The sequence below is a fragment of the Stanieria cyanosphaera PCC 7437 genome (genome assembly GCF_000317575.1).
Classification (GTDB): Bacteria; Cyanobacteriota; Cyanobacteriia; order Cyanobacteriales; family Xenococcaceae; genus Stanieria; species Stanieria cyanosphaera.
On sequence record NC_019748.1, the window covers coordinates 1,775,842 to 1,891,184 of the forward strand.

At 37.6% G+C, this 115,343-nt stretch carries 101 protein-coding genes, 1 tRNA gene, 2 pseudogenes and 2 riboswitches (1 of these 106 running past the window's edge); of the genes and pseudogenes, 60 read left to right on the forward strand and 44 right to left on the reverse strand.

All coding sequences use genetic code 11. The features are described from left to right. Nucleotides 1–244: 244 nt before the first annotated feature. From STA7437_RS07690 to STA7437_RS07720, 7 genes and pseudogenes are all read left to right on the forward strand, one after another. A pseudogene (locus tag STA7437_RS07690) lies at nucleotides 245–863 on the forward strand (class II aldolase/adducin family protein). 598 nt (nucleotides 864–1,461) lie between these two features. After that, nucleotides 1,462–1,803 carry a hypothetical protein gene (locus tag STA7437_RS07695; RefSeq protein WP_015192817.1) on the forward strand — a complete coding sequence of 114 codons (342 nt, stop codon included), beginning with the start codon at nucleotides 1,462–1,464 and terminating at the stop codon, nucleotides 1,801–1,803. 357 nt (nucleotides 1,804–2,160) lie between these two features. Further along, nucleotides 2,161–2,233: transfer RNA gene (locus tag STA7437_RS07700), tRNA-Glu, on the forward strand. A gap of 135 nt (nucleotides 2,234–2,368) precedes the next feature. Further along, nucleotides 2,369–4,174 carry a signal peptide peptidase SppA gene (gene sppA / locus STA7437_RS07705; RefSeq protein WP_015192818.1) on the forward strand — a complete coding sequence of 602 codons (1,806 nt, stop codon included), beginning with the start codon at nucleotides 2,369–2,371 and terminating at the stop codon, nucleotides 4,172–4,174. A 35-nt stretch (nucleotides 4,175–4,209) separates the two neighbouring features. Next, entirely contained in the window at nucleotides 4,210–4,806 is a 597-nt protein-coding gene (locus tag STA7437_RS07710; protein ID WP_015192819.1) for an acyl carrier protein phosphodiesterase, read from the forward strand. Beyond that, nucleotides 4,803–5,009 carry a hypothetical protein gene (locus STA7437_RS07715; RefSeq protein ID WP_015192820.1) on the forward strand — a complete coding sequence of 69 codons (207 nt, stop codon included), beginning with the start codon at nucleotides 4,803–4,805 and terminating at the stop codon, nucleotides 5,007–5,009. The genes STA7437_RS07710 and STA7437_RS07715 overlap by 4 nt, the downstream gene beginning before the upstream one ends. A 586-nt stretch (nucleotides 5,010–5,595) precedes the next feature. Then, nucleotides 5,596–6,672: an FAD-dependent monooxygenase gene (locus STA7437_RS07720; RefSeq protein ID WP_015192821.1), complete on the forward strand. Its 1,077-nt coding sequence runs from the start codon at nucleotides 5,596–5,598 to the stop codon at nucleotides 6,670–6,672. A gap of 162 nt (nucleotides 6,673–6,834) precedes the next feature. On the opposite strand, the gene STA7437_RS07725 is transcribed toward STA7437_RS07720, so the two are convergent. Continuing rightward, nucleotides 6,835–8,484 carry an ABC1 kinase family protein gene (locus tag STA7437_RS07725; RefSeq protein ID WP_015192822.1) on the reverse strand — a complete coding sequence of 550 codons (1,650 nt, stop codon included), beginning with the start codon at nucleotides 8,482–8,484 and terminating at the stop codon, nucleotides 6,835–6,837. An 857-nt stretch (nucleotides 8,485–9,341) separates the two neighbouring features. Between STA7437_RS07725 and STA7437_RS07730 the strand changes: the two genes are divergently transcribed. Next, nucleotides 9,342–9,530 (forward strand): hypothetical protein, encoded by a 189-nt coding sequence (locus STA7437_RS07730; protein ID WP_015192823.1) that lies wholly within the window; start codon nucleotides 9,342–9,344, stop codon nucleotides 9,528–9,530. Here STA7437_RS07730 and STA7437_RS07735 read toward each other — a convergent pair. Further along, a complete protein-coding gene (locus tag STA7437_RS07735) occupies nucleotides 9,527–10,597 on the reverse strand; it encodes a M42 family metallopeptidase (RefSeq protein ID WP_015192824.1) in 1,071 nt (356 codons plus the stop codon). The genes STA7437_RS07730 and STA7437_RS07735 overlap by 4 nt on opposite strands. 343 nt (nucleotides 10,598–10,940) lie before the next feature. Here STA7437_RS07735 and STA7437_RS24780 point away from each other — a divergent pair, with 343 nt between their 5' ends. Together STA7437_RS24780 and STA7437_RS07745 are read left to right on the forward strand one after the other, a co-directional pair. Next, complete coding sequence (locus STA7437_RS24780) at nucleotides 10,941–12,764, forward strand: glycosyltransferase family 39 protein (RefSeq protein WP_015192825.1); 1,824 nt, start codon at nucleotides 10,941–10,943, stop codon at nucleotides 12,762–12,764. A 9-nt stretch (nucleotides 12,765–12,773) separates the two neighbouring features. Continuing rightward, the gene (locus STA7437_RS07745) at nucleotides 12,774–13,208 is read left to right on the forward strand and encodes a GNAT family N-acetyltransferase (RefSeq protein ID WP_015192826.1); all 435 of its coding nucleotides are present in this window, start codon (nucleotides 12,774–12,776) and stop codon (nucleotides 13,206–13,208) included. An 80-nt stretch (nucleotides 13,209–13,288) separates the two neighbouring features. Here STA7437_RS07745 and STA7437_RS07750 read toward each other — a convergent pair whose 3' ends face one another. The 5 genes from STA7437_RS07750 to STA7437_RS07770 all read right to left on the reverse strand — a co-directional run bounded on the left by STA7437_RS07750 (nucleotide 13,289) and on the right by STA7437_RS07770 (nucleotide 16,799). Further along, entirely contained in the window at nucleotides 13,289–14,092 is an 804-nt protein-coding gene (locus STA7437_RS07750) for an SDR family NAD(P)-dependent oxidoreductase (RefSeq protein ID WP_015192827.1), read from the reverse strand. A gap of 587 nt (nucleotides 14,093–14,679) precedes the next feature. After that, nucleotides 14,680–14,859: a hypothetical protein gene (locus STA7437_RS07755; RefSeq protein WP_015192828.1), complete on the reverse strand. Its 180-nt coding sequence runs from the start codon at nucleotides 14,857–14,859 to the stop codon at nucleotides 14,680–14,682. 97 nt (nucleotides 14,860–14,956) lie between these two features. After that, nucleotides 14,957–15,247 carry an RNA recognition motif domain-containing protein gene (locus STA7437_RS07760; protein WP_015192829.1) on the reverse strand — a complete coding sequence of 97 codons (291 nt, stop codon included), beginning with the start codon at nucleotides 15,245–15,247 and terminating at the stop codon, nucleotides 14,957–14,959. Between the two features lie 328 nt (nucleotides 15,248–15,575). Further along, nucleotides 15,576–16,280 carry an alpha/beta hydrolase gene (locus tag STA7437_RS07765; RefSeq protein WP_015192830.1) on the reverse strand — a complete coding sequence of 235 codons (705 nt, stop codon included), beginning with the start codon at nucleotides 16,278–16,280 and terminating at the stop codon, nucleotides 15,576–15,578. A 114-nt stretch (nucleotides 16,281–16,394) separates the two neighbouring features. After that, nucleotides 16,395–16,799: an NIL domain-containing protein gene (locus tag STA7437_RS07770; protein ID WP_015192831.1), complete on the reverse strand. Its 405-nt coding sequence runs from the start codon at nucleotides 16,797–16,799 to the stop codon at nucleotides 16,395–16,397. A 130-nt stretch (nucleotides 16,800–16,929) separates the two neighbouring features. On the opposite strand from STA7437_RS07770, the gene STA7437_RS07775 reads away from it, so the two are divergent. Together STA7437_RS07775 and STA7437_RS24785 are read left to right on the forward strand one after the other, a co-directional pair. After that, complete coding sequence (locus tag STA7437_RS07775) at nucleotides 16,930–17,499, forward strand: thioredoxin family protein (RefSeq protein WP_015192832.1); 570 nt, start codon at nucleotides 16,930–16,932, stop codon at nucleotides 17,497–17,499. A gap of 134 nt (nucleotides 17,500–17,633) precedes the next feature. Continuing rightward, a complete protein-coding gene (locus STA7437_RS24785) occupies nucleotides 17,634–18,044 on the forward strand; it encodes a hypothetical protein (RefSeq protein WP_015192833.1) in 411 nt (136 codons plus the stop codon). Between the two features lie 63 nt (nucleotides 18,045–18,107). Here STA7437_RS24785 and STA7437_RS07785 read toward each other — a convergent pair whose 3' ends face one another. Continuing rightward, nucleotides 18,108–18,974 carry an SDR family oxidoreductase gene (locus STA7437_RS07785; RefSeq protein ID WP_015192834.1) on the reverse strand — a complete coding sequence of 289 codons (867 nt, stop codon included), beginning with the start codon at nucleotides 18,972–18,974 and terminating at the stop codon, nucleotides 18,108–18,110. Nucleotides 18,975–19,482: 508 nt separating this feature from the next. Here STA7437_RS07785 and STA7437_RS07790 point away from each other — a divergent pair. From STA7437_RS07790 to STA7437_RS07800, 3 genes are all read left to right on the forward strand, one after another. Then, nucleotides 19,483–19,842, forward strand: a complete 360-nt coding sequence (locus tag STA7437_RS07790; protein WP_015192835.1) for a hypothetical protein — start codon at nucleotides 19,483–19,485, stop codon at nucleotides 19,840–19,842. 231 nt (nucleotides 19,843–20,073) lie between these two features. Further along, nucleotides 20,074–21,642: a metallophosphoesterase family protein gene (locus STA7437_RS07795; protein ID WP_015192836.1), complete on the forward strand. Its 1,569-nt coding sequence runs from the start codon at nucleotides 20,074–20,076 to the stop codon at nucleotides 21,640–21,642. Nucleotides 21,643–21,769: 127 nt separating this feature from the next. After that, nucleotides 21,770–22,342 carry a DUF3611 family protein gene (locus STA7437_RS07800; RefSeq protein WP_015192837.1) on the forward strand — a complete coding sequence of 191 codons (573 nt, stop codon included), beginning with the start codon at nucleotides 21,770–21,772 and terminating at the stop codon, nucleotides 22,340–22,342. A gap of 466 nt (nucleotides 22,343–22,808) precedes the next feature. Here STA7437_RS07800 and STA7437_RS07805 read toward each other — a convergent pair whose 3' ends face one another. After that, nucleotides 22,809–23,132: a DUF4278 domain-containing protein gene (locus tag STA7437_RS07805; RefSeq protein ID WP_015192838.1), complete on the reverse strand. Its 324-nt coding sequence runs from the start codon at nucleotides 23,130–23,132 to the stop codon at nucleotides 22,809–22,811. A gap of 30 nt (nucleotides 23,133–23,162) precedes the next feature. After that, a riboswitch (Glutamine riboswitch) is annotated at nucleotides 23,163–23,228 on the reverse strand. A gap of 275 nt (nucleotides 23,229–23,503) precedes the next feature. Between STA7437_RS07805 and STA7437_RS07810 the strand changes: the two genes are divergently transcribed. Both STA7437_RS07810 and STA7437_RS07815 read left to right on the forward strand, forming a co-directional pair. Next, nucleotides 23,504–24,514, forward strand: coding sequence for a diguanylate cyclase (locus tag STA7437_RS07810; RefSeq protein ID WP_015192839.1), 1,011 nt, complete (start codon nucleotides 23,504–23,506; stop codon nucleotides 24,512–24,514). Between the two features lie 841 nt (nucleotides 24,515–25,355). Then, nucleotides 25,356–26,021: a hypothetical protein gene (locus STA7437_RS07815; RefSeq protein WP_083856853.1), complete on the forward strand. Its 666-nt coding sequence runs from the start codon at nucleotides 25,356–25,358 to the stop codon at nucleotides 26,019–26,021. Between the two features lie 2 nt (nucleotides 26,022–26,023). On the opposite strand, the gene STA7437_RS07820 is transcribed toward STA7437_RS07815, so the two are convergent. Genes STA7437_RS07820 through STA7437_RS07830 form a run of 3 tightly spaced genes read right to left on the reverse strand, consistent with a single transcriptional unit; the run spans nucleotide 26,024 to nucleotide 28,332 of the window. Beyond that, on the reverse strand, nucleotides 26,024–26,440 hold the full coding sequence (locus STA7437_RS07820) for a TIGR02588 family protein (RefSeq protein WP_015192840.1): 417 nt from the start codon (nucleotides 26,438–26,440) through the stop codon (nucleotides 26,024–26,026). Then, on the reverse strand, nucleotides 26,437–27,330 hold the full coding sequence (locus STA7437_RS07825; protein WP_015192841.1) for a TIGR02587 family membrane protein: 894 nt from the start codon (nucleotides 27,328–27,330) through the stop codon (nucleotides 26,437–26,439). The genes STA7437_RS07820 and STA7437_RS07825 overlap by 4 nt, the downstream gene beginning before the upstream one ends. Before the next feature lie 57 nt (nucleotides 27,331–27,387). Further along, nucleotides 27,388–28,332: an RluA family pseudouridine synthase gene (locus STA7437_RS07830; RefSeq protein ID WP_015192842.1), complete on the reverse strand. Its 945-nt coding sequence runs from the start codon at nucleotides 28,330–28,332 to the stop codon at nucleotides 27,388–27,390. A gap of 296 nt (nucleotides 28,333–28,628) precedes the next feature. Between STA7437_RS07830 and STA7437_RS07835 the strand changes: the two genes are divergently transcribed. The 3 genes from STA7437_RS07835 (at nucleotide 28,629) to STA7437_RS07845 (ending at nucleotide 30,617) form a co-directional block, all read left to right on the forward strand. Beyond that, nucleotides 28,629–29,054: a hypothetical protein gene (locus STA7437_RS07835; RefSeq protein ID WP_150109046.1), complete on the forward strand. Its 426-nt coding sequence runs from the start codon at nucleotides 28,629–28,631 to the stop codon at nucleotides 29,052–29,054. A gap of 62 nt (nucleotides 29,055–29,116) precedes the next feature. Beyond that, complete coding sequence (locus tag STA7437_RS07840; protein WP_015192844.1) at nucleotides 29,117–29,914, forward strand: sulfite exporter TauE/SafE family protein; 798 nt, start codon at nucleotides 29,117–29,119, stop codon at nucleotides 29,912–29,914. Nucleotides 29,915–29,951: 37 nt separating this feature from the next. Then, a complete protein-coding gene (locus tag STA7437_RS07845) occupies nucleotides 29,952–30,617 on the forward strand; it encodes a phosphatase PAP2 family protein (RefSeq protein WP_015192845.1) in 666 nt (221 codons plus the stop codon). Nucleotides 30,618–30,683: 66 nt separating this feature from the next. On the opposite strand, the gene STA7437_RS07850 is transcribed toward STA7437_RS07845, so the two are convergent. Next, on the reverse strand, nucleotides 30,684–31,355 hold the full coding sequence (locus tag STA7437_RS07850; RefSeq protein WP_015192846.1) for a pentapeptide repeat-containing protein: 672 nt from the start codon (nucleotides 31,353–31,355) through the stop codon (nucleotides 30,684–30,686). 163 nt (nucleotides 31,356–31,518) lie between these two features. Here STA7437_RS07850 and STA7437_RS26515 point away from each other — a divergent pair, with 163 nt between their 5' ends. From STA7437_RS26515 to STA7437_RS07860, 3 genes are all read left to right on the forward strand, one after another. Further along, entirely contained in the window at nucleotides 31,519–31,656 is a 138-nt protein-coding gene (locus STA7437_RS26515; protein ID WP_171815444.1) for a hypothetical protein, read from the forward strand. A gap of 103 nt (nucleotides 31,657–31,759) precedes the next feature. Then, nucleotides 31,760–31,981: a hypothetical protein gene (locus STA7437_RS07855; RefSeq protein ID WP_015192847.1), complete on the forward strand. Its 222-nt coding sequence runs from the start codon at nucleotides 31,760–31,762 to the stop codon at nucleotides 31,979–31,981. Next, nucleotides 31,981–32,265 (forward strand): type II toxin-antitoxin system RelE/ParE family toxin, encoded by a 285-nt coding sequence (locus STA7437_RS07860; protein ID WP_015192848.1) that lies wholly within the window; start codon nucleotides 31,981–31,983, stop codon nucleotides 32,263–32,265. The genes STA7437_RS07855 and STA7437_RS07860 overlap by 1 nt, the downstream gene beginning before the upstream one ends. 76 nt (nucleotides 32,266–32,341) lie before the next feature. On the opposite strand, the gene STA7437_RS07865 is transcribed toward STA7437_RS07860, so the two are convergent. The 5 genes from STA7437_RS07865 to STA7437_RS07885 all read right to left on the reverse strand — a co-directional run bounded on the left by STA7437_RS07865 (nucleotide 32,342) and on the right by STA7437_RS07885 (nucleotide 36,837). Further along, nucleotides 32,342–32,779, reverse strand: a complete 438-nt coding sequence (locus STA7437_RS07865; protein ID WP_015192849.1) for a YidH family protein — start codon at nucleotides 32,777–32,779, stop codon at nucleotides 32,342–32,344. Nucleotides 32,780–32,983: 204 nt separating this feature from the next. After that, on the reverse strand, nucleotides 32,984–33,607 hold the full coding sequence (locus tag STA7437_RS07870) for a hypothetical protein (RefSeq protein WP_015192850.1): 624 nt from the start codon (nucleotides 33,605–33,607) through the stop codon (nucleotides 32,984–32,986). 66 nt (nucleotides 33,608–33,673) lie between these two features. After that, nucleotides 33,674–34,351 carry a cadmium resistance transporter gene (locus STA7437_RS07875; RefSeq protein WP_015192851.1) on the reverse strand — a complete coding sequence of 226 codons (678 nt, stop codon included), beginning with the start codon at nucleotides 34,349–34,351 and terminating at the stop codon, nucleotides 33,674–33,676. Nucleotides 34,352–34,602: 251 nt separating this feature from the next. Then, nucleotides 34,603–35,334 carry a cadmium resistance transporter gene (locus STA7437_RS07880; RefSeq protein WP_015192852.1) on the reverse strand — a complete coding sequence of 244 codons (732 nt, stop codon included), beginning with the start codon at nucleotides 35,332–35,334 and terminating at the stop codon, nucleotides 34,603–34,605. Between the two features lie 12 nt (nucleotides 35,335–35,346). Then, the gene (locus STA7437_RS07885; protein WP_015192853.1) at nucleotides 35,347–36,837 is read right to left on the reverse strand and encodes an APC family permease; all 1,491 of its coding nucleotides are present in this window, start codon (nucleotides 36,835–36,837) and stop codon (nucleotides 35,347–35,349) included. Nucleotides 36,838–37,211: 374 nt separating this feature from the next. Between STA7437_RS07885 and STA7437_RS07895 the strand changes: the two genes are divergently transcribed. The 3 genes from STA7437_RS07895 (at nucleotide 37,212) to STA7437_RS07905 (ending at nucleotide 39,801) form a co-directional block, all read left to right on the forward strand. Next, complete coding sequence (locus STA7437_RS07895) at nucleotides 37,212–38,219, forward strand: sulfate/molybdate ABC transporter ATP-binding protein (RefSeq protein ID WP_015192854.1); 1,008 nt, start codon at nucleotides 37,212–37,214, stop codon at nucleotides 38,217–38,219. A 73-nt stretch (nucleotides 38,220–38,292) separates the two neighbouring features. Beyond that, nucleotides 38,293–38,877: a Crp/Fnr family transcriptional regulator gene (locus STA7437_RS07900; protein ID WP_015192855.1), complete on the forward strand. Its 585-nt coding sequence runs from the start codon at nucleotides 38,293–38,295 to the stop codon at nucleotides 38,875–38,877. A gap of 63 nt (nucleotides 38,878–38,940) precedes the next feature. After that, nucleotides 38,941–39,801 (forward strand): prohibitin family protein, encoded by an 861-nt coding sequence (locus STA7437_RS07905; RefSeq protein ID WP_015192856.1) that lies wholly within the window; start codon nucleotides 38,941–38,943, stop codon nucleotides 39,799–39,801. Between the two features lie 28 nt (nucleotides 39,802–39,829). Here STA7437_RS07905 and STA7437_RS07910 read toward each other — a convergent pair whose 3' ends face one another. From STA7437_RS07910 to STA7437_RS07920, 3 genes are all read right to left on the reverse strand, one after another. After that, nucleotides 39,830–40,789 (reverse strand): LysR substrate-binding domain-containing protein, encoded by a 960-nt coding sequence (locus STA7437_RS07910; RefSeq protein WP_015192857.1) that lies wholly within the window; start codon nucleotides 40,787–40,789, stop codon nucleotides 39,830–39,832. A gap of 188 nt (nucleotides 40,790–40,977) precedes the next feature. Beyond that, entirely contained in the window at nucleotides 40,978–42,021 is a 1,044-nt protein-coding gene (locus STA7437_RS07915) for a sulfate ABC transporter substrate-binding protein (protein WP_015192858.1), read from the reverse strand. A 354-nt stretch (nucleotides 42,022–42,375) separates the two neighbouring features. Beyond that, nucleotides 42,376–43,377, reverse strand: coding sequence for a sirohydrochlorin chelatase (locus tag STA7437_RS07920; protein WP_015192859.1), 1,002 nt, complete (start codon nucleotides 43,375–43,377; stop codon nucleotides 42,376–42,378). A 63-nt stretch (nucleotides 43,378–43,440) separates the two neighbouring features. After that, a riboswitch (cobalamin riboswitch) is annotated at nucleotides 43,441–43,587 on the reverse strand. A gap of 333 nt (nucleotides 43,588–43,920) precedes the next feature. Here STA7437_RS07920 and STA7437_RS07925 point away from each other — a divergent pair. Both STA7437_RS07925 and STA7437_RS07930 read left to right on the forward strand, forming a co-directional pair. Beyond that, complete coding sequence (locus tag STA7437_RS07925; protein WP_015192860.1) at nucleotides 43,921–44,529, forward strand: pseudouridine synthase; 609 nt, start codon at nucleotides 43,921–43,923, stop codon at nucleotides 44,527–44,529. A gap of 156 nt (nucleotides 44,530–44,685) precedes the next feature. Next, nucleotides 44,686–46,596, forward strand: coding sequence for a GTPase family protein (locus STA7437_RS07930; protein ID WP_015192861.1), 1,911 nt, complete (start codon nucleotides 44,686–44,688; stop codon nucleotides 46,594–46,596). 37 nt (nucleotides 46,597–46,633) lie between these two features. On the opposite strand, the gene STA7437_RS07935 is transcribed toward STA7437_RS07930, so the two are convergent. From STA7437_RS07935 to ribD, 3 genes are all read right to left on the reverse strand, one after another. After that, the gene (locus STA7437_RS07935; protein WP_171815445.1) at nucleotides 46,634–47,935 is read right to left on the reverse strand and encodes a transglutaminase domain-containing protein; all 1,302 of its coding nucleotides are present in this window, start codon (nucleotides 47,933–47,935) and stop codon (nucleotides 46,634–46,636) included. 314 nt (nucleotides 47,936–48,249) lie between these two features. Then, on the reverse strand, nucleotides 48,250–48,462 hold the full coding sequence (locus STA7437_RS07940; protein WP_015192863.1) for an NblA/ycf18 family protein: 213 nt from the start codon (nucleotides 48,460–48,462) through the stop codon (nucleotides 48,250–48,252). 250 nt (nucleotides 48,463–48,712) lie between these two features. Next, on the reverse strand, nucleotides 48,713–49,831 hold the full coding sequence (gene ribD / locus STA7437_RS07945; protein WP_015192864.1) for a bifunctional diaminohydroxyphosphoribosylaminopyrimidine deaminase/5-amino-6-(5-phosphoribosylamino)uracil reductase RibD: 1,119 nt from the start codon (nucleotides 49,829–49,831) through the stop codon (nucleotides 48,713–48,715). A 254-nt stretch (nucleotides 49,832–50,085) separates the two neighbouring features. On the opposite strand from ribD, the gene STA7437_RS07950 reads away from it, so the two are divergent. Beyond that, a complete protein-coding gene (locus tag STA7437_RS07950) occupies nucleotides 50,086–50,325 on the forward strand; it encodes a hypothetical protein (protein ID WP_015192865.1) in 240 nt (79 codons plus the stop codon). Nucleotides 50,326–50,347: 22 nt separating this feature from the next. Here the strand turns inward: STA7437_RS07950 and STA7437_RS07955 are convergent, their stop codons facing one another. Together STA7437_RS07955 and psbO are read right to left on the reverse strand one after the other, a co-directional pair. Next, the gene (locus tag STA7437_RS07955) at nucleotides 50,348–51,127 is read right to left on the reverse strand and encodes an RNA polymerase sigma factor SigF (protein WP_015192866.1); all 780 of its coding nucleotides are present in this window, start codon (nucleotides 51,125–51,127) and stop codon (nucleotides 50,348–50,350) included. A 349-nt stretch (nucleotides 51,128–51,476) separates the two neighbouring features. Next, a complete protein-coding gene (gene psbO, locus STA7437_RS07960) occupies nucleotides 51,477–52,307 on the reverse strand; it encodes a photosystem II manganese-stabilizing polypeptide (RefSeq protein ID WP_015192867.1) in 831 nt (276 codons plus the stop codon). A 260-nt stretch (nucleotides 52,308–52,567) separates the two neighbouring features. Between psbO and STA7437_RS07965 the strand changes: the two genes are divergently transcribed. From STA7437_RS07965 to STA7437_RS07985, 5 genes are all read left to right on the forward strand, one after another. Then, nucleotides 52,568–52,879, forward strand: coding sequence for a hypothetical protein (locus STA7437_RS07965; RefSeq protein ID WP_015192868.1), 312 nt, complete (start codon nucleotides 52,568–52,570; stop codon nucleotides 52,877–52,879). Nucleotides 52,880–53,023: 144 nt separating this feature from the next. Then, nucleotides 53,024–54,466, forward strand: a complete 1,443-nt coding sequence (locus STA7437_RS07970) for a phosphoglucomutase/phosphomannomutase family protein (RefSeq protein ID WP_015192869.1) — start codon at nucleotides 53,024–53,026, stop codon at nucleotides 54,464–54,466. Between the two features lie 122 nt (nucleotides 54,467–54,588). Next, on the forward strand, nucleotides 54,589–55,161 hold the full coding sequence (rdgB, locus tag STA7437_RS07975) for an RdgB/HAM1 family non-canonical purine NTP pyrophosphatase (RefSeq protein ID WP_015192870.1): 573 nt from the start codon (nucleotides 54,589–54,591) through the stop codon (nucleotides 55,159–55,161). Nucleotides 55,162–55,383: 222 nt separating this feature from the next. Further along, nucleotides 55,384–56,256, forward strand: coding sequence for an MBL fold metallo-hydrolase (locus STA7437_RS07980; RefSeq protein WP_015192871.1), 873 nt, complete (start codon nucleotides 55,384–55,386; stop codon nucleotides 56,254–56,256). 223 nt (nucleotides 56,257–56,479) lie between these two features. Further along, a complete protein-coding gene (locus STA7437_RS07985) occupies nucleotides 56,480–57,769 on the forward strand; it encodes a DUF389 domain-containing protein (protein ID WP_015192872.1) in 1,290 nt (429 codons plus the stop codon). Nucleotides 57,770–57,889: 120 nt separating this feature from the next. Here the strand turns inward: STA7437_RS07985 and STA7437_RS07990 are convergent, their stop codons facing one another. The 9 genes from STA7437_RS07990 to STA7437_RS08030 form a co-directional block, all read right to left on the reverse strand. After that, complete coding sequence (locus STA7437_RS07990) at nucleotides 57,890–59,233, reverse strand: ATP-grasp domain-containing protein (protein ID WP_015192873.1); 1,344 nt, start codon at nucleotides 59,231–59,233, stop codon at nucleotides 57,890–57,892. A gap of 116 nt (nucleotides 59,234–59,349) precedes the next feature. Further along, a complete protein-coding gene (locus STA7437_RS07995; protein WP_015192874.1) occupies nucleotides 59,350–60,183 on the reverse strand; it encodes an O-methyltransferase in 834 nt (277 codons plus the stop codon). Between the two features lie 2 nt (nucleotides 60,184–60,185). After that, on the reverse strand, nucleotides 60,186–61,418 hold the full coding sequence (locus STA7437_RS08000; protein WP_015192875.1) for a sedoheptulose 7-phosphate cyclase: 1,233 nt from the start codon (nucleotides 61,416–61,418) through the stop codon (nucleotides 60,186–60,188). A 682-nt stretch (nucleotides 61,419–62,100) separates the two neighbouring features. Beyond that, entirely contained in the window at nucleotides 62,101–65,637 is a 3,537-nt protein-coding gene (locus STA7437_RS24790; RefSeq protein WP_015192876.1) for a PAS domain-containing protein, read from the reverse strand. A 173-nt stretch (nucleotides 65,638–65,810) separates the two neighbouring features. Further along, entirely contained in the window at nucleotides 65,811–66,251 is a 441-nt protein-coding gene (locus STA7437_RS08010; RefSeq protein WP_015192877.1) for a response regulator, read from the reverse strand. 400 nt (nucleotides 66,252–66,651) lie between these two features. Continuing rightward, nucleotides 66,652–68,595, reverse strand: a complete 1,944-nt coding sequence (gene thiO / locus STA7437_RS27385; protein ID WP_015192878.1) for a glycine oxidase ThiO — start codon at nucleotides 68,593–68,595, stop codon at nucleotides 66,652–66,654. Nucleotides 68,596–68,737: 142 nt separating this feature from the next. Then, nucleotides 68,738–70,090 carry a serine/threonine-protein kinase gene (locus STA7437_RS08020; RefSeq protein WP_015192879.1) on the reverse strand — a complete coding sequence of 451 codons (1,353 nt, stop codon included), beginning with the start codon at nucleotides 70,088–70,090 and terminating at the stop codon, nucleotides 68,738–68,740. A 68-nt stretch (nucleotides 70,091–70,158) separates the two neighbouring features. Next, complete coding sequence (locus tag STA7437_RS08025) at nucleotides 70,159–70,596, reverse strand: DUF4079 domain-containing protein (protein ID WP_041619877.1); 438 nt, start codon at nucleotides 70,594–70,596, stop codon at nucleotides 70,159–70,161. Nucleotides 70,597–70,828: 232 nt separating this feature from the next. Further along, complete coding sequence (locus STA7437_RS08030; protein ID WP_015192881.1) at nucleotides 70,829–71,218, reverse strand: DUF1830 domain-containing protein; 390 nt, start codon at nucleotides 71,216–71,218, stop codon at nucleotides 70,829–70,831. A gap of 414 nt (nucleotides 71,219–71,632) precedes the next feature. Between STA7437_RS08030 and STA7437_RS08035 the strand changes: the two genes are divergently transcribed. From STA7437_RS08035 to STA7437_RS25425, 5 genes are all read left to right on the forward strand, one after another. Continuing rightward, nucleotides 71,633–73,213, forward strand: coding sequence for a photosystem II high light acclimation radical SAM protein (locus STA7437_RS08035; protein WP_015192882.1), 1,581 nt, complete (start codon nucleotides 71,633–71,635; stop codon nucleotides 73,211–73,213). Between the two features lie 320 nt (nucleotides 73,214–73,533). Then, nucleotides 73,534–74,913 carry a DICT sensory domain-containing protein gene (locus STA7437_RS08040; protein ID WP_015192883.1) on the forward strand — a complete coding sequence of 460 codons (1,380 nt, stop codon included), beginning with the start codon at nucleotides 73,534–73,536 and terminating at the stop codon, nucleotides 74,911–74,913. A gap of 43 nt (nucleotides 74,914–74,956) precedes the next feature. Then, the gene (locus STA7437_RS08045; RefSeq protein ID WP_015192884.1) at nucleotides 74,957–75,616 is read left to right on the forward strand and encodes a pentapeptide repeat-containing protein; all 660 of its coding nucleotides are present in this window, start codon (nucleotides 74,957–74,959) and stop codon (nucleotides 75,614–75,616) included. Nucleotides 75,617–75,754: 138 nt separating this feature from the next. Then, nucleotides 75,755–76,441, forward strand: coding sequence for an ATP synthase subunit I (locus tag STA7437_RS08050; RefSeq protein ID WP_150109047.1), 687 nt, complete (start codon nucleotides 75,755–75,757; stop codon nucleotides 76,439–76,441). Between the two features lie 171 nt (nucleotides 76,442–76,612). Further along, on the forward strand, nucleotides 76,613–76,936 hold the full coding sequence (locus STA7437_RS25425; RefSeq protein WP_245562087.1) for a hypothetical protein: 324 nt from the start codon (nucleotides 76,613–76,615) through the stop codon (nucleotides 76,934–76,936). Nucleotides 76,937–77,117: 181 nt separating this feature from the next. On the opposite strand, the gene STA7437_RS08055 is transcribed toward STA7437_RS25425, so the two are convergent. Both STA7437_RS08055 and STA7437_RS08060 read right to left on the reverse strand, forming a co-directional pair. After that, a complete protein-coding gene (locus STA7437_RS08055) occupies nucleotides 77,118–79,925 on the reverse strand; it encodes a cyclic nucleotide-binding domain-containing protein (protein WP_015192886.1) in 2,808 nt (935 codons plus the stop codon). A gap of 643 nt (nucleotides 79,926–80,568) precedes the next feature. Next, nucleotides 80,569–81,171: a DUF3611 family protein gene (locus STA7437_RS08060; protein WP_015192887.1), complete on the reverse strand. Its 603-nt coding sequence runs from the start codon at nucleotides 81,169–81,171 to the stop codon at nucleotides 80,569–80,571. A 464-nt stretch (nucleotides 81,172–81,635) separates the two neighbouring features. On the opposite strand from STA7437_RS08060, the gene STA7437_RS08065 reads away from it, so the two are divergent. From STA7437_RS08065 to STA7437_RS08125, 14 genes and pseudogenes are all read left to right on the forward strand, one after another. Continuing rightward, nucleotides 81,636–83,264, forward strand: coding sequence for an MFS transporter (locus STA7437_RS08065; protein WP_015192888.1), 1,629 nt, complete (start codon nucleotides 81,636–81,638; stop codon nucleotides 83,262–83,264). A 646-nt stretch (nucleotides 83,265–83,910) separates the two neighbouring features. Then, nucleotides 83,911–85,059: a response regulator transcription factor gene (locus STA7437_RS08070; RefSeq protein ID WP_015192889.1), complete on the forward strand. Its 1,149-nt coding sequence runs from the start codon at nucleotides 83,911–83,913 to the stop codon at nucleotides 85,057–85,059. Between the two features lie 59 nt (nucleotides 85,060–85,118). Then, complete coding sequence (locus STA7437_RS24795; RefSeq protein ID WP_015192890.1) at nucleotides 85,119–88,874, forward strand: PAS domain S-box protein; 3,756 nt, start codon at nucleotides 85,119–85,121, stop codon at nucleotides 88,872–88,874. Further along, nucleotides 88,867–89,244: a response regulator gene (locus tag STA7437_RS08080; protein ID WP_015192891.1), complete on the forward strand. Its 378-nt coding sequence runs from the start codon at nucleotides 88,867–88,869 to the stop codon at nucleotides 89,242–89,244. The genes STA7437_RS24795 and STA7437_RS08080 overlap by 8 nt, the downstream gene beginning before the upstream one ends. 306 nt (nucleotides 89,245–89,550) lie before the next feature. Then, nucleotides 89,551–89,940: a response regulator gene (locus tag STA7437_RS08085; protein ID WP_015192892.1), complete on the forward strand. Its 390-nt coding sequence runs from the start codon at nucleotides 89,551–89,553 to the stop codon at nucleotides 89,938–89,940. A 74-nt stretch (nucleotides 89,941–90,014) separates the two neighbouring features. After that, the gene (locus STA7437_RS08090) at nucleotides 90,015–90,509 is read left to right on the forward strand and encodes a DUF1269 domain-containing protein (RefSeq protein WP_015192893.1); all 495 of its coding nucleotides are present in this window, start codon (nucleotides 90,015–90,017) and stop codon (nucleotides 90,507–90,509) included. 319 nt (nucleotides 90,510–90,828) lie between these two features. Then, nucleotides 90,829–92,094 carry an arginine deiminase gene (gene arcA / locus STA7437_RS08095; protein WP_015192894.1) on the forward strand — a complete coding sequence of 422 codons (1,266 nt, stop codon included), beginning with the start codon at nucleotides 90,829–90,831 and terminating at the stop codon, nucleotides 92,092–92,094. 75 nt (nucleotides 92,095–92,169) lie between these two features. Continuing rightward, entirely contained in the window at nucleotides 92,170–92,991 is an 822-nt protein-coding gene (locus tag STA7437_RS08100) for a cyanophycinase (RefSeq protein WP_041619879.1), read from the forward strand. 195 nt (nucleotides 92,992–93,186) lie between these two features. Then, the gene (locus tag STA7437_RS08105; protein WP_015192896.1) at nucleotides 93,187–94,599 is read left to right on the forward strand and encodes a chloride channel protein; all 1,413 of its coding nucleotides are present in this window, start codon (nucleotides 93,187–93,189) and stop codon (nucleotides 94,597–94,599) included. A gap of 151 nt (nucleotides 94,600–94,750) precedes the next feature. Then, nucleotides 94,751–95,806 (forward strand): M14 family metallopeptidase, encoded by a 1,056-nt coding sequence (locus STA7437_RS08110; RefSeq protein ID WP_015192897.1) that lies wholly within the window; start codon nucleotides 94,751–94,753, stop codon nucleotides 95,804–95,806. 508 nt (nucleotides 95,807–96,314) lie between these two features. Then, nucleotides 96,315–96,461, forward strand: coding sequence for a hypothetical protein (locus STA7437_RS26520; protein WP_171815446.1), 147 nt, complete (start codon nucleotides 96,315–96,317; stop codon nucleotides 96,459–96,461). Between the two features lie 332 nt (nucleotides 96,462–96,793). After that, nucleotides 96,794–97,577: pseudogene (locus STA7437_RS27660) on the forward strand (SDR family oxidoreductase). Nucleotides 97,578–97,623: 46 nt separating this feature from the next. Next, nucleotides 97,624–98,187 carry an HdeD family acid-resistance protein gene (locus STA7437_RS08120; RefSeq protein ID WP_015192898.1) on the forward strand — a complete coding sequence of 188 codons (564 nt, stop codon included), beginning with the start codon at nucleotides 97,624–97,626 and terminating at the stop codon, nucleotides 98,185–98,187. Between the two features lie 48 nt (nucleotides 98,188–98,235). Continuing rightward, a complete protein-coding gene (locus tag STA7437_RS08125) occupies nucleotides 98,236–100,995 on the forward strand; it encodes an MGH1-like glycoside hydrolase domain-containing protein (RefSeq protein ID WP_015192899.1) in 2,760 nt (919 codons plus the stop codon). A 168-nt stretch (nucleotides 100,996–101,163) separates the two neighbouring features. On the opposite strand, the gene STA7437_RS08130 is transcribed toward STA7437_RS08125, so the two are convergent. Both STA7437_RS08130 and STA7437_RS08135 read right to left on the reverse strand, forming a co-directional pair. Next, nucleotides 101,164–102,405 carry an HhoA/HhoB/HtrA family serine endopeptidase gene (locus tag STA7437_RS08130; protein ID WP_015192900.1) on the reverse strand — a complete coding sequence of 414 codons (1,242 nt, stop codon included), beginning with the start codon at nucleotides 102,403–102,405 and terminating at the stop codon, nucleotides 101,164–101,166. 295 nt (nucleotides 102,406–102,700) lie between these two features. Continuing rightward, nucleotides 102,701–103,441: a sulfite exporter TauE/SafE family protein gene (locus STA7437_RS08135; protein ID WP_015192902.1), complete on the reverse strand. Its 741-nt coding sequence runs from the start codon at nucleotides 103,439–103,441 to the stop codon at nucleotides 102,701–102,703. A 112-nt stretch (nucleotides 103,442–103,553) separates the two neighbouring features. Between STA7437_RS08135 and gcvT the strand changes: the two genes are divergently transcribed. Continuing rightward, nucleotides 103,554–104,669, forward strand: coding sequence for a glycine cleavage system aminomethyltransferase GcvT (gene gcvT, locus STA7437_RS08140; protein WP_015192903.1), 1,116 nt, complete (start codon nucleotides 103,554–103,556; stop codon nucleotides 104,667–104,669). Nucleotides 104,670–104,889: 220 nt separating this feature from the next. On the opposite strand, the gene STA7437_RS08145 is transcribed toward gcvT, so the two are convergent. From STA7437_RS08145 to hpsJ-A, 3 genes are all read right to left on the reverse strand, one after another. Next, on the reverse strand, nucleotides 104,890–105,522 hold the full coding sequence (locus tag STA7437_RS08145; protein WP_015192904.1) for a hypothetical protein: 633 nt from the start codon (nucleotides 105,520–105,522) through the stop codon (nucleotides 104,890–104,892). Further along, complete coding sequence (gene crtA / locus STA7437_RS08150; RefSeq protein WP_015192905.1) at nucleotides 105,512–106,372, reverse strand: cyanoexosortase A; 861 nt, start codon at nucleotides 106,370–106,372, stop codon at nucleotides 105,512–105,514. Before crtA ends, STA7437_RS08145 begins: the two co-directional genes overlap by 11 nt. Nucleotides 106,373–106,471: 99 nt before the next feature. Then, the gene (gene hpsJ-A, locus STA7437_RS08155) at nucleotides 106,472–107,227 is read right to left on the reverse strand and encodes an HpsJ-like protein, cyanoexosortase A-associated (RefSeq protein WP_015192906.1); all 756 of its coding nucleotides are present in this window, start codon (nucleotides 107,225–107,227) and stop codon (nucleotides 106,472–106,474) included. A gap of 428 nt (nucleotides 107,228–107,655) precedes the next feature. Between hpsJ-A and STA7437_RS08160 the strand changes: the two genes are divergently transcribed. From STA7437_RS08160 to STA7437_RS08180, 6 genes are all read left to right on the forward strand, one after another. Next, nucleotides 107,656–108,288, forward strand: coding sequence for a PFE-CTERM domain-containing protein (locus STA7437_RS08160; RefSeq protein ID WP_015192907.1), 633 nt, complete (start codon nucleotides 107,656–107,658; stop codon nucleotides 108,286–108,288). A 394-nt stretch (nucleotides 108,289–108,682) separates the two neighbouring features. Beyond that, nucleotides 108,683–109,312: a PFE-CTERM domain-containing protein gene (locus STA7437_RS08165; protein ID WP_041619880.1), complete on the forward strand. Its 630-nt coding sequence runs from the start codon at nucleotides 108,683–108,685 to the stop codon at nucleotides 109,310–109,312. Nucleotides 109,313–109,515: 203 nt separating this feature from the next. Then, on the forward strand, nucleotides 109,516–110,871 hold the full coding sequence (aroA, locus tag STA7437_RS08170) for a 3-phosphoshikimate 1-carboxyvinyltransferase (protein ID WP_015192909.1): 1,356 nt from the start codon (nucleotides 109,516–109,518) through the stop codon (nucleotides 110,869–110,871). A 49-nt stretch (nucleotides 110,872–110,920) separates the two neighbouring features. Then, nucleotides 110,921–111,094 (forward strand): hypothetical protein, encoded by a 174-nt coding sequence (locus STA7437_RS26525; protein WP_015192910.1) that lies wholly within the window; start codon nucleotides 110,921–110,923, stop codon nucleotides 111,092–111,094. Further along, nucleotides 111,091–113,169 (forward strand): AAA family ATPase, encoded by a 2,079-nt coding sequence (locus STA7437_RS08175; protein ID WP_015192911.1) that lies wholly within the window; start codon nucleotides 111,091–111,093, stop codon nucleotides 113,167–113,169. Before STA7437_RS26525 ends, STA7437_RS08175 begins: the two co-directional genes overlap by 4 nt. A gap of 27 nt (nucleotides 113,170–113,196) precedes the next feature. Continuing rightward, on the forward strand, nucleotides 113,197–113,823 hold the full coding sequence (locus STA7437_RS08180) for a DEP domain-containing protein (RefSeq protein ID WP_015192912.1): 627 nt from the start codon (nucleotides 113,197–113,199) through the stop codon (nucleotides 113,821–113,823). A 2-nt stretch (nucleotides 113,824–113,825) separates the two neighbouring features. Here the strand turns inward: STA7437_RS08180 and STA7437_RS08185 are convergent, their stop codons facing one another. Together STA7437_RS08185 and STA7437_RS08190 are read right to left on the reverse strand one after the other, a co-directional pair. After that, entirely contained in the window at nucleotides 113,826–115,052 is a 1,227-nt protein-coding gene (locus STA7437_RS08185) for a DUF1501 domain-containing protein (RefSeq protein ID WP_015192913.1), read from the reverse strand. 15 nt (nucleotides 115,053–115,067) lie between these two features. After that, nucleotides 115,068–115,343, reverse strand: the end of a protein-coding gene (locus STA7437_RS08190) for a DUF1800 domain-containing protein (RefSeq protein WP_015192914.1). Its footprint extends 1,212 nt past the window's final position; only the last 276 of its 1,488 coding nucleotides appear in the window; its start codon lies off the right edge, out of view; it ends in the stop codon at nucleotides 115,068–115,070.

Sequence of the window (115,343 nt, forward strand, 5' to 3'; positions counted from 1 at the left end):
ATGGAAACTGTCGGGGCAGGCGATCGCTTTAAATGTTTGAGAATCTGTAATTCTACATCCATTTTACTGTCTGGCTTCTAGCCAACGATAGTCAAGTTCCTCTTAATTTTAATTCTCGGAGAATGACAAAAGAGGGTTAATCAAAAACTTCGCGAATTTTTTCTACTAGTATCAATATTTTTAATTTATTATTGAGGTAAAAAAATAGCATAAAACAAATAATAATTACAACAATTATAAATACATGATTGATGAAGGATATATTAAATATCAATGCAATTTAATTAATCGTACTTCAATTTCTTCTACAGAAATTATCGAATTAAATCACTGGCGTCATCAATTATATCAGTTAAATTTAATTGGTCAGTATGATATATGATAATGGAATTGGTTTTGGTAATCTGAGCATTCGTAATCCTCAACCCAAAAACTATAATTCACTTATTATTTCTGGGACACAAACAGGCAATCTTCCTCATCTCAATCCAGAACACTATACTAAAGTTGTTGAGTTTGATTGGAAAAAAAACTCAGTTACTTGTATTGGTTTAATTCAAGCTTCATCTGAAACTTTAACTCATGCTGCTATTTATGTAGCTAATCAAGATATCAATGCCGTAATTCACGTTCATCATCGTCAACTTTGGCAACAACTTATTAATCAAGTATCTACAACTGATCAAAATTGTGCTTTTGGTACACCAGAAATGGCAGGGGAAATTATGAAATTGTGTGAACAAGACTTAACTAAAAAGCAAAAAATTATTATTATGAGCGGTCATGAAGAGGGGATTATTACCTTTGGTAGAAATTTAAATGAAGCTGGCAAAGTTTTACTAAATTTTTACAATCAGCTATAAGTTAATTAAAATTTTTGAGCAAAAACCACGCGATCGCTATAAAATAGAAACAAATATTACAATTTAATACTTAAATCTTATTAGTCACTATTAAAACATAGTATATAGTCTTTCTCGCTCTTGGTGAGGTACACCATTACCAGTTACTAATTACTAATTACTAATTACTAATTATGAGGGATGAATAATCAACCATTAACATAAGCGAAGCGCAATACCGTAGGTCTCAACTATCAACGCTCTACCAGGAAAATGAACTGTATCTCATTAATCTGAGAACTGCTACATCAAAGTTTGTTTTTTGATTTCTGTACCTGATTAACATTTAAATTTTGTTCTTTTAAATACAATTTAACTTCAAATATTCAGTTAATTATTTTGGAGAGATAATCTTATCATTCAGGATCAATCTGTTTTTTTGAGCTAAATCTATCAAAAGTTATTCTGTTAATAATTTTTTTTTCATACCTTTGGTAGTTTTATCGTTCATTTAGGGAATGTTAAAGATAAAGAATCCTGATTCTCCGAAATTAAAACTAACTGATTAGGAAAATCAATCATTTAAGTTGTTGTTTTAATCCTGAGTTAAAAGCGTGTTATGTCGTATAATTTTGAAATCGTTGGGATCACACCTATTTTAACCTTTTTTAACTATCAACAAGAAGTAGAAGTTAGCCCGAAAAGAAGTAAAACTTATTTAGGTAGTTATCAATGTACTCTCGATTCTTTTATTGAATCTACTAACATAATTCCCAAAAAACCAGAATGGGATTGGGATGAGGTTATTGAAACTATGGTTAATTTTTGGCTCAAGCATGAAGATATTATTCGTCATTGGAAACTTGAATTTGATCGTTGCGAACAAAACAATTTATTAGTAGCTAGAGTAGCTAATTTGAATTGTTTACGAGCAGAATTGGAACAAATTTTTGGGAATTAAAAATTACAGATTACTCTGCTACGGTGCTTATTAAGGTATCAATGGTGAAATTCAATTCTCCGCTTAAGTTCCTGATAAGTATCTAAATAGAATTAATTGTATATTTTTGAGTTTGAGAAATTGATGGTTTTTCCAGATGCGAGGCAGGAGACTTCCCCAAAGTTACTGCGTCACAGCACCTCCAGTAGAAAGTAAAAAGCGCTTAGACGTGTCGGCACACGTCTGTATAAAAGTAAGAAGTGAGAACTGCTATAACTGTGGAATACCTTAATGAGTAACCTCAAAATTTTTCTTAGAAAAAAAGTGTTGACAGTCACAAAAATATTAGTTATATTTAGAAACGTTGCAAGTCCGTAAGCCCCCATCGTCTAGTGGCCTAGGACACCTCCCTTTCACGGAGGCGACAGGGATTCGAATTCCCTTGGGGGTATTAAATAAAATATTGAATCAAAGATTTGGCTCAACCTTAAAATGATGTTATTGAGATTGAATTTAAGGGAACTATAACAATAAAGAAAAACTTAAATCAATTCCCTTTCAATAAATCACTACATTAAGTAAAATAATGGGTCAATTTTTGAAACAAACCTTTGCTAGTCTGATTGGTAGCCTAGCTGGATTACTTCTTTTTTCTGGTTTGGGAATTAGTGGACTAGTTTGGTTACTAATTACGGCTACTTTACCTGAAAAAGAGTTACCAATACAAGCTAAATCAATCTTGGTGTTTGATCTTGCTACAGAGATTAGAGATTCACAACTTCCTACTAATTTGCAACAAGCGATCGCAGGAGAACGTCAAAATACGATGACTCTGCGCCAAGTTCTAGAATCTCTTGAGCAAGCAACCAAAGATTCACAGATTGTTGGTCTTTTTTTAGATGGTAGCAAAGAAGGAATTGGGGATAGTGGTTATGCAACCTTAGCTGAAGTTAGAACTGCTTTAGAGAAGTTTCGTAATCATGGCAAAAAAATTATTGCTTATGATGTTAGCTGGAGTGAGAAAGAATATTATCTTGCTTCGGTGGCGGATGAAGTGATTTTAAACCCGATGGGAATAATTGAACTGAACGGTTTAAGTTCTCAACAAATATTTTTCAAAGAAGCTTTAGAAAAGTATGGCATTGGGATTCAGATTATTCGCGTCGGAGATTATAAAGGGGCGGTTGAACCTTATACTAGAACCAATTTTAGTTCTGAAAATCGCCAACAAACCCAAGCTTTATTATCTAATATTTGGCAAAAATTTCTAACTAATGTTGGGGAGAGTCGCAAGATTACGCCTCAACAGTTACAAACTATTGCTGACAAACAAGGTTTGGTTAATCCAGAAGAAGCAAAACAATCAGGATTAATCGATCGCGTTGCTTACTATGATAATGTTGTTGCACAGCTAAGAAAATTAACGGGTGAAAAAGGCGAACAAGAACTATCTTTTAGACAAGTTAGTTTAAATAGTTATCTTGCCAAAAATATTGTAACTACAAAAGAGGATGTTTCTCAACCTCAAATTGCAGTAATTTATGCTGAAGGTTCAATTGTAGGTGGAAAAGGAAGCATTGAACAAATTGGTAGCGATCGCTTTGTGAAAGATTTACGTCAATTACGGGAAAATCCTAATGTCAAGGCGATTGTGTTACGAATTAATAGCCCTGGTGGTAGTGCTACTGCTTCAGAGATTATTTTACGAGAAATTATCTTGACTAAAGCCAAAAAACCAATCATTGTCTCAATGGGAAACATGGCAGCTTCTGGTGGTTATTGGATCTCTACTGGTGCTAGTCAAATTTTTGCTGAAGAAAACACGATTACTGGTTCGATTGGTGTGTTTGGTTTATTACCCAACATTCAAAAAATTGCTAATAATCATGGTATTACTTGGGATACAGTTAAAACTGGACGTTTTGCTGATACAGATTCCCCTATTCGTCCTAAAACTAATCAGGAATTAGCTATTTATCAAAAATCGGTTAATCAGACTTACGATCTGTTTTTAAATAAAGTAATCGAACACCGTCATCTTTCTCGTGAAAAAGTTCAAGCAATTGCCCAAGGTAAGATTTGGTCAGGTACAGAAGCTCATAAAATTGGGTTAGTAGATCGCATTGGTGGTTTAGAAGACGCGATCGCTTGTGCAGCCGAAACAGCTAAACTAGGAAATAATTGGCAATTACAAGAATATCCTCAACAACGAAATATAGAAACAGAAATTTTGGATAGATTACTAAAAGTCCAAACCTCAGAACAATTAACTTCTCTTGACCCGATTACCGTTGAATTTCTCAAGTTTAAACAAGATTTAGCCGATTTTCAAACTTTGAGCGACCCAAAAGGGATTTATGCGAGATTACCATTTAATTTTGATTTTGATTAAACTAGGTTTACTTCATAACCTAAATTAAAACAGCAATGAATTGGTTAGCTCATCTTTTATTAGCCAAACCTGATATCGAAAGTAGGTTAGGTAATCTGTTAGGAGATTTGGTTAAAGGTAGAGAAAGACAAAATTTACCCAAACAGTTTCAACTAGGACTTCAATGCCATCAAGCGATCGATTGCTATACAGATAATCATTGGATTGTGAAACGAAGTAAACAAAGAATCCAAGCTAATTATGGTCGGTTTGCTGGTATTTTAGTAGATGTTTTTTATGACTATATCTTAGCTCAAAATTGGTATAACTATTCCGCTCTATCTTTGTCTGATTTTACTATTCAAGTTTATAGTTCTTTTACTCATTATTTAGCTCAAGTTCCGCCAAGAGCTAGTCTAGTTATTAATAAGATGATTGAAGAAGATTGGTTGGGTTCTTATCAAACTTGGTTAGGAATTGAACATACTTTGCAGCGAATTTCTTGGCGAATTACTAGACGGACTAATTGTTATTGTAATTTAACTCCTGCTCTTAATGAATTTAGACAACAATATTTTGAGTTTGAGCAGGATTTTGGAGAATTTTTCCCTCAATTAACTAGACATATTCAGAATTGGAATTTAAGTCATTGACTATAGCTAAGCATCACCAAATCAAATCTTTAGGGTTACTGTTCTTAATTATTTTGAGCGCTGCTGCCTTGAGAATTTTATTTCTCGATCAAGCCCCTAATACTTTTTCTACTGACGAAGTGTCTAATGGTTACGATGCTTATTCTATTTTACAAACTGGACGCGATCGCAATATTTATTTATTATTAAGTCAGAAGAATTAGAAAAATTAAGTCAAATTTATCCTGTTTGGCAAGAATTAAAAACTATCAAAACCCCTGAACCAGATCACAAAGAAAAAATTAAACTAATTGAAGTATAAACTTATGATAATCGGTTATAAAGGACAAAAAACAGAAGGCAGAATGATAAAAGTTTTAAACTCTTGTTTTTTTTATCTGTAAACTTAATTTTTAGCAAACATTAAAGTAGTTTATCTTTATCAACAAAAAGTTGTGAAAATCTTAAAATTTTCTGCTTGCTCATTGAGTTGGTTCAGTAAAAATGGTTAGCTGCTGTGCTTTTGGTGCAAAAACCTCTTTTTTTTTGCTTGTGTTACCATGCAAATGCACAAAAACTAAACAAAAATTAATTTTCACAATTCTTTTTTATGCCTGTTTAATTAAAAAAAATTTCATGTTCATTATTAGAGATTGTCAGTTCAATAAAACCCAGCCTCATGCTGAAGACAAGCTGTCCTAGGTGTCTGCGAACGCTTGATATGTAGCGATTGCCCCAATACAGACGTAGCACAGTTAAAGCCTCACAAAAATAACCAAAAAATCTTTTATTTCTAGCTAGGAGCTTAGTATGATTGCTTCTCACTGCAAAATCGGTATTATTGGTGCAGGTTCATCGGGTATATATTTAGCTAGTTTACTAGCTCATCAAGGATATCAAGTAGATGTGTTTGAAAAATCATCTTATCCTCGTACAGATGGTTGTGGTATCTTATTGATTTCCGACGGAATAGAAGCATTACGTCAAGGAAATCCAGAACTTTGCCAAAAAATTATCAATTCTGGGGTAATAGTTCGCAATTTCGAGTTTCGGAATCTTAAAGGTAAATTAGTTAATTCTGAATCTCCTCAATATTCACCTAATCAATTGCCAGGAATGCTGATTCATCGTAAGGCAATTTTAGAAACCCTACTAGAATTTTTACCTTCAGAATGTCTTCATCTAGACTCTCAACTGCAATCAATTAGTCAAACTGAAACCGAAGTAACAGCTTACTTCCGTGATGGCAGTCAATGGACAGGAGATTTATTAATCGGTGCTGATGGTCTTTTTTCTCAGGTACGAGAATTCGTTGTTCCCAATGTCAAACCTTTTTATTTAGGGGATCTCGTCTGGCGAGGAGTAGTTGCAGATGATACTTTTTGTACAAACGGGAATTTTATTGTTTACATTCGTGGTCGAGGTATTTATGCTAATTTCTTCGACCTTGGTAATGGTTTAACTCATTGGGGCTTTTTTGTAGAACAGCAAAAAGACGAACAAGAGCGTTCTCCAAATATTCCCATTCCTCCTCAAGAACTTGCTAAACTGCCGATTGAGGCAAGAAATGTGATTGCTTCTACTCCACCAGAACAAATAGTAACTCGTTTCTCTTACGATATCGATCCTTTACCACAATTGTATCAAGGCAGAGTTTTATTAATTGGTGATGCTGCCCATGCTAAAAGTCCTACTCGTGCCAGAGGGATGACTGCTGGTTTGGAGGATGGTTTAGCTTTGTCTCGATTTTTTGCTTCTAGTGCTGATATTCCTGAAGCTTTAGCTGGTTTTGAAGCAGAAAGGAAGCCTATCGTCCACGAATATCAACGGACAAGTCGCAAGCAAAGTTTAACTATTGGTCGTCTTCACAAGCAAGGAGCAGCATAGTATAGCGTTTCTCATATTGTCTCATATTGGTAAGGTACACCCCTTTTTCAGTGAGCGGTAGAGCCGCGACATGTCGCGTCTGTACACCAGTTATCAGTTTTCAATTAACTATTAACAATTAACAAAAACCTGTACCTTAGTGTGTATCTTATCTAAGTTTGACTATTTTAGTCTTCCCGATCGCAAAATACTAATAATCAGCCAAATCCCCAACAGACTAGCAGCAGCAAATAAAATATCACTGAGAATCGATAATTGATTAGTAGAAGCATTAGCAGAAATAATTGCTGCCCCCATAATCAAAGAACCTACCAAAATACTAAAAGAAAGTCGATTGGCAGAATCATCTAACGTATGGCTTAAAGAATCAATCTGACGAATACTGATATTCCACTTGAGAGTTTCTGAAGCTACTCGGTCTAGTAACCATTCTACTTGACGAGGCGATCGCAAAGATAGGCTTTTGAGATCAATTGCAGTTCGCAGTAACGTTTCGACAGGACTTTCACCCAACAGTTGACGACGAAACAAATCCACCATCAGAGGTTTAATTTGATCGAGTAAATTAATCTGTGGATCAAAACCTCTAGCAACTCCTTCCAAATTGGCAAGGGTTTTGGCATACAAACCTAAATTGCTGGGTAAACGAATACGATTGTCACGAGATACTTGCAAAATCTCATAAAATACTTCGCTAAAGTTAATCTGTGAAAGGCTGAGATTAAAATATTTGCGTAACATACGGTCATAATCATTCGTCAGTCGTTCTAAAACAACTGGTTGATTTGACTCTGCTAATTCTAAAGTTAGTTGGCTACATCTTTTAGCATCAAGATCCACTACTGCCAGCAACATCTCGGTTAAAATCTGCTGAGTACGGGGATCTAATCGCCCTACCATTCCACAATCAAGCAAAGCAAGCCTTCCATCATTGAGGCAAAAAATATTACCTGGATGAGGATCGGCATGAAAAAAACCATCAATATAAATTTGTTGAAAGAAAGACCGAAATAATAGAGTGGTAATCTCTCGACGTTGAGTATCTTGGTCTTTATCTTCTCTTATTGCTGGGAGTTGTGCTTCTAAAATCGGTTTGCCTTCTAACCACTCAAGAGTTAATAGTTTAGGTGTGGTGATATCCCAATAGACTTGAGGAATACTTAATTGTTGAGGATCAAACCAACGACTAGCACTCAGATTACGGCGTAATTGGTCTGTATACTGAGCTTCTAAAGTAAAATCTAATTCTGCTTTGATGGCAATAATAAATTCGTCTGCCAAAGCAACAATATCAAAATCTTTGCCAACATCAGTTAAAGAGACTAACTCTGCTAAATTTCTAATCAGAGCAACATCCTGAGCAACAACAACATCAATTCCCGGACGTTGAACCTTAAGAGCTACTGGTTGCCCATTGACTAGGGTAGCATAATGAACTTGACCAATCGAACCTGCTGCGATCGCTTGTGGTTCGATACTAGCAAATACTGTTTCAATTGGTTTGCCTAATTCCTGTTGAATTAAGTTTTCGATTTGACTCCAGGCGACAGGAGGCACTCTTGCTTGTAAATCTGTTAGTGCTTCAACGTATCTTCCTGGTAATAAATCGGGACGAGTAGAAAGCAGTTGACCTAGTTTGACATAAACAGGACCTAATTCAATTAAAACTTTTTTGAGAACGGTGGGAGAAGGTAACCGAGGTTCATCAGATTTACCACCTGTGAGTAAACCTCGCATATAGTCCCAACCATTGCGGAAGACAACCTCAACAATTTCTCTTTGACGGGCAGTTTTTTGAGTGAGTGCAAACATTTAAGTTTTTAAATAGTTCTAAGCATTTTTGATTTAGGATCCCTCCAGTTATTGTAATCTTTTGAAATTCTTACAGTTGTTTTTTAGTTACTACAAATCTTGGGTAGGGCTTTGGCACTGCTAAACTCAGACATTAATTTAGGAATTTGATATATAGCATTGCTCACGCTCTATGAGGTACACCATTACCAGTTAGTAATTAGTAATTACTAATTGCTAATTATGAGGGATGAATAATCAACCATTAACATAAGCGAAGCACACTACCGTAGGTCTCAACTATCAACGCTCAAGCAGGAAAATGAACTGTATCTCATTAATCTAAGAACCGCTATAACTGGTTTTTATAGCTGTAGATGGATTTAAATTTTTTATTTTTTATCGAAAAAAGATGATTATTTTTTTTGCTAAACAAGCTCGATTTTTTAAGGTAATTTTATATTATTAATCTCTAAATTTAAGTAATAAGCATTTTAAAAGTTACCTATATAAGAGCTTATTTTTTTATTTTTATTAGTTATTAAATCTACAAGTAATTTAATTGCTTTGGTGAAGGTGGATCGATTCTAGAGTTGTTTTTGAAAATTGATTTTAGTTAAGGGATCAAGTCTAAAAAACAAAGGATTAAGCAAAATTAGTTTTTACAGGTTTGGACTCCTGTAGTTATTTGGTTTAGATTTGAGTCATCATCTAACTTGATCGACATAATTTCAAACTGTATCTTTAGGTAGATTAAACTTACTAGTCATTCATAATATTTTTTAAATAGATTTAATATTTGATTTTTCAAGGATCGAACTTTTAGGAAGTAGAGATCAAATTTAAAAATTCATTTAATCACCACTAAAAAAAAGGCAATGAAACTTAACAATTCCAATCAACGTATTTGTATTTATTGTCGTAATTATCAATTGCTGGGCAGAAAATCAGGTAATTGTCAAAAACTGGGTGTAGCAGTTGAGGGACGTTGGCAAGCTTGTCCTTTATACGTAGCCCCCTTTCGAGAATTAAGCAAAGAAATGGAAATGGAAATGGAAATGGTTTAAATAAGATTTTCTAAATTATCACAGTAAGTGTAAAGTAACTTGATACAATTAGCGATCGCACCTAGATGAGCAATTTCATAGCCATGAGTATTTTCTGTAGGAAAGCCAAGACAGGCAGCCCGTGCTACATGACCAAATTTCATGGCAATCGAAGCATCGCTACCAAAACCACTGATTGCAGCAAATTGTAAGGGAATATTCGCTTGATTGGCTGCTTGTACTAATTCAGAGTTTAAATTTTCATCATAAATTCCGTAACCATCTTGAGAAAGTAAAACGGGAATTTCTCCTGCTTCAATGGGATATTCGGTAGCAAGAGGGCAAATTTCTAAAGCAATTAAAGCATCCAATGCTTGATTTTGAGTAAAGTATAAAGCGCCAATTGCCCCAACTTCTTCTTTGGCAGAGGCTACTAAATAAATATCAACTGCTGGATCTTTTATTTGTTCGGCGAGTTCCAGTAAAATTGCTACCGAAGCTTTGTTATCAAGCGTGTAGCTAGCAATATAATCTTTGAGGCGAATTGGTTGTTTACGATGTTTGCCTACTACCACTCGACTTCCTGGGCGTATACCAGCAGTTTCCAATTCTTCTAAATTCAATTTGGTTTCTACCCAAGCGTCTTCCCAATTTAAAGGCGCATTTTCTTGTTGGGCTTTTTGTGGAGAGTCATGGGAAACGTGACGAGATCCGAAGGAAAGTATTCCACTAATTATTTCCTCCTCACCCAAAATATCTACAACACCTTCTCCATATACCCAAGGAAAAGAGCCACCTAATCTTCTTATCTGTAAACAGCCCCGATAATCAATAGATTTGACAATTGCCCCAATTTCATCTTTATGCCCCGTAATGGCAATTGCTCTTGATGAATTGTTTCCAGGAATTTTGGCAATAATATTTCCTGCACGATCTTGCCAAGATTCTACCCCGAGTGTAGCAAAACGATCTAGTAGTAAGCGATCAATTTGGGCTTCAACTCCACTAGGAGAGTGATGTAAAACTAATTCACTAATAGTATCAAACAAGCGATCGTAAATTGAATTTGTCTGGCTATTAAATTGCATATCAAACTAGATAGGTTGCCAAGAAAATTTTAACTGCGATTGTTTCTGGTTCATTAATAAAACAACAATACCAACCAACAAAGTGGGTGGGCTAATTCATAGTTATAAAACGAAGGAGTGCAAAGGTGCTTCAGGTGTAACAGGAGAGAAATAAGAGTTTTTATTTTATATTGAATTTTGCCTTGGTATTAAAATCTTCTGAAAAATTTATCAATTATACGTTATAAGTTGTGGACAATAATTTTACAAACGTGTCGGTGATAAGTCTCTACTGATAACTGATGTTACACTGTACTGTTAAAAATTGAAATCGAGGCAAAGAAATCAACCACTCTTATATTGTATGAAAATATCGCTAATTGGTAGTAAAACTTTTGGTAAAACAATTAAAGATTATGCGTGGTTTTGTTTAATTATTTTGATAATTTGTTTAGGTATTTTTTTTCGTTGTGCTAATCTAGAGCAAAAAATATTTTGGGTGGATGAAGTTGCTACTTACGTAAGAATTTCTGGTTATACACAAGCAGAAGTTACTCAAAAACTTACTAATCAAGAATGGTTATCTGTAGCAGATTTACAACAATATCAAAAAGTTTCCTCAGCCAGAAATTTACACGATACTTTTAACGCTTTAAAAAAAAGTCCAGAACACGCACCCCTTTACTTTTTATTAGCCAGATTCTGGGTACAAATATTTGGCAATTCAGTTACTGCAATTAGAAGTTTATCAGTTGTTTGTAGTTTATTGGCTCTTCTTTGTTTATATTGGCTTGGTTGGGAATTATTTAAATCTACTAAAACTGCCGATCTTTCTATGATGCTTTTGAGTGTTTCTCCATTTTATGTAGCTTATGCACAAGAAGCACGACCCTACAGTTTATGGACAGTAACAATTTTACTTTCTAGTGCTATTTTGTTAAGAGCGTTAAGAACTAATCAATTACAAAATTGGTTATTTTATACAGTTAGTTCAATTTTAGCTTTTTATATTTCCTTATTTTCTTTTTTGGTGGTAATTGGACAAGGAAGTTATGTTTTTATTATTAACAAGTTTAAATTTAATCAAAAAACCAGCAACTATTTATTATCATTAAGTTTAGCTGTTATTGCTTTTCTGCCCTGGTGTTTAGTAATCGCTCAAAATTGGCAAGCCCTTCAAGATAATACTTCTTGGATGGATCAACCATTACAAATTTCCGCCATGCTCGGAATTTGGATTGCTAGTATTTTACTGATTTTTGGTGATTTACCCTTATCTTCTGACTTAAATCCACTCAAAGTAGTAATTATTTTAGTAATGTTGGTAGTAATTTTGGGATTAGGAATAATAATTTATTTTTATTTTCAAAAAAAATATTTAAAAAAGAACAGATTAATTTGGTATTTATCTTTTACTATTGTAGGTATTTTAATTACTATTTATCAAAATAAACTTGATCAATCCTCCCTAGTTGCTATCTTAGACCCTGTAACTTTTATTGGTATTAGTACCGCTTTAATTTTATTAATTTTAGTTTTTTATTCCCTATTATTTCTTATTTTTAATCATCAACAAAAAATTACTTGGTTTATTTTAACTCAAGCGATCGCAACTCCGACAATTTTAATTATTACTGACTTAATCTTCAACGATCAACGTTCTGCTACACCTCGATATCTTATTCCTGCTCAATTAGGTATTCATTTGGCAGTAGTTTGTTTATTAGCTAGTCAATTAGGATGGATTAATTGGATGAAAAAAAGTCAACCCCAACTAGGAAGAATTATTTTATCTTTTTTGTTAGTGTTAGGTATTATTTCTTGTACTCTTAATTTAGAAAAATCTCCTCAATATCAAAAATCTCGTAATCTTCACAATATTTCTATTGCTGAAATTATTAATCAAGCTCAAAGTCCAATTCTAATTTCCGAAGCCAACCAAACAATGGACGTAATTTCTCTTAGTTATAATTTACAAACTAAAGTAAAAATAAAATTCATTGATTCTAATGCTACTTTATTTAAATTACTTGATATTACTAACCCAATATTTTTGTTTAATCCCTCAACACAGTTAAAGCAAAGCATACAAAATAATATTCAAATTAGTATGAAAGAAATATATCAACCAAAACTCATTACTCCAGGAGAAATTCATTTAACGCTTTGGTCAATTAAAAGAAAATAAATTATAACAATGAATTTTATCGAAATAAAAATTGTTGATTATCAGAAAAAAATGCAAGAAATAAAAACAATCAGAACTCAAGTTTTTCAAGTAGAACAAGGAGTAGCAGAAGAATTAGAATTTGATGGTTTAGACGAAAAGTCTCAACATCTTATAGCTTATTTAAATCAGCAACCAGTAGGCACAACTAGAATTAGAACCATAGACGAACAGACAGTAAAAATTGAAAGATTAGCTGTCTTATCAGAGGCTAGAGGTCAAGGTATTGGCAAGAAATTAATGGAAAAAGCTTTAGAAATAGTTAGTAATGATAACTATCAAGCGGTAATAATTCATGCTCAAGAATATATCAAAGAATTATATTTAAAATTAGGTTTTGAGCAGGTTGGTAAAACTTTTCAAGAGGCAGGTATTGCTCATATCAAGATGATTAAAAAACTATAAAAATTACATCTGACTTGTAGAGATAATTCATCCCACCTTTGGGTGCAGCGAAGCGATTATCCCTACTGGAATTAAAATTACTAATTACATACAGTAGCCACTGAACCGCCATCAACTCGATAATTAGCACCGACAACAAAACTAGAATGTTGGGAACACAAAAAGGCAATTACTGCTGCTACTTCTTGTGCTTTTCCGCGTCGTTTTAGTTCTAAATGAGGACGTTTTTCCTCTAAAAAACTTTCAATTGCTTCATCGAAGCTAACTCCTAATTCTTCCGCTCTTTTTTCCATCATTTTATCTGTCATCGGTGTAGCGATAAAAGCTGGAGAAACAGAGTTAACTAAAATGCCATCTTTAGCATATACTTGAGACAAATTTTTAGCAAAATTGAGAATAGCTGCTTTGGCTGCACAATAAGGCATTTCATCAGGATAAGGTTGAACAGCATCCTCTGAACCAATTAAAACTATTCGTCCCCAACCTTCTTTTTGCATCACTGGAATAAAAGCACGGCATACCCTTACCGCAGCCATAAAATCTATATCAATAGTTTCATACCAATCTTGATCAGTTAATTCTAAAAATTCTTTAGTCGAACCGGTAATACCTGCACAATTAACTAATATATGAACTGTACCAAATCGATCAATAATTTGTTGTTTAGCTGCTTCAACTTCTTCTAGATTTCTTAAATCTGCTGACACAGGAAATGCTTCACCAATTTTGTTGATTTCCTCAACAGTTTCTTTGAGGGGTTCGATAGTTTTATCAAGTAAAGCAATTTTTACTCCTTCTGCTGCAAGTAATTTAGCAGTTGCTTTGCCTATACCTGAATCTCCACCAGTAATTACGGCGACTTTACCTTTAATTCCCAAATCCATGATTATTTCCTGTATAAACCTGTAAATTGCAATGGTTTTTACTGATAAAATATTTGGCGTTGCTAAATTAAAACAGTATGAATTGTCAACACGGTGGTTGAACAAGACAAATTTTTCATGCAGATGCTAGGTGAAAAGAACTAAAGTAACTAGCCTTTTTAACTAAGAGTTGTTTTTTGAAATTAAGTTAAAAAAGTTTTTCAAAAACAAGTCAAAGTTTTTTGTTGATAAAACTCATGCTAGATATTTCCAGCAACAGTTTTATAAGAACTTCGGTAGCTGCTTTTGTTGTTTCATAAATACTTTTTAACCAAGTAAAAAGTTCCTCAGAATTTGTTACATTCAGCATGACAAGATTCGATTCATACATCAAATTAGCAACACCAAATGTTCAGCTATTGGTTTAGCTGCTATTGTAGTTAAACCAGCCAGATCAATCAATAAACCAAAGACAATTTAGAGCGATTTTGTATTCACTCTACTAAGTATGATAAGTAGAATTACGATATTAGCTATCTATCGTAAAGTAGAAATAACTAATTACCATACTTTGAGCGTTTAAGTAAAGCTATGTCTTAGAAGTATGTTCAGATAGAAGAAGATTTGTTTTCTTCAGATTTGTTTTCTTCAGTTTCTGAGGATTTTTGCTCGCTATTAGAGTATCTATTATTCCTTCGCGAGTAATTAAAAGATGTTTTGCGGAACTTTCGAGCATTAAGTTTGTTTCTTTCCGCTTTTTCTTTTTTAGCATTACGACGTCGAGACATTATGATTCCTCATTGATACAACAAAAAACTTCTGGGAAGTGCCAGTGGAATTAATCCGTTTGATTCCCAGAAGCTTTATTTAAATTAAATTTAAAGCTTAGAAGCGGTAGTTTTTGCGACCACCACCACCAAACGAGTTCCTATCTTCGCGAGGTTTAGCTTTATTCACTTTTAATTCGCGATCCATCCATTCTGCCCCGTTAAGAGCATCAATGGCTTTATCTTCTTCTGCCTCTGTTCCCATTTCTACAAAGGCGAAGCCTCTTACTCTCCCTGTATCGCGGTCAGTAGGGAGGTGAACGCGTTTAACGCTTCCATATTCAGCAAAGACATCGGTGAGGTCTGCTTGAGTAACCCCATAGTCCAAATTGCCTACATAAATTGACATAAATCAATTGTCTCCTTAATCGTAAATTTTGTAGAGAGTGAAGATTTAGGAGAGAAGCTTATCAATACTCTGTGGAAAAAACCTATCAATACTGAATACAAATTCTATCTCTTATCTTTATTCTCAAAAACTATACTAACACTTTTCTTGAAAATGGCTATAGCGACTTTATTAAAAAAATCTTAGTTTTTTACAAGAAATAGTATAGCGATCGCACTTGCTCACAACTTGGCTCTAAATGCTTATAATAAGACACGCTTTATCTTCTTGTTGTTTAACCTGCCATAATATCAGTCGAAGTTGAGATTGATTATTGAGCAAAATTCTGTTAATTAATAACTTTTTCAATCAGTTTTGAAATTTGAAAGGCTCGGTTCAAAACCATTAGATGTCCTGCCTTTTCGATAGTAAAATCTGGTTTAACAAAACGAATGGGAAAAATGCGATCGCTTTCCCCGTGAATATGATACAGATGTTCGGGAATGGTTTCATTATTCCAAATAACTACTCGGTGAATTGCCCATTTAATAAAGTGTGCATCGGTATCAAATAAAATCGCTTTAAGTAACTGACATTCTTCTTTGTTTTCCAAACCAAAAAACCATTTAATTAATGAATATCCTATAAAAAGAAAGGTTTGATAAGGAAAAATGCGATGAATAGGAAACCAGCGTAAAATTTTCAAATAAAAAGGGATTTCTGACTTATTTTTAGTACTAGAAATTAAAATTATTTGCTCTACTTGAATGTGTTTGGCAATTTCTATGGCAACGATACCACCAAAAGATAATCCGATAATTATGGGATGTTCAGATTTAATTTGAGTCGTCAGACGTTGAGCATACTCAGCAAGAGATTCATCGGGTTTTGGTTCTAACCAATCAATGTGAACTGGCTGATATCCTTTAAATTCTAGTCGTTGAAAAACACGTTTATCAGCACCTAAACCACTAATAAAATAAATATCCTTTAATGCTTTTTCAGACGGTTCTTTCGTTAATTGCGACAAGCGATCGCTTTGAGATGAAGTCATTTTTTTTACATAACTTTACATTATTTATTTTATAATTGGTTAATTTTATCCTTTGAAACTTAAGAATGAAAGAAATTGAATTAAATCAAGAGAAGACTGAAAGATAGACTAAAATTATAAATTTGTAGAAATAGCAGCAACAGGACAAGTAGGAATACACTGTTCACAAACGACACAACGCGATCGCCAAAACTTGAGTTTAAAAGTTTCTGGTTCAAGGGTTAAAGCTTGAGTGGGACAGACACCAGTACATAAACCACAGTGAACACAACTATCAAAGTCAATGACAATTTCTCCACTGGCAGAAGAAACTTCAATCCCTTGCGATCTCATCCATTCTATTGCTGCTTCTACTTCATCAATATCTCCTAAAAGTTCTACCACCAGTGTACCGATTTGATTTGGTGCTACTTGAGCGCGGATAATATTAGCAGCGACATTAAAGTCTTTTGCTAGTCGGTAGGTGACTGGCATATGAACTGTATTTCTCAGAAAAGTTAAGGTGACTCGCTTTTTCAATTGTCTGCCTGGGATGAATCTTTTCTCTATGATAAAAAACTATTGAATTGATAGCTCTTGGGCAATTACTCGGAAGTAGATAATCAAGATCGTTACAATTAGATTTGTGATTAATTTTAATAATTGGCTAATGAATCCTAATCCTTCCGAATCTCCTACTAATAATCGTTTCAGAAATATTTTACTTGCTTTAGTCGCGATCGCTCTAGGTATTAGTCTCTTTTTTAGCTCACAAACCCAAACTAGTGCTAATTCATTAGAAACTCAAGCACAACAATCAACTGCCCTAGAAGTAGCTTTAAGTAATGGTAAACCAACCCTGACTGAATTTTATGCTGATTGGTGTAATACTTGTCAGGCAATGGCTGAAGATTTAGCAGCAGTTAAACAAAAATATCAAGATAGCGTCAATTTTGTCATGCTTAATGTTGACAATACCAAATGGTTGCCTGAAATTCTCCGTTATCAAGTTGATGGAATTCCTCATTTTGTTTTTATAAATCAAACAGGAGAAGCGATCGCAGAAGCTATTGGCGAACAACCACGTCCAATTTTAGAAGCGAATTTAGACGCTTTAATTGCTCAAAATGCATTACCTTATGCTAATTCTACTGGTCAAGTTTCTCAGGTAGAGCGTTCTATTTCAGCAGCGAAAAACAGCAAAGACGATCCTCGTAGTCATTCGGCACAAGTTCAATAATAGTTACCAGTAGAGACGTAACATGTTACGTCTGTACAGTTACCAGTAGGGGCAATTCATGAATTGCCTGTACACCAGTGACCAGTTAACCATCAACTAAGTGCAATTTATCTTACTAGACAAGGAAATTTTTTATGACAATTATTGTTAAACATAAAAGAACAGGAAATGAATACCTTTTTTTAGGTATAAATGAGGGAGGAAAGCAAGTATCTTTACCCTCTCGTTTTCTCAACGATCTTTTTGTTAAAGAAGAACAAGAAAATTCTTTGATAGCAACTTTATGTGATGCTAAAGGTAATATTTTTTTTAGTCAGATTGATGAAATCATTGTCACCGAAGTAGAAGGAAAAAAACCATCAGAACTATTACCAAAAGTAGCCAATTCTGCGGTAGTTGAAGAATATCAAGAAGAATTTGATGATGAATTTGATGAAGAGTTTGATCAAGAAGACAGAGATTATTCTCCACTGATTACACCTCCGTCTACACAATCAAATCAAACCAAAGAACAATTTGATGATAACGAAGAAGATTGGATTTAAAAAAAATCAATTCAGGGGCGATCAAGCGATCGCCCTTACAATTTGTGTTATTCAATTCTTAATTTATCCACCCACAACTACACCACCATTGGGATGTAGAACCTGTCCAGCAAAGTAAGAAGAATCATCTGAAGCTAAAAACACAAAGCTAGTAGCAACTTCTACAGGTTGTCCTGGACGTTGCATGGGTACTTGTTTACCAAAACCTTCAACTTTTTCGGCATCAAAAGCATCGGGAATAAACGGTGTCCAAATTGGGCCTGGAGCAACACCATTAACACGAATACCTTTTTTTAACAGAGATTGAGACAAAGAACGAGTAAATGCTAAAATTGCGCCTTTAGTAGTAGAATAGCTCAATAATGCTGCATTACCTTTGTAAGCATTAATTGAAGTAGTGTTGATAATCGAACTACCTTCTTTTAGATGAGGAATTGCAGCTTTAGTGAAGTAAAACATCGAAAAAATATTGGTACTAAAAATACTTCCTAAACGCTCAGAATCTATATCTTCTAAAGTTTCAGCATCTTCCAAATATTGTTCGGCAGCATTGTTGACTAAGATGTCAAGTTTGCCTAACTCTTTGACTGTTTGTTCTACTGCTTCACGACAAAACTTTTCCCCGCTAATATCACCAGGAATTAATAAACACTTTCTTCCTTGTGCTTCAACTAAAGATTTAGTCTTCTCTGCGTCTTCATGCTCATCTAAATAAACAATCGCTACATCAGCACCTTCTTTGGCATATAGTACAGCTACCGAACGACCAATACCACTATCACCACCAGTAATTAAAGCGACTTTATCTCTTAGTTTACCGCTACCTTGATAATCATCGCGGTCATACTGAGGCTGAGGTTTGATCTCAGATTCTAATCCAGGTTTTCTTTCTTGCGATTGTGCTGGAATTTGATCTGCGGAAATAGTCATAAATAATTCTCTCTTGTTTTGCTTGATGTTTGTTAAAAAATGAACAACAAATCAGTGTTCGGAAATTAGGCTGAGTTCGGAAATTAGGCTGAACTTTTTTTAGCAAAGACAACCAAAAATGCGACTGCCCAGCAGCAGCTAGCGCGATCTCGCCGAGGAGCGAGGCGCAATGCAGTCGCTTTAAATCAATTGGTTGTTTGTATTACCAACAGTTATTTAGTCGGCTTACAGTCAATGTAGAAAAAAATTACCAAGCAAAAATATGTCATAAGTATGATTTATGAAGTTTAATATTTTTTATTTCTAATATTTTTTTTATTTCAGTTTTGGGTTTCGATTTTTATTTTAATTTTAGTTACATTAAAAACGAAACTTTTTAAATTTCAAGGTAGGAAATTGCACCACAAAAATAGGCAAAACCCTAACCAAAACTAAGTAAATCAATTTAAAATATAAATAAGTAAGAAGAATTTCAAAAGCTTTATTGTTTTCATAGCTTTATCTCAACATGAAGATTCAATCATCTGTATTAGTTCATTTAGGTTTCGGTAAATATGTGCGTTCCGATCGCGTTACTGCTTTAGTACCAATTGAAGAAGAAAGAGGTCCAGGAAAACGCACTTTAGTTTATTTAGAAGGCGAAAGTAATCCCATTGTAGCTTCTCGTTCAGAAGAAACTATTGTTCGCGATATTGTTCAAGAACCAAAAGAAATTACTCAATCTCGTCAACAACAAGAAATTCTGCAAGATCTACTTGTCGATCTCAGTCACGTTAATAATACTGTACGTCGGATTAGTCGTGATCAGGGCAATCTAGATTTAGACCGTTTAGAACAACGCATTCGCCAAGTGATTGAAGAAGAATAATTGGCAATTGCTTCTACCGAAGTTTTGTAGCTACTGAAGAGTTGTAGAGCAATTCTTTTTGAATCGCTCTATAAATTTCTTTCCTAAGATAGAGCGAGCTTTCAATTAACTTTCTTTACGATTTAAAAGTTAATACAAACCAAAGAATAAGTAAATAATACTTCTAATTTTCCCGTAGCAGTATATAAAATTCTTGTGGACGATTTTTACTAAATTAAGCTAGCTCTATCTATGAAATTTGTTTCCGAGCCATCGATCGCAGTTAAAATTAACAAAATGAAGCAGAGGGTGCGATGGCAAGAACCAATCATCAAACAGTTTGCTATAGATCAAACTCGTTTAGTAATTGACGATGGTGCTGCTGACAATCCCGAATTTTCTTTTTTAGTCATTGGGGATAGCGGTTGTGGGGAACATTATGGTCATAATCCTCAAAGACAAATTGCCGAATTGATGCTGGAACATCGAGATGAAATTAACTTCATCCTTCATACAGGCGATGTAGTTTATCAGGTAGGTTCTAAGGAATATTATTACAAAAATTTTATCAAACCTTATCAAGAATATTTAGTAGGTGGTAACTCACCTAAACAGCTTACTTATGACCGTCTAGTTTTTAACATACCTTTTTTACCCGTATTAGGTAATCACGATTACTACGACTTGCCAGTTGTTTACGGAATGTTATCGCAAGCTAGCTGGTTTTTACGTCATTTAGTTCCCAACAAAATTGATTTTGATGTCGGTTGGCATGGTTCATTTCAGGGACAAACTTATGCCGAAGCTTTTCTGGATTATTTATTAAAAATTAAAGGAGAAATCAATTTAAAAAAGCATTTAGACCAACACTATACAGCCTCAGTTAATCAAAATCGTTGTTTGCGCTATCAACCAGAAAAGTTTACTCGATTGCCAAATCGCTACTATACTTTCCGATACGGAAACATTGATTTTTTTGCACTCGATTCTAATACTTTTAACGAACCATCACCATTACCCGATACCAAACAGGGAGAAGAAGTTCGTCGTCAACTCAATTCTCGTTATCAACTCTTAGAACAAAGAAAACAACAAATTTTGGACAAATCTAGCCAACTAGACCCTAATCAACCAGAACAAGCAGAGATACTTGATGATTATCAAAGCAAAATAGACCAAATTTCAGAAGAGCAACGGGATATTGAAAAAAGATTAAATCAGCAACCAATTACTGTTGATTTTGAGCAATTAAACTGGCTAAAAACTCAATTGATTGAGTCTTGGCATACAGAAACAGTCAAAGGCAGAGTTGTTTATTTTCATCATCCTCCCTACGTTACTGAAGCAACTAAATGGAATCAAGGGCAAACTTTGGCAATTAGAGATTATTTACGCCAAGTTTTTGATGAAGTAGCCAAAGCTATTCAAGAAATTGCTCAAGATCGTCCTGTCGTCGATTTAGTTCTCTCTGGTCACGCGCACTGTCTTGAACATATTTATACAAAAAATACAGGACACGCAGATTCTAATCTTAATTGGATTGTTTGTGGTGGTAGCGGTCACAGTCTGCGTCGTCAAAGAAGCGAAGGTACAATTTTACTAGGAACAAATAACCAAGGTAAAACTGTTTCTATCGCTGAGTCACTTCTATATATCGGTCGTAATGGACATGGTTCTCATAAAAAAAGACCTTATTCTTTTTTACGCATCGATGTGATTAACGAGCAAAATCAGTTACCAAAATTTGTGGTTCGTCCTTATGTAGCCGAACGATATCAACACCAATGGCATAATTATAGTCTCAAACCTTTTACCTTATAGTAGTTAGATCAAATTTGTGATTAGATTAATCTAATCAACATTCACTTTAATATTTGTGACTATTGACAGAGGAGAGCATTTCTCTATCTTTGCTATGTTTGGAGCAAAGTTTTAGAGTAAGAAAATAATGGAAAATCGATTAAATCCTCCGTCACAACTACCACCTAAACAAAAATTTGCGAGTACGTTTGGGTTTTTAGGTCAAGTTAGTTATTGGGTACATTTATTATTAGGTTTTGCTTCTGGCATTACTTTACTTTTAGTATTCTTTAGTCGTAGCTTTAGCGAGCAATCCAATAATCCTGCGATCGCGACGGTTTTATTTTTTTCACTTGCTGCTATTCTTGTTTTAGGATTTAGAATGTATTGGGCTTGGCGTTGTACTCGTTTAGCTCAAAGTTTACAGGCGGAAAATCCTCGCTTACATCCGAAACGCAAAGAGATTATTAATGTTCTTCGGGTTGGTTTATTGGTTAGTATGTTAGGTTTATTGTTAGGTTTTATTGCCACAGAAGTAACAGTAGTAGCAGTTTTAGCCAAAGCGATCGCTCAACCTCAAGGAGTAGCTGTTTACCAACCTGAAAAAATTGTCAGATCAATGGATTTATTTTTAATCTTGGCAAATGTTAATATCATGGGCGCACATTTCCTTGGTGGCATGAATTCTTTAGGTTTACTTGATTGGATTACAAAAGAATGAGGATAAAAAACTTTCATTCAATTGCTTAGTAGCTCACTATAGCCTTTCTCGCTCTTGGTGAGGTACACCATTACCAGTTACTAATTACTAATTACTAATTATAAGGGATGAATAATCAACCATTAACATAAGCGAAGCGCACTACCGTAGGTCTTAACTATCAACTATCAACGCTTAAGCAGGGAAACGAACTGTATCTCATTCATCTAAGAACCGCTATAGAAAAATCTTTAGTTTTTAAAACAGCAAAATTACTAATAACAAAAAACCAAAGCAAGATAAACTAGTTTCGATAAATATGGATTTCATGGTCTTGAACTCCTCAGAATTGTTTTTTTTTATCAGACACTATTTAATATGTCTAGCAAATCTAGTTTATGCTTGCCATCTTCAAAAGGATAGTTATTAAAAAACCCAGCTACTTTTATCGTAGCTAGGCTAAATTACTTCTTCAAACTAAAAGAACTTATACTAAACCTACCTCATGAGCAGTACGGTTTAACATCGATGCAGCCCTGTTTCTGACTGCTTTAGTTTTATTGAGCATTAACCAACGAGCTTGTGTTTTGACTGAAACATCTGTAGATTCTGGTTTAGTTGTTACTACTGGACGATTTGTATAGGTTACGCCACGATAAGTAAGGTTAGCTGGTGGTTGTAAAACTGGTGGTTTTTTCAAATTATGAAACCGCCAATCTAATCCACGATATTTACCAGCAACTTTTGCTTCAACAGTTTCTGTGACTGAGGGATTATATTCGTAACTAACACCACGATAAGTAAGTTTCATGCTTTCGCCTCCGATTTCTTTGAAGTGTGAGGCGCGTTCCTTCAGGAAATTTTCCCTACTTCCGTCTTCCTAACTTTTTTAGTGAAGATGAACGTTTTTTATTTCAGTATCTATTGTTACAGTTTTTAGGATAAAAGTCAAATTCGCAACAATACTTTACAAAGTATCAAGCTAAAAGCGATCGCTCTAAGACAAACTCAAATTAATCAACAAATCTATAATTAAAAAAATCTAAAGACTAAGCAAATACTATAGAAGAAGATAGATATAGCCCATTGAATAAACCAAACTTCAACAGAATTTAGCTCATTATATATAAAAGATAACTAACTTACTTAATTGAAAACTACTAACCAATAACTAAGCTATCGATGAAGGCGAAACCAAAACTCATCCAAGAAGAGATTTTAGTAGTTGACGATCAACGAGACAATTTACTCTTGCTCTCAACGATGCTAACCATGGAAGGATATCAGGTTAGAGAAGTTGTTAATGGAAAATTAGCTCTTCAGGTAGCCAAAGCCGATCAGCCAGACTTAATTCTACTGGATATTAATATGCCAGAAATGAATGGTTATGAAGTTTGCCAACTACTAAAAGCTGATCAAGAAACCAAAGATATTCCAATTATTTTTATTAGTGCCTCTCATTATGCCTTAGATAAAGTCAAAGCTTTTAATTGTGGTGGCAATGACTATATTACTAAGCCTTTCCAACTTGAAGAAGTTTCCGTAAGAATCAAAAATCAATTAGCAATTCGTCGTCTACAAGTAGAATTAACTGAAAAAAACGCTTGTTTAGAAAATGAAATTCGCCATCGTCAGGAAGTCGAAAGCGAATTGTTAAAACTCAATCAACAACTTAAAGTTTTAGCTACAGTTGATAGTCTAACTAAAATTGCCAATCGCTATTATTTTGATGAAATGTTTGAAAGAGAATGGCGACAATCTAATCGAGAAAAATCTTCTTTGTCTTTAATTCTGTGTGATGTAGATTTTTTCAAAAGTTATAACGATTATTTTGGTCATCAAGCAGGAGATGATTGTCTTTATCAAGTAGCTCAAGCTATCTCTGAAGTAGTAAAACGTCCAATGGATTTAGTTGCTCGTTATGGAGGTGAAGAATTTGTAGTACTTTTACCGCAGACACCAGTAGCAAGTGCTTTAGAATTAGCAGAAAAAATCCGCTACAAAGTTTACAAGCTTAATCTGCATCATCCTCTCTCCGCCACAAGCGATCGCGTTTCTCTAAGTCTTGGAGTGGCCGGAATTGTCGCGAGTTCACAATATAATAAAGAACAATTTTTAGCCATTGCGGATCAGGCACTTTATCAAGCAAAACAACTTGGTCGTAATCGAGTCATTTTAGGCTCTTTATCTTGATAGATTAACCCAAAATCATGCTGATCTTTTTAAGAGGTTTTGCGGGGTTTTGGTTTAACCATTCTTGAACTATGGGTAGATTGTATTCATATATATAGTGGTTCAATTGATTTAGAAGTTTTTTTTCTTTAATACAAATTATTGGCAACTATATTTCAACATAAAAATAATTTACTTTTGTTTGCTATGTTGAGTGCAATAATGTATTATTAAACTTGGTAACATCTTACCAGCTGTAAAGTCGTGGAATTTTTTTTAAAAAGCCGATGGCAATCATTCTGTAAATTAAAGTTGTCTTACCACCTTCGTAGTGGCAAAACTTTAGTCTTATTAAATTGGCTAAAAAGCTTAAGTTGGAAATATAGCCAAACACCCAGAATTCCTGGTCAGTGTCCACCATAAATTTAAATTTATAAGCTCCTCAATTGAGTCTCTACAATTTTTTAATTGAGATTGAGCTTGAAGTTTACCAATTTAAATTGAGTAAATTTTTTTGTTGTTCAACATCTTCGGATTCGCTCAGAGCAAGAAAAAACTTAATTAATTACTCAATTGAAGTAATATAAAATCCATCAAAAATTTGTCTCGCAGCGACGAAAAGAGATATTTTTGATTGATTTTTAACAGTAATAAACACAATTTGAGTATCTATAAGATCGTAAAAAAAATATTGCTTATAGAGCCAAATAAAAAAATATTACTTGAAATAAAATTGAAAAATTTTTAATTACCCACGATAATTATTAATTTCTTTTTCAAGTATTTTAATTAATTTCTTGGTCTTAAACAGTTAAATTAAGTTTTTTGACTTGAATCTAATCTAATTGATATTTGACGATTTATGATGTATCAGCCTTATCAAAAGAATTTAGCTGTTCAATCTATTTATTCAGGATGGCGACACTATCAAGTTAATGGATCAGATTACAGTCCAGAAGGAAAAATTTTTGAAGTTTCGGTTCAAGAGTCAAAATGTTGGTTATTAGAAGCTTCAAAATTATACTCAAGAATCGCTTTAAAAGAATGTTTGATCGCAGGTATTCTTTGTAATAATTCCTATTTAGAAAACAGAGAGGGACGATGGATTGTAATTGGAGATCCGAGTGAGGGAGCTTCAATTGCTGCGGGAAGCAAAGCTAAATTAAATCAGTCTCATCTGAGACAGTTAAAACCTAAACTAGATACTCTCCCCTTTAGCTATAAATTTCAATATATGGCAACTTTGCACCAAGACTTTAATGGGAAGACTATTTATCTTAAAGGTTCGCTAAAAACGGTTTTGTCTTGCACCCAACAAATGCTCGATTGTAGTGGCGAAGTAATACCTCTCAACTCCACGTTGATCAAATTGGAAGCACAATCTATGAAAAAAGAAGGTTTAAAAGTTATTGCTTTTGCCAAGAAACTAGTGTCGGAAGAAACAGTTTCTTTAGAACGTGCGGAGCTTAAAAATGGGTTTATTTTTCTAGGATTACAAGGTATGTATTGTTCTTCCTTGATATATTAGTTTTAAGGAGATTTATAACTAGCTACTCTAAGGTTGAGCTTGGCACGATTCGGATCGTAGCTAAAAATAAATTCGCCTGTTTGCTCTTCTCTACTAGACAAATAATCAATTTGTTGCATCCCAGTTTCAGTGATTTGATCAGAAACTTTCAATTCAGCAGTTACTTCTACAAATTCAGCAGTTCTTCCCCCTTGATTAGTAACAGCAAAAGGAACATAAAATTGATTTTCTACCTGACGAATTTCTCCACCAACTCTTACTGTCACGACGGGTGGATTACTGTCTCCTGTAACCCAAGTATAGATGATTAAAGAAATTATAAAACCAAATATTGCTAAAGCAATGCTAAAACTGACTTTTTCTGCTACAGATCTGGTTTTAGTAATTGAAGAATAATCGCTTCGATCTTGTTCGCTCATACTGCTAAACGTCCTGCTGCTCCACCAATACTAGCGGGTAAACTAAGAATAATAGAATAACGCATCCATAAAGACCAAGGATCGTCAAAAGCCAATCTTTGGAAAAACCACAACATTAAGGCTGAAACAAAGAGCGATACTAGGTAATATACCAAAGTTTCGCTTTCAGGACGCTGAAATATTCCTTGCTGTTGACGGCGTTTGTTTTGATTGGTAAAACCTGATGCAAAAACAATACCGTAGGTAATTATTAATGAAGAAAATATAATTAACAAAAGCCAAGGAGGAGTAGCAGGCGCAGCTAACATAGCAACTTCATCTGTAGGAGCAATACTAAAAGCGACAAACATCGCGCCTAAAATAGTTCCGCTCAAATCAGCTACAGTATCAGCCCAAATAATTCTTTTTTTACCCTTTCGATGCGATTGGGATTGGTTGGAATTTGAATTTGTATAGCGATCGCCATCCAGAATTGAACGAGATAAGGCGACACCAAACGAAAAAGGCATTGCTTCAAAAACTACTTTACCTAATACTTCATCTAAAGGTGTTTGCAGATTAATTTCTTGAAGTACGATCATAATCAAAGTAGCGCAGACAAAACCAATTGAGAGAGTTTCTATACTTTCTGCGATCGCTTTTGAGATAGGATCTTTGTCGTCTGCCTGAGAACGAAAACCCTCAACTCGGTTGATTAAAAAAACTATAAAAAAAGTAATGGCTATAATTCCTAACAGGATAGGAGGTTCAGCATAAGACCCGATAAACCATACTTCCATAGTACAAAGCAGAGGTATTCCAAATAAAAATCCACCAGAAACTCCGCTAATTATTTCTCCCCATTCTTCTGACCATTTCTTGGGAAGTTGATGACGATGTTTTGCTGCCACTTTAGACTTAATTAAGATTCAGTACCTATTGTAATTAAAAGTCGACGTATATATTTTTTATTTTTCTGAGATTCTTGAGCGTAATACTCTTAATAACTTAGTAAACTGATTCGGTAGAGGTGCGATCGCTTCGATGATGTCTCCTGATACGGGATGTTGTAGAGTTAGTTTTCGAGCGTGTAAAGCTTGACCAGATAAATTTATTTTTAGAGAACGACCAGAACTATAAAGCGGATCGCCAACCAGAGGATGACCAGTATGACTGCAATGAACTCTAATTTGATGGGTGCGTCCTGTTTCTAAAAGAAATTCCATTAAAGTATAGTTACCAAGTCTTTCCAAAATTTTCCAATGGGTAACAGCTTCTCGACCGCCTTTTTCTACGGGAACTACAGCCATTTTTTTACGCTCAACGGGATGACGACCAACAGGCAAATCAATCTTACCTTCTAGATCAGAATAAGAACCATACACTATTCCCCAATACTCTCTTCTTGCAGTTTTGGCTTTGATTTGCGCTTGTAAATGTTGATGAGCGTAATCATTTTTAGCGATCACAATTGCACCAGTAGTATCTTTATCGAGTCGATGAACAATTCCTGGTCGTTTTATACCACCAATACCAGCTAAATTATCGCAGTGAGAAAGTAAAGCATGAACAAGAGTTCCTGTTTCGTGACCTGGTGCAGGATGAACCACTAAATCGGCAGGTTTATTAATAATAATTAAGTCTTCATCTTCATAAAGAATGTCTAGCGGAATGTCTTCTGCTTGTAGGTTTAAAGGTTCTGGACTCGGAATGGTTACTTCTAAGCAATCTCCTGGACTTAATTTGATTTTTTTACTCGTACAAACTTGACCATTTAAGTGAACATTGCCTTCTTCAATTAGTTTTTGAAGACGAGAACGAGATAAGTCTGTAAGCTGACTAGATAACCAACGATCCAAGCGATCGCTTTTTTGTTCTACTGTTAAATTAATTGTTGTTTCAGAATCAATCACAAAAATTAACTAAAAAGATTGACTTAAGAATCATGATACAGACTCAGGTTAGATGTTACCGTTATGGTCGCCAGAAAATAAATGTTTACGAAGTCGAAGCAGGCTTCCTCTTTTTAAGGCGGAGTACCTTCGACCTGTAGCCTGGAAAATATTTATAAGTTCGTTAACAGTGTGAGTTGCGACTAAACCCTCTAGCTCTTAACCATCTAAATCGAGCTTATTATTGCATTGACATTGTATTTCTAGCGATTTAAAATGCAATTGAGATGCAAACAAAATTATTTTTAATTGTAAAAATGCTTCAAAACGTCAATACAGTAAATTTTCTGAGAAAGCTAAAAGGAATGATCCTAGTAGGATTAGGATTTTTATTATCGCCTTTATCTTGGTGGAACGATTTGTTTTTCAATTTGCCCTTAGCTTATTTTTTTGGCTATATCTGTAGTCAATTTTCTGCCAATTTGTTTTTGCCTTGTGCGATCGCAGGATATTGGTTTTCTAACGTGTTAGGAATTTTGTTAATGCAGATAGGGGTGTTAGATGTAGTTCAAGAACAACCTCAAGAACGCAATTTCAAAAAAGAATTATTGATGGGATTAGCGTCTTCTACTATTTATACGGTAATTATTTTGCTTTTACTACAATTCAATATCCTCAACACTCCAGATTTATTTGCGGAAGGACAATCCTTCAATATCAAATTATTTTTGCCAATCGACTAACTTTTTCAAGATTATTGGTTGATACCGACCGATAGACTGTGTACAAGCACAAACCTTAAAGTATGAATTATTTATTGTTATCATCTCTTAGCTTTTTAATTGGAACTATTGTTGGTTTAACTGGGGTAGGGGGAGCATCTTTAATTACTCCAATGTTGATCTTCGTGTTTCAAGTTCCCCCCGCAGTGGCAATTAGTTCTGATGTGGTAGCTGCTACTTTAATGAAAACAGTCGGTAGTATCAAGCACTGGCAGCAACAAACAATTGATCGAAAAGTAGTCAAGTGGTTAGCCTGTGGCAGTGTTCCTGGTTCTTTAATTGGAGTAAGTATATTACATCTACTTCAGCAAAATAGCAGTGATAAACTAGACTTTTTTTTAATACGTTCTCTTGGAGTAATGATCTTATTCGTTACTTCTATAGCAATAATACAGTTATCATTATTAACTCTATTTCCCCAATTAAAATTACCTTCTTTGCCTAAGTTTAATTTGGAAAGTAATTGGGGACGCTTTGGTGCAATTAGTATTGGAGCAATTCTAGGCTGTATGGTAGGACTAACCAGTGTCTCTTCTGGTTCACTATTTGCCTTAGTACTCATTTCCCTTTTTCAACTTGAGTCTCGCAAACTGGTAGGTACAGATATCTTTCAGGCAGCAATTTTATTAACTTTTACTTCTTTAGGACATCTTGGTTTGGGAACGGTTGACTGGAATTTAGTCATACCTATTTGGTTAGGATCGTTACCAGGAGTGGTAGTAGGTGCAAAACTGTGCCAGATAGCACCTCAAAGGTTACTCAGATTTGCTACTTATATAATTTTAGAGCTAGTAAGCTGGAAATTAGTTGCTCCAGTTTGAATTGAAAACATTAAACAGGTATCTAGGTTTAAAAACTTTGCTGAAACAAAACCAAAATAAAGTTTTAATCTTACTGTTATTTGGTGTTTATTTACCATTACAAATTTTTGTCATACTTTTACTCGCAGTACATAATCATGAAGGTGCTTTGAGTTGGGAATTACCCATAATATTGACAATTCATGACCAAGCGGGAGAAAAATTGAATTTATTAGCAGCAACTTTAACTAATTTAGGTAGTTTTTGGACGACTACTCCTTTAGTTATTGGAATGGCTTTAAGTTTTTTAGTTGCTAAACGTTGGAATTTTTTGCTTTATACAGTTATGACTTTCTTGGGTGCTATTAGCATTAGCTATACAGGGAAAATCATTATCCATAGAGCCAGACCTCGTTTATGGGAATTATTTTATCAGGTAGGAACGGATTATTCTTTTCCTAGCGGTCATGCTATCTCTAGTATGTCTTTTGCTCTTATTTTAATAATTTTGACTTGGAATAGCTCTTGGCGTTGGTTAGTTGTAATTTTTAGTAGCTTATTTGTTATCAGTATTGCTTGGACGCGCCTTTATTTAGGAGTTCATTATCCTAGCGATATTTTTGCAGGTTGGATGATTGCACTAGCTTGGACAATAGCAGTGGTATTGATGGTCAAGGTATTTTTAATGAGATTGAGCGACGAAAATTTAGAATATGATCGCTGATCAATTTAAGGATACAATTCAAGATGGGCATTGCCCACCTTGCTATCTATACCTTGATAGTTCTCTTTAACGAATTAGCATTGCAGTAGGTAAAATTGCATCTTCTAAATCTGCTCCTTTCAAGTTTGCTCCCTGTAGGTTGGCAGATGCTAAGTTAGTTTTTTCTAAATCTGCTTTTTGTAAGTTTGCGCCTGCCAAATTTGTTCCTGCTAAATTTGCTTTTTCTAAATCTGCGTCAAAGAGATTTGCTCTTTCTAAATTTGCTCCTGCGATATTAGTTTTACCTAAGTCTGCTCCCTGTAAGTTTGCACCTATCAAGTTGGTTTTTTGCAAGTCGGCTCTTTCTAAGTCTGCACCTTGTAAATTAGCTCCTTCTAAATTGGCTGCTTGTAAATTAGTATCTTTCAAAGATGCGCCAGCAAGATTACAACCAACACATTCATTGGTTTGTAATAAACGAGTCACGTTACTGGAGACAGATTCTCTAGGTACTATTGTTGGAGATATAATTGGCTCTGGAGTTGAAATTGGTGTAGACTCAGTAGCTGTAGGTTCAGGAGAGGGGGTCTCTCTCTTTGAAGAGATTGGACTTTGATAAAATGGCTCAGAGAAAGTTTGCTTCAATTTTGTCACAGCGTTAGCATTAGGCTGGTTAAACAAGAATAATGTTATTACAAGTACTAGACAAACTATAGTTGAACAAGCCGAAGTTAGTTTTTGGGAATATTTGGTGTTCATTGGATTTCTCCTCAGATTAGTGCTTAGATTTTTAGATATGCTGACAAATTCCTTACTGTTGAAGCTGATTGGAACTGATAGCTATGGTCAGATATCTTCAATAGTTTCTGAACTTAATACTATGGTTTCTATTTAATCAAAACAAATATTATTTTTTTTCAAAATGATAAATAGAAGTGATGGTACCTGCTTGGGGAAAAATACGCTTGGAAAATCCCCACGAGAAAAGAGTTGCGATCTCGCCCAGGCGGGAGGCGCATTCGCGATCGCTCTTAATTGTCTAGATATTACTATAGAATAAAATCAAGAGAAAGTTATTTTGAAGTTGATTCGTTTTTTTTTGAGCAGTTCTTTGATCTTCATGCTGCTATCATCAATAGCAGATAGAGTGTCGGGTCAATGTAATGACAAGCCTAGATAAAGTTTTAGATGAGGCAATGGATTTGCCACTTGAACAACAGGAAATGTTGATACAAATCCTACAACGTCGTATGATAGAACGGCGCAGAGATGAAATTGCTACTGATGCTAAAACTTCTCTAGCCGAATTTAGGGCAGGTAAACTAAAAGCGCAAAGTGCTGAAGAAGCGATCGCATCTCTTCGAGAATTCCTCCAGCATGAATAATGAGCAAAATAGTCGTCTCCAGTAAATTCAAGAGAGCATTTCGCAAATTTGCCCGCCGTAATACACAGTTGCAAGCACAGATTGAAAAAGCAATTGCTGGATTGTCTGATGACATCTTCAATCCATGTTTAGGTACTCATAAGCTGGAAGGAAAATTATCTGGTTTATTATCTTGCTCTTGTGGGTATGACTGTCGAATTGTTTTTGCTGTTGAAACGGAAGAAGAAAGCGGTGAAACACTTATAGTTTTGTTAGATGTTGGTACTCATGACGAAGTTTATTAAATAGCGGTCGCCCAGGCGCGATTCTCAATTTAGTCAATTCCTAAATAATTCTTTTGCTAACTAGTACTTTCTTTTATTATTCAAATACAAGGGTATTAGTTGGATCAAGAGGCAAGGTAAAAACATAATAAATAATACCTGCACCCAAAAGTACTACAGCCAAACTAAATAGCAATACCCAACGATCTGGTGGTTCGTAGGTGTCTTCATCTATATCATGACGTACGGCAAAGTAATGGTGAGTTGAAAGTAATACCGTTACCAAACCTACTAAAGAAAAAATCAATCCTAACTTCCAGCCATTACCAGGAGTAGTAGTTATGGGTGGCTTAAAAAAGCGTAGGCGGACAATGACAACACCAAAACCCATCAGAGATATTGCTGTTCGCATCCAAGCTAGATAAGTGCGCTCGTTTGCCAAGTGATCTCTAACACGGGAAGAATTTCGACGTTTTGGTTTCTCTAAATTTTCTGGCTCTTTTTCTGTTTTAATAGGTTTGAATAGTAACAGCATTAAAAAAAACCTCACTTAAAAGTCAAAAAATAGAAGTCAAAAGTCAAAAGATAGAATATTTATTATTGTTTTCTGATCTTGTTGACTGATGACTGGTCACTGTTTAGTTTTATAGTTGTAGTAGGTTGGGTTGGCGAGGAGTTCACTCTTGAGTAACGTGATTGCCTAACCCAACTAGAGTTACATTAAGTTTTGAAGCAAAAATTAATCGTCAATTGGTGCTTTGGGATATTGAATGTCAAGACTTGCTTGAGATAAATCGGGAATATCCCAGTTAATCTCTCCAGTTTTAAATACTTTGGCAGGAGGAAGATTAAATTGATAAACACCGGTATCTGGGTTGGCTTTAACTACTAACTTAGTTCCATTGAGAGCCTTAACTGCTACGGCGCTGTTCAAATCTAAACCCGCTACCTTAACATCGTTGGGTAGATAAACTCCTTCACAGTTCCAATCATCATCAGTGGTTTGACCATCTGGCAAGAGATAAAGGCTATTATCGTAAGTAGAATCACTTTTTTTAGCTTTAGAACCGTAAACGGCTAGACTTTTTCCAGTTTCGTTGCGACATTCTGTGCTTTCTTCGCCATTTTCGATAATATATTTCTGATATTGCAGTTGAGCAATTTTTTGGTTGACTTCGTTGGCATTTACTCCTTCTGGTAAAGTTTTATTCTGTTTTGCTTTTAATAGCTTGTCGATATTATTGGTTATCTCAATATAATCGGGATTATCTTGAAAATTTGGTCTGTCTGCTAAGGCTGGTTTCGCGATCGCAAAATTGAAACAGAGTAGCAAACCTAAGAAAATAGTTTTCCAGAGTTTCATGGATTTTCTCCTTTCTAATTAGTTATTAGTTATTCGTAAGGCGCGTAACGAGGAAAAAACTTTGACTTACTTGAATTGAAATGAAGGTAAGAGTTGATAAGTACCACTTTCGAGCAAAATAAAAATTCCTAAACCAATCAAAACAAAGGGGACAATACGCTTACCATATTTGGTTAAGGCACGAGCAATCAATGGATGGCGAGTTAATTGATAGGCTATGTAACACCAAACTCCGATTAAAATAAAGAAGGTTAAGAGTATGATTCCTAGATCGGCTAGATGACTACGAGCAAACAATGGTACATAAATACCAATATTATCTCCACCATTGGCAAAGGTGACTGCTGCAACTTGATAAGTTTGTGGTGCAATTACCACCAATAAACTTTTAAAGATCCCCTTACTAAAAATTGATTGGCTTCTTTCTAGGTGGTGAACATCTGAGACTGTTTGAATTTCCTGCTCATCTTTTTTGCTGCTAATGAGATTAGTAATTCCAATGATGATCGGAACGATCCCTAGTAATCCGATCCAAGGTTTCGGTAAGATTAAACCACCAAAGAAACCAGGAAGACTAGCTATTACTAAAGCAACAAAACCTAAATACTGACCTACTACAATGTGTCGGCGACGAAAAGAGCGATTGGTTTGGGAAAAAAACAGCATTAAGATAATGATGTCATCGATATTAGTTGCGATAAATGCTGTACTTCCTGCGACCGCAGTTCTTACCCACCAACTCATAATATAGTAGTGATTACCTCCCTAGTGCGAAAAGTAAAAAGTAAAAAGTAAAAAGCGTCCTGAGTGAAACGAAGGATCAAAGTCTTTTTTAAACTGATGTTTTATCCCAAATACGGATAAGAGTGTTGAAATCAAAGAATTGGTGCAATAAAAAAGATTTTATTCCCTATTACCTCTTACTTATTACCTAACCTCATCTTTAATTCTAAGTATTCAACCGAACTCGATTTTATCTATTCCTTCTGTACCATTTACTTATCTAATTGGGTTGTGGATTCAGTAATTTCACAAAGTTGCTCGTCATTTTTAGTTAAACTCATTAAAGCAAAACTGCTAGCCAGCAGAGCTATGACAGTTAAAGTAGGATTGGATAAAGTTTGGCTATCTAGCAAAATCAAAACACCCAAAGCAATCAGGACAAAAGGAATTAAATTGTTGCCATAACGGGTTAATAACTCCGCGATCGCTTTGGTTTTAGTTAGTCTATAGGCAGCGTAACACCAAATACCTACTAATAACCAGAACTCGCCGATAATTACCAGTAAACTCGACCAACTACTATTCGCAAATAATGGTACATAAATACCGATATTATCACCTCCATTAGCAAAAGTAACGGCTGCTACCCCATAGGTTTGAGGAGACAGAAAACTAAAGAAAGAAGATTCTGAAGCTGATTTAATTGCTTCTTCCTCTTCAAAATCATCGGTTTTTTGCTCTAATAAACGACTAATACCAATGACAACAGGAAGAATTCCTAATAATCCAATCCAAGGTCTTGGTAAAATTAGACTGCCAAAGAAACCAGGAAGACTAGCTAAAACTAAGGTAGTAAAACCAAGATATTGACCTGCTACGATATGTCGGCGACGAAATGAACCATTTACCTGAGAAAAAAAGAGTAGCAAAATAAGAATATCATCTAGATTGGTCGCACAAAAGGCAGTTAAACCTGTAGGAATTGCCGTAACTAATTCACTCATTATTGTTGCTCCTTAATCTTCGTATGGGTAATTTCTGGTTGGCATTGAAGGAACTGTTTCTGGAGTAGCAAACTGTTCGTGAATTTCTTCCATGCTTCGCTTCATCGACCTAGTAATTGCTGGAAAACGAGAACGTTGAAAGATGAACCAGCCAGAAGTTAAAGTGATATAAATTAAAAACAAGTAAGGAAAAAGATTGTAAGGAGCTTCTGGAGGTGGGAAAAGTTTGCTACCAGGAATTCCCACACTTCCCAGAAGAGGAATCATCATAAAAGCGATCGCGCTGATGGAAAAAACTACATCTTGAAGACGAAGTTTTCTAATTTTATGTAGATAGATAGGTGCAGCAAGAGAAATCAAAATGTAGACGGTTAAAAATCCGTAACTGCACATTGCTCCCAAATAACCCATACTTTCAAACAATTTGATCTCAAATAGAGATAAAAAAGCAGGAACTAAAAATACTAAAAATGAACAAATAGTGACAGCAACATGAGGTGTTCGGTTGGCTAAATGAGTTGTACCCAATGAGGCATGAAACAAACCATGACGTGCCATCGAGAAGAAAATTCGGGCTGCGGGATTGATACTACCAAGAACACAGGCAAAAAAGCTAAATAAAGCTCCAAATCCAATTAATTCTCCTAACCAACCTATTCCCATCTCACGAGACAAAAAACCAAGGGGTTCTTCGACTTCAGCAATGGACATTCCTGTACTGCTAAAACCCAAAACTTCAACATAGGTCATCACAATAAAGAACAAACCTGCCAAAATAACGCTACCCATCACTGCTTTGGGGATCGTTTTTAAAGGTTTTTTAGCTTCATGTCCTAAAGAAGTAGCACTCTCAAAACCAGAAAAACCAAACATAACCAAAACCAGCCCCGTTGCCAAATGACCTGGTGTTACTCCTTCTAGAGTTAATTGAGACATATCTAAAGCAAAACCTTGATGTTGCCAAATGACAAACCCTAACATCAGAATTAGCAACAGAGATATTCCTTCTATCCACAGCATCGCCATAGCTGAGAGTTGAATATCTTTATAACCTGCATACCAAGAAATTCCTGCACCAATTGACAGCAAAGTTATGCTAGAAGGATGAATTCCTAGATGACCGAATAAAACAGCGCTAAAGCTAGCAAATCCGCACAAAACTGACATACCTGTAAATAAATAAGCCAGTACTAAACTCCAACCACAAATAACTCCTGCTGTTGGTCCCAATCCTTGAACAATGTAAGAGTAAAGCGAACCAGGAGAAGCGGAACGACTAGCAAACTGATTAATATTGATACTGACTAAGACTAAACCGATTAAACCGATTAAAAAACTCAGCCAAGTACCATTGCCTGAAAGGGCAACAATTAAACCGAGGTTAGATGCTGGTATAGTAGTGGGTGCAATAACGGCAAAAGATTGAGCTAAGACTTCTTTAAAGGATAGGCAATCAGGCTTCAAACCTTGACTGTTTTGCCTATGTTTGATTTTGCTGGTCATAATTTAGTTTCTCTAATTCATAGTTCTCTCAATTGGATCAAAAGACCCAAAATTCAACTTGTAGACCCTTTAACAGTTTTTGCCGGCTTGCTTTCTAGGGACTCTTTAACTTTAAAAAAACTATTTAATAGAATCAAATATTCTTTTTTTTTGAATTAATAAATAAAATTTATTGAAAACTTTTTTACTGTTTTTTTTCTTTGATTCCACGATAATATGATTTTTATCAGTTACGTAAATATATAGGTGATAAGTCTAATTCAGAGATCATAAGATTTTTTTGCCTAGCTTAAACTGGAAATTAATTAACTTAATTTCAATCGCGATCGTTTAAAAAAAAAATGACAATATTCGTTAACTAAATAACAATTATTATGAGTATTTTCATAGAAAAAGTATCAAAGCAATTTGGTGATTTTCAAGCTTTAAAACAGATTGATCTAGCAGTAAATTCAGGGAAATTAGTAGCTTTATTAGGACCTTCAGGCTCGGGAAAATCTACCTTATTAAGAGCGATCGCGGGGTTAGAACCTCCTGATACAGGCAAGATATTCATCAACGAGCAAGATACTACTCATCTTGATATTAGACAGCGCAATATTGGCTTTGTGTTTCAGCATTATGCTTTATTCAAACACTTAACAATCTGGAAAAACATTGCTTTTGGACTGACGATTCGCAAGTATTCTCCTTCAGCTATTAAAAAAAGAGTAGAAGAATTATTAGACTTAATTCAGTTACAAGGATTTAGCGATCGCTATCCCTCTCAATTATCTGGGGGACAAAGACAAAGAGTCGCCCTGGCACGTGCTTTAGCTGTTGAACCCCAAGTTTTATTATTAGACGAGCCTTTTGGTGCTTTAGATGCTAAAGTTCGCAAAGAACTTCGTGCTTGGTTGCGTAAATTTCACGAACAAGTTGGCGTGACTACCATTTTAGTTACTCACGACCGTGAAGAAGCAATGGAAGTAGCCGATCAAATTGTGGTAATGAATCAAGGTCAAATTGAACAAGTAGGAACAGCAGGAGAAATTTATGACCGCCCTGCTAGTCCTTTTGTGATGAGTTTTATTGGAGAAGTAAATGTATTACCAAATCATGCCGACTTTTGTCAAAAGCTGGGATTACCAAACTACGATAATAAAGTTTTTGTCCGTCCTCACGATATCGAACTATTAACTTCTCCTGATGAAAGAGTAGCGACTGGTAAATTGCAACGAGTTGTTAATTTAGGTTATCAAATTCAAGCCGAATTAATGATTGATGAAAACTTGCCTGTTTATGTTCAATTGAGTCGTGATAAATTTAGCGAATTAGCTTTACAAACAGGACAACAAGTATTTATTAAACTTAAAGAAACCAAATCCTTTGTTCACTCCTAAATAAATAAGAAAAAAACTGGTAGTGGCTAAAAGATTACCAATTTAATTAGAAAAAACTGAGCAATTATTTTATATGTTTACTTCTTCTTTGTCTAATCTTGTTGCTAAAGGTATTTACCATCGTTTTAAACGTCGTGTTACATTTCCAAATAATACAAATAATGTCTGGAAAATTGAAACAGGAGTAGTCAGAACTTTAACTTGGCTTGAAGATGGTTCAATTGTAACTTTAGGATTATGGGGACAAGGAGATATTGTGGGGCAGTCTTTATCAAAAATAGAGCCTTATACGATAGAGTGTCTTACAGAAGTAGAAGCCATTAATTTTTCTTGGCACAATGGAGAGCAGTTAACCAGTAATTTACTTAATCAAATTTATCAATTAGAAGAATTAGCTATTATTCGTAGTCATAAAAGAATTGAAATAGCACTGATCAAGTTTTTGGGTTGGCTAGCTAAAAAATTTGGTCGTCAAATAGAAACTGGATATTTAATTGATTTTCAACTTACTCATCAAGATATGGCTGAGATATTGGGAGCAACAAGAGTAACTATTACCCGCGCATTAAAAAATTTAGAAGAACAGAGGATAATCGAACGTCTTCCTCTACGTCAAATTTTGTTGCGAGAAGAAGAAGTATGGTATTACGAGATTTAAAACTAAATTTAAAATTATGTTATGTTAGGTCAACTAATTTGACCTAACAAATCTTCACTATTTATGAATATAAAATTGAATGAACAAAAACCAAATTTAAAATCAAATAAAAAAACTAATAAAGATACTTTTCTCGCCAGTAGAATATTTTTAGTTTTAACCTTAACATTTTTACTTGCTAATTGTTTGATAATCGTTCATGCAGGAGAACGAGGAGTTTTAATGACATTTGGAAAAATCCAAGAGCGAGTATTAGACGAAGGAATTCATGTAATCATTCCGATAGTTGATACTGTTGAAAAATTAAGTGTTAGGGTACAAAAACAAGAAATTTCTGCGGAAGCTTCTTCAAAAGATCTTCAAGATGTTTTTACTGATGTAGCACTTAATTGGCATATTAATCCAGAAGAAAGTAATTTAATTTTTCAACAAATTGGTAACAAAAACTCAATTGTCGACCGTATTATTAATCCAGCCGTTGAAGAAGTACTTAAAGCTGTTATGGCTGAATATACAGCAGAAGAAATTATTACTAAAAGAAGAGCAGTAAAAGCCGAAGTAGATACTTTTTTGACCGAAAGACTCACTCCATATCATCTTGCGGTTGATGATATTTCTCTAGTTCATGTTCACTTTTCTGAAAGATTTGGTGAAGCAGTAGAAGCTAAACAAATTGCCGAACAGGAAGCAAAAAGAGCAGGATTTATGGCAATTAAAGCAGCAAAAGAAGCCGAAGCTAAAGTGAATTTAGCCAGAGGAGAAGCGGAAGCTCAAGGATTAATCCGTACAACTTTAAATAATGAACTTTTGAAAAAACAAGCAATTGAAAAATGGGATGGTAAACTACCTTTAATTATGGGTAATGACCATACCAAATTATTAGAGTTGGAATTAGATAATTTTATAAAAAATCGTGACAAATAAAAGTAAAAAAATTTATTATTTTTATTAATCATTCGTGTTTTCTAACTTCAAATAAAGCTCTAATATTTTTAGTTTCTTGTTTCATCAAAATTGTCTCAAAAGCCTTAGATATTTTCGTTTGAAAGCGTTGACGATGTTTGATTAATAAAACAGGTCTAATAATATCAAAAGTTATATCTTGAGTTGGATGTTCAATTTTGACACAATTGAGCGTAGAAAATTGGATTTCTTTCTGAACCATTAACTCAGGAACTGCTGCTGCTCCAACACCTTTTTCTACTAATGTTTTAATCATCTCGCTACTATTTAAAACAAACATTACCTTAAGTTTGTTAGGTGCAATTCCCCATTTTTGTAAAGCTTGCTCAAACATTTGTTGAGTTCCCGAACCAGGTTCTCGCATAATCCAAGTTGTAGTTGTCAGTTCTCTAACATTAATTGTTGTCCGTTGAAACCAAGGATGAGATTTACCAACCACAATTTGCAAGCGATCGCTTCCTACTATTTTTTGTTCTAAACTATTTTGTAGTGATAGCTTAACTTCTCCCGCAAATAAGCCGAGATCAAAATGTCCTGTTACTGTTCCCGTCACAATTTTTTCAGCATTAGCAAGGGTGCAATTAATTGAAAGATTGGGATATAGTTGTTTAAACTTACTAATCTTTTGTGGTAACCAATAGTTGCCAATAGTAAAACTTGCTCCTAATCTTAATTCTCCTCTTTGCAAATCGTTTAACTCTTTTAATGCTCGCTCTGTTATGGCTACCTGATCAAGAATTTTTTGTGCCTCTAGATGTAAAAGTTTTCCAGCTTCCGTAATTTCAATATGACGACCAATGCGATGAAATAATTTGACACCATACTCTCCTTCCAAATTTTGAATTGCAGCACTAACAGCAGGTTGAGTAATATAGAGAGCATCGGCAGCACGAGTAAAATGCAAATGTTCTACTACAGCTAAAAAAATTCTTAACTGCTCCAATGTCATTAGGCATCTCCGAAAATAAGATCAGTAACAGGTAATAAGTAATAGAAAGTAGAGGGAGACAAATTAAAGCTGATAGCTGATAACTAATGACTAATAACAATCAACTCAGTAATATGTGTGAGAAGCTAGTGTTGTGTTCAAGAGTGATCAACAAAAATTGGCTCGGACTAATTTTCTAGTTAATTAAATTAGTATTTACTTGCTTGAGCAAGAATTTGATCGAAAATAGCTCCATCTTCAAAAAATTTGCTTTGAATTGAGTCCCAACCACCTAAATCCTCTACAGTAAACAGATTATTAATAGTTGGATATTGAGAAGCAAACTCTTGAGCTACTGTAGAATCAACAGAACGAAATCCAACTTTAGCGAATTCTCTTTGTGCTTCAGGAGTAAATAAATACTGAACGAAGGCTTCTGCTACTTCCCGATTGCCATGTCTGTCAACATTTTCATCAACAACGGCAACTGGATTGTCAATCGAAATATTGTAATCTGTGGGTACTAAATAAGGTAAATTTTCACCCTGTTGATTGGCTAACAATACTTCGTTTTCATAATTAATTAAGACGTTACCCTGGTCTTGGTTAAAGAAAACTTCACTAGCTTCACGAGCATCTTTAGGTAGTAAGGGTACATTTTGAAACACTTTACCAATAAAATCTGTAGCTTGTTGTTCGCTTCCTCCTGCTTGAGTCACAGAACCCCAAAGTGCTAGAAAATTCCAACGTGCGCCACCAGAGGTTTTGGGATTTGCAGTAACTACTTGAATCCCGTCGTTAGCTAAATCAGACCATCCACTAACAGCAATGGTGTCATCACGTTTGACCAATGCAGCAACAGACTTGGTAACAATTGAACCGTTTGGAAATTCTTGTTCCCAACCAGGTTGAATTAATCCTCCTTCTTCAATCTTCTTAGTATCAAGAGCAAGAGCTAAAGCAACTACATCTGCTTCTAAACCATCGATAACAGCACGGGTTTGCGAACCAGAACCTCCATAACTTTGATTGAAGTTAACAGTTTGTCCTGTTTTTTCCTGCCATTGCTTAGTAAAGTTGGCAATGATGTTTTTGTAAGCATTTTCGGTAACCGCATAAGATACTAACGTTAATTCAACGGCGTTGTCAGCAGTAGCCCTAGTTGTTTTGATAGCCGAGCCAGAATAAATAACGATCAAACTAATAATTGCTCCAATCAAAAAGAATTTTTGGAGCTTAGGCAGTTTTTGCATTACTTTATTATTTGCTAAATGTCTAATCAGGATCGAATTATAAATTATTTTCAATACAAATTCAATTTTTTTTTAGTTCAAATAGAAAGTAAAATTATCATGACAGGATTCACATTTTCAGCAAAGTTATGTTCTCCTCCTCAAAAAAAAATTAACCCTAACTAAATTAGTCAGGGTTTTAAGTTTCAAATTTTTCATTCTTTAAGATTTGCTTAAAGCTTAGAACGTACTAGTAAAAAAGAGTCCCCAAATACTACCAGTTACTCCCACAGCAATTAAAATATTACTGAAAAATCGTCCTACTGACGTGTCGCCGACACATCTCTACTGGTAAGTGGTCACCGGTAACTGAATTTAAGGTGTGTTCCAAATGCGCTGGTGATAATCTTCTAACTTGGCGTAGGGATCGTTGTTCCCATGATGGTGATGGTGTCCATAATCATGGTGATGATGGTGTTCATGCCCATGTCCATGATCTTTGTCTGTAACAGCGAGGCGAAATTTGCACATTTCACAATTCATGGCAACTTGACCTAACTGCGCTTCAATTTCTCGCTCTCTAACTATTTGTAGCAATTGGGAAGCAATACCCATTTCTGGTAAACAAGTAAAATCTAGATCGGGATATTGTTCTTGCTGTTGAGCGGTAAAATTAAAGATTTTTTCGACTAAAGTACCTGTAAATAAGAAATAGGGCAAGACTATCACTCGTTTTGGTTGATACAAATAAGCCCGACGGAAACCTTCTTCTAAACGAGGATGAGTAATACCAATAAAACAAGTTTCTACTGTTTTGTAACCACTACCTTCCCAGATAATTCGAGCTATTTTGCAAACATCTCCGTTAGCATCAGGATCACTTGAACCTCGACCAACAAATAAAAGTACTGTATCAGCACGGGATATATTTCGGGGGTTGTGTTTTGGTTCATCTAATGCTGCTAAACGATCGCGCCATAGTTCTATAATTTTTGGAGTAATGCCAAAGTGACGACCATAATTAAAGCTTAACTGAGGATAAAGCGATCGCGCGCGATCCAATTCGTTAGTGACATCAAATTTGTTATGTCTAGCAGCAAATAATAAAATTGGCAAAGCAGTAATTTCGTTATAACCTCGTTCCAGACAAGTTTCTACTCCCTGTTGAATAGTTGGTTCGGTTAGTTCTAAAAAACAGGGAATAACTGGACGGGAAAGGTCTAATTTTTGATAAGTTTCAACAAAGTCGAGGAAGGTTTGTCTTCCTTGTTCGTTTCTAGTACCATGACCAATTGCCAGTAAAGGTTTTGCCTGTGGTAGAGGCGCTAATTGAAGTGAGTTAAAAAGTGATTTGGGCAATGAATTAGAAATAACCATCTGTACCTCGCAGATCTGTTGTTGCAATGAAGTTAGTTGCTAGTTATCACGTGACACGAAAAAACTGATAACTGTTGCTCGGCGGGCATTCTGACTAAGAGATCTGTTGATAATCTCATCACAGTTGCGGGACAGCGTTGGACTTACACCAAACTTTCCCCATTACTTCTAATGACTGTTCCCATTAGAACCGATGATTTGTAATCATAACCTAAATCCGAACGCTAGAAATCAGGAATAAGGTTTAAATTTACAGTCGTTTTCGATTGGATTGATCTTTTCTGCTTGATTAGCAATAATTTTGGCTGCTGAAAGAACTATAGAAAATTATCCTTTCTCACATCTCGAATCCGAAGTTAATATTAAAGCTCTAGGGCGGTCGCGTTTTCTCAACTTAATCTGGTTTGTATCCTGCCATTTGCTTATTGGACTTGGAGATCGCGGTTGAGAATAAACAATCAATCTCTCAATACTTTTATTTTTTTTACTTGTCAGAATCAATGATAATAAAAACAAGTGTTGCATAGATAACTCAACTCTTCGATGGATCGCTATATTTTGTTTTACAAACCCTATGGAGTACTATGTCAATTTACTGACAATAGTAACGATACAAATAAGCGTAGTACTCTTAAAGATTTTATTGCTGTTCCTTCCGTTTATCCTGTAGGCAGATTGGATTTAGATAGCGAAGGATTACTATTACTAACTAATAACGGAAAATTACAACATCGTCTTGCTCATCGTCAATTCGCCCATCCCCGTACTTATTTAGTTCAAGTTGAAAAAATTCCTGATCAATCTGCACTTGATCGCCTGAGAAAAGGTATTAAGATCGAAGATTATTATACTCGTCAGGCCCAAGTTCAAAAGCTAACAGCAGAACCTAATTTACCACCCAGAAATCCACCCATTCGCTATCGTAAAACAGTTCCTACTTGCTGGTTATCAATCACTCTTACCGAAGGAAGAAACAGACAAGTGAGAAAAATGACAGCAGCAATCGGTTTTCCGACTTTGAGATTAGTCAGAGTTGCGATCGCTATTACCAAAGATAAACAACTATCCCTCGAAGGTTTAAAACTAGGAGATTGGCGAGATTTAACTACCTCAGAAATTAGCTCTTTAAAAAATTTAATGCGATCAAATTAGTTAATAGTTTAATGTTTTCTATTTCCCTATCTCCCCTTCTCCCTTTCCCTTCAACACAATCAAGATCAATCAGACTTATGCCAGAGGTATATTCGATGTTGGAGACGATAGACTGAACTTACACAGATTCTTATCTAACCCTAGGATAAACAAGGCATGATACGCTTAAAACCTTGGCAGTGGGTAGTTTTAGCAACTCCGATCGCATCTATTGTTATTTTCTTTTTAATCGCAGCAGGATGGCAAATTAATCATTGGGGAATTAACTGGATTTGGGCAATTTTTACCTTAATTTTGGTTGCTTGGCGTTGGTTATTAGTGAAATGGACTAATCCTGCGATCGCACAAATTGAAGCAGTCATGACGGAAGTAAATCAGGAGTTAGAATCAACTGTAGCAACTCCCGTTACTTTGTCTACAGGCGAAGAAACCAGTCAACAAGTAGAAACTGTCTTACAAAATATTTTACAAACAGCTAGCAATGATGCACCCATCTGGGAAGATTGGAATACTTTTTGGCAAAGATGTCAAAATCTAGTCATCAATATCGCTCATATTTATCATCCTGAAGTTAAGTATCCCTTACTCAATATCTATATTCCCCAAGCTTATGGTTTAATTCGAGGGACAGTAGACGATCTCGATCTGTGGATGCAAAAATTATCTCCTGTCTTGAATCAAGTTACCGTCGGACAAGCTTATCAAGCTTATGAAGTTTATCAAAAATTAGAGCCATCTGCTCGTAAATTATGGCAAGCTTGGAATTGGATGCAGTGGTTGATTAATCCTGCTGTAGCTTTAGCTAGACAAGCAAGTCAACGTTCAAGCGATCGCGCTACTCAACAATTACTGATCAATTTAGGTCAATCTCTTCGTGAAGTCGCCTTAAGAAACCTATGCAGACAGACAGTTACACTTTATAGTGGTACAAATTTACCTGAAAGTTTTGCGCCTAGTATCCCTTCTTTACCCAAAGCCAAAACTCAAACTCTACAAAATATCTTACAACAGGCTGAACCAACAGAAATAGTCGCACAAAAACCAGTTAATATACTTTTAGTGGGTAGAACTGGTGCAGGAAAAAGTAGCTTAATCAATACTCTGTTTCAATCAGAATTAGCAGAAGTTGATGTCTTACCTAGTACCGATCAAATCAAAAATTACCATTGGCAAGCAAGCACTGGGGAAAGTTTAACCCTTTGGGATACCCCAGGTTATGAACAAATTAATCGAAGTGATTTTCGCGAACAAGTCTTAGATTATGCCGTAAATGCCGATTTGTTATTATTAGTTACTCCTGCCCTCGATCCTGCCTTGCAAATGGATTTAGATTTCCTCAAAGACATCAAAGCAGAAGTCGAAAACTTACCCACATTTACCATTGTCACTCAAGTTGATCGCCTGCGTCCAATTCGTGAATGGAATCCTCCCTATAATTGGCAAGAAGGAGAATTACCCAAAGAAAAAAACATCCGCGAAGCAGTTATCTATCGCAATGAACTTTTAGGCGAATTTTGTGATTTAGTTTTACCAGTAGTAACTAGCGATCCGCAAACTAATCGCAAAGCTTGGGGAATAGATGCCTTATCCTTCAATTTACTTGACGTACTTTCTCCTGCCAAACAACTTCGTCTTGCCCGTTTTTTAAGAGATTTAGAAACCCGTAGTGTTGCTGCTGCAAAAATTATTGACCACTATACTTTTCAAATGGCAACTACTCAAGGATTAACTACTCTATTAAAAACCCCAGTCTTACAATTTATATCTACTTTATCCACAGGTTCACCTACCTTAGCCTATATCCTCGCCGAACAAATTCCTGTCGAACAATTACCTGTTGTAATTGGAAAATTACAAATGGCTTACGATTTATTTAATTTATTAAATACTAGTAATAATCCCCTTGATTTCGATCTGCTTTCTCTGTGGCCAATCTTATTAGAAAATCCTAACCCACCAGAACGTAATGCTTGGGCATTTGGTCATGCTTTAGTTGAATATTGGACTCAAGATTTAAGCTTAGAACAATTAAGCGAAAGATTTGAATATTACTTTAATAAGAGATAAAGTTAATAATGCTAAATTTTATTAATTTGTTTTTAATTTAGTTATATTCTAAAACCGTCCAATATTGTGCATTATTAGAAAATTTAGCCACAATATTTACTTTACCATTACTAACTGGTGCAAAGCCTTGAAATGAATTACCAGAACGTTCCAAAGGCGTCCAAATTTGGGAATTAAAATCTATTACTTGGACATCTAAAGCTTGTGGTAGATCGAGCTTGAAATATACTGACTGATTAACTGGTAAATTTTGAACCAACGGTTCATAAAGATAAGCCTTGTTTTTATGAAAAGTCTCAAAATTATTTAAAGGAAATGAAGCTACATTATTATTAGCAATAATTTGATAACTAATAGCATTAATATACATTCCTGGATCAGTTTGTTTTTTAGCAAAAACTGTCAATTCATAATTGCCTGATGAAGGGAAAGCAACATTGATTATAAAATAACCATTTTTTCTTTGAATAAAATGATAATTATCTGGTAAAACTTCTGAGTTTTGCTGAACTGTTGCTGAAAGAATCACATCTTCTGGTGCTTTCAAAACTATTTCCACACGTCGATTAGTTTCAATAATTTTGGTTTTATGACTTATTATTTCTAATCCATATTTAAAAAATTGCGATGAAATTTTTGGTAGTTGCTCAAATTCTTGTTTATTATAAGGTTTAGATAATAATTGCCATGCCGAATTACTCGGAAAATGATCGTAAATAAACTGTTTAGGTGCAGTAGCAAAATAATAGGAGTTAAAATTAGGTTGAAACTGCTCATTGGTTAGTGTACCTGCACCCCAAGTAGCATCTAATAAATACCAACCTCCATCTATTTTTACTGCATTCCAAGCATGATTGGGTTGATCACCATTACCAACAGCATAACCATAGCCTTTAGCATAGCCTTCAATAATAGCAACTTCTAATCCCATTTCAATTGCCAAAGCATGATAAAGATTCGCATATCCAGAACAAACTGCTTGGCGATTTATTAATACTACTTCTGGATTGCCACTAGGATATTGTCCACTTAAAAAACCTTTAGCATCATAAGCAATATGATAGCCGACCCAAGCATAAATAATTCTAGCCTTTTCTAAATCGGTGGTTACATATTGTGATAGCAAAGAAGCTAATTCTGAAATAGATTTTCCCTGATAGTTAAGATTAGCTGCCTGACGATCTAAATTTGTGTAATTATAATTTTTAGCAATAAATTGAGAACCAATTTCTGTCGGCTTAGGATTTATTTGGGTAATAGAATTTTGATGACTATTAAATGTAATTGAATAATTGTCACTCCAAGAAATATTTGTTCTTTGCTGTTGTTTCCAGGTCAAATAAATAGATAAAATAATTGTGCAAACAATAAAATAATTTTGAATAGAGATTGAGTTTTTCTGACTTATTTTTCGGTTTAATTTTTTATGTTCTTTCTTAGTTACCATTTTAGTTGGATAAATTTTTATCTAACTACTAATTTTGCTTGAATCTAGAAAAAAACAGTGATTTTAAACAAAGAAAGAAGTGATTTTAAACCGAAGTTGTCAAAAAAATTTATTTTAGTCAGGAAAAAATAATAATAGCACTGCCACAAGGATTAAATTGCTAAACAGTGCTATAAATATGATTATTAAATTACAGAAATATTAATTTAATTATTATTTTCACTAAACAAAGCATCTACCAAATCTTTACCTTGCTCCAAAAGTAAAACCTTATAAAGATTATCTTTGTAAAGCATTTGCTTATGAAGTTGAATTGATAATTCTTGTGCTTCTTGATGAGATAAGTTTTGAACTGCATCAGCAAAAAGTTTATGACTAAATTCTTGCTCTAAGCTAAGTTGTTCGAGATGTTTATCCATGATTTTCCTAATCTAAAATTAATTCGAGAGAAAAATTGTATTTTGAAATTTTCTCTTACAAACTAGATTGATTAACTAAACTCTAATTTATTTTTATTAAGTCAAATTACATTGACTTTTGCGCAAAAATTATCGATCAATCTTTTTTTATTGTAGATACATATTTGTTGATAATTAAGAGAATTGATGTAGTGATAACCGTAACAATTTAAGATTGTATTCTTTAGTAGAGACAATTCCTGAATCGCTCTTACTTTTCAATGTTTAAATATCCCTCAATTAAAATATCCGAATCAATAGTTTGTAACTTAATATTTTCCAGTTTTAAAGCATCAGTCATTTTAATTAAACCAAGATTTCCGACTGGGGAAGGTGCAGCTTGACCCCCAATGATTTTTGGTGCGATAAATGCCATAATTTTTTGTACAGCACCATCAGCGATCGCTTGAGCAGCTAATATTCCTCCGCATTCCCATAAAATAGAAGATAATTCTCTATCGTATAAATGTTTCATCACTGATTGAGGAGTTAATGCAGTTAAACTAACTACTTCTACTCCTTTCGCCTCTAACTGATTTCTTAACTGAGAATTATTATTTGTTTCGGTAAATACTATCGTAGCTGCTTGATCGATATGCCAAAGCTGACAATCTTCTGGTAAATCTAAATTACGACTCATCACCACTCGTAAAGGATTGCGATCGCTTGTACCATGAGTAGTCAACTGGGGGTTATCTCGACGTACGGTATTACCACCAATAATTATTGCATCACAAGCACTTCTTAACTGATGAACCAAATGACGAGAAGCAGGAGTAGTTACCCAAGCACTATGTCCTGTGGAAGTAGCAATCTTGCCATCTAAAGTCATAGCATATTTAAGAATACCAAAAGGACGTTGATGAAGAATGCGATGGATAAAAGCTTCATTAAGTTGACGACAAGCTTCTTCTTCTACTCCCACAATAACTTCAATACCGCGATCGCGTAAACGTTCAATTCCTTTTCCTGATACCAAAGGGTTCGGATCTACCATTCCGACAACAACTTTAGCTACTTGTGCTGCAATCAAAGCTTCTGTACAGGGAGGAGTCCGTCCATAATGATTGCACGGTTCAAGGTTAACATAAATAGTCGCTCCTTTTGCTTGTTCTCCTGCTGCTTGAAGAGCAAATACCTCTGCGTGAGGTTTTCCTGCACCAGGATGAAAACCTTCTCCCACTATATTACCTGCTTGGACAACTACAGACCCGACTAGAGGATTAGGAGAAGTATGTCCGCTAGCACGACTTGCCAATTGTAGGCAGCGTTGCATCATCTGACAATCAAACGAAGATGATTGAGAATTGTCATTTAATTGGTTGTCCATGCTCAATTTTCCTAGTTGATCGCTATTACTCCTCCATAATCAGATTTACATATTTATATAAAAATTATCAATATTTTGGCAATTGTAATTTAAATTACTTGGGAACTTTTTAAATTGATGTTGGTCTAGCAAAAAAAAATCGGCGTTTTTTAATTAGCTAAAAGTTTTTATAAGTCAATTACAGTTACTTAATTTATAAAAAAATTTAACGTTAAAACGCCGAAGATTTAGTTGTAGACAGGGGAAAATTTACGGTGACGAAAATCAAAATTATTAATGCTATTTCAGGGAAAAATACTACTCAGCAAATTTTAGAAACAATTCAAATTTACCAAGATGGTATTACAATTCAAGCATTAAGCAAATCTTTAAATCGTCCCGTTTCTATGTTACAAATTTGTCTCAAAAACTTAATTGCCTTAAAAAAAATTTCTGTTCGTAAAAGTAAAACTGATTTAAGTTTAATTTATTATCCTAACAACAAAAATATTTGATAATATTAATTAAAGATTAAGCTTAAGCACAATTTTCTTGCTTCATCGATTTTTTGAGGATTTTCAAACCTTTTTTCATCTGACGAGAAACGGTAACCACACTAATTCCTAATAATTGGGCAGTCTCTTTTTGAGTTAAATCGTGTAAAAAAACAAATTCTACTACATTTCTAGTGCGGTCTTCCAATTGAGATAAAGCTTGTTGTAAACGAAAACGATCCTCATGGGCTAATTGAAAACTACGGTATTTAGGATCGGGAACTAAATCTGATAAAAGGGTTTGACTGTCATTATCATGATTAACAGAAACGTCTAAACTTAATGGATTTCTATTTTGATGAGCTAATTTAATATCGTGCCACTCTTTTAAAGAAATTTCTAAAAACTGCGCGATTTCTGAATCTAAAGGTTGACGATTAAATTGAGTACGAAAACTTTGAATAAAATTAATTGATTGTTGTCTTAATTCTACCCAACGTCTAGGAATGCGGAGAGTAGAACTTTTATCTCGGAGATAGTGTTGAATTTCACCTCTAATATAAGGAATAGCAAAAGAACTAAAAGCATTACCTTTTTCAAGATCGAAACGTTCAATTGCTCTAATTAAACCAATACAACCGACTTGTAATAAGTCTTCATAAGTTTCATTGCATTGATTGAGCCAATGATTTACCTCTTTTTTAACCAAACCAATATTTAATTCCATGATTTGGTTACGTAATTTAGTGCTTTTATTAATTTGATATTCCTGTAATAAAAGTAAGCTATCAATTTTAATATTATTATTAATACAAACTGACATTGTCATTATCCCTAAATTGAAAGCAAAATACTTTTTAAACTTGATAAGTTAAAAGGAAATCAACAATTAATCAATTGGGAAATATTGGCAATCAATAAATATCAATTTCTACCTTTAACTAAACCAAGCATATTCTTTGCTTTAAGTTAGAGACAACAGCATTTTCACGTCATTTTTTTTATAAAATTCCAGTGAATTAAATGGAGATTTTACTGATTAACTTTTAAAAGTTGTGTAAAAATACCGAATATTTAAATTTAAAATAAAATTATTGAAAAAAAAGGGGGCTAACTGCCCCAATTTTTATTTGCTAATTATGTGTTTCTTCAAAAAACTGTAACCAAATTTGTTATGCTGCTGGTTGAACTCGACCATAGAATGTGCCACGAACTTTAACTTCTTCTGGTTCTTCAGCACCTAAATCTGTAGCAGAAGTTTGTTCACTTACAAACACTCCAGCAATTTCCCCTGTGCTGCTATCAACTTTGGTAACATTTAAAGCAATTTTGCCTTTCCTTGAAACAAATTCTTTAACATTGGCACGAGTAAAATCTTCATCATCTGCTCTGGCTGGTAATGCTACCGCATTATCGTAACCACTGGCAAGACTACGACCTTTAGGATCGAGAAATACTTGTCCACGATAGGAAGGAACTTTAAATTCTCCAGAAAAATCAGTAGAAGCATTGATTGAATTTAAGTTAGGTTGAGTTTTAGCAATCAAATTTTTAATGGTAAACAGAAAAGGTACTTCTTTACCTCCAGGTAATAAAACAGTAATTGCCTGGAAATCAATTCCATCTTTTTCCTTAAAAGTAAGACTACCGTCTTCATTTAAGATGATGTCTCCACTAATTTGATCGAGACTAGAAGTATATCTGGTCAGTTTTTTACCTTGGATAAATTCAGCTTCTTGGCGTTTGTTAGCGGGTTCTTCTTTGACAAAAAACTCTTTTGGTTCGATACACAAATCTGTGATTGTGTATGATTTACTCGAATCTAAAGAAATAGAACCGCGACTAGTTTCTGGAATATCAAGACAGGTATTAGCTATCCCAGTATTGAGAATATCATCATAAGTTAATTGATCTCTACTGATATTTTTTGGATTTTCACTACAAGCTGTCAACACCCCTAAGCACAATGCTAAAAAGGCAGCAATTAATGCACGATACCTCATGGTCAACCTCATTTTGTCAATTTTAGATTTAACATCGAGCGCGAATGTCAGTAAAAATATGTAATTTAGACAAGTTTAGTTAGTCTGGATGGTATCTACTCTACCAAATAGACACTACCCATAGTTCAATCATTAGAGATCCAATTGAAAAAATTCTTTGATATAGAGCTTGTGACTTTCTGCACAACTAGACAAAAATCGACTTATGATAGCTTTAATCACTACAAAAACAAAGATCAAATTAGCCTTGTCGATGATTAATGAGTAGCCAACAAAATTCACTTTCCACAGATTTAGAACAAAAACTTCAGGAAATTACTACTGTAGTTACGAGTTTAGCCGAAACTAATCAAGAAGATTTGCTATTTTTATTATCTCTATTACGGACTTTAGAATTAATTCATCGTCAGATTAGAACAGAAATGTTTGAACCAGCTTTACCCAATAGTCGAAATCAGTTATATCATTTGGTTAAAGATATTGAGGAACAAGGTGGTTGGCCATATATAGAACGAATGAAATTAAAAGATTTACTTTTAAATTTAGAGTCTGATTCTAGTGAGATTATTTAGCCTTGGCAAAATAATTAACCAAGATAGAAGAAAAGATGAGTTTGAGTAGGTTAAAGTGCTGAAAATTCTTAGAGCTTTAGGTTCTCAAACCGTCATTTAAAAGCTAATCTGGAAGAAGTTATTTAAGTTATTAATCTTGGTTTTATGGCTTTTACGATCAATCCAATTAAATTTGGTACGGATGGTTGGCGGGGTGTAATTGCTGCGGACTTTACTTTTGAGCGAGTAGCAATGCTTGCTCCTTTGGCAGCTAAGGTTTTAGCAGACAATTATGGTGGTGCTACGGGAAGTCGTACAGTAATTGTTGGTTATGATCGCCGTTTTTTGGCAGAGGATTTTGCTAAAGTTGCAGCCGAAGCTATTCAAGCAGCAGGTTTTGACGTATTATTATCTCAGTCTTATGCTCCTACTCCTGCCTTTAGTTGGGCAGCTAAAGTTCAAAATGCTCTGGGTGCAATTGTGATGACTGCTTCTCATAATCCGGCTGCTTATTTGGGGTTGAAGGTAAAAGGAGCTTTTGGGGGTTCGGTTTCGCCAGAAATTACCCAGCAAATTGAAGCAATTTTGGGTCAACCTTTGCCTGATGCAGAAAAACCTGGAAAATTAGAATTATTCGACCCTTGGGTAAGTTATTGTCAAGGTTTAAAAACTAAAGTTGATATTAAAACAATTAAAGCTGCGATCGCTTCTGGAAAAGTTCGGGTTTATGCCGATGTCATGCATGGTGCTGCTGCAACGGGTTTGGAAAGGTTGCTAGATTGTTCAATTGAAGAAATTAATAGCGCACGCGATCCATTATTTGGCGGTGGCGCACCTGAACCTTTACCTAAGTATTTGCCCGATTTGTTTCGGACTATTAAGGAAGCTGCTCACCAATATCCTGATAGTATTAGAGTTGGGTTAGTTTTTGATGGGGATAGCGATCGCATTGCAGCCGTAGATGGTCAAGGTAATTTCTTAAGTTCTCAAGTTTTAATTCCTATTTTGATCGAACATTTGTCACAGAAAAAGGGTTTTACTGGGGAAATTGTTAAAACTGTTAGTGGTTCGGATTTAATTCCTCGTCTTGCCAAGCTTTATAATTTGTCGGTTTACGAAACTCCGATTGGTTATAAATACATTGCGGATCGGATGTTATCGACAGAAGTTTTGGTTGGTGGGGAAGAATCGGGAGGAATTGGTTACGGTACTCACATCCCCGAACGCGATGCTTTATTATCTGCACTTTATGTGTTAGAAGCTGTAGTAGAATCAGGACGAGATTTAAGTGATATTTACGGACAATTAGAGCAGAAAACTAATTTTACGGCAACTTACGACCGCATTGATTTGCCTCTAGCTAGTATGGAAGTCAGAGCGAAATTAGTGGAACGATTACAAAACGAACCTCTTCAAGAAATAGCTGGTAAATCAGTTGTTGATTGTTTGGATGTTGATGGTTATAAATATAGATTGGCAGATGATAGTTGGTTGTTGATTCGTTTTAGTGGTACTGAACCAGTTTTACGTCTTTATTGTCAAGCTCCTACCATGATAGAAGTTAAAAAAACCTTAGATTGGGCAAGAGATTGGGCAAATTCTGTTTAATCTGAGTTAATTTACACAACATCTAATCTTTGGGGTAATTTCTAAATTGCCCCTACAAACTTTGACTTCCACGTAGCGATAGTAGTTTAATTTAATCTGTGGGCAATGATTAGTCTTAATTAATGAAAAAATTAATCGTAGCGACAGGTAATCCTGGGAAATTAAACGAAATTCAAGAATATCTTGTAGGTTTAGATTGGCAATTAGAACTAAAACCAGCCGAATTAGAAATTGAAGAAACGGGAACTACTTTTATTGAAAATGCCTGTCTCAAAGCATCTCAAGTAGCTCAAGCAGTGGGAGAGTGGGCGATCGCAGATGATTCGGGATTGGCAGTTGATGCGTTGGGTGGTGCGCCTGGATTGTATTCTGCTCGTTATGGTAAAAGTGATCAAGATAGAATTGCTAGATTATTAACCGAATTGGGAGAGCAACAAAATCGAAAAGCTCAGTTTATTTGTGCAATTGCGATCGCTGGCCCTGATGGTGTGATTGCTTTACAAGCTGAAGGTATTTGTCCAGGAGAAATTCTTGATGCTCCTTGTGGAAAGGGAGGCTTTGGTTATGATCCGATTTTTTATGTACCTCAGATGCAACAAACTTTTGCCCAAATGCCCCCAGAAGTTAAGCAAAGAATTAGTCATCGCGGTAGAGCTATGAATCAGTTATTACCTCAATTAAGGCAGCTTAAGTAATAAATATCTAGGCAAAATTAATTGTGTACTTTAGGACTCAAAAGCTTGAGGAGAAAAGCAGCAAAGAAAAATATACAAATAAATTTGCTGAAGTACTTAAATATCTAATTTTTGCGCTAGTAAAAAAGTGCATCGGAATTTTTGCTACAGCAAACTGTATGCCATAAATTATCGTTAAAATAAACTCATAATGACTATGAATAAATTAACAGATAAATAATTATGGCTACTTTAAAACAAAGGCGAGCGGAAAATATCGACGGTGATTTTTACGTTGATGCTACTTGTATTGACTGTGATACCTGTCGTTGGTTAGCACCAGAAGTATTTAATCGCCAAGGAGAACAATCGGCAGTATATCATCAACCGAATCGGGTAGAAGAAAGATTAAAAGCTATGCAAGCCCTGCTTTCTTGTCCCACCAGTTCAATTGGTACAGTAGAAAAACCTCAAGATATTAAAAGCGTACAGGAAAGTTTACCTAGCCTGATTGAAGACAATGTTTATTATTGTGGCTATCATTCTGAAGCTTCTTATGGTGCAGCTAGTTATTTAATTCAAAGACCAGAAGGTAACATTTTAATTGACTCTCCTCGTTTTGCTCCACCTTTAGTCAAAAAGTTAGAAGCAATGGGAGGAGTAAGATATATGTATCTAACTCATCAAGATGACGTTGCCGATCATCACAAATTTCACAATCATTTTGGTTGTGAGCGTATTCTACATCAAGACGATTTTACTTCTGACACTAAAAACGTAGAAATTAAAATTGCTGGACTTGAAACAATTGAATTTGCCCCTGATATCTTAATTATTCCTGTTCCTGGTCATTCTAAAGGGCATACTGTCCTACTTTACCGCAATAAATTTTTGTTTACAGGAGATCATTTAGCTTGGTCACCTCGTCTTAATCATCTGGCTGCTTTTCATCGTTATTGCTGGTATTCTTGGTCAGAACAAATCAAATCAATGGAAAAACTCACCAATTATTCCTTTGAATGGATTTTACCAGGGCATGGTCGTCGCTATCATAGCGATCGCGAAACAGTTCACGCTCAAATGAAACAATGCGTCGCTTGGATGAAGCAGCAATAGGGAAATTAGAAAGAACGCAAGTAACGATTAACTGATAACTGTTGATGGTCAATGGTTAATTGTTGATTTTCATCCCTCATAATTAGTAATTAGTAATTAGTAATTAGTAATTAGTAACTGGTAACTGTAGAGACGTAACATGTTACGTCTCTACTGGTAACTGAATCTCTGTACTAGGATCAAATTATTAGTAGCAAACTAGCAGCGAGGAAATAAATAGTCATTGCGTCAACTACTTATTCAAGTTCCTTCAGGAGAAGGCAAAAAAGTTATAGAGATAGCCAAAAATCATGAGGGAGCAAACTTATTACTGTTTGAAGCAATTAGCGATGGGGAAGTAGTAGATACAGTAATAGTGCATCTTGCCAATCGCAAGCTTGAAGATTGTTTAGCTCAGTTAGAATCAATTCCTCAACTAAAATTAACTTTAATTCCTCGCGGAGTTATCACTCTGAAACCTCCGTCAGACCAAGCTCCTCAGCAAGTTACAGAAGTTAGCGATCGCAGTCCGATTGAAGTTTTTTTAGCAGGTTTACAAAGTGTTGGTTCTTGGCGCAGTTTCTTGGCTTATGCAGCATTAGCAGGGGTAGTAGTTTGGATTGGTTTATTTACTAATACTAATTATTTATTAGTCGCAGCCATGTTAATTGCTCCTTTTGCTGGACCAGCGATGAATACTGCGATCGCAACAGCTAGAGGCGATCAAAATTTATTAAAACGCAGTTTAATTCGCTATTTTTCAGCTTTAGGCTTAACTATTGTTGTCGCAGCTTTACTTAGTTTAATTTTTCAACAAAAGGCAGCCAGCAATCTCATGGTGCAAAATAGCCAGATTTCTGTAGTCGCTGTTTTGCTTCCCTTGGTAGCAGGTGCAGCAGGTGCATTAAATTTGTTTCAATCAGAAAGAAGTAGTTTGGTTTCTGGTGCTGCGACGGGGATGTTAGTAGCTGCTTCTTTAGCACCGCCAGCAGGAATTATTGGGATGTCTTTAGCTATTAATCGCTGGGATATGGTTGTCAGTGGCATATTTTTGTTATTGCTACAGTTAGTTGGGATTAATTTAACTGCTGCCACTGTATTTCGACTGTATGGTTTATCGGCAAAAGGTGCAAGATACAATCGCGGTAAAGCTTGGATTTTTCCGATTGGTTTGAGTTTGACAGGAATTGTTTTGGCTGGGTTACTCGGTTGGCAATTGTCCAACCCTCCTGAATTTCAACGTTCCAGTCGCGCCCAGCGTGCTACAGAAACCATTCAACAAGTACTGAAGCAGAGTTCTTTAGTACAATTGGTAGAGGCTAATGTGCGCTTTACTCGTTCCAATATTAAAGATCAAAATACTTTGCTTGGTGTAATTTATGTGCAACCTCATACGGGTGTTAATTTATCTGCCTCAGAAATTCGCGAGCGCATTACTGCTCAAATTCAATCTTCTTTATTACAAGAAGGATTTAATGCCGTACCACTGATCGATACCATTGTGCTAGAGAAACCAGCAACCCAAACCAAATAAAATGGTACATCTAGACGTTCCATGTTCCCGAAGGGTGCGAAGCAACGTCTCTACTGGTGTACGGGCAAGGCAGTGCCTTGCTCCCTATTGATAACTGATAACTGATAACTGGTAACTGATTCAATCTCCTTCTAATTCGACCAACTTACCGATATTGAAATCAATTCTGATCCAACCTTTGAGACGACGGAGATTATCTAACAATAACAAAGGAATTTGCCAGTTGTGTAGCATCAGAAAAGGAAGTGGATCGTCCCCTTGTAAAATCGCATCCGTACCTCGGCTAACTTTATGCCACCAAGCTTGTAATTCCGAAAGCGATCGCACTTGTAATAATCGCCAGAGTTCGTGATAAGTCCAGTAAGTCGGCTTACTATCTGGTAAGGGTGTAATAGCTTGTTCTCCATCTAATAAGTAGGCATCTGCTACCCCTGGATGATCGTGAAACATGGTAATAGCCGAATGCAAACGAGGATTACATTCAATCGGATAAACTGTACCGTCAGGGGTTTGAATCATATCAAAACAAATTTGTCCTGTTAAATTTAGTTCCCTGACAAATTTTTCTACCCATTGATAAATTGCAGGATTATCTACTTGTTCGTAGTTGACTTGAAAAGGAGAAGATTGAGAACAGCAATGTAGTCTGATTTTACCTTTCCTTACTGTGGCATGAAAACAGTATTCCTGTCCGCGAATAAATTCTTGCATTACCCAAGGTTTTTCTGAACTAATTGGTAAGCTACGGAGGTAACTTTCCATTCCTTCAAAGGGTAATTTGGTTAGATCGAGACGGCGTACCGAATCATAAGGAATACTTTTAACAATGTACTGACTACCATCGGACTCAAAATCAAAATCGATTACCTGTTGTGGACTGGTAAAGCAGAAGACTTTCGGTGCAGATAAACCCAATTCCTTAGCTTTGGTACAAAAGGCATACTTATCATCCAGCATGGCGGTGATTTCTGGATCGAAATGAATCGCTTCGCAATCTGGTTCGAGTATTTTTTTTGCCAACGAATCATAATAACTAGCAATTGGACTAGAAACAGGAATAAATACGTCAATATTCTTCTGTTGAACAATTTCTAATAATCTCTGACAATAAGCATCAGGTTCTTTTTCTGGTGTGGGTACGGTAAAAAATCCTTTGACAGCGCGGGAAAAACGATGACCCGATAACCAATATTTGTGAGTTTCAACTAAATATACTTCGTGTCCTCTCTGATGAAATGACCTTGCTAACTGCAATGCCTTGGTCATTTTCGCCCCAGTGATCAAGATGCGTTTTGGTACGTCGGTTTTGGTTAATCGCTGTTTACTACCACTAAAAATATTTATAACTGCGGAAAATGCTACTGCTATTAAATTAAAAGGCAATAAAAACAATAGTAAGACCAGAGTACCGAGATTCTGTAATACTGCCGAACCTCGTCCTGAAACAAAAAATATTTGTGTCATGTAACCAAATTTTTAATCGATATTTACGATTGGGGCGAACAACCCTTCTGGTTCGACACTTTTCTCAAGTCGAGAAACCCATCCAACTAAAGTGTTTTACTGTTCGCCCCAACAAATTATTTCCGTTTAATGATGGTTATGCCGTCACGCAGGGGAATTAAAACCTGTTCGACACGCTCATCTTCAGCGACAAAACGATTAAATCGTGCGATCGCTTCTCCATTAGCGGAACGTTGTTCTTTCGGCAGATAGGGTTGTCCTTGCAACAAAGTATTATCTATACAGATAAAACCCTTGGAAGTTAACAAATTACTATCTAATAAAAGATTGAAGTAATCAATATACTCTTGCTTATCTGCATCGATGAATACCAGATCGAAAGCTTCCTCTGCTTGGGCTAACTGCTGCATCGTTTCTAAAGCGGGGGCAACTCTAACTTCAATTTTTTTCCCATGAGGAGAAACGGCAAAACAATCTTGGGCAAATTTAGCTACATACTCATCTACTTCACAAGCAATCACGTAACCATCCTCAGGGATAGTTTCTGCCATTGCTAAAGCAGAGTAACCAGTAAACATTCCTACTTCTAAAATGCGTTTTGCCCCAGTTAAAGCGATCAACATCTTGAGAAATTGCCCTTCAATATGTCCTGATAGCATTTCCTGTTCCAGGGCGCGCACAGTTTCTCCGTCATCAAACCGCTTACTCCAGTCTTCGGCTTGGGTTTTTTGTGCCAGATTTGCCAGTGCTTCCGATTCAGAACTGCTGCACTCTTCTAGATAGGGGTCGATACCTGCTGCCAAATGATATGCTTGCTTTAAGGATACTTTAAGTTGGGCGGATACCTGCTCATTTTCCGCCTGCTTAAGGATAGTTTCTAGCTGCTGGACGAGAATTCCTAGAGGAGTAACTGGTCTGGCAGTTTTTTTGTTTTCTACTGCACTAACCATTACTATACCTCTACTAATTCTGGTTCTGTTTCTAATTGCATATATACGTCTGTTCCTAAACCTGCATCGGGATAATCAGCACAAAGACGTTTGTGTTCGGCTAAAGCTTCTTCGAGTTCTTCTTTAGTCAAATCATTGATAAAATAACAAGTACCGATAGGACGGGGTACTGCTGCTCTCAGTTTACCGTCACGAGTGAGTGAAATTGACTCGCTAGCGCGCCACAATAAATCAATTTCTAGTAAAGGATGGTCTAACGCCAAACCAATACGGTTCATTGTCTTATGAATGCGATCGCGTTCGGCTGGAGTAAGATAGCCTCGTTGTGCTGCTAAAGTTGCTGATAGTGCCATGTCGATATTGACTGATTGACCGTGATAAATTGGTACTTTGGGAGCAAGTTCTAAAGTTGGACTCCAAGTATGTCCGTAGGCAATTACGCGGTCTAAATCTAATTCATGGAGATTGGGTACTTCCAATTCCAACATTTTTTTGATCGCTTCGTAGGTTAACTGATGTGCGATTTGTTTTAATTGCGAAGAACCATCAACGTAACCGAAGTGAGTTTTGAGTAACTCTTCTCCATACTCTTCTAACCAATCAAACACTTGTGAATGCGCGACTACAGCAATTTTAACCAACTCTGCCATCCCATTACGAACCTGGGCAGTAGGTAAAGTCTTTAAAAAAGAAAAGTCGAGGATTACTTTTTGGGAAGCGTGATAAGCACCAAGGCGATTTTTCAGTTTTTTATGATTAACTGCAACTTTAATTGCTACAGAAGCATCAATCAAACCAATTAGAGTAGTAGGGATGCGGATATAGTTACTACTGCGACGGTAAGAGGCACAAGCAAAACCAGTGACATCGGTAATTAAACCACCGCCAACTACTAAAACTGGTTCTTTTCTGACTAACCCAAACTCAGCAAAGACATCAATAATTTTTTCTAAAGTTCGCAGACTTTTATTAGGTTCGGTAATTGTAATCGGAAAAGCAGTTAGTTCAATTTGATAATGCTGAAAATAAGCATTGATTTGCTCTTGGTAAAGTTGATAAACCTTAGCGTCAATTACCATCAAACATCGTTTAAACGGCTGGTAACAATCTGCCAATTCCCGATTTTCAGGATTAAATACGCCATCTACGTAAACTAAATCGTACTCAATTTTTTCATAACCTTCAACATGAAATAAATTATCTGTAGCAATAAACTTTGCTTCAATTTGACTCATTTTTTCATTTCCTTACTATTAGTAATGACCAAATATTTTTTGACAGGAGAGATTGTTAACTAATCGTCATCAAAGACTTTTAGTCACACGGATTTAGTTAGCTTGTTTAAACAAACTAATCAGCAAAAATCTAGTAATGTTATTGTGAAAAAATTACAATAATTACTGATAATAGCTCTATGGATTTAATAAATTCTCTTGGAATATTTTTTTTGTGTGAGAGAATACTCCTATTTCTTGATGACAAAATTATGAGATTGAACGGGGCTTAATGAATGAGAATAATAGCAATAGCCTAGAAAACCATGAATACTTAGTCGGAAAAAGACTAGTGGTTATTGAATTGCTTAAATTATCAAAGGTATTTTCTCGCTCTAACATCAATTAGCTAGATTACCAGAAAATAAATTGATCCTTAGCCATAATTCAATAGTTAATTGTAAGAGTTAACGAGTGGAATTAAGGGCTATAGATAGAGTAACAATTTACTAAAATAAAGTCTACCCAAAAAGAGCAAAAATAAGCAATGATTAGACAGATTTAACCCAAGATTAACTTGTTACTGGTTGAGCAAAATGATTAATTAATCTCAGAATGTTAGACTATTTTAATTACATCTATCAAAGGTCTGAAAAATTCATCTGTAATCTACACAGAAGGTAGCACATCTAGTCAGAGTAATTCAATTCAGTTGCATGAGTTGAGTAGTCAGCTTAATTAACTCAGTCAAGTTAATCGGTTTAGGTAAGTGTGCTTGATAACCTGCTGCTAGTGCCTGTTGTCGGTCTGATTCTCCTGCGTAAGCAGTTAAAGCGATCGCAATTAATTCTTTCCCTTGAGGCATCTGACGCAGTTGACGCATCAACATATAACCATCAATTTCTGGCATTCCAATATCACTAATTAATAAATCTGGAGTTGATTTAGTAATAGCTATTAGTGCGTCGTTTGCCGAGCCTACTTTAGTGACTTTAGCACCCTGTTGTTGAAGGATAAAAGCAAGTAAATCTTGTGAATCTTTTTCATCATCGACTACTAAAACTTTAATTCCTTTTAAATTAAGAATACTATTGGGCTGAGAAACGGTATTAGGTGTTTTGCTAGTCTTTGCTTTAATTGGAATCCTAACGGTAAAAGTAGCACCTTGTCCTTCGCCTAAACTATCAGCTTGTACTGTACCGCCATGAAGTTCGGTTAGGTAACGAACAATCGCTAGTCCTAATCCCAATCCACCAAATTTGCGAATTGTAGAACTTTCTGCTTGGCGAAAAAGTTCAAACACATAAGGAAGAAAGTCTGGTTCAATGCCTTTGCCAGTATCTTGGACTTGAATTTGGGCATAAGTGCTAGTTGTGGTTAATTGAATACTTACTTGTCCTGCTTCTGGTGTAAACTTGATCGCATTGGAAAGAAGATTCCAGACAATTTGTTGAAGACGACCTGGATCGCCCAAAACTGGTTCGTTATTTGGTGCAAAAGTACTAATAATTTTGATTGATTTGGCTTCGGCTGCTAATTGCATAGTTGCGATCGCTGATCGAATGACTAATTCTAAATCTACTAAAGTATTCTCAAGATTAATTTTGCCTCGCAGGATACGAGAAACATCAAGGAGGTCTTCAATTAACTGCGCTTGTAGCTTGGCGTTGCGGTGAATGGTTTCTAACCCATTAGCAGTTTGCTCAGAATCTAATTTTCCCATTGCTAATAATTGTGACCAACCCAGGATAGGATTAAGTGGAGTACGTAGCTCATGGGAAACAATCGCTAAAAACTCATCTTTAATTCGATTTGCTTCGATTAGTTTTTCAGTTTGTTGTTGAAGTTCTTGTTCTATCTGTTTGCGATCGCTTATATCAATATTAATCCCACTAAATCTAATTGGTTCTCCTTGTTCATCGGTAGTTACATTACCTAATCCTAGTAACCAGCGAATTCCCTGTTGAGGATGAAAAATCCTAAATTCAGAGCGAAATTCAGAACTTTCGTGGTTAAAGACTTTTTGAACCTCAGCGTTGGTACGTTCCAAATCCTCTGGATGTAATGTACTTTCCCAATCTTGGTATTGTAGCGGTTGGCGATTGGGGTCAATTCCATATAAATCATAATTTTCTTGTGACCAAATTAAGGTTTCGCTCTTGATATCCCAGTCCCACAAACCCGCTTTAGCACCTGATAGAGCGAATTTGAGTATCTTTTGATTTTCTTGCAGTTTTTTTTCTGCTAGTTTGCGCTCGCTAATATCACGAAAATATACTGATAAAGCTTGTTTTGAAGGATAGACAGATATTTCAAACCAACTCGCTAAAGCAGAATAATAATATTCAAATCTAGTAGTAACCTGCTGATTGAAAGCTCGATGATATTGTGAATACAATTCGGTGTCAAACAAAGAAGCAAATTCCGACCAAATATTTTTGCCTATCAGTTCATCTTTCGATTTGTTAAGTTTTCGTGCTGCTTCTTGATTGACATAAGTAAAATTCCAGTTGCGGTCGAGAGCATAAAAAGCATCGGTCATACTTTCGAGAATAGTGGTAATCAGTCGATTTGATTCTCGCAGAGATTTTTCGATTTGCTTGCGTCCGCTAATATTTTGTAAAGTCCCCATCATGCGCAGAGGTTTGCCATGTTGGTCATAAAAACATTTTCCTTTAGCAACTAGCCAATGCACACTGCCATCTGACCAAACAACCCGATACTCTACGTTGTAGTAAGTTTTCTTTTCAATACACTCTTCAACAGCTATTTTAATGCGATCGCGGTCTTCTGGATGTAAAGTTTTTAAAAATAGCTCGTAAGTTACTTCACGATCACCAGCAATGCCTAATAAAGTTTTACAACGAGTTGTCAATTCTAATTGGTCATTGACTAAATCCCAAAACCACATCCCCATATTAGAAGCTTCGGTAGCCAGACGTAAGCGTTCTTCACTATTACGCAGATCTAGCTCGATTTGTTTGCGTTCTGCTTCGCGGTGTTTGGCGTCGCTGATATCTTGGGCAATACCTAAAACTTGAGCTAGTCTTCCATCCGCAGTACGGCTTAAAACGCGGTCTTGACTAGAAAACCATCGCCATTGACCATTACTGTGGCGCATTCGATATTGAAATTCACAAACTTTACCGATGGGAGCTTGATTAAGCTCTTGTAAATGAAAGGGTAAGCGTGCCAGATCTTCAGGGTGCATAATACGAACTACAAAATTTTTTTCTTGTAGTTGTTGTTGGGGTGAATAACCTAATAAAGGTAAAATTTGGGAATTAACATAGAGATTTTTTTGTTTGAGGGTATCGACTAAATAAATAATGCCAGGAATAGCTTCAGTAATCTGTTTCAATAACTGTTGATTTTGTTGTAATTCAATTACAGTCTGCTGGTGTTGAGTGCGTAACTTTGATTCTTCAATGGCTCGCTCAACAAATAAGTTTAATTTATCTATAGTGATTTGATTTTTCACTAAATAATCAGCAGCACCTTGTTGAAGAAACTCCACTGCTATTCGTTCGTCTCCTTGTCCAGTCAAAACAATTACAGGGGGACGTTGCTCAAAGGTTTGTTGTTGCCATCGAGATAACCATTCCAACCCATCCATATCGGGTAAAAGGTAATCGAGCAAAATTAAATCGGGTTGACACTGCTGATAAAGTTCTAATCCTTCTTCTCCTGATTCAGCTTCGTAAAAACAATAGTTCCAGATTGAATCTGTTTGTAGGTAACGGCGGTATACTAGTCGGTCTTCTTGACTATCTTCGATTAATAAGACTCTTCGTTGAAAAGATGCTTGAGATGAAGGTGAGGAAATTTTTTTGAGAGGAGGCTGCTGGAATTGTAACTGCTTTTGTGGGCTAATATCTGTAAAAGTTACAATTACTCCGTAGGGCTTAGTTTGATTTCCTGTCAATAAAGGCTGAGAGTCTAATAATAACCAGATCAATTCCCCATTAGGCTGATAAAAACCCATCACTACATTGGTACAAGGTTGACCGGTAGTTAAGGTAATGCTCGCAGGATGAGTTTCGGGCGGAAAAGCAGAACCATCTTGATGAATTGTCTGCCAAGGTGGTTCAAACGAAGAACTGCCCACCAATTGTTCGGCTGTATAACCCAAAATTTTCTCGGCATCAGCATTACAAGCTTGAATACTCCCATCAGCATCATGAATAACCATTCCTTTTTCTGCTGCTAGATTTAACTTCTGTTGTAATTGAGTATTCATCTGGGCAGATTTCTTAAACAATTTTTAGGCAAAGTAAACACAAAAATAGTCAAGCTATAGTATAAGCAATTGATTTGGATCAAGTCTATTCTAATTGAGCGAACAGAATTAATTACTTTAATTTAAAATTAACTTGAGAAAAAATTTTTGATTTTGCTCTTCATTAGCGTTTTTTAGGCAGTTTTTTGGCGATTTTGCTGATTTTGTTGCATTACTTTAGCGATTAATGCAGTTAAATGGTCTAACAGAAAAGGCTTAGAAAGATAAGCATCATAACCTGCTGACAAGATTTTTTCGCGGTCTTTGGCTTTAGCAGCAGCAGTTATAGCGATCGCTGCCAGATGTCTATTTGAGGTTTTTTCCATCTTTTTTAACTGATTAATCAACCAAAAACCATTTTCTTCGGGCATAAAAATATCACTTAGAATAATTTCTGGTTGAAAAAATTGGATTTCTTCTACGGCTACTTTGGCACTAGCAACTGATTTCACTTTTGCACCAATCTGCTCGAGATAAAACAACAACAAGTCCCTTGAATCTCTGTCATCATCAACTACCAATACTCGTAATTTACTGATCTCTTCTTCTGTCTGCTTGCTTCTTGTTGTGATCATTCCGATTGCTCCAATCTTTGTTTACCTTAGCACCACCAGTTAAAATTTTTGTTAAGAATACTACCCTCATATCAAAATAGTAAAAGATGTTATTTGGTATGTTATTTACGCTGACATAAATCTTTGTTGAAATTGTGTTGAATTGCCTTTAATGGCTAGAGATTTTTCTAGTAGGGCATTGAGATCAATTGGTTAGGCATGAAAAATTCATTTTAGCCTTCTAATATCAAGTTCTAATCATCACTTTAAATAAATTTTCTCATTATCCCCAGTCCCCCCTCGTCAATCATCACCTTTAACTGTTTAAACTAACCTGATTTAACCCCCAAGCTTGGGACAATCAATCGAGCATTTTAGCCTGGAGATGCTACTAAATATTTTTAATGTTGACAAAGTTGCCTTATTTAATTGTTCCTGTTAAAGGAGAACTAGCAGCAGCATATTGTTTGATTGGAATTCTACCTGATAAATAAGCTAGCCTACCAGCTTCAGTTGCTAAACCCATTGCCCGCGCCATAGCAACAGGATCTTGAGCCATTGCGATCGCACTATTAATGAGTAAGGCATCTGCCCCTAATTCCATTGCATAAGCAGCTTCACTAGGCGTACCAATACCTGCATCTACCACTACAGGAATTTTGGCTTCTTCAATGATAATGGCAATATTAGCAGCGTTTTTAATTCCCTGTCCCGAACCGATGGGTGAACCCAAAGGCATGACTGTGGCACAACCTATTTCTTCTAATCGTTTAGCAAGTAGCGGATCGGCATTAATATAAGGTAAAACGGCAAAACCTTCTTTAACTAGTTGTTCGGCTGCTTCTAAAGTTCCAATCGGATCGGGTAATAAATATTTAGCATCGGGAATAACTTCTAATTTAACGAAATTATTGTCTTCTTGCCCTAATAACTTCGCCATTTCTCTACCTAAGCGCGCTACTCGAATTGCTTCTTCGGCAGTTTGACAACCTGCGGTATTAGGTAACATCCAAATTTTATTCCAGTCTAAAGCTTCTGCTAATCCTTCGTGTCCAGGTGCTTTGGTTTGTACTCTTCTCACGGCGACGGTGACAATCTCGCAACCACTAGCAATGACGCTTTGTTGCATGGTTTCAATCGTGGGATATTTACCCGTACCTGTCATCAAACGAGAATTAAAAGTTCTTCCAGCAATAGTTAGTTGATTAGTTTGATTAATAGTTGTTGGTGTGCTGAGTTGTTGAGAAACAGTTGTTTGAATTTCTAGAGGCATTTTGTAACCATTGGATGAATTAAAATTGGGCTGAGGTTGAGCCAAAAATCGCTCGCAGCTAAAATGAGATAATAGAGGATCGGATTTTCCTTCTAAAATCAAATTGGCGATCACAGAAGCAGTAACAGGAGCAAGTAAAATACCATTACGATAATGCCCAGTCGCCAAAAATAAATTTTCACAAGGACTTCTACCTAAAATTGGCAGTTCATCAGGTGTACCTGGGCGAAAACCTGACCAAAACTCTTCAATTTGCCAATTAGCGACCGCAGGAAACAATTTAATCGCATTATTTAATAAATTTTGGATTCCTTGAGGTGTATTATGAGGATTCCAACCAACTTCTTCTACGGTTGCCCCAATAATCAAACGCCCATCTCGTCGGGGTACTAAATAAATACCTTCCCCAAATAATACCCGATGCAGATTAGCTTCTGTGGGCATTCTCAAAGAAAGCATTTGTCCTTTGACTGGGCGGACAGGAATCGGTAATAATTGACTAGCCCAAGAACCAGTAGCTAAAACATATTTTTCTGCTTCTAGTTCTCCTTCAGAAGTAAAAATACTGGTTACTCTACCCTGTCGTTGTTCAATTGCTTTAACTGCTACTCCTTCCTTAATTTCTACTCCTAAAATTTCAGCTGCTTGCAAAAGCGATCGCATTAAACAACGATTATCGACTTGTCCATCTTCAGGATACCACCAACCCCCAACTATTGCTGTTCCTAAACCAGGTTGATACATTTCTAGCGTAGCTCGATTCAACCATAAATCTGATGGAGATTGAGGTAAATTAAAAACAGGAGCAACAATACCAGAAGGTAAATAACCAGTAGTAATACCAGTTAAATCTTCTAATTTACGAACCCATTCAGGATAAAGCCAACGTGATTTCAGACATAAATCTAGCATCGGGGGATTACTAATTTTTTCCGCCATCGGTGCGAGCATTCCTGCTGCTGCATGGGAAGCTGCTTGAGCAAAATCTCGACTTACCACAGTTACACTTGCCCCACGCAACTTTAATTCTACTGCGATCGCCAGACCGATAACTCCACCACCAATCACCAGAATATCTTTTGTTGCCTTCATCTGTTCAAGTCCGTTTTCAATTTTTTGTATATAGCAGTTCTCACTTCTATGAGGTACATCCGTTCGATATTGATTGAGCGTTAATGATTGATTGTTTGTCCACAGCCAATAGCAGATAAACTTTTGATTTTTTTGCGATCGCTCAGGACGCTTCGCGCTTTTTACTTTTTACTTCAACTTTACATTCAGCACAACGAGACAAAATTAAACAACACCACCAGCGAGCATAACTTCCGACTAATCCTATTTCTTTCAATTCTCCATCGGGTAAATGTCCATCCCAAGGTAAATGACCTTCAGGAGCAGCCAAAGTATATTGAATTTGACTAGAATCTTGCCAACGATTTCTGACCCGCCAACCAAGTCGTTCTCCCAAAGTACACTCGGTCTTATAATCGATCTTACCACCAAGTTCCTGCCAAATTCTTCTTTGCACCGAGAAACCAAAACGTTCTTCACTGTATTTTAACCACAGGAGATCAATAACTTGCAGTGTTTCACAGGTAAGCTTTTGAGTAGATTTATAATCCAACCAACCTTCTTTAACTCGATTAGCTATTTTGAGTAAAATTTCGTAAGTTTCTTCATCGGCTTGTTGCCATTCTCCCTTTGACAAATAAATTTCTAATCTTTGGTAAATATTTTCTGGGTTAGAAGAAGTTTTTTCTAATTCTAGTTGTTGAGCATCAGGAATCATCTCCAACCATTGCTGCACGGATTGAGGACGATGTTCTGCTTGTAATGCCATTCCTTTAACAATAGCAGCATTTAATTGATCGCTCAGGCGAGGATTATGTTTTTTAGGCAGGATTAAACTAGCACCTTGAGAGCGAAATTGTGCTGGTAGTGGCTGTACTCCAGTTAATAAAAAGTAACAAGTAGCAGCTAAAGCATGAACATCTGTATAAGGACCGCGTTTTGCTCTTTGATAATATTGTTCTATCGGAGCAAAAGATTCTGTCCGAGCATTAGTATGTGTTAAAGTTTTGCCATCAATAAACTCTCTTGCCAAACCAAAATCAATCAATACTGCTTCTTCTGCATTGTCTCGCAACATAATATTTGATGGTTTAACATCACGATGTAAAAGCCCTTGTTGATGAATATAGCTTAGTGCTTCTCCTATCTGCCTGATATACAGTAAAGCTTTTTTTTCTGACAAAACACCTTGTTCAATAATTTTGCTTTCTAAATCTCCTCCTGTGAGATATTCCATCACCATGCACCAAATTCCTTGTTCTTGGCACACATCATGAACTTGAACAATATGATTATGATTACATTTAGCCAGACGAAAAGCTTCTTGAATAAATTTTTCTTGATGTTGAGCAAAATCGGGTTTAGATAAAATTAAATCGTTAGCGGTTTTAATCGCAACTAATCTAGTTAAATGACAATCTTGAGCGCGATAAGTGATACCAAATCCTCCCACACCCAATACTTCTTCAATTACATATTTACCATCTTGAATTGCTTCTCCTCGTCTCCAGATCATTTGTTTTTGCGACTTTGCTTAAGTTATGGTTTTGCTGCAATTCTTAATTGGTTTTAGGCTTTTTTAGTTTAGGGCAAATATTTTTGAACAACTTGCCAACCCGTTAAAGAAACAAAAATAAAACCAACAAATAAAGTAAGATTTATCCCAACATGAAGTAAACGCGCCCATGATTTTTGTGGACTAATTTGAGTAGCACTCCAACCCGATAACAACACTAAAATAACCACAGTTAAACCTGCAATCAAATGAGGCGAGTGACCCAGACTACCATAGTAACCTATCGTTCCGACTAGCCCGATCGCGAGTAACAGTAAAACAAGCAGACACAATACTATCCCACTAATAATATGAAACTTTCTTAAGGAAGCAGGACGCGCTTGTCGATTAATTCGAGTTGATAAAATTCCTAAACCCGAAAAAAATAGCACTCCATAAGTTGCGAGTGCTAAACCCATTGACCAAGCAGCTATTTTCCACAGCCAAAGAAAAGAAGGTAAATTCAAAACCGACACCTAGTTAAGCTCTCTACTAAAAGATAGTTTAAGCTGAACTAACTAAGATCACACCAAAGAAATAAATAGATAAAATGTTTAATTGAGGTTAACTGAAGAATTGTTAATCAAGCTTAAATTCTGATTTTTTTGGTTAGCTCTTGATTAAATATTTATTTGCTCAACTCAATGTCAATTTTTTTTGTAAATATATATAAATGGTTGGCAAAAATCTTTTGTTTAATTAAACTACACTAACAGTAGTTTTGAATTGATTTGTTGTAGGTTGATGATTGTTATTAACGCGATCGTTCTTAGTTGAATTCTCTGTTGTTTTGGACTCAGTTTGAGTTGGTTTTTCTGACTCAGAATCTTGACCTTCATTAATACAAAGACGCTCACATGGGATCGTGTCTGACAAGATAGCACTAGCCATCATGCCAGTATGAATTTCCAATAAAGCATCTCGGACAGCTTCAAAAACTAGCCTTTGTCCAGGAAAAACAACTCTTTCAAAATACCAGTTGGGAATATTAGTAATTCGAGCTACTTGGATTTGACTAGTTGCATTTACATAGCAGCACAAAATAGTGTTCTTTTCATTATTGGGTACCGGATCAAGTATTTGAGACATAGTTATTGAAGCGATTATTTAAAATTGGTTTGCTATTACACTTGATAAGCTAACACTTCCCGATCCCCACTAGCTGTAAAAGGGAATACCAATCAGAGCTTATCTTAGTGCCTTAAATCAGCTTTCATGGTATTATAGATTTTTTTAAGATTTGAACCTAGATTAGGTTAAAGATTGCGTTCGAGAGCAACCGTACTCTTGATAAGTTTTAATAAATTAAATTTGCTCATTTATTCCTGACTACTTTGAGATGAAATTTAGCTCAGGAGCAAATCAGTTGAGCGAAATTGGCTAGTTGATTGTAACTAATAATATAGTTAAAGTTAAGTTATATGAAAAAAATGATTAATTTTTCCTGGGGGAAGGAACTGGTTGGTTCAAAAACCTCAACAACTTTAAAAAAATTTTTATCCTATGACTCAGAAAATTCTCTATGTTCGTCTGCCTTGTAATCCCATTTTTCCCATAGGAGTTGTTTATCTAGCTGATTTTGTGCATAAGTTATTTCCCGACTTAGAACAAAAAATCTTTGACTTGGGAACAGTACCACCCTTAGATTTTGTACCAGCCTTAGAACAATGTATCGATCAATTTCAACCAACCCTGTTGGTATTTTCATGGCGAGATATTCAAATTTATGCACCTGTGGGAGGTAGAGGCGGAAATCCTCTGCAAAACGCTTTTGAATTTTACTATGCTAAAAATCCCCTAACTAGATTAAAAGGAGCTTTAGGAGGATTAAAAGTTACTACCGCTTATTATGGAGAACTTTGGCGCAATTTAGGCTTAATTAATCGCGGTTTAAAAAGAGCCAGAAAATATCATCCCGAAGCTCGCTCTATAGTTGGTGGTGGTGCAGTTAGTGTTTTTTATGAACAGTTAAAGCAAAAATTACCTCAAGGAACAATTGTTTCGGTTGGAGAAGGAGAACAATTATTAGCCAAACTTCTGCGCGGTGAAGATTTTAGTGATGAGCGTTGTTATGTAGTGGGAGAAACAGAACCACGAAAACGCTTAATCCACGAACAACCAGAGGCAATCGAAAAAACGGCTTGTAATTATGACTATATTGCTAAAATTTGGTCAGAATTTGATTATTATCTTCAAGAAAACGATTTTTATCTAGGAGTACAAACTAAACGAGGCTGTCCTCATAATTGCTGCTACTGCGTCTACACTGTAGTTGAAGGTAAGCAAGTTAGAATTAACCCTGCTGATGAAGTAGTTAAAGAAATGCGTCAGCTTTATGAGCGAGGTATCCGCAATTTTTGGTTTACTGATGCTCAGTTTATTCCAGCGCGTAGGTTTATCCCTGATGCTATCGAATTATTACAAAAAATTCTTGATTCGGGTATGAAAGATATTCACTGGGCTGCTTATATCAGGGCTGATAATCTTTCTCCCGAATTATGTGACTTAATGGTTCAAACTGGCATGAACTATTTTGAAATAGGGATTACTAGTGGTTCGCAAGAATTAGTTCGGAAGATGCGGATGGGTTACAATCTGCGTACTGTACTGCAAAATTGTCGAGATTTGAAAGCTGCTGGTTTTAATGATCTGGTTTCGGTTAACTATTCTTTTAACGTCATTGATGAAACGTACGATACTATCAGACAAACTGTAGCTTATCATCGAGAATTAGAACGGATTTTTGGTGCAGATAAAGTAGAACCAGCCATTTTCTTTATTGGTTTGCAACCTCATACTCATTTAGAAGAATATGCTTTTAAAAATGAAATTCTTAAACCTGGATACGATCCGATGAGTTTGATGCCTTGGACAGCCAAAAAACTGTTGTGGAACCCCGAACCCCTTGGTTCTTTTTTTGGAGAAGTTTGTCTGCAAGCTTGGCAACAAAATCCTAATGATTTTGGACGAGAAGTTATGGAAATTTTGGAACAAAAATTAGGAATTGCTTCATTAGAAGAGGCTTTAAGCGCACCCATAGAATCTGCTCAACCAGAATTAGCCACGATATCTTTAAACAAATAGGTAGGTGAGCTAATTCATAGTTATAAAACGCAGGAAGACAAAGGAAGCTTTCGGTGCTTCGGGTGCAACAAAATAGAAATAAGAGTTTTTATTTTATATTTAATTTTGTCTTGGTACTTAGAACAGCAAAAGCTTTGATAATTGTACAGAGGTAGCATACTACTGATAACTGTACAGACGTAAAATGTTGCGGTGAGACCCTGCGCCACGCCAGTCGCTCCACTTGGGGATACCCCAAGACCGCGCTGGCTCACCTGCGGGCGCAAAGGAACGCTCACCAAGACACGTCTCTACCAATAACTAATAACTGATAACTGAAAATGCTCGAAGGTTCAATCTTACAACAATTAGTACAAGCTCATCAAAACAGTAAAAGACCGATCAATTTGGGAGTTTATTACAAAAATACTTTAGTTGCTCTTTGTCATGCCCTGGAAGACTTTATTTTAGAGTCGGAAGATAAACCACTTATGATTGCAGCCTTTCAGCGAGGAAAATGGTATTTGGAAGAAGCTGAACGTTATAATGATTTGGCTCAAAAGTCGCTGCAAGTAGCAATTATGGCTGCACCAGAAGCCGGATTTGCAGAGCATCCTACTAGTCAAAAAGATAATGTAGCTTTAGTTAGTTTAAAACCTGACGATCCTGTGGCTCAAGAGTGGCACTTAATGATCATATCTTCCACCTATACAGCAATGGTTTTATGTCAGGAATTGTCTGAAGCAGATTATGGGATCGAAGGAAGACCTCATGCTGATTTAGAGCGAAAATTTTATGGTTTTTGGACTTTTGAGCCAGATTTAGTCACAGAAACTGTCAAATTAGCGATCGCACATATTCAAAGCTACAATCCAGATTTAGCTCATACCCTAACTACTCAAGTAGAACAAATCCTCACTCAATCTATTTCCCAACCAAGAGAAGATTTAAGTGTTGTCGTCTCACGAGTAGTAGAATACCTGCAAAATTGTCAACAGGATTTACATAATTCCCAACCAACCGCAGCCTATGCTTATTTTCAAGCCTTAGATGACAATATTGTTTCTAACGAAATGCAAGCTCTGTTACGCATGGCTCAAATCATCGACTTGACGGATGTACGCAACCCAATGGCTGCTACAGAAGTATCGGCAATGGCTGAAGCGATGGGACAATTATTAGATTTACCAGCTTGGCAAGTTAAGCGATTGCGTTTGGGAGGACTGTTATACCGTTTAGGTTTATTCTCTACAGTTAAGATTGATAATGAGAAAAAATCTCCTGTTCAACAACAAGTGTTACAAGCTTCCGAATCCTTACCCCAGGCATCAGTGTTGAGAATTATGCCTCAACTTCAAGCGATCGCTACAATTTTAACTCATCAAACCGAAGCTTGGGATGGCTCTGGTACTCCTGCAGGTTTAGCTTATGATAGCATTCCTCTCGAATCCAGAATTCTTCGTTTAGTTGCTGATTTTCAACAACAAGTTACAAACTATAGTCAAGCAGAAACAGTTGACAATCCTCTCGCTCAAGCTTTATCTTACTGCCAAAATCAAGCAGGAGAAACTTATGACCCCAAATTAGTAGAGGCACTAGGTTTACTGGTAATGGGGATGCAACAAGGAATGAGTATTCAAGCTTATCAACCCAAAATTGCGACTGGAATGTGGTTACTAGATTCAGAGCAAATTGGTAAAAATCCCACCACTTCTTCTTAAATTTGAGTAATACTTATAAACTAAAATTATTAATTACTAGCTGATGAGCAAAATAGAAGTAATTCGTGCAGGACAAGAAAAACATTTTCCAGGAATTGATTTAGAAGACGAAGATTTATCTGGCTGTCAATTAGAAAGAGTCAACTTGGCTGGTGCTAACTTAGTAGGCACAGATTTGCGTCAAGCTAACCTTAAAGGCGCAAGATTAGATGGGGCAAATTTGTTAGGAGCTCAACTCAATTTAACAGATTTGAGAGCTAATTTACTCGGTGCTAACTTAATGCAAACCGACTTAAGTAATGCAGATCTTAGAGGTAGTAATCTCCGAGGTGCTAATCTAATGGGAGCGAAAGTAACTCAAGCGTCTTTAGCAGGAGCATTTTTAAGCGGTGCTAATCTTACAGGAGTCAATTTTAAAGGAGTTGATTTTCGTGGCGCAGACTTAAGAGGTGCTAATCTCAGTGGTGCTAATCTCAAAGGAGCTAATTTAGCTCAAACCGATTTACAAGGTGCTAATCTCAGCGAAACCAATTTAGAAGAAGTTGATTTAAGAGGTGCTAATTTAGCGGGAGCAAATTTATCAGGAGCTAACTTGCTTTGCGCGGAAACCGAAGGAGCAAATTTTGATGGTGTAAATTTAGATCGAGCTTGTTTATTAGGTATTTCAACTGTAAAAAATGAAGTTAACATCTCGAAACAATAGCTGACTTGGACGTGATTGCCTTTAATAATTAACATTATTGTGATTCCGCCATAGGAAATTTTTGTGTCTAGAAGTTTATTTCGCTATCAGCAAATTATTAACTTGGTGTCCGCCCTTGGCTCAAATAGAATTTTGAGAATGCTTCAGCAACAGTTCAAAAACCATAGTGGTCGATTATTTTATGCTTTGGGAATTGGTTTATTGTGGTGGTGGAATTGGAAGTTACTACTAGCTACGGTAGGTGGAATGGGATTGATGTTGCTAGCCTATTCACTACAAACCAACCATTGGCAACAATCTTGGTTCAAATGGCAACGCTTTTTAACAGGTTCTCAAGGTAAGCTAGCGATCGCAGTTGGGACAGGAGGAATTGGTGCTTTTACTACTTATTTGGCAACTTCGATCTGGGCGGATACCGAAAATCGTTGGTTAGCTACAGGTTTGATTTTACAAGGCTTAGGAACTTTTATTACTGTAGGATTGTTAATTTGGCAGATTAGTTCTCATCGAGCGATCGCAACTATCACAAAATTTGAACAATTATTAGCGGATCTAACTGCTTCAGACTCACTTAAACGTCTGATTGCGATTCACCGCTTAACTCGTTTGGCAAGACATCATCGTTTATCTTCAGCAGAAGAAAGTCAATTAAAAGAATATTTTTGTCTAATGCTATCTCAATCTGAAGACATGACCATTAAACAAGCCCTGTTGGATAGTTTAGAACAGCTAGGCATTAATTTATTCAAGGCAAAAGAAAAGTCTGCCCTGCAAATTCCGATTCAACTACAAGCATCTGCTAAACCTATTTATCACAATAAATAGGTGTTGCTGAATTAGGGTATCAAATATTACCTTAATTTTAGAACAAAAGGATTAGAAGAGTATTATGAGATAAATCCTAATGTCACAGACCCTAGAGAACTACCTCCAGAATTCGCCAAAATCCTATTAGCACACGATATTTCCCATATTATTCTTGGTTGCGACACAGGTATGTATGACGAAATCAAAATACTACCATTAAGTTTTTGGACGAGCGATTTTAAGTTTGGGGATTTCATACGTACCCGTAAAGACCCCAAAATTAGACCTGCAATAGATATTATGTATGACGATTTAATTAAACAACATGGGGTTCTATGGCTTTATAGCTCAATTTTGTTCGTGTTACCGCGACTATTACCAGAAATTATAACCATCTGGTTCAAAACTCGTGCTACAAGAAAATATTACCCTTTTCTCAATTATAAATCTTTACTCAATCGCTCTCTGCTAGAAATACGCCAAGATTTCGACCTCTTACCATTGCTCAAATAAAAAGTTTTACCTTCTCTATTTGTAGTTTGTTCTTCATATTTTACTTCTCTTTCTTTTAAGACAGTTAGACCTTGGTTAAATGACCTTGGTTTTGATTTTTCTGTGACCGGGTGCAATTTAATCTCAATTTAATGATATGGCTTTGTTTTGAGCAGAATCGATGTGTTAATGACCCTTGGCTTTAAGCATGTGTTCCTAATCTCACGAGCCGTTGAAGCTGCCGACCTTCGAGATCTAAAATTCGACGGGCAAAACTAGAGTCTCTTTCAAGCAGATCGTCCAGCGCATCGACAGGAATTGCCACAATACGAGTTCTTTCACTTTCAGCAAGAATTGTATTTTCTAAGGTGCTGTGGGTTAGAACCTCCAGTTCATCAAGGATTTGTCCAGGATGAAGGCGATCAATTCGTATAATGGTTTGCCCATTCGTACCTTGAATGCTAGCATCGCCCTCAATCAGCAGTAGAAATTCTCGACAAGTATCGCCCGCCTCAGTAATCACATCGCCCTTAGTGTAGGTTTTAATTTCTGAACGATCGCTTAAGGCGATCAGTGTTTCGCACTGAAGACGATCAAAGAAATCACTGTTCGATAAATGCACCAGTTTTTCTAGAACAGGAAACTCTGTTAAAGCTGGAGAAGGGGGCAAAGCTAGTAACCGTTCTGCGGTGTCGTTTAGCAAAGATGGAGACGAGTCACGCTGGATCATTTGAGCCATAGTTTGAGCGCGTTGGGGATCGAGTTGGGCGATCGCAAATAGAGCCGCCGCCTGAATGACTGAATTGTAATGGTGCAACAGCGTTTCAAGATGACTCAAGGTATCCTGCGTCGATACTACTTGAGCAGATTGTTCTAGTGCTTGGGGCTGGATTAGCAAATCCGCAATGCTTTGCTGTAAATGAGATTGCCAAGAATTACGACTAACTAATTCTGTCGTCAAATGTGGCGAAAGTTGTTTGAGCGATCGGGCAATTGTCGTTGCGCTGGGATGGTCTTTTAGAGAAACAAGAATTTCCAGAATCGAGCGCACAATCAATTCTCGTTTATGCTGGACTCCCTGATGCAAAAGCTGCAAGATTGCAGGATGAGCTTGAAGGCTAGGATGGTTTAAATCGCGATCGCACAAATTCCACTCGTTTAACCGAGCGAGTAATGATTCTGCTTTCTGAGTGTTGCCAGCATCAGGCGCAAATCCGCTCAACACCCACTCTTCTTCTTGAGGTGTGATCGAATACTCACGACGCAATGCCCGAATCGCATCTGACGCTTCAGCCGATGAAGTGAATTCTGTAGAACTTATCTGCTGCTGCAATCGGAGAAATCGTTCCAATGATTTCTGGTAGCCTGTGAGACGGATTTGATTTTCGAGCGATCGCTTGCGGTTAGGATTGAGCAGTTCTGGATCTTTTACGCCTAATTCTTCCAAAACTTCTTGGTGTTCATCATCAGAAATCCCTAACTCATGACGCATTTGTTGAAGGACTGCGAGACTACTAGAGGTACTCACATAACCTTCCTCTAAAGCTTCTCGAACTACTCCTTTGTAAGCTTCATGCCGTTTCTCTTGGGTAAAGCCAGGAAGCACTTTCGCGAGAACATACACTTCATTGGTGTGTAAATCATCAAGAGAACGACCGTCTAGATACTGGGAGACATCAAGCTGTAATCGCTCAAGCTGCTTACGAAATCGGTTCGCCAGATTTTCCCGTGAATAGAGATCAGAACTCCGTCGCCAGGATTTTTGCAGCCATAGTGTACTCAAAAAAACAATGCTCAAATCAAAGGCATATTGCACCCAAATCGGGGTGAGTTGAAGCAAGGGACGACCTGCGAACAAAAAGAAGAAGTTAAATATAGCAAAGGTACAAATTACAAAAATGCGATGCCGAATCAGATCGGTATCTGAGTGTTTGTGATGTTGTTGATCGTAAGATTTGGCCCGCTGTTCAATCCAAGTTCCGAGGAAATAGCCGGTCGCACTAAATCCACCCAGCACCAGCGGCACCGCAAAAAGCTTCGGAATGTTGATCGGCTGTCCCGATAGATAAAGACCGGGACTCATCAGCGAAGCAAGCTGATTCGGATCGCGATTCCAAACGCCCGAAAAGTAATAGTCCCAGTTGCCCGCATACAGATAGTAGTAGAGAAAATAGCCAACCACTAAACCGACATAACCATATCGGATGATCGATTCTTCGGGATTGTTCAAGCCATTCCAATAAGTTCGTTCCGAATCAATATCAAAACAGGGACTCTGGCAGGCAACACAGGCACTTTGTTCATTGCCATCTGATTGCACGGTGCGACACATTGATTGAGTAATCCGCTGTTCACTCATATGAGCCTTGCTACCAAGCAAACCTCGTGGCTCACTAAAAATCGTCTGCACCGGAGCCATCGGGCAGAAATATTGACACCAGGACTTACCGCCGTAATAGTAGCCAACCGCGATTGCTGCCACGATCGTAAAAACTAGCCACAGTCCTAGAACTAAGCGGTCAGCATTAAAAAACAGAATTCTTCCACACAGTCCAATAAACAGCCAACCAAACTGTACATAAGGATAGTTTCTGCCCAGCCAAGAATCGGATTTCACTTTCGCAAGCTCGTAGCGAATCTTACCCGTTTTCGGGTTTTCCCGTTTGAACTGCCGCTGTTTACCGAGTCCTCTTGGAATCTGAGACAGAAAAGCCAGCGGACAAATCCGCCGCCAGAGTTCATGTCCAAACACGAGCAAGATGAAAATCCCAGAAGGAACGATCGCACCCCAAAATAAAGTTGCTCCGATCGGGTAAGGCTGCTCTTCAACACAACTGCCCTGTACCTGAATACACTGACCTGTGAGCCGCAAAGGGCTCCAGGTATGATCGGGTTTTGTAAGCGCTACAGTCCAAGGATCGTAAAACAGAGATGCAATCACTAAGAGCCAACTGATCGTTAAGACCCATCTTACCGAGTGCATCGGACGTTCTGGCAATTGTGCAAACATGAATAGTCTCCGGTAAGTGAATGTTGTGAGTCAATTCGGGATGCTGTATGATAAACTTTTGCGCCACTTCTTTGAAGCGAGGTAGTTTGTCAAAAGCTTCTTTTGGAAACACCGAAACTGCCATCAGCGAGAGTAAACCAACCAGCGATCGTAAACCCCAAGAATAATTAAAGCAATATTGAGGGCGATCACCCAACCCGTAGACTTTCTAATGTTGTCATCAACAAGATCTGGAGTTATCATGTGTACCTCGCTTTTAGAGGGGTATTCAAGATTTGAGAACTGAATTAACACTTCAGCGTAAGTTCATATGCGGAAGGTGAGATGCAACCTGCACTGAACGGCTTGGAGCGCTCATGTGCTGTGATGAAGCACCTATTGAAATGAATGCGATACGCTTCTTCAAATTAAAACAATAAGATATGAAACTGATATGATGTCGCCCTCTCAGATGAAATGAATCCGTTATCGACATTTGATGCTCTAATTCTTGTATTCCTTTGCGAATAGTGCGTCGATTCCACCCCAGTTCTCGTTCTGCAGTAATCTAAAAAATTTTCGACATTGATTCTGGTTCAGAAGCTTGGTTATGCGATCGCCAAAGTTGATTGACCGAACTTCTTAGAATAGCGAAGATTGAAAATTAATCCTGTGGGTTGCGATGTTGTCCAATCTGATAGAGCAACAGTAATGCCACAATAGTTCCAATTAATCCGGCGGCGATCGCATTTACCATGGCTTGAATTGCAATCATATTCGATGGTGCGATTAATGCTCCCTGGGTCATTGTCGTCGTAGTTTGATTGGGGACAATTACAGTGGAACCTTGAGGCAGTATCAACATTTTGAAGGTCAATTCACCCACCCGCATTAAGGCGATTAGTACGGCAATTGTCATAATACCGAGGTTGGCAACTAGCCCTAACTTCAGATCTCGAAATACCTTGGATTTGGTCGGACGCAGTTCCCTACTTTCTAGCTTGTTTGCTAGCTGCGTATAGCGAAAACACCAGTAGATACTGAAGATTAAAATTGCCAGACAGGCGATCGCAAACCATAAACCAAAGGAAAACACGCGGAGTTGCTGCTGTCGCGTTCTAAATAAAATAGTTGTGATCGTTACTAGAAGCGGAATAAATCCGAGTAGGGCTTGTAACCAAAAGCCAATCCATCCCAACCTGCGGAGAGAACTGGCAATCTGTTGGGGAGTTGGGCTAATAGATTTAGGCTTGAGGAAATCAATCATAGGATGGATTAATTTAAAAGAAAGTTAAAGTATCCATCTGTGGTTTTCACAGTGAAGTAGAACGGAAATTTAGTCTTACTTATCGCTCGATAAATTCTTTTTAAAATCGTCTTCGATCACAATAATATTCAAATTAATTTAGAAGATAAAAATATGAAACTTATATGAAATTAAAAAATTCCTTAAATAGCGATCGCTGTTGTCTCGAATTGGATCGTCTTGAGCAAGGTTAAAATCTTGCGGTCGTTGTGTTACAAAAAAAAATCAATGGTAGGCTGAATGAATATTCTAGTGGACTGGCACTTCGATTGCAGATCGACTCTCTCTACATACTTTGTGTAAGAGAAAATCGTATTTTCTTTAAAAGCAGCTAACTAATTTAACCTACCAGGCACAGGAGGCAAAAAAAAACCAGTCTTTAGGTAAAACCTTAAGCTTATAATCAGGTATCTGCCGAGGCGTATATGGAGCAAACGCAAAAAGTTCAATTCGCACATAAAACTTTTTGGGCGATCGCTATCACTTTATTTATGATTGCCTACAATGTCAGTGTCATGCCTACCATTATGTCTCCGCTCGTGCGCGATCTCAATTCGAGTGTTGGTGCCATACAGAGTATTTTGGTCGTATATTTCCTTGTAGCTGCTTCCTTTGCACCCTCAACGGAAAATCTGTGTCGCTTTTACGGTCGAACTCGTATATTTAGCATCAGCTTAGTTTTGTATGGTATTGGGATGACCCTCACCTCCCTAAGTCCTACAATTGAAATTCTTGCCCTCTGTTTTTCACTATTGACGGGTCTGGCTTCGACACCTTTGATTAGTACTCCTTTGGCGATCGCTGATTTAATTTATGGCGACGATGAAGAGCGAGTAACTATAGCGCTTATTTTAGCTTCGACACTGGGGGGCTTGTTTGGTTCTTTGCTTGGAGGTTATCTTGCCTCCAATTTGGGTTGGCGTTGGGCATTTGTGCCTTCACTGCTGGTTCTGATGTTCGTGTTCCGTTTGAGGCGATCGCTACCTAATCTAATTGTCAACTGTACGCAACCTATAGATTGGATCGGAGGTTTACTCTCCTTTTTAGGACTTAGTTCTATTTTTGTAGGTATGAGCTTGGCGGGAGAATTCGGGTGGTGGGAACCAAAACGAGCGTTTTCAATTGCGGGTTTGATTATTCCACCTTTTGCGATCTCGATCGTACCTACATTATTTGCCGTGGGGATGATTCTTTTGGGGTTCTTTGTTTTCTGGCAACGACGACAGGCAAACCTAGGTAAGGCTTGTTTGTTCCGAGTCGGACTATTGCGTAACCGAGAATTCGTCTTGGGGCTTCTTACTGCGATGCTGCATACACTGATTGTAACGGGCGTGCAATTTAACCTATTTCAATTTGTACCGCTTGCCTTATCGCTCAATCCATTTAGAACGGCACTAACGATAATACCTTACAACCTAACCATGGTAATCGTTATAATCTCCGTCCTGAAGTATTTAGTTTTGGGCAATCGCATCACACCTAAGTATATTGTCTGTATTGGCATTTCTTTGCTTGCTGCTGGCATTGGAGTGCTTTACAGTAGCCTGCATCTCTCAGTTACCTCATTAGAACTGATGCCGGGGTTAATTATTATGGGCGTGGGTTCGGGATTATTTTCGTCATATATTAGCACCCTTACTTACTCAAACGCTTCAAAGGGAGACAAACCTCAAGCCTCTGGCATTTACGATCCCATTCAGAATTTGGGCTGTTCCTTGGGACGAGGAATCCTCGGTACAGCACTTGTATATTATACCGCTCGAAGCATTGTGGATGACATTTTAGAAAACCTTGGCAAAACCTTGTCACCAGTCGAACGTCTTGAAGTGATTGTTAAGTTACAAGAAATGTTGCAAACCTTTTCTCGAGAAGAAGTTAGAGAAGTATTTGCTAACAAACTGCCACCATCAATCTATCCATTGCTGCGATTGATTAGTCTTGATGCAGCAACTTCAGGAATCAAAATTTCTCTATTAATTGCACTCTTCCTGACGGGGATTTGTTTTCTGCTCGCCGTCACTTTACCCAAGTATCCTTCGTGTCGTCGTTCCTAGAGACTTACAAGTAAAAAAATAGCCCATCCTTTTGAGAGAAAGAGTATAGTTGCAAGGTGCAGGGGGAGAAAAATTTATCTATTGAAGTTTATTTTAAGGGTGATAGTAAGATTAAATCAATGTAAACTATCTCACTTTTGGCAACATACTTCTGATATATATTGAGTTGACCTTATAAAAAAATAATTTCACTATTCAACTACTTATAACTGTGATCGCTCTATTGATTAATAGCGTGAATTTATGATTTGAAAAAAAGATTGTCAAACTTAAGTAAGTCTTTTTAAGCAAACGATCGCTTGACTTTCGCTCCTGCCTACCTAAAACATTTGCAACAAAATTTAAATTATTTTTAAAATCCAAATTTGGCAGGCACGATGATCGGAGGTTTTCAAACTTCCAATCTATTTCAAAACAGGTTGTGACAGTTGAGTCAGACTCTAGACAACATCAGCTTTTAACGCATCTTTGCCAGGCAGCTTTTGCTGTTATTTAAATAATAATTTCTCCAGAAATTAAATTTTAACTACGGTTTATTCAATGGGTTTAAATTAAGCTTTGGAAATGTCTAATGAAAAGATATTAGAAAAAGCAATTCTGTCTAGACTCTGCTTTCAGCTAATGCAAAGTTGACAGGAGAGTGCATATGAAAATTCTGTTTATAGAAGATGATGAACATACTAGTGAACTATTCTCAGCCATGCTCTCTAGCCATCGTTATACAGTCGATGTGGTTGCAGATGGAATGGCAGGGTTAGATCTAGCAACTCGATCAAATTACGATCTGATTCTTTTAGATCTTTTGATTCCAACGTTAAATGGACTTGAAGTTTGCCGTCGTTTACGCGCTCAAGGCTGTCAAACACCAATTCTGATGCTAACAACGAAAGACGCGAACGAAGATGTTATTGCCGGACTTGATGCTGGTGCCGATGACTATGTTGCCAAATCTTGCGCTTCTTCCCAGCTACTGGCAAGATTGCGAGCAATTCTGAGGCGCGATCAAAGATACTCATCTTCGCCAGTATTAACTTGGGGGCTACTCTGTCTCGATCCTACTTCAGCTAGGGTTACTTACGACCGCAAAGAAATTTCCCTGCGTCCCAAAGAATACAATCTGCTCGAACTATTTCTCCGCCACCCCCAACACATTCTCAGCCGTAGTGCCATTATTGATCGCCTGTGGTCGATCGAAAAAACTCCCGTTGAAGGTTCTGTCACCACTTTAATCAAAGACTTACGGCATCGTTTGAAGTCTGCCGGAATGGAGGATGATTCGATCGAGACAGTTTATGGGTTGGGATATCGGTTAAAAGCAGCACCAAAAGAAGACAAAAGAACACGGGAATCGGAGTATGTAAAGAGGAGAAGCGAAGAGGGCGCGATTGCCTGGGAATTTGATTTGCCAGTGGATTGGGACGAGGATTGGCAAGTTCGAGAGCAGCGAGGGAGAATAGCAATTGAGAAAATTACAGCTCGTTTTCAGATCTCACTCGAGCAAAGAATTACTGCATTGGAAGCAGTAGAGCGATCGTTTCAAACAGGCGATTTTACCGTGCAGCAACAACAAGCTGCGCGAACACAAGCCCATAAACTAGCAGGCGGATTGGGAACATTTGGTTATATTAAAGCTTCGGAGATAGCACGAGCGATCGAATGCTTATTGGAAACCAAGATTAGCCAAGAAACACAATTAGCCAAGCAGTTCTCTCAATTGTTGGAAGAGTTGAGACAGAAACTGACTAAACCGTTGAGCGATAAATTAATTGCGGAGCCAAGCCTTACCAGGAGGTGATTGAGAACGCGGGATTTTTTAGATTAAGTTGTTTATTTTTTCAGCGTTAAGCATCCCTCATGCCCCTCGCCCTTTCACAAATTTTCCACCGCTTGATCGCCAATGTTCCGCTACGTTGGGTATTAACAATTCCATTCGTATTGCCAACTATTGGAGCGGTAGCAATAGTAGGTTATCTGTCCTATCGGGACGGGCAGGAAGCAGTAGAAGATTTGGGTCATCAACTAGTAGCAGAGACGAACGAGCGGGTAAAGCAAGAACTCGAAACGTATCTGCAAACACCTGTATTAATTAATCGTTTGAATGTAGATGCAGTCGCTCGGGGACAACTCGATCTCCAAAATATTGTAGCACTCGAAGCTGTCTTATTTGCTCGGTTGCAGCAATTCGAGCGAGTATCGGCAGTTTTATTTGCCAGTCCTCAAGGCACGTTTAGGTTGGTTGACCGACTGCCAGATTTGTATTTGGTCGTTGCCGATCCCCCTCGTCCCGAGCAAATCCTCATCTATAGCCTGAACAGCGACGGCAGCCGAAAAGAACTCGTCCGCACGAACGAAGGCTTAGATGTTCGACGCGATAACCCTTGGTATCGACGAGCTGTCAGGACGGGTAAGCCTGGATGGAGTCCAATTGCCCAGTATGGTTCTCTTAATTTCCTGACCTTAGATGCGTCTCAACCTGTTTACGACCGCACTACAAAAAGTCTGCTCGGAGTTTTTGCAGTTCATATTCGACTAGATTATTTGAGTGAGTTTCTCCATCACTTGGACATCAGTCGCTCCGGTCGAGTTATCATTATGGATCGAAATGGTGCCCTTATCGCCACGTCTACAGAGGAACAACCCTATAAATTTCTGGCTGGAACGGGGTATCAACGCCAGTTCGAGCAAATAAATATTGATGAAAGTCAGGATAATTTAACGCGATCGCTGGGGAAATATTTGCGCAAGCGTCCAGAGATATTGAAATCTCTCGAGCGAACCCGTCTCTTGGATTTTCGCTACAACGGTGAACTGCAATTGGTACAGATCGCGCCGTTTCAAGATCAATACGGGCTTAATTGGCAAATTGTGACGGTAATTCCCAAGTCTCATTTCCTAAAAGATATTCAAGAGAATAAACGGACAACAGCTTTGCTTTGTCTGTTGACTCTAGGCGTGGCACTCGCGCTGGGACTGGTCGCTGCCGATAAACTCACAGCAAGCTTTGCGCGATTAAGTCGAGTCAGTCGAGAATTGGCAGCAGGGAATCTCGCTCGACGGCTACCAACCGACAGTTCAATCTACGAATTAAACGGTCTGGCACAAACATTTAACCAAATGGCAGACCAACTACAACAGTCCTTTGATCGCATCCAAATTGCCCTAGAAGAATCTGAAGAGAAATTCGCGACTGTTTTCCGTACCAGTCCCGACCCTATGGCGATCGCTAGCTTAGCTGAGGGACGCATCTTAGAAGTTAACGACAGTCACGTCGATTTCTTTGGCTATTCCCGTGCAGAGACTATCGGTCGTACTGTCTTAGTACTCAACCTATGGAGCAACCTAGATGAGCGCGAAAAGTTCAGAGCCTTACTGCATCAGCAAGGAAGCGTTCGCAATTTGGAAGCGCAATTACGCACGAAATCCGGTGAAGTCAGAACAGTTTTGGTGTCTGCCGAAGTTCAAACTTTAGAAGGACAAGACTGCACGATCATAGTACTTCGGGATATTAGTGAACGCAAACAAGCACAAGCAGCTCTACAAGAAAGCGAAACTCGCTTCCGTCAATTAGCAGAAACCGTGCGGGAAGGATTTTTCGTTTATGAAACAAAATCGGATCACTACTCCTACGTGAATCCTGCCTATGCAGCCATCATGGGAACACCAGCCCAATTGTTCTACCAAGGAATGTTCCATTGGCTGAACAATATTCACCCCGACGATTGCGATCACATCGAAGCAGGTTTACTGAGGGAACATCAAGGCGAAAACTTTGATGAAGAGTATCGCTTTATCCGCCCGAATGGGGAAATACGCTGGTTGCGATCAAAAGCATTTCCACTCCGAGACGAGACTAAAACCATCGTTCGGATTGTAGGGACGGTAGAGGATATTACCGAGCGCAAACAGTTAGAGCAATCGCTGCGATCGCAAGCAGAAGAGGAACGGTTAATTACTACCATCACCCAGAACATTCGTCAGTCTCTAGATTTAAAAAAGATTCTGGCAACTACGGTGATCGAAGTGCAGCAGACTCTCAATGCCGAGCGCGTCTTGATTTTCCGAATGAACCCAGATGGTTCGGGACAGGTAATTGAGGAAGCCGTTGTCCCAAAATATCCAGTGACTGACCAAATGCGTTGGGAAGACGAACATTTTCCAGAAGATTGCTATGAATATTACCGACAGGGAATCCCCCGAATCGTACCCGATGTCGCAACCGATGAATGGGCGAAATGTCTGGTCGAGTTTATGCAAGAGGTAGGTGTTAAGTCTAAAGTAGTTGCGCCGATCGTACAGGTGTATGAAAAATCCTCCACGAACGCGAAAGTCTGGGGTTTACTGATCGTTCATGCCTGTTCCCATTACCGCCAGTGGCAAGAATCAGAAGTCGATTTCTTGCAGCGAATCGGCAACCAGTTGGCGATCGCGATCAACCAGGCGAACCTCTATCAGCAGTTGCAAGCAGAACTGGCAGAGCGTCAACAGACTGAAGAAGCTTTCAGGGAAAGTGAAGAACTTTTTCGCAGAGCCTTTGATGATGCGCCCATCGGGATTGCCCTCGTTTCACCTACCGGACAATTTCTCAAAGCAAATACTTACTATTGCAACCTGCTGGAATATAGCGAAGAAGAACTATTAACTCTTACATTTCAAAATATTACCCATCCGACAGATTTAGAAGCAGATTTTGAGGTTTTTCGCCAGATGATGGCAGGTGAAATTCGTTCGTATCACCTTGAAAAACGATACATCACCAAGCAAGGAATAGTCATTCCAGTACTCTTGAATGCAGCATCTATCCGCGATCAAGACGATCGACCCCTTTATTGTGTGGGACAAATTCAAGACATTCGCGATCGCCTAAAAGTGGAACGAATGAAAGATGAATTTATTTCCGTTGTCAGCCACGAACTCCGCACTCCCTTAACTTCTATTCGAGGTGCGCTCGGCATTCTAGGCTCGGGTGTTTTCGACAATAGACCAGAAAAAGCCAAACATATGCTACAAATTGCCATCAACAATAGCGATCGCTTGGTGCGACTCGTCGATGACATTCTCAGTTTAGAACGATTGGAGTCTGGTAAAGTCCAGCTCGTGATGGAGCAATGTCAGGTCGCAGAATTAATGCAACAAGCTATAGACAGCTTACAGGCACTTGCCGAGCGAGCAGATCTGACTCTTTCAGTCACTCCCATCTCGGCAACTTTATGGGCAGCCCCCGATGCGATCATTCAGACTCTTACCAACCTACTGAGCAATGCCATTAAGTTTTCCTCACCAGGAGATACGGTTTGGCTCAAGGCTGAAATAGGCAGTGGAGAATGGGCAACGGCCAATGGGCAACAATTCTCCGATACCCAGACTCCCTACATTCTCTTTACAGTTAAAGATCGAGGGCGCGGTATTCCCGAAGATAAACTCGAAATCATTTTTGAACAGTTCCAACAGGTGGATGTGTCCGATTCTCGGCAAAAAGGGGGAACCGGATTGGGGCTGTCAATTTGTAAAAGAATCGTGCAACAACATGGCGGACGAATTTGGGTAGAGAGTAGCCTCGGAGAGGGAAGCACCTTTTACTTTACATTGCCGATCAAGGAGGAAAATGACTAAACGGATTCTCATTGTGGATGATGAAGAAGATATTCGCGATGTCGTGCAGGTATCCCTAGAAGAATTTGGGGGTTGGTTGGCGATCGCTGCTGCTTCGGGTAGTGAAGGATTGCAAATCGCTAAAACCGAAGCGTTAGATGCGATTTTGTTGGATGTATCAATGCCCGATCTAGATGGTTTTCAGCTATGTGAGGAACTCAAGATAGACCCTACAACTCAGAACATTCCAGTGATTTTGTTGACAGCGAAAGTTTTGCCAAGCGATCGCCAGCGATTTGCCGCTCTCGAGGTTGCAGGCGTGATCGCCAAGCCCTTCGATCCAATAACGGTTTGGCAACAGGTTGCAGAAATATTGGATTGGAATGGATAAAAACGTCTTTTCATATCAATTTCATATCTTTTTGTTCTAATCTAAAAAGCGAATCATCTCAGTCACTTTTATGTGTTTACTGTCATGTTGGAGTGGCGATCGATGTTTTAAACTAAGCTTTCTAAAAGCTACACGAGCATGATTATACTTCTGCACGGGTTATGGTAACGCTTGCCAGACAAGTGTTATAAAAGCTGTAACTGAACTTCGATCTCCATTTTCAGGCTGAAGAAATGCTTAAACAGCTTCTTGAATAGTCATCCTAATGAAGGCTGTTCCCTTTTTAACGACAGAGGGGCGTTATTCATGTCTAGAAAATCAATTTTATTGATCGAACATGAAGCCAGCATCGGAGAAGTTTTGCGTACCTGCCTCAGTGAGTTCGGCGGCTGGAGAGTCATTCTATCGAACTCGATTCAAGAGGGAGTCGATCTGTGTATGGCGACTCGCCCTGATGTCATCTTGCTAGATACTTCTATTTCAGAAATAGATGCTCTGATATTTATCGAACAACTGAAACAACATTCAATGGATAGAGCTATCCCAATTTTACTGATTACTGCCAGAGCCAGTTGGTTTACCTTAAAGCAACTTCACCAAATGGGATTTGCTGGAGCGATCGCCAAACCTTTTAATCCCTCAACTCTATCCACTCAAATTTCTCACTTGCTGGGATGGAGTGAGAAAGAGTTTTAGCCAGCCTATTTCAAATCTGATTAGCTCGAACCAGTCAAGAAGGATTACAAATCAAGATTAACTAGGAGAAAAATATGTCAACTTTAACCGTCTGGAAATTCAATACTACTGATGGGGCAGATAATGCATTGAGCAAACTAGAAACCCTGCAAAAACAGCAGTTGATTCAAGTTCTAGATGCAGCCATCGTATCTTGGCCGCGGGGACGAAAACGGCCTAAAACTTACCAGGCGATGAATACTGTGGGAGCGGGTGCCCTAGGAGGAGCTTTTTGGGGAATGTTGTTTGGTCTGCTCTTTTTTGGGCCATTATTAGGGATAATAGTGGGTGCGACAGCAGGTGCGCTTTCAGGTAAGTTTACTGACTATGGGATTAATGACAATTTTATCAAAGAGTTGCAAAGCAAAGTCACAGAAGGAACTTCTGCCTTATTTTTATTGACGGGGCAAGTCACGATAGACAAGGTTGAAGCAGCTTTCGCACCCGATGAAAAAGGCGAATTGATTCAATCGAATCTATCTATTGAGCAAGAAGCCAGGCTGCGGGAAGACTTTGGCGCAGAGGTATAGAGCTAGGTAATAGGTAATGAGTAATGAATGAAAAGTTATAAGTTATGAATTCTAAATTTTTAACTCAACGCTCAGCACGACTAAACGAGGGGCTGTGTCGTCCCCTTACCTTGTAAGCCCCTTGTCGAGAGTAAACGTTGAGCTTGCTCAAAATTCAAAATTTTTTGTTACCTGCTCCCTACTACCTCTATTCTGATTCCTGGCTTTAGTATTTACCTTCGGTGATGGTTTCGTTTTATCTGTGGCTGCGCTCGCTCTTAGATCTGACCCTTATGCGCTCGTAAAAGGTCGAATCTGCAATCTAATCGGAGGAGTTATTATGACTGTCGTTAAAGATCGAAGTTCCATTTCTTATGGAGTCCACTCAGAAGTGGGCAAGCTGCGAAAAGTAATGGTGTGTTCGCCAGGCTTGGCACATGCCCGTTTGACCCCCACCAACTGCGACGATCTGCTGTTTGACGATGTGCTGTGGGTAGAGCGAGCCAAGCAGGATCATTTAGACTTCATGGCAAAGATGCGCGATCGCGGTATTGAAGTCGTCGAAATGCACGAACTGCTGGCCCAAACTCTTAATATTTCAGAAGCAAAAAAATGGATTTTAGACCAACAGATCGTACCCAATGAAGTCGGACTGGGTCTAATTGAGGACGTTCGAGCCTTTTTAGAAAGCTTGATTTCTACACAATTAGCTGAATATCTCATCGGTGGACTTGCCGCTTACGATATCCCCAAAGATTTTGGTGGGGACTTTCTCCGGGCAGCTCAAGAAGCAAGTGGTATTACCGGCTATTTACTACCGCCCTTGCCCAATACCTTGTACACTCGCGATACTACCTGCTGGCTTTATGGCGGTGTTACCCTCAATCCACTCTACTGGCCCGCTCGCCACGAAGAAACCGTCCTTACAACAGCAATTTACAAATTTCACCCCAGCTTTGCCCAAGCAAACTTCCAAATTTGGTGGGGCGATCCAGAAGTCAACCACGGTTCGGCGACCCTCGAAGGTGGGGATGTCATGCCTATCGGTAACGGCATTGTCCTGATTGGCATGAGCGAACGCACCTCGCGCCAAGCAATTACCCAACTGGCAGCAGCTTTATTTAGTAAGGGAGGTGCCCAACGGGTAATTGTCGCTGGGATGCCTAAACTTCGGTCGGCGATGCACCTCGATACGGTATTTACCTTTTGCGACCGCGATGTCGTCACCTTGTTTCCCGAGATTATGGATCGAGTCGCAACCTTTTCTCTCTGGCCGAGCGACAAACCTCCTGGGTACGAATTGACTAAAGAGTCTCAGCCATTTGTCGATGTGGTAGCTGCATCCCTGAGTCTGAAAAAGCTGCGGGTTGTAGAGACTGGGGGCAACACCTATGCCAGACAGCGTCAGCAGTGGGATAGCGGCAACAACGTTGTCTGCTTGGAACCAGGTGTAGTTTTCGCCTACGATCGCAATACTCATACCAATAACGCGATACGCGAAGAAGGGATAGAAGTTATCCCCATCGTGGGCAGTGAATTGGGACGCGGACGGGGTGGCGGTCATTGCATGACCTGTCCGTTGATTCGGGATGCAGTTGATTTCTAAGAAGATGGTTGAGTGGCATTCAATTTATTAAATGCTGAAACAGCAGATATTTTAGCAATTGGAGGAACACTTATTATGGGTACTGAACAAAAAAGGGGTGCTCTAGTCATTATTGGCGGAGCAGAAGATAGAGAAGGCGAGCTTCTAGTCTTGCGAGAATTTATCCGAACGGCTGGTGGCGTGAAAGCTCGAATCGCGGTAATGACTGCCGCTACTGGTTATCCCAGAGAAGTAGGAGACGAATACACCGACATTTTTGAGCGATTAGGAGCAGAGTCAGTGGAGGTAATTCATACCGAACACCGCGACGATTCCGAACGAGAAGACTCTCTCCGCATCGTTAAGGAGGCAACAGGCATCTTCTTTACCGGAGGTGACCAAATGCGCATTGTAAACTTCATCAAAGGAACGTCTTTAGATAAGGTTATTCACAATCGTTATGAGGAAGGAGCCGTAATTGGCGGCACCAGTGCTGGGGCTGCCATGATGCCCGATCAAATGATTTTGGGAGGGACATCCGTGGCCAATCCCAGTGTTGATGCGGTTAGTATAGGTCCTGGTATGGGGTTTTTACCAGGTATCCTCGTGGATCAGCATTTTGCTCAACGAGGTCGCCTCGGTCGCCTGCTGGCAGCCCTGGTGCTGGAACCTGCCGTACTAGGTTTAGGCATTGATGAAGACACGGCTATCATTATCAACGGCGATGAATTTGAAGTAGTAGGAAGGGGTGCCGTTACCGTCGTTGATGAAACGACCTCTACCCACAACAACCTGGAAGGATTGCTCAAAGATGAACCCATTGCCCTTTGTGGGGTGCAGTTGCATATTTTACCCCACGGCTATCGGTTTAACCTGAAGACGCACCTACCACGGTTTGTTGAAAAAGGTAAGGGTTAAAGATGACGACTTTAAATTAATTCGCAAAAGACAGTTTACACTGGCGATCAAATCCAGGGGTATCTGTCGTCAGTCAATTAGATATTAACGACCTCGAACCTGGCAAAAAGCACCGCTTTTTCTGCCAAATTTTCGCTCAATATACATTTGAACTGATAACGCTCACCCCACAACCACTCTTCGTACAAAAACGCCATGGCAAACGACAAGCTACTATCTCTGTTGACCAGCGTGGGCGGATGGACTATTGGCGGTCTGCTCGGAGGTTTAGTCGGCTCCTTGGCTGCGGTTCTGCTGACCGAGTCGATCAAGCGAAGCCTCGATGCCGTTTCCAGACTAGACACCGTCTGGCTGCTGCTGCTGCCATTGCTCGGTGTTACGCTAGCTGTGCTGGTGTTGCATGGACTAGGCAAGGGTAAAGCCGTGCAGGTATTGGTTTCCCCTAAAGCCGCTCTCCCTCTGCGCCGACTTCCACCGCCCACATGGTACTCCTTCCCCCACGACGTTATGCGCCGACTTCCACCGCCTACATGGTACTCCTTCCCCCACGACGTTGCCCGGGCCGATCTCTCCGCCGACGTGGTGGCCACGGCCGGAGCAGAAGAACGCTTCCCCTGGAATCTGGCACCATTGCGTGCCCTTGCCATCTTATCCACTGTTGGGCTTGGTGCGACTATGGGAACAGAATCTCCAGCAGCCCATATCGGTGTTGCGACGGGGGTCTGGTTGGGTAGCACAAATCCAGCGCTGCGCCGACTGGTGCGGCCTATGGCAGTAGGTGGTGGTGCTGCGGGTGTGGCTGCCTTGATGGGGATACCGCTGGTGGGCAGCTTCTTCATGTTTGAACTGAGTCAGCGACGAAAGGTTCCGATCGCCCCTAAGCGAGTGGCTGCGATGTTAGCGGGCGGACTGGTGGGATGGGGAGTCAACGTAGCCTTCAGGCTCGATCTGATCCGGCTCGTCGTGCCGAAGGTTTCCCCCGCTGACTTCTGGGATGGGGTGGCTGCTGCTCTGTTCATCGGAGCGCTCGCGGGCGCGATTACGGCGCTCACTGGTGAGGCCATCTACTGGGCTCGAGGTTTACCGACCAAGCCAGTCATTCGTCTCCTGATTGGTGGCATGGTTATGCTATCTCTGGCGATGGTGATAGGACTGATTGCCACCCCAACAGCGGCCTTTGGTCCTGGGGGAGCCGCCATCATCTGGGCCGAAACCGTCCAAACTAGCCCTTACCAACTACTGGCTGTGGCTCTGCTTCGGGCGGCATCGACCACTGCTGCCGTTGTAGCCGGGGGCTGTGGTGGCGTGTTTGTACCTTTTCTAGCGATCGGCGACCTGAGTGGCCGAGTGTTTGCGACAGCATTTGGGATTCCGGCAGATCTGGCGGGTGCCGCTGGAGCAGCAGCTGGCATTACTGGTGGCTATCGGCTACCGTTCACAGCTGTAGCAATGGTGCTAGGGATCGGTGGCCCAAGTACAGCCAAGCTAACCTGCCTCGCCACAGTTGTGGTCGCCGCCCTCTCTGGATTGGTGACTACACGGGCAGTTAATACACTGTCCAGTTCCCTGTTCACCACGCTCCGTCGGAAGAGATCGTCAGCAGACTAAAACTGGATCGAGGACGTTCAATACCTGTAGCGACCCAGAATGTGCGATTCGTTTCTAGGTGAATAAATAGCCTAGAGTGTCGGTCAAACATAAATCGGTTTAACCTGAAAACTCACTTACCACGGTTTGTTGAAAGAGGCAAAAGTGAAAAATGACGACTCTAATTAATTCGCAGAAGACAGTTTACACTGGCGATCAAATCCAGGGGGTATCTGTCATCAGTCAGTTAGATATCAACGACCTCGAACCAGGCAAAAAGCACCGCTTTTTCTTCCAGGGGGTGCAAATGGGTACCGGTCAGCACTGGTATGTTCCCGTCGTTGTTGCCAAAGGCATTCGTGACGGTAAGCGGATCTCCCTGACTGCTGGGGTACACGGCGATGAATTAAGCCCAGTGAATGCAGTGCAGCGAATCATGGCAAATCTCGATCCGACAAAAATGTCGGGTACGGCGATCGCTGTATTTGACCTCTCTCGTCCGGCCAAGGAATACACGCAGCGCAAGTGGCCTGTTGCACAAAAAGGCGGTTCCTTAATCGACCTCAATCGCGTGTGGCCGGGCAACGAAATGGGCGACGATACGCCGACACGTCATGCTGGCATTCTCTGGAATCGACTGTTTAAACATAACGTCGATGTTGCCCTTGACTATCACACGGCTTCGACTGGTGGCGATTTTACGATGTTCATCTTCGCCGACTTTCGTAAGTCGGAAATCCGAAAAATTGCCGAGCTGTTTCCATGCGAACAGATCAAGAACGATTTGGGCGAAAGCGGTTCCCTCGAAATGGCGTTCGTCGAGGCGGGCATCTCGGTTATAACTATCGAGATCGGCGGTCCCCGTATCTTCGATCAACCGAAGATCGCGATGGTCGTCGAAGGCAGCACGAACGTCCTCAAGCACTATAAAGTGATTGACGGTTCTATGGGTCGCACGTCCCAGGAAGCTGGAACCTTCTTCGGCGATGCTTTTGAGACCATCCGTTCGACGACTGGCGGTTATCTCGAGTTGCTTGTCGATCTTAGAGACAAAGTTACACCAGGTCAGAAAATCGCCCTCCAGCGCAACTCTTTCGGCGATGTCGTCGCCGAGTATACAGCTAGCGTGGCAGGGGAAGTCGCAACGATCGCTCGCGATGCTCTCTGCGAACCTGGCTCGCGGATAATGCAGATTTTGTACGACAGCGCGAACTCGATAAATCAGTAATCAAGAGTATTTGATCTAGAAAACGTAGGGCTTACAAGCACTTGATTAAACCCTAAATGCTTGTAATATCAAGTTCGGTTGAATAATTATATTAAAGTTGAGGTCAGATATAGCAGTTCTCATACTGGTGAGGTACAAAGTATTTGGATTTAAGGCAGGAGGCAGGTGTTAAGTGTACCTCGTGGATTCGAGAAACGCTATAACAAGTAATTAGTAATTAGTAATTAGTAATTAGTAAATGCAACCAGGCTTTTTTATTTCAACCAATTATTCGTACTTGATATAAGCCCCCTCATGAACATAAAGGACAAAAAAACAAAGTTATCACTGACAACAATCGATCCGATCAGTTTTTCCCAGAAGAGAGAAACAAAAATCTCTCCATCGAAATTCCTGCCGAACAATCTCCCAGATTTACTGAGAAAATTCTTTCTGGATACTAGCCGATGGGAGAAATCCAGCTTCGCAGTCGAATGTTTAGAGGCTTAGCTGGTGGAAGAATGCCTTGGTGAGTTCTCATTTCAGGCTGGAGCTTGTTTGGCGGTATTTTTTGGCTGCTGCGTGTCGCAGTCAACTGATCATCGGTTATGGCGTGGATTTATGTAGCGATCGCAGGAATTCCACTCTTCATTTTGTGGAAAGGGATAAAAGCTAAGCTTTCAAGCAAAAGACGCAGGAGGCTATAGCAAACAATTGCTTATTTGTCGTCATACCCAGTCCCTTTAATGAATGACTAACGAAAATTCCCCCTCTCGAGACGACAAGCCAGATTGAATGGGATTAGATAGAGAAGTCTTTTCATATCAGTTTCATATTTTTTTGTTTTACGCTAAAGAACAATATTTCAAGCAAGAATGTCTGCGTTAGCTATTTTAGCTGCTTAAGATATGGGTAAAGACAATAAAAATATTTAATTATTTCTTATGCAATACACTCAACTTGGAAAAACAACTCTCAATGTTTCAAAAGTTTGTTTGGCAAAACACCATGAGAAATTTGAAAGGTAAAAATGGATTGATTACCGGAGCGAGTTCTGGGATTGGACAGGCGATCGCCATCCGTCTTGCTCGAGAAGGTTGTAATATTGCGATTAGCTACCGCAAAAATGCTGAAGAAGCAAAACGCACCGAAGAAATCGTACTGCAATATGCTCGTGAATCGGGTAAAGCAAGTAATGTGCAGACTCTCATCGTACAGGGAGATGCTGCGAAAGAAGAAGACATTAAATTTGGCAGCCTGGATATTCTGATTAACAGTGCCAGAATTCAACTAGAATCGCCCTCCCACGAAATTACAACCGATAAATTCGATCAAGTCATCGCCGTAAATCTCCGAGGTGCTTATCTTTATGCGCGAGAAACCATCAAGCATAATGTTGGCACAAAAGCGTTTCGGTGTAATTATCAATATTTCCAGCGTTCACGAAATCATTCCTCGCCCGATGTATCTCAGCTACTCTATCAGCAAAGGAGGAATGGGCAATTTGACTAAAACTCTAGCGTTGGAATATGCCAATCGAGGAATTAGAGTCAATGGGATCGGCCTCGGAGTCACCATCACCCCCATCAGTGAAAACTGGACAGAGGAGCTAGAGAAAAAGGCGCTGGTTGAAAGTCATATTCCAATGGGGCGAGCAGGAACTTCTGAGGAAATGGCGATGGCGGTTGCTTTTTTAGTATCTGACGAAGCTGCCTACATCACCGGACAAACCCTGTTCATCGATGGAGGGCTGACCCTCTATGCTGACTTCCGAGAAGCATGGTCGGCATAGGATGTACAAATCAAATACAAGATAAATCCTTGTCGGAGCAACTATTATGAGTACTGAAATGTTTAATCGGGAAATAAACCGAGGTTTGGGCTGGTTGGTCGCCCTAGGCGTCTTGATGATTTTGCTGGGCATTGCTGTAATTGTAGAACCCTTCATTGCAACAATCGCCGTCGCCCGTATCCTTTCCTGGACTCTTTTATTTGCTGGTATTGTCCGAACGGTTCATGCTCTTCAGTCCCGCCAACAACGAGGCTTTTGGTTAAAGCTATTAGTAGGAATTTTCTACGTAATTGCCGGTATTTTGTTACTTAGCAACGTCTTTGGGGCTGCTCTCACCCTTACCCTAGCCTTTGGAGGGGTCATCCTAGCTCAGGGCATTCTTGAAGTGATTGCAGCATTCAAAGTTCGACCAGAACTCAACTGGGGTTGGATGCTGTTGAGCGGCATCATCGCGATTATTTTAGGAATTTTTATTTTGTACCAGTGGCCCTTTAATGCCATCTGGTTAATAGGACTTTTTACGGGGATTAGTTTCATCTTGTCAGGAATTTGGATGATTGTCTTTCCCTTGGCAATTCTTAGCCATTTATCAAGAACGACATTGCCCTGAAATCCCCAAACACATCAGCCAAATTAACTAATATTGCAGGAGACATCTATGACTGCGGAAGAACGACGGCTCGAACAAAACCGCACTGGCAAAGTCAATTGGTATAAATGGGGACCCTATCTGAGTGAGCGGCAGTGGGGCACGGTGCGCGAAGATTACAGTTCTGATGGGAATGCCTGGAATTATTTCCCCCACGACCACGCGCGATCGCGAGCATATCGCTGGGGAGAAGACGGACTAGGCGGTATCACTGACGACCACAACCTGCTCTGCTTTGCGCTGGCACTATGGAATGGCAAAGATCCCATCCTCAAAGAACGGTTGTTCGGATTGACCAATGGTGAAGGCAACCACGGTGAGGATGTCAAAGAGTACTACTTCTACCTCGATAGTACGCCTACCCACTCCTACATGAAGTACCTCTACAAATACCCCCAAAAAGAGTTTCCTTATATCGATCTGGTCGAAACTAATCGCAACCGTAACCGTTATGAACTGGAATACGAGCTGTTAGATACGGGCATTTTTGATGACGATCGCTACTTTGATGTGTTTGTAGAATACGCCAAAGCAGATGCCGAAGATATTTTGATTAAAATTAACATTGCCAACCGAGGACCCGAAGCGGCTCCGATTGATGTATTACCCACTCTTTGGTTTCGCAATACTTGGTCTTGGTCAGACAGTGGCTCTAAACCTGTACTAACAAAATTTGAGGGCACTGGAAATAGCGTTATTCAAGCCCAAATTACGAATGACTTACTGAGACAGTATGTGAGTGAATATTACTTTTATTGTGATGGGGTCGTTCCGCTCTTGTTCGCGGAAAATGAAACCAACAATGAAAGGTTGTTTGGTTCTTCTAATTCCACTCCCTATGTGAAAGACAGCATTAACAATTACATCGTGGACGGACAGAAGAATGCCATTAATCCTTATAATGTTGGCACAAAAGTTACGCCCCATTACCAACTTACAGTTGGATCTGGAGAAACTAAGACGATTCGATTGCGCTTGAGCAAACAGTCTCCGACTCAGTTAGAAGAGCCATTTGGTCAATTCGAGCAAATATTTGCGACTCGTCTTCAGGAAGCGGATGAGTTTTATGAGACAGTGATTCCACCATCTGTTCTGGTAGATAATGATCGCACCAACGTCATGCGACAAGCCCTAGCTGGGATGATGTGGACGAAACAATACTTTTACTACGACTTGGATCTATGGCTGAGGGAGCGTGGCGTTACTCCTTGGACAATGACAGACCAGAAGAGGCACGTGCGAAACAGCGATTGGTTTCATATGCATAACGACGATATCGTTTCCATGCCGGACAAGTGGGAATATCCCTGGTACGCTGCCTGGGATCTAGCATTCCATGTAATTCCCATTAGCCTGATCGATCCAGACTTTGCCAAAAAGCAACTGATGTTGATGTTGCAGGAAGATTACATCCATCCAAATGGTCAAATTCCTGCCTATGAATGGAATTTTGGCGATGTCAATCCGCCCGTACATGCTTGGGCTACCTGGGAAATTTATACCCGCGATCGCGCAGCGCCTCGCTGGGAGCGAGATCGCGAACGCAACAAGGGAGTTGGCGATATTGATTTCCTCAAATACGCCTTTTCTAAATTGCTGATCAACTTTACTTGGTGGGTCAACCGCAAAGATGAAGGCGGCAATAATTTGTTTCAAGGTGGCTTCCTGGGACTGGATAACATTGGTGTATTTGATCGCAGTTCTTCTTTGCCAACTGGAGGACATTTAGAACAGGCGGATGGTACCGCCTGGATGGTTTTCTTCAGTGAGCAGATGTTCCAGATTGCGATCGAGTTGGCAATTCACGATTCCCTCTACGAAGACTTTGCCATTAAGTTCTTTGAACATACCATGTGGATTGCCGGAGCGATGGATCGCATTGGCGAACAACATGACGAACTGTGGGACGAAGAGGATGGCTTTTTCTATGATGTATTGCGCTTACCAGATGGCAATTCCACTCGCTTAAAGGTGCGATCATTGGTGGGCTTGTTATCCCTGATGGCAGTGGCTGTCTTCCCCCGCGAAGCCTTCGACAAGCTGCCGCGCCTGAAGGAAGTGGCGCAAGAGTTCATTCAAAGGCATCCCGAACTGGCTCATAATGTTCACCTACCAATTCAGCCTGGACTCCGAGGACGGCTGATGCTGTCTATCTTGAACGAACAGAAGTTGCGCCGTATTCTACAAAGAATGCTAGATGAATCTGAGTTTCTCAGCGATTATGGCATTCGTTCTCTCTCGCGCTATCACCTCGACCATCCTTACTTTTTCTATCATGCAGGGCAGGAGTACAAAGTGGGATACGTTCCAGGTGATTCAACCTCAGGGATGTTTGGTGGCAATTCAAACTGGCGCGGTCCGATTTGGATGCCAATGAATATTTTGCTGTTAAAAGGGCTGCTGCAATTCTATAGCTACTATGGTGATGATTTTACCGTGGAATATCCAACGGGGTCTGGCAAATATCTGACGCTGTATGAAATTGCCAATTGTATTAGCGAACGCATTGTCAGCATTTTTCTGAAGGATGAATCTGGTCGTCGTCCATTATATGGCGGTGCTGAGAAGTTCCAGACCGACCCTCACTGGCGCGGTCTGATTCTGTTCTATGAATATTTCAACGGCGATAACGGGGCAGGAATTGGTGCTTCTCACCAAACCGGATGGACGGGTTGCGTCGCCCGAATCATCCAGGCTCTAGGCTACTTTACTCCAGAAATGATTTTAGATACTATTACACCCGGAGAACTGGCAAAGTACCGAGTTTAGTAGCAAACAGTAGAGAAGAGGGTAGGAGGCACTGCATGAGGTGTCTCCTAATTTTTAATGCCATTGATTCCTAAAGTCTACAATAATTATCTAGCTCCGCATTGAAATCCTTAATGAGCAGTACAATTTCAACCCTCGATTTGATACTTTCAATCAGCAATAACAATATTATTTATTAGCAAGAGCGTCGCTTGGTAACAAACCAACTTGAACATTTAAATTCATGGTTTGATCTTGACGATATAACGTTAAAGGTAAGCTTGCTCCAACTTGAGTTTTTTCTACTGTTTGTTGTACTTGATCGGCAGATTTAATCGGTTGATTATTAATCATAGTAATGACATCACCACCGCGTAAACCTGCTTGAGCAGCAGGAGAATTGGGCAACACTTCGATGATTAATACCCCTTCCCTATCGCCTAAATCTAGGTTTTGGGTGGTTTTAAGTTGTTGTTTGACTTCTGGAGTCAAAGAAGCCATGCGAATTCCTAAGAACGGATGATCTACTCTACCTTTAGCAATTAACTGTTCGGCAATGTTTCTAGCCGTATTAATCGGAATGGCAAAACCCAATCCTTGGGCGCGTTGAATAATGGCCGTATTAATTCCAATTACCTCACCATTGGCATTTAGTAGAGGGCCACCAGAATTACCAGGATTAATTGCTGCATCAGTTTGAATAAAATCAATTCGTTTATCGCCAACCCCAATTTGAGAACTACTACGTCCAGTAGCACTGACAATTCCAGTGGTAACTGTATTATCTAAACCAAGAGGATTGCCAATTGCGATCGCCCATTCCCCAATTTGCAGATTATCAGAGTCGCCAAAAGTAACTGTAGGTAAATTTTCTGCTTCGATTTTGACTACACCCATATCTGTAATCGAGTCAATCCCCATTACTTTTCCTTGAAAAGTACGACCATCTTTAAGCACAACACTAACCGAGTCTGCGCCATCAACTACATGGGAATTCGTCAGAATTATTCCGTCGGCACTAACAATAAAACCCGAACCAGTACCTCGTTCTACTTGTGTTTCAGGTATTTGTTCCAATTGAGAACCAAAAAATCTACGGAAAAAAGGATCGTTAAAAGCTTCTGGTAATCGAGTTTCTACTGTGCGAGCAGAATCAATTCTTACTACCGCAGGGCCTACTTTATTAACAACATCGATCACAAAGTTAGTTGGGGCAGGAATCGAGGCAATCTGTTGAGAAGAATTGGAGTTTAGTTCAGTTTGATTTGAAGTAGCTGGAATACTCGCATCCAATCGAGGAGTACTAAATAAATAATTTCCACCTAAAGCCAAACCTCCTCCTAATAGCATTAGAGAAAGAGAGGTTTTAACTTTACGCCATCGTGGAGATTGGTTTTGTGGTTCTAATTTAGACGAAAAGTATGTTTTCATTGAGCAAAAATCACCTCTAATGCCAATTAATCGTTAAAAATTCTAAACTTGTAGTGGGGAAAATCAGCCCAGGAAGTCTGAAGGAGCTTTGAGTGAAGTACCTAGAGCTGACATCTTTAAATTTAAATAAAAGATATGACGTTTTGATGACAGTCTAGTGAAATTTTGATGACAAATCTATTTTATCGCAATTCTCACTTCTCTGAAGTACATCGGTTCGATACTAATAGAGCGTTGATAGTTAATGGTTCATGGTTGATTATTGATTGGTCACTGGTCACTGATATAAATAATCTTACCCAAACCAGAAAAACTGTCGTTGTTCCCAAAGAATTAAGATACTACTTAAAAGAACAAATCCAACGACTAACTGGCGAAATCTCTGTTCACTAACTCTTTTTAATGCTTTTTGTCCAATCCAATTACCAGGAAAAGCAGCAATTCCCATCAGTAAGCCATATTCTAAATAATGGAAATTTAACACTCCCAAACAAGCATAAGTAATAATTTTAACCAAATGAACGACTAACAAATGAGCAGACTTGGTAGCAATCATTTCTTCTTTAACTAACCCATAATTGAGATACAACGGGTTTAACATCGGGCCAGTACTGCCAATTAATCCTGAAAAAAAGGCAAAAATTAAGCCTGAAGGCAGAAAATACCAAGGACGAACTTGAAAGGTAGGTTGATCTCCTTTGATACTATAGCTCATGGTTGAGGTAATTAAAAATAATGCTAATAAAATCGGTAACCATTCAATTTGAGTTTTAGTATAAACTAATGCACCAAGGATTGCGCCAATGATTGCTCCTGGTAAATACCACCACATCAACTGCCAATTGACTTTGTCCCAATAAAGAAAAAGGCGTTGAGGATGACCGCATAGCATGACTATAGTTAAAACTGGAGGTACGGCAGTCGAACCTAAAAAATATCCAATCAAAGGAATTAGGATTAAAGGAGTGCCACCTCCTGCTAAAGTGCTGATGAACCAACTACTAAAACTTGCCAGAGTTAAAAATAAAATGCTCACAAAATTGAAGTGGTGTGTATGCTGATTGAGGTATTGATCATTTAAACTTTTTTAAAAATTTTATTAAACAAACCTTAAGCTTAACAAAAATTTTAGATGAAGAATTAACATTATGGAAACATTATCTTGGTTACGTACTCCTTTATTTGAACTATCACAGCAACAACAAGCACGATTTACTTCTTTTGCTGGTTGGGAAATGCCAGTACAGTATGGTGGGTTAAAACAGGAACATCATGCAGTTCGTACCACAGCAGGAATGTTTGATATCTCCCACATGGGTAAATTTGGTTTACAAGGAGAAGATTTAATTAAACAGTTACAGGCTTTAGTTCCTTCTGATTTGAGTAGACTAGAACCAAATCAAGCACAATACACAGTTTTACTGAATCCTGAAGGAGGAATTATTGATGATATTATTTTTTATTATCAAGGTAAGCAGCAAGATTTAGAACAGGGAATTTTAATTGTTAATGCTGCCACTACAGAGAAAGATAAACAGTGGTTATTGAAGCATTTAGCTGGTAGTTCGGTTGAATTGACAGATTTTTCTCAAGAAAAAGTTTTAATTGCGCTTCAAGGGCCAGAAGCCGTTACTTATTTACAACCCTTTGTAGATAGTGATTTAAATTCTTTAGCAGTTTTTGGACATCAACAAGTACAAATTGAAGGAAAACCTGCCTTTATTGCTAGAACAGGCTATACAGGAGAAGATGGTTTTGAAATTATGGTTGAACCAGAAGTAGGCAAAAGCTTGTGGCAAAAATTTAGTGAGGCGGGAGTTATTCCTTGTGGTTTAGGTGCTAGAGATACATTGCGCTTAGAAGCAGCCATGTGTTTGTATGGACAGGATATTGATGAAACAACTACCCCTTTAGAAGCTGGTTTGGGTTGGTTAGTTCATTTGGATAAACCAGAAGACTTTATCGGTAGAGAAGTATTAGAACAACAAAAACAGGCAGGAGTACAACGTCGCTTGGTTGGGTTGCAGATGGAAGGCAGATATATCGCACGTCACGGTTATCCAATTATTTCTGGGGGAGAAATGGTAGGAGAAGTAACTAGTGGTACTTTAGCACCTACAGTAGCAAAAGCGATCGCTCTTGGTTATGTGCCAAAATCTTTAAGTAAAGTGGGACAAAAATTAGAAGTGGAAATTCGCGGAAAAACCTATCCTGCGATGGTTGTTAAAAAGCCGTTTTATCGTTCTGCTCATCGCTCAATCTAGTAAGCTTTTACGCATCTAAATTTACTGGTTGAGAAATAATTGTAGAGACGTGTTACGTCTGTATAGAAGGCAGTTCGTTGAGGGCAGAAGTACAGGTTGAAATGCAATTTATAGCAACCGAACTATAGGTTAAGACAAGATAAAATCTTAAAAAATTGTAGGGACGAATGACCATTTGCCTTTACAAGATTGCGTGTCCTAATCTTTATTGCGACGGCTTTTATTTTTCTTCTTGGATAACTTGTACAACCAAAGTTTGTAAGTGTGTTTGTAAGATATTTGCAGCTTCTTCTTCAGTGAGGTTTTCTAAAGAAACAGACATATTAACCCAAAAACAACGCCAGTCTCTCAAATCTGATAAACCTAAAAACCAAGGTAACAGGTTTTGTTTAAGATTTTGGTTGGCAAGTTGAGCAAACTGTTGAGAAGTAAAAGCAGTTTTTCCTTGAGGATGAATGCAAGTAGTTAAGATAGTTTTTTTATCTTTAGTAAATAAAGCATAATTACCAAGGTTTTTATTTTCAATAACCGTTAAATTTTTGGGAACAGTTTGTAATTCTAGATATTTTTGAATTAGCTCTTGATTGCTTGTATTATTGTTAGAAATATAAAACACTTCTACCAGAAGATTATTAACAGAAGTTTCTGGTATGTAACGTTTTCCTTGAAGATTTTTCCCATAAGATTTAATCTTGTCAGTTGTGATTGACTCCCATTGATCTGAAGTAAATTTATTAGGAAATGTGTAGGTGGAAGATTGAGCTAATAATTTAATTCCTAGGGTGATAAAGATACTTAAACTACAACATCCTAAAATTAAAAGTCTAGCTTTGTGCCAATGTTTATGATTCATATAATTTACTCAAATCTTCTTTTTGCTGTTGTTTTTGTCGACTTAATAACCAGTGAACTAAGGCAAATAATAAGATAGCAATAGTCGTAAATACTTCTGCACCACTACTACCATGCCAATATTCAAAAGCTTCTTGATGATTATTTGCTACCAAAAGAGCCATCAAACAAAGGCGTATTCCATTCACAACTAAAGCAATTACAGTTGCCCAAAAACCAAGCAGTATTCTTTGAGATTTTTTAAGAGTAAAACACAAATAAATAACTAAACAAAATTGCCACATTAGCCATAACAAATTAAAGCTAGAGCAACGTCCTGCAATTTCAATTGAACCTGTAGGTAAAAAAACAAAATTATCTGTTTGAGTAACATCAAAACCGAGATACCAAAGTATTAATCGAGATATCTTAGCATCAAGAATAGAAATAGTTTGAGTGGGAGATAGCAATTTAAAAATATGCTCAAAAGGAATCCCTGTTAAACTAACAATTAGAATTGTTCGCCAATACTGAGTAACTTTGGTTATTTTAGTTGCCAGAAAACAAATTCCAAAAACAGAAACTAAAGGATAAATACGAGTCAAAATATCAGAGTATTCATTAGACAACAAAATACATCTAAGCAATACCCAAGTAATTAATAACAGCCCTATAATAGTAGAGAAAATATTGCTATCAAAAGAATAATTATTTCGATTGCGCCAGATAATAGATAAAGCTGCACACCAAAAAATTAAACTGGCAGAATCGTATTTAACGATATACCAATTTAAAGCAATTAATAAACTAGTTATAGTTAATAACCAAAAGCCATTATATTGAAGCTTGATTTTGTTGCGTAATTCAATCATTTTTAGGAGGCTAGATAATCTAAAAAATTTAAATGTTTTTTGAGTTATTAGCTAAATATTTAATAATAATGCCCATACATTACTTTTGGCTTCTGCTTTTTATAAAACTCTAGCCCATTTTGTATAATTCCAAATAAAAATAAAAGCTATCCCAGATACAATTGCACCAATTAACCATTTAAAAGTTGTTTTAATCAGATTAATTTTTTCTTGACTAAAATTATTTTGTAGTTGTTTTTGGGCAGTTTGTTGTTTTTGTTGAATTTGATTCAGTAATTTTTCTTTTAGTTGCTGAGGAGAAGAAACCGCAATTTCTGGAGCTTGCTGTTGATAGGTTTGTAATAAATTATTTAGTTGTTTGTTATTAGCTTGATTTAATTGTTCACTATACTGTTGAACTTGAGTTTTTTGTTGATTGATTTGACCAATGAATTGAGCTTCTTGATTCCGATTAATTCTAAAAGCATTACCAATTAAAACAGGAGTAATTAAAAAATATATTATTCCTAAAAGAAGAGCAAACCAAGAAAGTAAAGATAATAAAGTTAATTCTTTAGGTTTAATCGTATCTTGGTGACGACGATAGAAAATTAGTAAAAATCCAAGTAGGGGAGCCCAAACTGTTTCTACTAATCTACCTGCTGTTTCCCATCCCCAAACAGGATTAAACAACTTCGCATTAATTAATAAAGCTGTGTAATCTAGTAAAGCCAAAAATAAGACTATATAACCAACCAAATTGATAATTTTTGTGGATTTTTGCTCTACTACCTCGTTAACTTGTTTGAAACTAACCGATTTTTTAGGTTTTAATTTAAGAATTTTACGTAGTTTTCGGGAATAATGCTTAAGCATAAAAGTTTGAATAATTTAAAAATCAACTGAGTTGTTTATAGCTCAGAAAATTTACTACGCCAAGAAGTATTTTGTTTTAATTTGTGAAGATTAAGCAAATTAACTTAGGTGAAGATATTTGGTTAATTAAAATATCAATGATGAATAATCAATCGTTAACAAAAACCAGGGAAATGAACTGTATCTCAATAATCTGATAACCGCTATATTGATGTTTTTCAACCCGATTAGATTAAATTAAGGTTTTTAAATTTAAAAAAAATAGTTAAAGTTGCGAAAATATACTGACAAGAAAACCTCGCAAGAATACGGTGGTGATTGTTAAGCAGGTAAGTAAGAATTAAATAATTTCAATTATGTAAGTTTCTTAATTGAATAAATTCTTTATATTTAATCAAAGTTATTGTAGTAAAGTTACAGGTATTGACATGGTAACTACTAATGTAAATAAATTTTCTGCGTTATCTCAGAGTATTGCTTCTGTAGGGATAGCAACAGGTCTTGCTGTAGGCGTAAGCTTAAGTATCCAATCTAATGCCCATGCTCTCAGTGGTTTTCAAGGAGCTTATGCTCCTGCTAATTGGACATTTACTAATTCCAATGCTGATGGTTCTGTAAATACATCTTCAGCACCTAATTCCATTACTTTGACAGGTGGTAATAATGGTTCAGGTTCTTCAGGGACAACTGATTATACTATTGCTGCGGTTAGTAATAGTACTATAGCTTTTAATTGGAATTATTCAACCGTAGATGGTCCTAGTTGGGATCCATTTAATTTTTTATTAAATGGTACTCCAACTCAGCTAACAAATTCAGGTGGAGCGCAGACTCAAAGTGGTTTAGCTAGTTTTAATGTTAATACTGGTGATATTTTTGGATTTCGTATTTCTACAGTGGATAATGTTTTTGGGCCTGGAGTTGTAACAATCTCTAATTTTCCTGATGCAACTGCAGTTCCTTTTGACGTATCTCCTACCACTGGTTTGCTGATGTTAGGCGGTATTTATGGTTTTAATCACATTCGTAATAGCAGAAAGTTAAAGGGTTTCTCAAAATAGCTGAAAGTGTTTTAAGTAATTAGCATGAATTACCCCTGATTTTAAAACTAGGGGTTTCTTGTTTTTAATTATATATTTTAAATTTAAGTACAGGACAAAAACTATAAAGAGTATTGAAGTATTACTATTAATTTAATTTAGTTTGATTTAATTAAGTTTTTTGGATTTTATTGAGGTTTTAATTAATAAATAATTTTTGGGATTAATAAACAATTTATTCAAAATAAATATTTGAATTTTCAAAAATATACGGATAAGAAAACCTCGCAAGAATACGGTAGTGATTGTTAAGCAAGTGAGTAAAAATTAAATAATTTTAGTTATGTAATTTTCTTAATTGAATAAATTCTTTATGTTTAATCAAAGTTATTGCAGTAAAGTTTCAGGTATTAGCATGGTAACTACTAATATAAATAAATTTTCTAAGCTATCTCAAAGTATGGTTTCTGTGGGGATAGCGGTAGGTGTCAGCTTAAGTATCCAATCGAATGCTCACGCTCTCAGTGGATTTCAAGGTGTTTACGATCCTACTAATTGGACATTTACTAATACTGATGCTGATGGTTTTGTAAATACATCTTCCACACCTAATTCTATTACTTTGACAGGTGGTAATAATGGATCAAACACTCCAGGAACAACTGATTATACTACTATTGCTGTGAGTAATGATACTATATCTTTTAATTGGAATTATTTAACCTTAGATATAGCTTCTTCGCTAGATCCATTTATTTTTTTATTAAATGGTACTCCAATTCAACTAACTGATGATAGTGGAGCAAATACTCAAGGTGGTTTAGCTGACTTTCATGTTAATACTGGAGATACTTTTGGATTTAGTATCTTAACATATGACAACATTGGTGGCTCTGCTTCTGTGACTATCTCTAATTTTTCCGCTCCTGATACAATTGCTGTTCCTTTTGATGTATCTCCTACCACTGGTTTGCTGATGTTAGGCGGTATTTATGGTCTTAACCACATTCGTAATAGTAAAAAGCTAAAGGGTTTCTTAAAATAGTTCAAAATATTTGAAGTAATCAGCATAAACCACCCCTGAGTCTTTACACTAGGGGTTTTTTGTTGTTTAAGTAGGTAAACAATAAGGCAGAGATGCAGAGTGGAATTTATGAACAATCATAGTGACTTTCTCCTTGTTTGATTTTTAGATTTAAAGGTTCACAATAAGTAAGGAAGGCGATATTATTTAAATTTTAATTATCTATGTCTAACAAAGCGATCGCGATTAATCCGACTAACAATCACTCTCAAGATTTAGTTATTACTTCTCCTGCCTCTGGATTATCTCTACAAGGTACGATTACTATTCCTGGTGATAAGTCCATTTCCCATCGGGCATTAATGTTAGGCGCGATCGCATCGGGAGAAACTATCATTGAAGGATTGTTATTGGGAGAAGATCCCAGAAGTACTGCTAGCTGTTTTCGGGCGATGGGGGCAGAAATTTCAGAATTAAATACCGAAAAAGTAATAGTTAAGGGCATTGGCTTGGGAAATCTCCAAGAACCTCTAAATATCCTTGACGCTGGTAACTCTGGTACAACGATGCGGTTGATGTTGGGGTTGTTAGCTTCTCATCCTGATCGGTTGTTTGTAGTGACAGGAGATCATTCCTTGCGATCGCGCCCAATGTCTCGGGTGATTAAACCTCTAGCAGAAATGTCCGCAACTATTTGGGGTAGAAAAAACAATTCTCTTGCACCTTTGGCAGTAAAAGGACAAAACCTTAAACCTATTAACTATCATTCTCCCATTGCTTCTGCACAGGTAAAATCCTGTATTCTGTTGGCAGGTTTGATGACAGAAGGTAAAACCACTGTAACCGAACCAGCTTTATCTAGAGATCATAGTGAAAGAATGTTACAGGCTTTTGGGGCAGAATTAGCGATCGATCCTGAAACCAATAGCGTGACGATTACAGGAAAGCCGACTTTAACTGGTCAAAAAGTAATTGTACCTGGAGATATTAGTTCGGCTGCTTTTTGGTTAGTCGCAGCAGCAATTGTACCTGGTTCAGAATTACTAATTACTAATGTCGGAGTTAATCCTACCCGTACAGGTATTTTAGACGCTTTAGAAATGATGGAAGCGGATATTACTCAAGAAAATCAACGCATGGTTGCAGGCGAACCCGTTGCAGATCTCAGAGTCAAATACAGTAATTTAAAAGCTTGTACCATCTCAGGTGGTTTAATTCCCAGATTAATCGATGAAATCCCAATTTTAGCAGTAGCAGCAGCCTTTGCCCAAGGTACAACTATTATTAAAGACGCAGCCGAATTAAGAGTTAAAGAAAGCGATCGCTTGGCGGTCATGGCGACCGAATTAAACAAAATGGGCGCAAAAATCACTGAATTACCCGATGGTTTAGAAATAACTGGCGGTAACGATTTAACAGGGGCAGAAGTAGACAGTTACACCGATCATCGCATTGCTATGAGTCTAGCGATCGCATCTGTAAGGGCTACTGGTACAACCACTATTCATCGTGCTGAAGCAGCTTCGATTTCCTATCCCAACTTTATCAATACTCTTCAAACAGTTATCAGTTACCAGTAGAGACGTTCCATGGAACGTCTCTACAATTAAATTAATTGAAAAACACGAAATGAACGTCAAATCTGCTTTAAATAAAATTCAAGAACCAATTACTACTGCCGATCCTCAGATACAATTGATTATCAAACGAGTCTTGCAATTAGAAAAAGACCGACTCGATCTTAAAGCACCGAGAAATATCAATGAAGATATTCTCAAGATTATTAAAGAAGTAATTCAATGAAATTAATCGCTTTACAATTATGTAATTTCAGACAATTTTATGGAAAAACTCCAATAATCAAATTTGCTAGTGGACAAAAAAATACTACCGTTATTTATGGAAATAATGGTTCAGGAAAAACCACTATTCTCAATGCCTTTACTTGGGTACTATACGAAAAATTTACAGCAGCTTTTGCTGCTCCCGAATTGTTAATTAATCAAAGAGCGATCGCGCAAGCTAATTTCGATCAAGCAGTAGAATTTTGGGGGGAAATTCAATTTGAACATGAATATAAACGTTATCAATTAAAACGAAAAGGTTATGCAACAAAAACTCAAACAAATCAGATTCAATCTAACCAAACTAAACTATTTATTTTAATTGCTGCCGATGATGGACGTTGGTATCCTTCTGTAGAACCAGCGGAAGATATTATTGAAAGAATTTTACCTGTTAGTTTGCATCAATATTTCTTTTTTGATGGAGAAAGAATCGATCATTTTTTTAGAGCAGACCGCAATAGTAATATTGCTGAAGATACTAAAGAATTATTAGGAGTCAAAGTATTAGATCGAGCTATCGATCATCTTAAAAAAGCAAAAAAAAGCTTACAAGAAGAATTAGAAGCGATTGGAGATTCAACTACCAAAAAATTGCTACAACAACAAATCCAACTAGAATCCGAACGCGATCGCTTGACCGCACGTCAACAAGAAATTATCCAAACTATTAAAGGATTAGAATCCAAAAAAAAAGTAATTACTCATCAGTTACTTGAATTAAGTGGTGCAGAAAAACTACAAAAGCTCAAAGAAAAATTGGTTTCTCAAGAACAATTAACGAGACAAAATTTAATCCAAGCCAAACTCAATCTGAAACAATTAGTTTCTAGTCAAGGCTATCTAGTTTTTTTATTATCAACCAAAAATAACTTTTTTCAATTTCTTCAACAATTAAGAAATGAACGACAATTATCAAGTGGGATCAAACGAGAATTTATTGAAAAATTACTAGAAAATCAAACTTGTATTTGTGGAGAAAAACTTCAACCAGATACTCAAGCTTATCATCAAGTTCATAGTTGGTTAAATAAATCTGAAACAACTGAACTAGAAGAATCAGTTATTCGTCTCGAAACTCAGGTCAATCAATTTGAACTTCAACTAACAGAATTTTGGCAACAAGTTGATCGACTACAACATCAAATCAATCATCAATATACCGAAATAGCTAAAATCGAAAACGAACTAGATCGAATCAATAAGCAACTACGTAACTATCCTGACCGTGATATTCAAAAATATCAAGAAAACTTAGAATTCATTGAAGAAAAAATTAAAGAACTAACTTTAGAACAAGGAGTAAATCAACAACAACTTAGTAGCGATCGCAAAAATCTTGAAGAATTAACTCAACAAATAGAACGACATAAACTGAAAGAAAATAAACAGAATTTAGCAAAAAAAAGGATTACAGCAACTCAAGAAGCAATTCAAAGATTAATTGAAGTTAGACTTCGTTTAGAAAAGCAATTTCGAGTTTCTCTTGAACAAAAAATTCAAGAAATATTTAAATCTATTTCCTTTACTCCCTACATCCCAAAACTCAATTTAGATTATCAATTAACCTTAGAAGATAATATTTTAGAACAACCGACTATTGTGGCAGCTTCTACTGGTGAAAATCAAATTCTTAGTTTATCCTTTATTGGTGCGATTATTGATCGCGTCCGAGAATGGAGTCAACGCAACACACTTATGGGACTTGATAGTAGCACTTTTCCAATTGTGATGGATTCTCCTTTTGGTAGTTTAGATGAAATTTATCGTAGACAAGTAGCCAAATCTCTTCCTCAATTAGCCAATCAATTAGTTGTTTTAGTAACTAAAACTCAATGGCGTGGTGAAGTAGAAGCGGAAATTACAGATTACATTGGCAAGGAGTACGTGTTAATCTATAACTCATCTAAACCTAATTGTGAGGAAGATTGGTTAAAATTGAATCAAATTAATTATCCTCTAGTTAAATCAAGCTCCAACCAATTTGAATATACAGAAATTGTCGAAATAGAAAGAAAAGCCGAAGCTCATTAATTAATTATTTATTTATAAATTATTGATATGTTAATTTTAGATGCAGACCAAGTTCAATACTATCAAGTTAGTGCCGAAATTGCAGGACAAAGTAAACAAGCATCTGGACTAACTTATCAGGGAAATGTCTTTATTAAAGTAAAATCTTATACAGAAGAAGAATTAGATCTTGCAATTAAAGAGTGTCGTGAACAATATTTAGATAATCAAAATATTGAAATTCCTACCTTAATTGTCAAAGAAAAAAATGCGATAACTCTTTGGATTGAAGATAATCGTTTTAAACCGCTCAAACCTGCTGAATCTGTTAACGATACCCCAAGTAAAATAGAAGAAAAAAGCCAAGTCAATCCTCACAATTTTAATTTAATTAAAGTAGCCGACCAAATGAGAGGAGAACAAGGAGTAAAGATTAAAACTCGTCGCGACAAATTCAAATTATATCATCATTGTTTTTTAGGTAATGAAGCTGTAGATTGGCTAGTAGAAAATCTTAAAATTTCGCGAACAGAAGCAGTTAATGTAGGAAAAAAATTAATTGATAAAAAAATTATTCACCACATCAGTGATGAACATTCTTTTAAAGATGAACAACTATATTACCGCTTTTATCAAGATGAAAATAAAAGTATTTGGACAGATAAAATTATTTAAATTTAACTCCAAAAATTTAATGTTTCTGTAGTTTGATAACCAGGAAAAATCTTGGTCAATTGAGACTTTGGTAATTGTAGATGTTGTGTCAAAACAGTTGCGATCGCTTCACGAAAATCTGTAGTAACTGGTAAATCTCTTCCTTGATACAAGACAGACTCTGCCAGACCAGTCCATTCTCCATACATTTTACCACCCTTCAAAGAGCCACCCAACAACCAGACGGCATTTCCATGTCCATGATCTGTACCTCCGTTACCATTTTCTTTAACAGTACGACCAAATTCAGACAGTACCATAATTACTGTATCTTGATAAACCGAATCTAAACCTTTAACTAAAGTAGCTAAACCTTTACTTAACGATTTGAGAGATTGATTTAAAAACTCTTTTTGATTAATATGAGTATCCCAACCACCAATTGCCATAAATGCTAATTGGGTTTTAGCATCTCCTGCGATCAACTGAGCTACTTTTTTGGCATCATCGACAAATTGATTTGCTGAAGGCGCACCACGAGAAGCTGACATCATTTCTTGATTAAGCTGAGTTAAAATAATTTCTCTAGCTTCTACACCTTCTTGATAGGTTTTACTTAAAGTATCACTCTGAGCGTATAAACTCTTAAAAGCATTTCCAAGCGCAGTATGATCCACCGCTAAAGGACGAGTAGAACCTTTTCCTGGAGCTATAGTAGCAACTGGCATCGAACCCATTAAAATTCTTGGTGTAGTATTACCAACATTTAAGGCTTGAATCGGACTTTTTTTAGGCAAACAAGCTAATAAACGATTCATCCAACCGTCAGAAGTACTTTTTTGTCCAGGCGTACCGCTCTCAAGATAATCTTGAGCATCAAAATGAGAACGAGTTTCTAAAGGTGAACCGCAAGCATTAAGAAAAGCTAGACTTTTATTTTTCCATAAAGGCATTAAATCTGCCAAAGCAGGATGCAATCCAAAATAACCGTCTAAATCAAGGACACCTTCTGGTTCACCAGGATAGGGAATAGCAATTGTTGGTCTAGCTTCATAATAATCAGGATCTTGATGAGGAACAACTACATTCAGTCCATCAACTGCTCCCCGCAACAAAATTACGATTAACTTTTTACGAGCGGGAATATTTTGAGCAACTCCTCTAGCTACCCAACTATGCCAACCCACAGGAAAAATCATTCCTGCTGCCAATAAAGTGCTTGTTTCGATAAACCTTCTTCTGTTGATCATCTGTTTAATTTCCCATTAACGATACATCATTTCTGGACTACCCAACATTAAAGCTGCACGCATTTTGGCTGAGCTTTGGTTAATTACTTGCTTAGTGTGCTGAGAAAAACTTTTACTGATGGTTTTTGCTAATATCTCCCCACTAATAGGCTCTTTTTGAGTTAAAATACCTCTAGCGATCGCAGTTGCCAAACTAACTCGATTTAACATTCCATCAGGGTTTAGCCATGCTTCTTGTGTATTTTTGTAACCATTGGGAGTGGCACAACCATAAACTGGCATCCCTAACTG

Bases quoted from the DNA above. Each gene is read 5' to 3' on its own strand.
- STA7437_RS08035 (WP_015192882.1), top strand. From the start codon at position 71,633: ATGACTCAGAAAATTCTCTATGTTCGTCTGCCTTGTAATCCCATTTTT.
- STA7437_RS08040 (WP_015192883.1), top strand. From the start codon at position 73,534: ATGCTCGAAGGTTCAATCTTACAACAATTAGTACAAGCTCATCAAAAC.
- STA7437_RS07925 (WP_015192860.1), top strand. From the start codon at position 43,921: ATGGATCGCTATATTTTGTTTTACAAACCCTATGGAGTACTATGTCAA.
- psbO (WP_015192867.1), bottom strand. From the start codon at position 52,307: ATGAGGTATCGTGCATTAATTGCTGCCTTTTTAGCATTGTGCTTAGGG.
- STA7437_RS07900 (WP_015192855.1), top strand. From the start codon at position 38,293: ATGTTTACTTCTTCTTTGTCTAATCTTGTTGCTAAAGGTATTTACCAT.
- STA7437_RS08090 (WP_015192893.1), top strand. From the start codon at position 90,015: ATGTCAACTTTAACCGTCTGGAAATTCAATACTACTGATGGGGCAGAT.
- STA7437_RS24780 (WP_015192825.1), top strand. From the start codon at position 10,941: ATGAAAATATCGCTAATTGGTAGTAAAACTTTTGGTAAAACAATTAAA.
- STA7437_RS08065 (WP_015192888.1), top strand. From the start codon at position 81,636: ATGGAGCAAACGCAAAAAGTTCAATTCGCACATAAAACTTTTTGGGCG.
- STA7437_RS07785 (WP_015192834.1), bottom strand. From the start codon at position 18,974: ATGACTATTTCCGCAGATCAAATTCCAGCACAATCGCAAGAAAGAAAA.
- STA7437_RS07910 (WP_015192857.1), bottom strand. From the start codon at position 40,789: ATGACATTGGAGCAGTTAAGAATTTTTTTAGCTGTAGTAGAACATTTG.
- STA7437_RS24790 (WP_015192876.1), bottom strand. From the start codon at position 65,637: ATGAATACTCAATTACAACAGAAGTTAAATCTAGCAGCAGAAAAAGGA.
- STA7437_RS07795 (WP_015192836.1), top strand. From the start codon at position 20,074: ATGAAATTTGTTTCCGAGCCATCGATCGCAGTTAAAATTAACAAAATG.
- STA7437_RS07905 (WP_015192856.1), top strand. From the start codon at position 38,941: ATGAATATAAAATTGAATGAACAAAAACCAAATTTAAAATCAAATAAA.
- STA7437_RS08020 (WP_015192879.1), bottom strand. From the start codon at position 70,090: ATGATCTGGAGACGAGGAGAAGCAATTCAAGATGGTAAATATGTAATT.
- STA7437_RS07965 (WP_015192868.1), top strand. From the start codon at position 52,568: ATGAGTAGCCAACAAAATTCACTTTCCACAGATTTAGAACAAAAACTT.
- STA7437_RS08130 (WP_015192900.1), bottom strand. From the start codon at position 102,405: ATGAAAACATACTTTTCGTCTAAATTAGAACCACAAAACCAATCTCCA.
- rdgB (WP_015192870.1), top strand. From the start codon at position 54,589: ATGAAAAAATTAATCGTAGCGACAGGTAATCCTGGGAAATTAAACGAA.
- STA7437_RS08125 (WP_015192899.1), top strand. From the start codon at position 98,236: ATGACTGCGGAAGAACGACGGCTCGAACAAAACCGCACTGGCAAAGTC.
- STA7437_RS07745 (WP_015192826.1), top strand. From the start codon at position 12,774: ATGAATTTTATCGAAATAAAAATTGTTGATTATCAGAAAAAAATGCAA.
- STA7437_RS07755 (WP_015192828.1), bottom strand. From the start codon at position 14,859: ATGTCTCGACGTCGTAATGCTAAAAAAGAAAAAGCGGAAAGAAACAAA.
- STA7437_RS07710 (WP_015192819.1), top strand. From the start codon at position 4,210: ATGAATTGGTTAGCTCATCTTTTATTAGCCAAACCTGATATCGAAAGT.
- STA7437_RS08180 (WP_015192912.1), top strand. From the start codon at position 113,197: ATGTTAATTTTAGATGCAGACCAAGTTCAATACTATCAAGTTAGTGCC.
- STA7437_RS08185 (WP_015192913.1), bottom strand. From the start codon at position 115,052: ATGATCAACAGAAGAAGGTTTATCGAAACAAGCACTTTATTGGCAGCA.
- STA7437_RS08105 (WP_015192896.1), top strand. From the start codon at position 93,187: ATGGCAAACGACAAGCTACTATCTCTGTTGACCAGCGTGGGCGGATGG.
- STA7437_RS08080 (WP_015192891.1), top strand. From the start codon at position 88,867: ATGACTAAACGGATTCTCATTGTGGATGATGAAGAAGATATTCGCGAT.
- STA7437_RS07765 (WP_015192830.1), bottom strand. From the start codon at position 16,280: ATGACTTCATCTCAAAGCGATCGCTTGTCGCAATTAACGAAAGAACCG.
- STA7437_RS08160 (WP_015192907.1), top strand. From the start codon at position 107,656: ATGGTAACTACTAATGTAAATAAATTTTCTGCGTTATCTCAGAGTATT.
- STA7437_RS08045 (WP_015192884.1), top strand. From the start codon at position 74,957: ATGAGCAAAATAGAAGTAATTCGTGCAGGACAAGAAAAACATTTTCCA.
- STA7437_RS07860 (WP_015192848.1), top strand. From the start codon at position 31,981: ATGAGCAAAATAGTCGTCTCCAGTAAATTCAAGAGAGCATTTCGCAAA.
- STA7437_RS07870 (WP_015192850.1), bottom strand. From the start codon at position 33,607: ATGAAACTCTGGAAAACTATTTTCTTAGGTTTGCTACTCTGTTTCAAT.
- STA7437_RS08145 (WP_015192904.1), bottom strand. From the start codon at position 105,522: ATGAATCATAAACATTGGCACAAAGCTAGACTTTTAATTTTAGGATGT.
- STA7437_RS07840 (WP_015192844.1), top strand. From the start codon at position 29,117: ATGAATTATTTATTGTTATCATCTCTTAGCTTTTTAATTGGAACTATT.
- STA7437_RS07730 (WP_015192823.1), top strand. From the start codon at position 9,342: ATGAAACTTAACAATTCCAATCAACGTATTTGTATTTATTGTCGTAAT.
- STA7437_RS25425 (WP_245562087.1), top strand. From the start codon at position 76,613: ATGTATGACGAAATCAAAATACTACCATTAAGTTTTTGGACGAGCGAT.
- STA7437_RS07850 (WP_015192846.1), bottom strand. From the start codon at position 31,355: ATGAACACCAAATATTCCCAAAAACTAACTTCGGCTTGTTCAACTATA.
- STA7437_RS07750 (WP_015192827.1), bottom strand. From the start codon at position 14,092: ATGGATTTGGGAATTAAAGGTAAAGTCGCCGTAATTACTGGTGGAGAT.
- STA7437_RS07810 (WP_015192839.1), top strand. From the start codon at position 23,504: ATGAAGGCGAAACCAAAACTCATCCAAGAAGAGATTTTAGTAGTTGAC.
- STA7437_RS07875 (WP_015192851.1), bottom strand. From the start codon at position 34,351: ATGAGTTGGTGGGTAAGAACTGCGGTCGCAGGAAGTACAGCATTTATC.
- STA7437_RS07800 (WP_015192837.1), top strand. From the start codon at position 21,770: ATGGAAAATCGATTAAATCCTCCGTCACAACTACCACCTAAACAAAAA.
- STA7437_RS07695 (WP_015192817.1), top strand. From the start codon at position 1,462: ATGTCGTATAATTTTGAAATCGTTGGGATCACACCTATTTTAACCTTT.
- STA7437_RS08055 (WP_015192886.1), bottom strand. From the start codon at position 79,925: ATGTTTGCACAATTGCCAGAACGTCCGATGCACTCGGTAAGATGGGTC.
- hpsJ-A (WP_015192906.1), bottom strand. From the start codon at position 107,227: ATGCTTAAGCATTATTCCCGAAAACTACGTAAAATTCTTAAATTAAAA.
- STA7437_RS07835 (WP_150109046.1), top strand. From the start codon at position 28,629: ATGCTTCAAAACGTCAATACAGTAAATTTTCTGAGAAAGCTAAAAGGA.
- STA7437_RS08050 (WP_150109047.1), top strand. From the start codon at position 75,755: ATGCTTCAGCAACAGTTCAAAAACCATAGTGGTCGATTATTTTATGCT.
- thiO (WP_015192878.1), bottom strand. From the start codon at position 68,595: ATGAAGGCAACAAAAGATATTCTGGTGATTGGTGGTGGAGTTATCGGT.
- STA7437_RS07865 (WP_015192849.1), bottom strand. From the start codon at position 32,779: ATGCTGTTACTATTCAAACCTATTAAAACAGAAAAAGAGCCAGAAAAT.
- arcA (WP_015192894.1), top strand. From the start codon at position 90,829: ATGACTGTCGTTAAAGATCGAAGTTCCATTTCTTATGGAGTCCACTCA.
- STA7437_RS07725 (WP_015192822.1), bottom strand. From the start codon at position 8,484: ATGTTTGCACTCACTCAAAAAACTGCCCGTCAAAGAGAAATTGTTGAG.
- STA7437_RS26515 (WP_171815444.1), top strand. From the start codon at position 31,519: ATGATAAATAGAAGTGATGGTACCTGCTTGGGGAAAAATACGCTTGGA.
- STA7437_RS07895 (WP_015192854.1), top strand. From the start codon at position 37,212: ATGAGTATTTTCATAGAAAAAGTATCAAAGCAATTTGGTGATTTTCAA.
- STA7437_RS07775 (WP_015192832.1), top strand. From the start codon at position 16,930: ATGAATCCTAATCCTTCCGAATCTCCTACTAATAATCGTTTCAGAAAT.
- STA7437_RS08010 (WP_015192877.1), bottom strand. From the start codon at position 66,251: ATGATCACAACAAGAAGCAAGCAGACAGAAGAAGAGATCAGTAAATTA.
- STA7437_RS24785 (WP_015192833.1), top strand. From the start codon at position 17,634: ATGACAATTATTGTTAAACATAAAAGAACAGGAAATGAATACCTTTTT.
- STA7437_RS08085 (WP_015192892.1), top strand. From the start codon at position 89,551: ATGTCTAGAAAATCAATTTTATTGATCGAACATGAAGCCAGCATCGGA.
- STA7437_RS08120 (WP_015192898.1), top strand. From the start codon at position 97,624: ATGAGTACTGAAATGTTTAATCGGGAAATAAACCGAGGTTTGGGCTGG.
- STA7437_RS08060 (WP_015192887.1), bottom strand. From the start codon at position 81,171: ATGATTGATTTCCTCAAGCCTAAATCTATTAGCCCAACTCCCCAACAG.
- STA7437_RS07805 (WP_015192838.1), bottom strand. From the start codon at position 23,132: ATGAAACTTACTTATCGTGGTGTTAGTTACGAATATAATCCCTCAGTC.
- STA7437_RS08070 (WP_015192889.1), top strand. From the start codon at position 83,911: ATGAAAATTCTGTTTATAGAAGATGATGAACATACTAGTGAACTATTC.
- STA7437_RS07980 (WP_015192871.1), top strand. From the start codon at position 55,384: ATGGCTACTTTAAAACAAAGGCGAGCGGAAAATATCGACGGTGATTTT.
- STA7437_RS07815 (WP_083856853.1), top strand. From the start codon at position 25,356: ATGATGTATCAGCCTTATCAAAAGAATTTAGCTGTTCAATCTATTTAT.
- STA7437_RS08110 (WP_015192897.1), top strand. From the start codon at position 94,751: ATGACGACTCTAATTAATTCGCAGAAGACAGTTTACACTGGCGATCAA.
- STA7437_RS08175 (WP_015192911.1), top strand. From the start codon at position 111,091: ATGAAATTAATCGCTTTACAATTATGTAATTTCAGACAATTTTATGGA.
- STA7437_RS07820 (WP_015192840.1), bottom strand. From the start codon at position 26,440: ATGAGCGAACAAGATCGAAGCGATTATTCTTCAATTACTAAAACCAGA.
- gcvT (WP_015192903.1), top strand. From the start codon at position 103,554: ATGGAAACATTATCTTGGTTACGTACTCCTTTATTTGAACTATCACAG.
- STA7437_RS07995 (WP_015192874.1), bottom strand. From the start codon at position 60,183: ATGGTTAGTGCAGTAGAAAACAAAAAAACTGCCAGACCAGTTACTCCT.
- aroA (WP_015192909.1), top strand. From the start codon at position 109,516: ATGTCTAACAAAGCGATCGCGATTAATCCGACTAACAATCACTCTCAA.
- STA7437_RS07970 (WP_015192869.1), top strand. From the start codon at position 53,024: ATGGCTTTTACGATCAATCCAATTAAATTTGGTACGGATGGTTGGCGG.
- STA7437_RS07930 (WP_015192861.1), top strand. From the start codon at position 44,686: ATGATACGCTTAAAACCTTGGCAGTGGGTAGTTTTAGCAACTCCGATC.
- STA7437_RS07915 (WP_015192858.1), bottom strand. From the start codon at position 42,021: ATGCAAAAACTGCCTAAGCTCCAAAAATTCTTTTTGATTGGAGCAATT.
- STA7437_RS07920 (WP_015192859.1), bottom strand. From the start codon at position 43,377: ATGGTTATTTCTAATTCATTGCCCAAATCACTTTTTAACTCACTTCAA.
- STA7437_RS08000 (WP_015192875.1), bottom strand. From the start codon at position 61,418: ATGAGTCAAATTGAAGCAAAGTTTATTGCTACAGATAATTTATTTCAT.
- STA7437_RS07880 (WP_015192852.1), bottom strand. From the start codon at position 35,334: ATGAGTGAATTAGTTACGGCAATTCCTACAGGTTTAACTGCCTTTTGT.
- STA7437_RS07940 (WP_015192863.1), bottom strand. From the start codon at position 48,462: ATGGATAAACATCTCGAACAACTTAGCTTAGAGCAAGAATTTAGTCAT.
- STA7437_RS07720 (WP_015192821.1), top strand. From the start codon at position 5,596: ATGATTGCTTCTCACTGCAAAATCGGTATTATTGGTGCAGGTTCATCG.
- STA7437_RS07760 (WP_015192829.1), bottom strand. From the start codon at position 15,247: ATGTCAATTTATGTAGGCAATTTGGACTATGGGGTTACTCAAGCAGAC.
- STA7437_RS26525 (WP_015192910.1), top strand. From the start codon at position 110,921: ATGAACGTCAAATCTGCTTTAAATAAAATTCAAGAACCAATTACTACT.
- STA7437_RS07855 (WP_015192847.1), top strand. From the start codon at position 31,760: ATGACAAGCCTAGATAAAGTTTTAGATGAGGCAATGGATTTGCCACTT.
- ribD (WP_015192864.1), bottom strand. From the start codon at position 49,831: ATGGACAACCAATTAAATGACAATTCTCAATCATCTTCGTTTGATTGT.
- STA7437_RS07735 (WP_015192824.1), bottom strand. From the start codon at position 10,597: ATGCAATTTAATAGCCAGACAAATTCAATTTACGATCGCTTGTTTGAT.
- STA7437_RS24795 (WP_015192890.1), top strand. From the start codon at position 85,119: ATGCCCCTCGCCCTTTCACAAATTTTCCACCGCTTGATCGCCAATGTT.
- STA7437_RS07885 (WP_015192853.1), bottom strand. From the start codon at position 36,837: ATGACCAGCAAAATCAAACATAGGCAAAACAGTCAAGGTTTGAAGCCT.
- STA7437_RS07790 (WP_015192835.1), top strand. From the start codon at position 19,483: ATGAAGATTCAATCATCTGTATTAGTTCATTTAGGTTTCGGTAAATAT.
- STA7437_RS08100 (WP_041619879.1), top strand. From the start codon at position 92,170: ATGGGTACTGAACAAAAAAGGGGTGCTCTAGTCATTATTGGCGGAGCA.
- STA7437_RS07990 (WP_015192873.1), bottom strand. From the start codon at position 59,233: ATGACACAAATATTTTTTGTTTCAGGACGAGGTTCGGCAGTATTACAG.
- STA7437_RS07955 (WP_015192866.1), bottom strand. From the start codon at position 51,127: ATGTCAGTTTGTATTAATAATAATATTAAAATTGATAGCTTACTTTTA.
- sppA (WP_015192818.1), top strand. From the start codon at position 2,369: ATGGGTCAATTTTTGAAACAAACCTTTGCTAGTCTGATTGGTAGCCTA.
- crtA (WP_015192905.1), bottom strand. From the start codon at position 106,372: ATGATTGAATTACGCAACAAAATCAAGCTTCAATATAATGGCTTTTGG.
- STA7437_RS08165 (WP_041619880.1), top strand. From the start codon at position 108,683: ATGGTAACTACTAATATAAATAAATTTTCTAAGCTATCTCAAAGTATG.
- STA7437_RS08030 (WP_015192881.1), bottom strand. From the start codon at position 71,218: ATGTCTCAAATACTTGATCCGGTACCCAATAATGAAAAGAACACTATT.